At 64.5% G+C, this 112,047-nt stretch carries 104 protein-coding genes, 1 other RNA gene and 1 pseudogene (2 of these 106 only partly in view); 45 read left to right on the top strand and 61 right to left on the bottom strand.

Going from position 1 to position 112,047, the window contains the following annotated elements:
- Window positions 1-778, bottom strand: the 5' portion of a protein-coding gene (locus tag ACUY1T_RS09470; RefSeq protein WP_446022162.1) for an amino acid deaminase. The gene continues 461 nt to the left of window position 1, outside the view; 778 of the gene's 1,239 nt are visible here — the first part of the coding sequence; it begins with the start codon at window positions 776-778; the stop codon falls past the left edge of the window.
- 120 nt (window positions 779-898) lie between these two features.
- Here ACUY1T_RS09470 and ACUY1T_RS09465 point away from each other — a divergent pair, with 120 nt between their 5' ends.
- The 3 genes from ACUY1T_RS09465 to ACUY1T_RS09455 all read left to right on the top strand — a co-directional run bounded on the left by ACUY1T_RS09465 (window position 899) and on the right by ACUY1T_RS09455 (window position 3,333).
- Entirely contained in the window at window positions 899-1,690 is a 792-nt protein-coding gene (locus ACUY1T_RS09465; RefSeq protein WP_446022161.1) for an enoyl-CoA hydratase, read from the top strand.
- A gap of 291 nt (window positions 1,691-1,981) precedes the next feature.
- A complete protein-coding gene (locus ACUY1T_RS09460) occupies window positions 1,982-2,827 on the top strand; it encodes an IclR family transcriptional regulator (protein ID WP_446022159.1) in 846 nt (281 codons plus the stop codon).
- Window positions 2,824-3,333 (top strand): Lcl C-terminal domain-containing protein, encoded by a 510-nt coding sequence (locus tag ACUY1T_RS09455; RefSeq protein WP_446022157.1) that lies wholly within the window; start codon window positions 2,824-2,826, stop codon window positions 3,331-3,333. Before ACUY1T_RS09460 ends, ACUY1T_RS09455 begins: the two co-directional genes overlap by 4 nt.
- 13 nt (window positions 3,334-3,346) lie before the next feature.
- On the opposite strand, the gene ACUY1T_RS09450 is transcribed toward ACUY1T_RS09455, so the two are convergent.
- The 4 genes from ACUY1T_RS09450 to ACUY1T_RS09435 form a co-directional block, all read right to left on the bottom strand.
- Window positions 3,347-3,865, bottom strand: coding sequence for a MarR family winged helix-turn-helix transcriptional regulator (locus ACUY1T_RS09450; protein WP_446022155.1), 519 nt, complete (start codon window positions 3,863-3,865; stop codon window positions 3,347-3,349).
- Window positions 3,866-4,043: 178 nt separating this feature from the next.
- On the bottom strand, window positions 4,044-5,339 hold the full coding sequence (locus tag ACUY1T_RS09445; protein ID WP_446022153.1) for a TRAP transporter large permease: 1,296 nt from the start codon (window positions 5,337-5,339) through the stop codon (window positions 4,044-4,046).
- The gene (locus ACUY1T_RS09440) at window positions 5,332-5,889 is read right to left on the bottom strand and encodes a TRAP transporter small permease (protein WP_446022151.1); all 558 of its coding nucleotides are present in this window, start codon (window positions 5,887-5,889) and stop codon (window positions 5,332-5,334) included. Before ACUY1T_RS09440 ends, ACUY1T_RS09445 begins: the two co-directional genes overlap by 8 nt.
- Before the next feature lie 27 nt (window positions 5,890-5,916).
- The gene (locus tag ACUY1T_RS09435; RefSeq protein WP_446022149.1) at window positions 5,917-6,972 is read right to left on the bottom strand and encodes a TRAP transporter substrate-binding protein; all 1,056 of its coding nucleotides are present in this window, start codon (window positions 6,970-6,972) and stop codon (window positions 5,917-5,919) included.
- Window positions 6,973-7,358: 386 nt separating this feature from the next.
- On the opposite strand from ACUY1T_RS09435, the gene ACUY1T_RS09430 reads away from it, so the two are divergent.
- The 8 genes from ACUY1T_RS09430 to ACUY1T_RS09395 all read left to right on the top strand — a co-directional run bounded on the left by ACUY1T_RS09430 (window position 7,359) and on the right by ACUY1T_RS09395 (window position 16,129).
- A complete protein-coding gene (locus tag ACUY1T_RS09430; protein WP_446022147.1) occupies window positions 7,359-8,327 on the top strand; it encodes an MBL fold metallo-hydrolase in 969 nt (322 codons plus the stop codon).
- Window positions 8,328-8,477: 150 nt separating this feature from the next.
- On the top strand, window positions 8,478-10,199 hold the full coding sequence (locus ACUY1T_RS09425) for an FAD-dependent oxidoreductase (RefSeq protein ID WP_446022145.1): 1,722 nt from the start codon (window positions 8,478-8,480) through the stop codon (window positions 10,197-10,199).
- Window positions 10,186-10,410, top strand: a complete 225-nt coding sequence (locus ACUY1T_RS09420) for a DUF2783 domain-containing protein (RefSeq protein WP_446022144.1) — start codon at window positions 10,186-10,188, stop codon at window positions 10,408-10,410. Before ACUY1T_RS09425 ends, ACUY1T_RS09420 begins: the two co-directional genes overlap by 14 nt.
- Window positions 10,411-10,482: 72 nt before the next feature.
- The gene (gene hmgA, locus ACUY1T_RS09415) at window positions 10,483-11,793 is read left to right on the top strand and encodes a homogentisate 1,2-dioxygenase (RefSeq protein ID WP_446022142.1); all 1,311 of its coding nucleotides are present in this window, start codon (window positions 10,483-10,485) and stop codon (window positions 11,791-11,793) included.
- A gap of 84 nt (window positions 11,794-11,877) precedes the next feature.
- Window positions 11,878-12,912, top strand: coding sequence for a fumarylacetoacetate hydrolase family protein (locus ACUY1T_RS09410; protein WP_446022141.1), 1,035 nt, complete (start codon window positions 11,878-11,880; stop codon window positions 12,910-12,912).
- 17 nt (window positions 12,913-12,929) lie between these two features.
- Entirely contained in the window at window positions 12,930-13,574 is a 645-nt protein-coding gene (gene maiA / locus ACUY1T_RS09405) for a maleylacetoacetate isomerase (RefSeq protein WP_446022139.1), read from the top strand.
- 127 nt (window positions 13,575-13,701) lie between these two features.
- A complete protein-coding gene (locus ACUY1T_RS09400; protein WP_446022137.1) occupies window positions 13,702-14,922 on the top strand; it encodes a multidrug effflux MFS transporter in 1,221 nt (406 codons plus the stop codon).
- A 4-nt stretch (window positions 14,923-14,926) separates the two neighbouring features.
- A complete protein-coding gene (locus ACUY1T_RS09395; protein ID WP_446022136.1) occupies window positions 14,927-16,129 on the top strand; it encodes an MFS transporter in 1,203 nt (400 codons plus the stop codon).
- Here the strand turns inward: ACUY1T_RS09395 and ACUY1T_RS09390 are convergent.
- Window positions 16,124-16,519 (bottom strand): STAS/SEC14 domain-containing protein, encoded by a 396-nt coding sequence (locus tag ACUY1T_RS09390; protein WP_446022134.1) that lies wholly within the window; start codon window positions 16,517-16,519, stop codon window positions 16,124-16,126. The two genes, ACUY1T_RS09395 and ACUY1T_RS09390, sit on opposite strands and share 6 nt — an antisense overlap.
- A gap of 88 nt (window positions 16,520-16,607) precedes the next feature.
- Complete coding sequence (locus tag ACUY1T_RS09385) at window positions 16,608-16,772, bottom strand: DUF1127 domain-containing protein (protein WP_446022132.1); 165 nt, start codon at window positions 16,770-16,772, stop codon at window positions 16,608-16,610.
- A gap of 166 nt (window positions 16,773-16,938) precedes the next feature.
- Between ACUY1T_RS09385 and ACUY1T_RS09380 the strand changes: the two genes are divergently transcribed.
- Entirely contained in the window at window positions 16,939-18,369 is a 1,431-nt protein-coding gene (locus ACUY1T_RS09380) for an aminotransferase-like domain-containing protein (RefSeq protein ID WP_446022130.1), read from the top strand.
- 1 nt (window position 18,370) lies between these two features.
- Here ACUY1T_RS09380 and ACUY1T_RS09375 read toward each other — a convergent pair whose 3' ends face one another.
- The gene (locus tag ACUY1T_RS09375) at window positions 18,371-19,276 is read right to left on the bottom strand and encodes an alpha/beta hydrolase family protein (RefSeq protein ID WP_446022129.1); all 906 of its coding nucleotides are present in this window, start codon (window positions 19,274-19,276) and stop codon (window positions 18,371-18,373) included.
- A gap of 96 nt (window positions 19,277-19,372) precedes the next feature.
- On the opposite strand from ACUY1T_RS09375, the gene ACUY1T_RS09370 reads away from it, so the two are divergent.
- Window positions 19,373-19,726, top strand: coding sequence for a MerR family transcriptional regulator (locus tag ACUY1T_RS09370; protein ID WP_446022128.1), 354 nt, complete (start codon window positions 19,373-19,375; stop codon window positions 19,724-19,726).
- Between the two features lie 27 nt (window positions 19,727-19,753).
- On the opposite strand, the gene ACUY1T_RS09365 is transcribed toward ACUY1T_RS09370, so the two are convergent.
- The 3 genes from ACUY1T_RS09365 to ACUY1T_RS09355 form a co-directional block, all read right to left on the bottom strand.
- Window positions 19,754-20,200: a hypothetical protein gene (locus tag ACUY1T_RS09365; RefSeq protein WP_446022126.1), complete on the bottom strand. Its 447-nt coding sequence runs from the start codon at window positions 20,198-20,200 to the stop codon at window positions 19,754-19,756.
- A gap of 117 nt (window positions 20,201-20,317) precedes the next feature.
- A complete protein-coding gene (locus tag ACUY1T_RS09360; RefSeq protein ID WP_446022124.1) occupies window positions 20,318-20,521 on the bottom strand; it encodes a DUF2783 domain-containing protein in 204 nt (67 codons plus the stop codon).
- 1 nt (window position 20,522) lies between these two features.
- The gene (locus ACUY1T_RS09355) at window positions 20,523-22,202 is read right to left on the bottom strand and encodes an FAD-dependent monooxygenase (protein WP_446022122.1); all 1,680 of its coding nucleotides are present in this window, start codon (window positions 22,200-22,202) and stop codon (window positions 20,523-20,525) included.
- A gap of 105 nt (window positions 22,203-22,307) precedes the next feature.
- Between ACUY1T_RS09355 and ACUY1T_RS09350 the strand changes: the two genes are divergently transcribed.
- Window positions 22,308-23,093, top strand: a complete 786-nt coding sequence (locus tag ACUY1T_RS09350; RefSeq protein ID WP_446022120.1) for a helix-turn-helix transcriptional regulator — start codon at window positions 22,308-22,310, stop codon at window positions 23,091-23,093.
- An 84-nt stretch (window positions 23,094-23,177) separates the two neighbouring features.
- Window positions 23,178-24,542: a chromate efflux transporter gene (gene chrA, locus ACUY1T_RS09345; RefSeq protein WP_446022118.1), complete on the top strand. Its 1,365-nt coding sequence runs from the start codon at window positions 23,178-23,180 to the stop codon at window positions 24,540-24,542.
- 16 nt (window positions 24,543-24,558) lie between these two features.
- Here the strand turns inward: chrA and ACUY1T_RS09340 are convergent, their stop codons facing one another.
- The 3 genes from ACUY1T_RS09340 to ACUY1T_RS09330 all read right to left on the bottom strand — a co-directional run bounded on the left by ACUY1T_RS09340 (window position 24,559) and on the right by ACUY1T_RS09330 (window position 28,627).
- The gene (locus ACUY1T_RS09340) at window positions 24,559-24,984 is read right to left on the bottom strand and encodes a hypothetical protein (RefSeq protein ID WP_446022116.1); all 426 of its coding nucleotides are present in this window, start codon (window positions 24,982-24,984) and stop codon (window positions 24,559-24,561) included.
- Window positions 24,985-25,145: 161 nt separating this feature from the next.
- On the bottom strand, window positions 25,146-26,201 hold the full coding sequence (locus ACUY1T_RS09335) for a TRAP transporter substrate-binding protein (protein ID WP_446022114.1): 1,056 nt from the start codon (window positions 26,199-26,201) through the stop codon (window positions 25,146-25,148).
- A gap of 80 nt (window positions 26,202-26,281) precedes the next feature.
- On the bottom strand, window positions 26,282-28,627 hold the full coding sequence (locus ACUY1T_RS09330) for a cytochrome P450 (protein ID WP_446022112.1): 2,346 nt from the start codon (window positions 28,625-28,627) through the stop codon (window positions 26,282-26,284).
- A 191-nt stretch (window positions 28,628-28,818) separates the two neighbouring features.
- On the opposite strand from ACUY1T_RS09330, the gene ACUY1T_RS09325 reads away from it, so the two are divergent.
- The 5 genes from ACUY1T_RS09325 (at window position 28,819) to ACUY1T_RS09305 (ending at window position 34,061) form a co-directional block, all read left to right on the top strand.
- Window positions 28,819-29,496: an IclR family transcriptional regulator gene (locus ACUY1T_RS09325; RefSeq protein WP_446022110.1), complete on the top strand. Its 678-nt coding sequence runs from the start codon at window positions 28,819-28,821 to the stop codon at window positions 29,494-29,496.
- A gap of 84 nt (window positions 29,497-29,580) precedes the next feature.
- On the top strand, window positions 29,581-30,609 hold the full coding sequence (locus ACUY1T_RS09320; protein ID WP_446022108.1) for an aspartate carbamoyltransferase: 1,029 nt from the start codon (window positions 29,581-29,583) through the stop codon (window positions 30,607-30,609).
- 220 nt (window positions 30,610-30,829) lie between these two features.
- Window positions 30,830-31,477 carry a hypothetical protein gene (locus ACUY1T_RS09315; protein ID WP_446022106.1) on the top strand — a complete coding sequence of 216 codons (648 nt, stop codon included), beginning with the start codon at window positions 30,830-30,832 and terminating at the stop codon, window positions 31,475-31,477.
- A 162-nt stretch (window positions 31,478-31,639) separates the two neighbouring features.
- Window positions 31,640-32,809: a hypothetical protein gene (locus ACUY1T_RS09310; protein WP_446022104.1), complete on the top strand. Its 1,170-nt coding sequence runs from the start codon at window positions 31,640-31,642 to the stop codon at window positions 32,807-32,809.
- Window positions 32,810-32,819: 10 nt separating this feature from the next.
- On the top strand, window positions 32,820-34,061 hold the full coding sequence (locus ACUY1T_RS09305) for a DNA cytosine methyltransferase (RefSeq protein WP_446022102.1): 1,242 nt from the start codon (window positions 32,820-32,822) through the stop codon (window positions 34,059-34,061).
- A 1-nt stretch (window position 34,062) separates the two neighbouring features.
- On the opposite strand, the gene ruvX is transcribed toward ACUY1T_RS09305, so the two are convergent.
- The 4 genes from ruvX to gshB form a co-directional block, all read right to left on the bottom strand.
- Complete coding sequence (ruvX, locus tag ACUY1T_RS09300; protein WP_446022100.1) at window positions 34,063-34,512, bottom strand: Holliday junction resolvase RuvX; 450 nt, start codon at window positions 34,510-34,512, stop codon at window positions 34,063-34,065.
- Window positions 34,513-34,671: 159 nt separating this feature from the next.
- Window positions 34,672-35,244, bottom strand: a complete 573-nt coding sequence (locus ACUY1T_RS09295; protein ID WP_446022098.1) for a YqgE/AlgH family protein — start codon at window positions 35,242-35,244, stop codon at window positions 34,672-34,674.
- Window positions 35,245-35,272: 28 nt separating this feature from the next.
- A complete protein-coding gene (locus tag ACUY1T_RS09290; RefSeq protein ID WP_446022096.1) occupies window positions 35,273-36,181 on the bottom strand; it encodes a TonB family protein in 909 nt (302 codons plus the stop codon).
- Between the two features lie 34 nt (window positions 36,182-36,215).
- Window positions 36,216-37,193, bottom strand: coding sequence for a glutathione synthase (gshB, locus tag ACUY1T_RS09285; RefSeq protein ID WP_446022094.1), 978 nt, complete (start codon window positions 37,191-37,193; stop codon window positions 36,216-36,218).
- A 167-nt stretch (window positions 37,194-37,360) separates the two neighbouring features.
- Between gshB and ACUY1T_RS09280 the strand changes: the two genes are divergently transcribed.
- On the top strand, window positions 37,361-37,906 hold the full coding sequence (locus ACUY1T_RS09280; RefSeq protein WP_446022092.1) for a VOC family protein: 546 nt from the start codon (window positions 37,361-37,363) through the stop codon (window positions 37,904-37,906).
- An 11-nt stretch (window positions 37,907-37,917) separates the two neighbouring features.
- On the opposite strand, the gene ACUY1T_RS09275 is transcribed toward ACUY1T_RS09280, so the two are convergent.
- The 13 genes from ACUY1T_RS09275 to ACUY1T_RS09215 form a co-directional block, all read right to left on the bottom strand.
- Window positions 37,918-38,664: a CvfB family protein gene (locus ACUY1T_RS09275; RefSeq protein ID WP_446022090.1), complete on the bottom strand. Its 747-nt coding sequence runs from the start codon at window positions 38,662-38,664 to the stop codon at window positions 37,918-37,920.
- A gap of 104 nt (window positions 38,665-38,768) precedes the next feature.
- On the bottom strand, window positions 38,769-40,346 hold the full coding sequence (locus ACUY1T_RS09270; RefSeq protein WP_446022088.1) for an aldehyde dehydrogenase (NADP(+)): 1,578 nt from the start codon (window positions 40,344-40,346) through the stop codon (window positions 38,769-38,771).
- Between the two features lie 80 nt (window positions 40,347-40,426).
- Window positions 40,427-41,182, bottom strand: coding sequence for a FadR/GntR family transcriptional regulator (locus ACUY1T_RS09265; RefSeq protein WP_446022086.1), 756 nt, complete (start codon window positions 41,180-41,182; stop codon window positions 40,427-40,429).
- A gap of 45 nt (window positions 41,183-41,227) precedes the next feature.
- The gene (locus ACUY1T_RS09260) at window positions 41,228-42,025 is read right to left on the bottom strand and encodes an NAD-dependent epimerase/dehydratase family protein (RefSeq protein ID WP_446022084.1); all 798 of its coding nucleotides are present in this window, start codon (window positions 42,023-42,025) and stop codon (window positions 41,228-41,230) included.
- A 26-nt stretch (window positions 42,026-42,051) separates the two neighbouring features.
- Complete coding sequence (locus ACUY1T_RS09255; RefSeq protein ID WP_446022445.1) at window positions 42,052-42,915, bottom strand: amidohydrolase family protein; 864 nt, start codon at window positions 42,913-42,915, stop codon at window positions 42,052-42,054.
- A 5-nt stretch (window positions 42,916-42,920) separates the two neighbouring features.
- The gene (locus tag ACUY1T_RS09250; protein WP_446022082.1) at window positions 42,921-44,057 is read right to left on the bottom strand and encodes a mandelate racemase/muconate lactonizing enzyme family protein; all 1,137 of its coding nucleotides are present in this window, start codon (window positions 44,055-44,057) and stop codon (window positions 42,921-42,923) included.
- A 34-nt stretch (window positions 44,058-44,091) separates the two neighbouring features.
- Window positions 44,092-45,372 (bottom strand): TRAP transporter large permease, encoded by a 1,281-nt coding sequence (locus tag ACUY1T_RS09245; RefSeq protein WP_446022080.1) that lies wholly within the window; start codon window positions 45,370-45,372, stop codon window positions 44,092-44,094.
- 1 nt (window position 45,373) lies between these two features.
- The gene (locus ACUY1T_RS09240; protein ID WP_446022078.1) at window positions 45,374-45,913 is read right to left on the bottom strand and encodes a TRAP transporter small permease; all 540 of its coding nucleotides are present in this window, start codon (window positions 45,911-45,913) and stop codon (window positions 45,374-45,376) included.
- Window positions 45,914-45,971: 58 nt separating this feature from the next.
- Window positions 45,972-46,964 carry a TRAP transporter substrate-binding protein gene (locus ACUY1T_RS09235; protein ID WP_446022076.1) on the bottom strand — a complete coding sequence of 331 codons (993 nt, stop codon included), beginning with the start codon at window positions 46,962-46,964 and terminating at the stop codon, window positions 45,972-45,974.
- A 49-nt stretch (window positions 46,965-47,013) separates the two neighbouring features.
- Window positions 47,014-47,931: a 5-dehydro-4-deoxyglucarate dehydratase gene (gene kdgD, locus ACUY1T_RS09230; RefSeq protein WP_446022074.1), complete on the bottom strand. Its 918-nt coding sequence runs from the start codon at window positions 47,929-47,931 to the stop codon at window positions 47,014-47,016.
- A 177-nt stretch (window positions 47,932-48,108) separates the two neighbouring features.
- Entirely contained in the window at window positions 48,109-48,840 is a 732-nt protein-coding gene (locus tag ACUY1T_RS09225) for a 16S rRNA (uracil(1498)-N(3))-methyltransferase (protein WP_446022073.1), read from the bottom strand.
- A 10-nt stretch (window positions 48,841-48,850) separates the two neighbouring features.
- Window positions 48,851-49,381 (bottom strand): protein-export chaperone SecB, encoded by a 531-nt coding sequence (gene secB, locus ACUY1T_RS09220; RefSeq protein ID WP_446022072.1) that lies wholly within the window; start codon window positions 49,379-49,381, stop codon window positions 48,851-48,853.
- A 41-nt stretch (window positions 49,382-49,422) separates the two neighbouring features.
- Window positions 49,423-49,845 (bottom strand): rhodanese-like domain-containing protein, encoded by a 423-nt coding sequence (locus ACUY1T_RS09215; RefSeq protein WP_446022070.1) that lies wholly within the window; start codon window positions 49,843-49,845, stop codon window positions 49,423-49,425.
- Between the two features lie 334 nt (window positions 49,846-50,179).
- Between ACUY1T_RS09215 and gpmI the strand changes: the two genes are divergently transcribed.
- From gpmI to ACUY1T_RS09200, 3 genes are all read left to right on the top strand, one after another.
- Window positions 50,180-51,748, top strand: coding sequence for a 2,3-bisphosphoglycerate-independent phosphoglycerate mutase (gpmI, locus tag ACUY1T_RS09210; protein WP_446022068.1), 1,569 nt, complete (start codon window positions 50,180-50,182; stop codon window positions 51,746-51,748).
- A 22-nt stretch (window positions 51,749-51,770) separates the two neighbouring features.
- Entirely contained in the window at window positions 51,771-52,949 is a 1,179-nt protein-coding gene (locus tag ACUY1T_RS09205; RefSeq protein WP_446022066.1) for a murein hydrolase activator EnvC family protein, read from the top strand.
- A gap of 74 nt (window positions 52,950-53,023) precedes the next feature.
- Window positions 53,024-54,325 (top strand): S41 family peptidase, encoded by a 1,302-nt coding sequence (locus ACUY1T_RS09200; protein ID WP_446022064.1) that lies wholly within the window; start codon window positions 53,024-53,026, stop codon window positions 54,323-54,325.
- 48 nt (window positions 54,326-54,373) lie between these two features.
- Here the strand turns inward: ACUY1T_RS09200 and ACUY1T_RS09195 are convergent, their stop codons facing one another.
- The 4 genes from ACUY1T_RS09195 to ACUY1T_RS09180 form a co-directional block, all read right to left on the bottom strand.
- Complete coding sequence (locus ACUY1T_RS09195; protein WP_446022062.1) at window positions 54,374-55,621, bottom strand: UbiH/UbiF/VisC/COQ6 family ubiquinone biosynthesis hydroxylase; 1,248 nt, start codon at window positions 55,619-55,621, stop codon at window positions 54,374-54,376.
- A 70-nt stretch (window positions 55,622-55,691) separates the two neighbouring features.
- The gene (ubiH, locus tag ACUY1T_RS09190) at window positions 55,692-56,903 is read right to left on the bottom strand and encodes a 2-octaprenyl-6-methoxyphenyl hydroxylase (protein ID WP_446022060.1); all 1,212 of its coding nucleotides are present in this window, start codon (window positions 56,901-56,903) and stop codon (window positions 55,692-55,694) included.
- A gap of 77 nt (window positions 56,904-56,980) precedes the next feature.
- The gene (gene pepP, locus ACUY1T_RS09185; RefSeq protein WP_446022059.1) at window positions 56,981-58,318 is read right to left on the bottom strand and encodes a Xaa-Pro aminopeptidase; all 1,338 of its coding nucleotides are present in this window, start codon (window positions 58,316-58,318) and stop codon (window positions 56,981-56,983) included.
- A 189-nt stretch (window positions 58,319-58,507) separates the two neighbouring features.
- Complete coding sequence (locus ACUY1T_RS09180; protein WP_446022058.1) at window positions 58,508-59,083, bottom strand: UPF0149 family protein; 576 nt, start codon at window positions 59,081-59,083, stop codon at window positions 58,508-58,510.
- Window positions 59,084-59,240: 157 nt separating this feature from the next.
- On the opposite strand from ACUY1T_RS09180, the gene ACUY1T_RS09175 reads away from it, so the two are divergent.
- The 3 genes from ACUY1T_RS09175 (at window position 59,241) to ACUY1T_RS09165 (ending at window position 60,466) form a co-directional block, all read left to right on the top strand.
- Window positions 59,241-59,561: a cell division protein ZapA gene (locus ACUY1T_RS09175; RefSeq protein ID WP_446022056.1), complete on the top strand. Its 321-nt coding sequence runs from the start codon at window positions 59,241-59,243 to the stop codon at window positions 59,559-59,561.
- 36 nt (window positions 59,562-59,597) lie between these two features.
- A non-coding RNA gene (gene ssrS, locus ACUY1T_RS09170) (6S RNA) lies at window positions 59,598-59,782 on the top strand.
- A gap of 9 nt (window positions 59,783-59,791) precedes the next feature.
- A complete protein-coding gene (locus ACUY1T_RS09165) occupies window positions 59,792-60,466 on the top strand; it encodes a 5-formyltetrahydrofolate cyclo-ligase (protein ID WP_446022054.1) in 675 nt (224 codons plus the stop codon).
- A 344-nt stretch (window positions 60,467-60,810) separates the two neighbouring features.
- On the opposite strand, the gene ilvA is transcribed toward ACUY1T_RS09165, so the two are convergent.
- On the bottom strand, window positions 60,811-62,325 hold the full coding sequence (gene ilvA / locus ACUY1T_RS09160) for a threonine ammonia-lyase, biosynthetic (protein WP_446022052.1): 1,515 nt from the start codon (window positions 62,323-62,325) through the stop codon (window positions 60,811-60,813).
- A gap of 170 nt (window positions 62,326-62,495) precedes the next feature.
- On the opposite strand from ilvA, the gene rpiA reads away from it, so the two are divergent.
- Window positions 62,496-63,170 (top strand): ribose-5-phosphate isomerase RpiA, encoded by a 675-nt coding sequence (rpiA, locus tag ACUY1T_RS09155; RefSeq protein WP_446022050.1) that lies wholly within the window; start codon window positions 62,496-62,498, stop codon window positions 63,168-63,170.
- Between the two features lie 27 nt (window positions 63,171-63,197).
- On the opposite strand, the gene waaA is transcribed toward rpiA, so the two are convergent.
- The 3 genes from waaA to ACUY1T_RS09140 are packed head-to-tail and all read right to left on the bottom strand — an operon-like array spanning window position 63,198 to window position 67,019.
- Window positions 63,198-64,502, bottom strand: a complete 1,305-nt coding sequence (waaA, locus tag ACUY1T_RS09150; RefSeq protein WP_446022048.1) for a lipid IV(A) 3-deoxy-D-manno-octulosonic acid transferase — start codon at window positions 64,500-64,502, stop codon at window positions 63,198-63,200.
- A complete protein-coding gene (hldE, locus tag ACUY1T_RS09145; RefSeq protein WP_446022047.1) occupies window positions 64,502-65,932 on the bottom strand; it encodes a bifunctional D-glycero-beta-D-manno-heptose-7-phosphate kinase/D-glycero-beta-D-manno-heptose 1-phosphate adenylyltransferase HldE in 1,431 nt (476 codons plus the stop codon). The genes waaA and hldE overlap by 1 nt, the downstream gene beginning before the upstream one ends.
- Window positions 65,922-67,019 carry a glycosyltransferase family 9 protein gene (locus ACUY1T_RS09140; RefSeq protein WP_446022045.1) on the bottom strand — a complete coding sequence of 366 codons (1,098 nt, stop codon included), beginning with the start codon at window positions 67,017-67,019 and terminating at the stop codon, window positions 65,922-65,924. Before ACUY1T_RS09140 ends, hldE begins: the two co-directional genes overlap by 11 nt.
- Between ACUY1T_RS09140 and ACUY1T_RS09135 the strand changes: the two genes are divergently transcribed.
- Entirely contained in the window at window positions 67,018-67,728 is a 711-nt protein-coding gene (locus ACUY1T_RS09135) for a 3-deoxy-D-manno-octulosonic acid kinase (protein ID WP_446022043.1), read from the top strand. The genes ACUY1T_RS09140 and ACUY1T_RS09135 overlap by 2 nt on opposite strands.
- Here ACUY1T_RS09135 and ACUY1T_RS09130 read toward each other — a convergent pair.
- Together ACUY1T_RS09130 and ACUY1T_RS09125 are read right to left on the bottom strand one after the other, a co-directional pair.
- Window positions 67,704-68,747 (bottom strand): glycosyltransferase family 9 protein, encoded by a 1,044-nt coding sequence (locus tag ACUY1T_RS09130; RefSeq protein WP_446022041.1) that lies wholly within the window; start codon window positions 68,745-68,747, stop codon window positions 67,704-67,706. The two genes, ACUY1T_RS09135 and ACUY1T_RS09130, sit on opposite strands and share 25 nt — an antisense overlap.
- A complete protein-coding gene (locus tag ACUY1T_RS09125) occupies window positions 68,744-69,880 on the bottom strand; it encodes a glycosyltransferase family 4 protein (RefSeq protein ID WP_446022039.1) in 1,137 nt (378 codons plus the stop codon). Before ACUY1T_RS09125 ends, ACUY1T_RS09130 begins: the two co-directional genes overlap by 4 nt.
- 41 nt (window positions 69,881-69,921) lie before the next feature.
- On the opposite strand from ACUY1T_RS09125, the gene ACUY1T_RS09120 reads away from it, so the two are divergent.
- Window positions 69,922-71,031, top strand: a complete 1,110-nt coding sequence (locus tag ACUY1T_RS09120; RefSeq protein ID WP_446022037.1) for a glycosyltransferase family 9 protein — start codon at window positions 69,922-69,924, stop codon at window positions 71,029-71,031.
- Here ACUY1T_RS09120 and ACUY1T_RS09115 read toward each other — a convergent pair.
- Window positions 70,985-71,764: a glycosyltransferase family 2 protein gene (locus ACUY1T_RS09115; protein WP_446022035.1), complete on the bottom strand. Its 780-nt coding sequence runs from the start codon at window positions 71,762-71,764 to the stop codon at window positions 70,985-70,987. The two genes, ACUY1T_RS09120 and ACUY1T_RS09115, sit on opposite strands and share 47 nt — an antisense overlap.
- Window positions 71,765-71,917: 153 nt before the next feature.
- On the opposite strand from ACUY1T_RS09115, the gene ACUY1T_RS09110 reads away from it, so the two are divergent.
- Complete coding sequence (locus tag ACUY1T_RS09110; protein ID WP_446022033.1) at window positions 71,918-73,597, top strand: sulfatase-like hydrolase/transferase; 1,680 nt, start codon at window positions 71,918-71,920, stop codon at window positions 73,595-73,597.
- Between the two features lie 30 nt (window positions 73,598-73,627).
- On the opposite strand, the gene waaF is transcribed toward ACUY1T_RS09110, so the two are convergent.
- Window positions 73,628-74,674, bottom strand: coding sequence for a lipopolysaccharide heptosyltransferase II (waaF, locus tag ACUY1T_RS09105; RefSeq protein ID WP_446022031.1), 1,047 nt, complete (start codon window positions 74,672-74,674; stop codon window positions 73,628-73,630).
- Window positions 74,671-75,636 carry an ADP-glyceromanno-heptose 6-epimerase gene (gene rfaD, locus ACUY1T_RS09100; RefSeq protein ID WP_446022030.1) on the bottom strand — a complete coding sequence of 322 codons (966 nt, stop codon included), beginning with the start codon at window positions 75,634-75,636 and terminating at the stop codon, window positions 74,671-74,673. Before rfaD ends, waaF begins: the two co-directional genes overlap by 4 nt.
- Before the next feature lie 99 nt (window positions 75,637-75,735).
- Here rfaD and glyQ point away from each other — a divergent pair, with 99 nt between their 5' ends.
- The 3 genes from glyQ (at window position 75,736) to gmhB (ending at window position 79,537) form a co-directional block, all read left to right on the top strand.
- The gene (gene glyQ / locus ACUY1T_RS09095) at window positions 75,736-76,752 is read left to right on the top strand and encodes a glycine--tRNA ligase subunit alpha (RefSeq protein WP_446022028.1); all 1,017 of its coding nucleotides are present in this window, start codon (window positions 75,736-75,738) and stop codon (window positions 76,750-76,752) included.
- Window positions 76,752-78,818, top strand: a complete 2,067-nt coding sequence (gene glyS / locus ACUY1T_RS09090; RefSeq protein ID WP_446022026.1) for a glycine--tRNA ligase subunit beta — start codon at window positions 76,752-76,754, stop codon at window positions 78,816-78,818. Before glyQ ends, glyS begins: the two co-directional genes overlap by 1 nt.
- A 164-nt stretch (window positions 78,819-78,982) precedes the next feature.
- Complete coding sequence (gmhB, locus tag ACUY1T_RS09085) at window positions 78,983-79,537, top strand: D-glycero-beta-D-manno-heptose 1,7-bisphosphate 7-phosphatase (protein WP_446022024.1); 555 nt, start codon at window positions 78,983-78,985, stop codon at window positions 79,535-79,537.
- Window positions 79,538-79,664: 127 nt separating this feature from the next.
- Here gmhB and gyrB read toward each other — a convergent pair whose 3' ends face one another.
- The 4 genes from gyrB to dnaA form a co-directional block, all read right to left on the bottom strand.
- Complete coding sequence (gyrB, locus tag ACUY1T_RS09080) at window positions 79,665-82,085, bottom strand: DNA topoisomerase (ATP-hydrolyzing) subunit B (RefSeq protein WP_446022022.1); 2,421 nt, start codon at window positions 82,083-82,085, stop codon at window positions 79,665-79,667.
- Window positions 82,086-82,088: 3 nt separating this feature from the next.
- Window positions 82,089-83,213 carry a DNA replication/repair protein RecF gene (gene recF, locus ACUY1T_RS09075; RefSeq protein WP_446022021.1) on the bottom strand — a complete coding sequence of 375 codons (1,125 nt, stop codon included), beginning with the start codon at window positions 83,211-83,213 and terminating at the stop codon, window positions 82,089-82,091.
- An 81-nt stretch (window positions 83,214-83,294) separates the two neighbouring features.
- On the bottom strand, window positions 83,295-84,398 hold the full coding sequence (gene dnaN, locus ACUY1T_RS09070) for a DNA polymerase III subunit beta (protein WP_446022019.1): 1,104 nt from the start codon (window positions 84,396-84,398) through the stop codon (window positions 83,295-83,297).
- Between the two features lie 63 nt (window positions 84,399-84,461).
- Window positions 84,462-85,934, bottom strand: coding sequence for a chromosomal replication initiator protein DnaA (gene dnaA / locus ACUY1T_RS09065; protein ID WP_446022017.1), 1,473 nt, complete (start codon window positions 85,932-85,934; stop codon window positions 84,462-84,464).
- Window positions 85,935-86,379: 445 nt separating this feature from the next.
- On the opposite strand from dnaA, the gene rpmH reads away from it, so the two are divergent.
- The 4 genes from rpmH to mnmE all read left to right on the top strand — a co-directional run bounded on the left by rpmH (window position 86,380) and on the right by mnmE (window position 90,181).
- Window positions 86,380-86,514 (top strand): 50S ribosomal protein L34, encoded by a 135-nt coding sequence (gene rpmH / locus ACUY1T_RS09060; protein ID WP_010626003.1) that lies wholly within the window; start codon window positions 86,380-86,382, stop codon window positions 86,512-86,514.
- A 13-nt stretch (window positions 86,515-86,527) separates the two neighbouring features.
- Window positions 86,528-86,899 (top strand): ribonuclease P protein component, encoded by a 372-nt coding sequence (gene rnpA, locus ACUY1T_RS09055; RefSeq protein WP_446022443.1) that lies wholly within the window; start codon window positions 86,528-86,530, stop codon window positions 86,897-86,899.
- A gap of 117 nt (window positions 86,900-87,016) precedes the next feature.
- Window positions 87,017-88,702, top strand: a complete 1,686-nt coding sequence (yidC, locus tag ACUY1T_RS09050; protein ID WP_446022012.1) for a membrane protein insertase YidC — start codon at window positions 87,017-87,019, stop codon at window positions 88,700-88,702.
- Between the two features lie 108 nt (window positions 88,703-88,810).
- Window positions 88,811-90,181, top strand: a complete 1,371-nt coding sequence (gene mnmE, locus ACUY1T_RS09045; protein ID WP_446022010.1) for a tRNA uridine-5-carboxymethylaminomethyl(34) synthesis GTPase MnmE — start codon at window positions 88,811-88,813, stop codon at window positions 90,179-90,181.
- A gap of 15 nt (window positions 90,182-90,196) precedes the next feature.
- Here the strand turns inward: mnmE and ACUY1T_RS09040 are convergent, their stop codons facing one another.
- The 4 genes from ACUY1T_RS09040 to rdgB form a co-directional block, all read right to left on the bottom strand.
- The gene (locus tag ACUY1T_RS09040; RefSeq protein WP_446022008.1) at window positions 90,197-91,042 is read right to left on the bottom strand and encodes a 23S rRNA (adenine(2030)-N(6))-methyltransferase RlmJ; all 846 of its coding nucleotides are present in this window, start codon (window positions 91,040-91,042) and stop codon (window positions 90,197-90,199) included.
- A 94-nt stretch (window positions 91,043-91,136) separates the two neighbouring features.
- Window positions 91,137-91,820 (bottom strand): OmpA family protein, encoded by a 684-nt coding sequence (locus ACUY1T_RS09035; RefSeq protein ID WP_446022006.1) that lies wholly within the window; start codon window positions 91,818-91,820, stop codon window positions 91,137-91,139.
- Window positions 91,821-91,849: 29 nt separating this feature from the next.
- Window positions 91,850-93,052 carry a radical SAM family heme chaperone HemW gene (gene hemW / locus ACUY1T_RS09030; RefSeq protein ID WP_446022004.1) on the bottom strand — a complete coding sequence of 401 codons (1,203 nt, stop codon included), beginning with the start codon at window positions 93,050-93,052 and terminating at the stop codon, window positions 91,850-91,852.
- Window positions 93,052-93,663 carry an RdgB/HAM1 family non-canonical purine NTP pyrophosphatase gene (gene rdgB, locus ACUY1T_RS09025; protein WP_446022002.1) on the bottom strand — a complete coding sequence of 204 codons (612 nt, stop codon included), beginning with the start codon at window positions 93,661-93,663 and terminating at the stop codon, window positions 93,052-93,054. Before rdgB ends, hemW begins: the two co-directional genes overlap by 1 nt.
- A gap of 433 nt (window positions 93,664-94,096) precedes the next feature.
- On the opposite strand from rdgB, the gene ACUY1T_RS09020 reads away from it, so the two are divergent.
- The 4 genes from ACUY1T_RS09020 to ACUY1T_RS09005 all read left to right on the top strand — a co-directional run bounded on the left by ACUY1T_RS09020 (window position 94,097) and on the right by ACUY1T_RS09005 (window position 99,529).
- On the top strand, window positions 94,097-95,473 hold the full coding sequence (locus ACUY1T_RS09020; protein WP_446022000.1) for a sigma 54-interacting transcriptional regulator: 1,377 nt from the start codon (window positions 94,097-94,099) through the stop codon (window positions 95,471-95,473).
- Window positions 95,474-96,330: 857 nt separating this feature from the next.
- Window positions 96,331-97,002, top strand: coding sequence for a LuxR C-terminal-related transcriptional regulator (locus tag ACUY1T_RS09015; protein ID WP_446021998.1), 672 nt, complete (start codon window positions 96,331-96,333; stop codon window positions 97,000-97,002).
- Between the two features lie 51 nt (window positions 97,003-97,053).
- Window positions 97,054-98,406, top strand: coding sequence for a sigma-54 interaction domain-containing protein (locus tag ACUY1T_RS09010; protein WP_446021996.1), 1,353 nt, complete (start codon window positions 97,054-97,056; stop codon window positions 98,404-98,406).
- Between the two features lie 43 nt (window positions 98,407-98,449).
- Window positions 98,450-99,529, top strand: a complete 1,080-nt coding sequence (locus ACUY1T_RS09005; RefSeq protein ID WP_446021995.1) for a transporter — start codon at window positions 98,450-98,452, stop codon at window positions 99,527-99,529.
- A 56-nt stretch (window positions 99,530-99,585) separates the two neighbouring features.
- Here ACUY1T_RS09005 and ACUY1T_RS09000 read toward each other — a convergent pair whose 3' ends face one another.
- From ACUY1T_RS09000 to ACUY1T_RS08960, 9 genes and pseudogenes are all read right to left on the bottom strand, one after another.
- Window positions 99,586-100,227: a hypothetical protein gene (locus ACUY1T_RS09000; protein ID WP_446021993.1), complete on the bottom strand. Its 642-nt coding sequence runs from the start codon at window positions 100,225-100,227 to the stop codon at window positions 99,586-99,588.
- Window positions 100,224-100,937, bottom strand: a complete 714-nt coding sequence (locus tag ACUY1T_RS08995; protein WP_446021991.1) for a C39 family peptidase — start codon at window positions 100,935-100,937, stop codon at window positions 100,224-100,226. Before ACUY1T_RS08995 ends, ACUY1T_RS09000 begins: the two co-directional genes overlap by 4 nt.
- Before the next feature lie 23 nt (window positions 100,938-100,960).
- The gene (locus tag ACUY1T_RS08990; RefSeq protein ID WP_446021989.1) at window positions 100,961-101,329 is read right to left on the bottom strand and encodes a hypothetical protein; all 369 of its coding nucleotides are present in this window, start codon (window positions 101,327-101,329) and stop codon (window positions 100,961-100,963) included.
- A gap of 91 nt (window positions 101,330-101,420) precedes the next feature.
- Complete coding sequence (locus tag ACUY1T_RS08985; RefSeq protein WP_446021987.1) at window positions 101,421-102,608, bottom strand: hypothetical protein; 1,188 nt, start codon at window positions 102,606-102,608, stop codon at window positions 101,421-101,423.
- Between the two features lie 454 nt (window positions 102,609-103,062).
- On the bottom strand, window positions 103,063-104,301 hold the full coding sequence (locus tag ACUY1T_RS08980; RefSeq protein WP_446021985.1) for an AAA family ATPase: 1,239 nt from the start codon (window positions 104,299-104,301) through the stop codon (window positions 103,063-103,065).
- A 28-nt stretch (window positions 104,302-104,329) separates the two neighbouring features.
- On the bottom strand, window positions 104,330-105,619 hold the full coding sequence (hemL, locus tag ACUY1T_RS08975; protein WP_446022441.1) for a glutamate-1-semialdehyde 2,1-aminomutase: 1,290 nt from the start codon (window positions 105,617-105,619) through the stop codon (window positions 104,330-104,332).
- 189 nt (window positions 105,620-105,808) lie between these two features.
- Window positions 105,809-106,585: pseudogene (gene thiD, locus ACUY1T_RS08970) on the bottom strand (bifunctional hydroxymethylpyrimidine kinase/phosphomethylpyrimidine kinase); the annotation flags it as partial.
- Between the two features lie 20 nt (window positions 106,586-106,605).
- Window positions 106,606-107,037 carry a protoporphyrinogen oxidase HemJ gene (gene hemJ / locus ACUY1T_RS08965; RefSeq protein ID WP_446021983.1) on the bottom strand — a complete coding sequence of 144 codons (432 nt, stop codon included), beginning with the start codon at window positions 107,035-107,037 and terminating at the stop codon, window positions 106,606-106,608.
- A gap of 61 nt (window positions 107,038-107,098) precedes the next feature.
- Window positions 107,099-108,856 (bottom strand): chloride channel protein, encoded by a 1,758-nt coding sequence (locus ACUY1T_RS08960; RefSeq protein ID WP_446021981.1) that lies wholly within the window; start codon window positions 108,854-108,856, stop codon window positions 107,099-107,101.
- 142 nt (window positions 108,857-108,998) lie between these two features.
- Here ACUY1T_RS08960 and argC point away from each other — a divergent pair, with 142 nt between their 5' ends.
- The 3 genes from argC to mnmG all read left to right on the top strand — a co-directional run.
- Window positions 108,999-110,033, top strand: coding sequence for an N-acetyl-gamma-glutamyl-phosphate reductase (gene argC, locus ACUY1T_RS08955; protein ID WP_446021979.1), 1,035 nt, complete (start codon window positions 108,999-109,001; stop codon window positions 110,031-110,033).
- Between the two features lie 258 nt (window positions 110,034-110,291).
- On the top strand, window positions 110,292-110,645 hold the full coding sequence (erpA, locus tag ACUY1T_RS08950) for an iron-sulfur cluster insertion protein ErpA (protein ID WP_446021977.1): 354 nt from the start codon (window positions 110,292-110,294) through the stop codon (window positions 110,643-110,645).
- Window positions 110,646-111,434: 789 nt separating this feature from the next.
- A protein-coding gene (mnmG, locus tag ACUY1T_RS08945) for a tRNA uridine-5-carboxymethylaminomethyl(34) synthesis enzyme MnmG (RefSeq protein WP_446021975.1) crosses the window boundary here: on the top strand, window positions 111,435-112,047 show its 5' end (the start). It continues 1,283 nt past the right edge of the window; 613 of the gene's 1,896 nt are visible here — the first part of the coding sequence; its start codon is at window positions 111,435-111,437; its stop codon lies beyond the right edge, outside the window.

Genomic DNA, 112,047 nt, shown 5'->3' with positions numbered 1-112,047 from the left:
GGCGCAGCACCGGCACGAACCGGGCGCCCAGCCGTGCCTCGCTGAACACCCCGGCGATCAGGTCGTACCAGGCCGAGCCGGACGCCGTGATGAGCGGCTGCGGCGTCTCGATCAGGGCGTCGCGCTCCAGCGCCTGGGCCGCCTCGACCAGTTGCCAGGCATAGGCGCGCACGGCTCGCTCGGGATCGCTGCCGTACACCACGCCTTCGTAGCCCTCCAACCCGGACAATACCAGCGCCTGTTCGCTGTCGACGCGCTCGGCCAGCGCCATCACTTCATCGGTATCGCGGCAGCCGCAGCGTCCACCCGGCATCCCGAGCTCGATCAATACCTTGAGACGCAGGCCACGGGCGGTGAAATAGTGTGCCAGTTGCTCGACGTTGGCGATGCTGTCGACCACGCAGTAGAAATCGGCGCCGCCCTCGATCAGTCCCGCGACGATTGCCATGTTGGCCTCGCCGACGAGCTGGTTGGCCATCAGCAGGCGATGGACACCGTGGCTGAAGGCCGCACGGCACTGGGGAGCGGTGGCCAGGGTGATGCCCCAGGCGCCGGCGGCGAGCTGGCGCCGGAACAGCTCGGGGCACATGGTGGTCTTGCCGTGAGGGGCCAGGCGTGCGCCATGGGCTTCGCAGAAGCGCTGCATCCAAGCCAGGTTGTGCGCCAGCGCCGGCTCGTGGATCACTGCGGCAGGCAGGCTGACGTCGGCCAACAGCCGGCTGCCCGTCTGCGGCATGCCTTTATGCAGGTCTTCGTGGTCAGGGCTCGAATCGTTCATGCTTCGCTCTCGCTGGGTGAACTCCAGGCAGTGGGCCACACCGTCTTTGGTCGCAGGGCTGACGAAAAACGTGCACGACAGGCTAGGCTGGTGGCGGGCACGTTTCTACAGGATACGACAATGACGACAACCGTCGACGAGCGCCCGGTGATTCGTCGCGACCAACGCGGCGTTGCCACCCTCACGCTGAACCGGCCGCGTCAGTTCAATGCGCTCTCGGAAGAGGTACTCAAGGCGCTGGGTAGCGAGTTCGCCCGCCTGGCCAACGATGACTCGGTGCACTGCGTGGTCATCGCCGCCGAGGGACGCGCCTTCTGCGCCGGGCACGATCTCAAGGAGATGCGCGCCAACCCCGACAAGGCCTATTACCAGGAGCTTTTCGCCCGCTGCGGCGAGGTGATGCAGCGCATCGTCAACCTGCCGGTGCCGGTGATTGCCAGGGTCCAGGGCCTGGCCACTGCCGCCGGCTGCCAGTTGGTGGCCAGCTGCGACCTGGCGGTGGCGGCCAGGTCGGCACGCTTCGCGGTGTCGGGCATCAACGTCGGGCTGTTCTGCTCGACCCCCGCCGTGGCGCTGTCGCGAAGCATCGGTCGCAAGCGCGCCATGGAGATGCTGTTCACCGGCGAGTTCATCGACGCCGACCAGGCACTCGAGTGGGGCCTGATCAATCGCGTGGCCGACGACGAGGCGCTGGACGAGACGCTCGCGGAGCTTACCGCCAGCCTCTGCGCCAAGAGCCGCGTGGCGCTGCGTACCGGCAAGGCGATGTTCCAGCGCCAGCTGCAGATGCCGCTGAACGAAGCCTACGCCTTCGCCGGCGAAAGCATGGCCTGCAACATGCTGGCCGAGGACGTGGCCGAGGGCATCGACGCCTTTGTCGACAAGCGGCCGCCCCAGTGGCGTCACCGCTAAGGGAAAGACTGCACAAATGTCTGCGCGAGCGAATCACTGCGTTGCGCGGTGCCGAAGCGTCGGACCGTCGGAATCCTCACATATACCCCATATGCTCCGGCTCCTGTGCTCCGTGCGCCTTGTGCTTCATCTCGCTCGCCAATTTGTCAGGCCTTTCCCGTAAGAGGATGTGAGCAAAAAAAGAAGAGTGGAAGGCATTTCCGCAATCAAGACAAGCCGACGGCGAGGCGGTATCCTGTCGCTGGCCTTCGCAGAAAGGTCCGCCAGGTCATTCGGAGAGGAAGTACGCAGGTGAGTGAAGTCAAACGCAGAACGGCGGGGCGCCCGCCCGGCCCCGGCAAGAGCGCCAGCGGCCACAGTCAATCGCTGGTGCGCGGGCTCAACCTGCTCGAGCGGCTGGCGGCCACGCCGGGTGGCCTGGCGCTGTCCGAACTGGCCGAGATGGTCGACCTGGCCCCCTCCACCACCCACCGCCTGCTGCAGGCCCTGCAGGGGCAGGGCTTCATTGCCCAGGACGGTGAACTCGGCGTGTGGAAGATCGACGTCAAGACCTTCCGCATCGGCAACAGCTTCCTCGAGGCGCGCGACTTCGTCGCCACCAGCCGGCCCTTTCTGCGCCGCCTGACCGCCCAGACCGGCGAGACCGCCAACCTCGGCATCCGCGACGGTGCCACGGCGGTGTTCCTGGCCCAGAGCGAATCGCCGCAGATGATGCGCATGATCACCCGGCTCGGCTCACGCGCCCCCTTGCACGCCTCGGGCGTGGGCAAGGCGCTGATGGCCTGGCTGCCCGACGACGAGTTCGAACGGGTACTGGCCGAACGCGGCCTGGAGCGGGTCACCGAGAACACCCTGCACACCCCGGAGACGCTGCGCGCCAACCTTGCCGAAGTGCGCCAGCAAGGCTTCGCCTGCGACCGCGAGGAGCATGCCATCGGCCTGCACTGCGTAGCGGCCTGCCTCCACGATCAGCACGGCACACCGCTGGCGGCGATCTCGGTGTCGGGGCCGGTGGCGCGCATCCCCGAAGCACGGCTGCTGGAACTGGGCGAACTGGTGCGCGAGACCGCCGCCGAGATCACTGCCCGCCTGGGCGGGCATATTCCCCAAGCCGAGCAGGCACCGGTCGGGGCATGAGCCGAAGCCGTGCAGTGCTCGTTGCGGGTCTGCTGCTGGCCTGGGGTAGCGCTCACGGTGACGAGGCGACCAGATATGACACCCGCCATACTGGCTTGGTGGTGGATTCGCGCCAACAGCTCGTCTGGATGCGCTGCAGCCTGGGCCAGCGTTTTCGCGATGGCGGCTGCCTCGGCGAGGCCGAACGCCTGCATCTGGGCGACGCCGAGGCGCGCATCGACGCCATGGCCACGGCCGACTGTCCATGGCGCCTACCGCGCTTCTTCGAACTGCGCGGCCTGATGCAGCCAGGCAATGACCGGGACGCGGCGATCGATAGCAAGGCCTTTCCCGACACGCCCTCAGGCTGGTACTGGAATCAGGTCAGCGCCGGTGGACACTCGCAGCAGGATTGCTTCGTCGACTTCGCCGGCGAAGGGCGTACGCGTTGCAACATGGCCGGACAGTTCCACCTGCGCCCGGTGATGTCGCTGGGTGACGCCGCTTCCCACTGCCTGGCGCCATGATCCAGGCGGGCCACTAGCCCTTCTCGCCTATCCGCTCCAGCTGGCGCTCCAGCTTGCGCATCACGTTGAGCAGGTCGCGATACTCACCGGCGGTGAGTGTGGCCACCAGCTCCGCCTCCCAGCCTTGAGCCTCGGGGATCAGCTTGGTCAGCAGTGCCTGGCCCGCGGCGGTGAGGTGGAGATCCTGCTGGCGCTGATCCTCGGGTGCGGGCGTGCGGCTGATCAGGCCGCGCTCCTCCAGCGCCTGGATCGCCCGCGACACGCGGGCCTTGTCCATGTTGGTATAGGTACAGATCTTCTTCGCCGTCAGCTCGTCGCAGTGGCTGAGCCAGGCGAGCACCCGCCACTGCGCGATATTGAGCTGATAGCGCTCCTCGTAAAGCTCGGCCAGCGCCTGGCTGATGCGATCGGCCAGGCTGTTGAGCCGATAGGGCAGGAACTGGTTGAGATCCAGCTCCGGCTTGGTCGATGGTTCGGCCAGGCTCTCGTCGCCCTCCTTGGCGAAGCCGGCCCGGGGCTCTTCCGTGTTCATCTTTCGATACTCCTCACCCAAGGCTCTGTCCGAAAACTGGCTACGCTCGGCCATACGGCGTTAAAAATCGGCTCAAAGTACTCATTTACACCCTGTAAACTCCGCCCTTTCGCCGATTTTTGCCTTGTCTGGCCTTCGCTCACCGCCTTTCCAGACAAAGCCTAGCGCTTGGCAGCGGTCAATAGAGCAGCTGCGGCAGGAACAGCACGATACCCGGGAACACCAGCACCAGCAACGCACGCGCCATACCGGCCACCCAGAACGGCGTCACGCCGCGGAAGATCGTCCCCGTGGAGACGTCCGGCAGCACCGCCCGCAGCACGAACACGTTCATCCCCACCGGCGGGGTGATCAGGCTGATCTCGATCACGATCACCACCAGGATGCCGAACCACACCAGGTCGAAGCCGAGCCCCGCCACCACCGGGAAGAATACCGGCACGGTGAGCAGCAGCATCGACATGCTCTCGAACACGCAGCCGAGCAGCACGTAGATGGCAAGTATCACCAGGATCACCAGGAACGGGGCGATGTCGAGCCCGTTGACGAAGGCCAGCAGGTCGCTGGGCAACCCGGCGCGGTTGATGAAGTTGGCGAAGATCAGCGCGGTGAGCACCACGGCGAACAGCATGGCGGTGGTGCGCACGGTATCCATCAGTACGTTCATCAGCACCTGGGGCGTCAGCGCGCGGCGCCACAGGGCGATCAGGAAGGCGCCCATGGCACCGATGCCCGCCGCTTCGGTGGGGGTGAACACGCCGAGGTAGATGCCGCCGATCACCAGCACGAACAGCGCCAGGGTGCTGCCGACGCTCTTGAGCGCCCTCATGCGTTCGGGCCAAGCCACGCGCTCGCCGGCGGGGCCGGCCTCGGGGTCGCGCCACAGTACCCATTTGACCGAGCCCAGGTAGAGCACGATGCCGAGGATGCCGGGGATGAAGCCGGCGGCGAACAGTTCGCGGATGCTGGTCTCGGTGAGGATGCCGTAGATCACCAGCATCACGCTGGGCGGAATCAGGATACCGAGCGTGCCGCCAGCGGCGATGGAGGCCGAGGCCAGGGTGTCCTTGTAGCCGTACTTGCGCATCTGCGGCATGGCGACCCGGCCCATGGTGGCGCAGGTGGCCAGGCTCGAGCCGCAGATGGCGCTGAACCCGCCGCAGGCGACGATGGTGGCCATGGCCTGGCCGCCCTTGCGGTGGCCGAGAAAGCCGTTGGAGGCGCGGAACAGCGCATCCGACAGGCCAGCGTGGGAGACCAGGTTGCCCATCAGGATGAACAGCGGGATCACCGACAGGCCGTAGTCCATGGCGGTGTCCACCACCCGCCGCGCGGCCATGGCCTCGGCGGCGCTCCAGTTACCGGTCAGGTAATAGAAGCCGGCGAAGCCGACGATGCCCATGGCGAAGGCCAGCGGCACGCGCAGGAATGCCAGCAGCAGCAAGGTGGCGAATCCATACAGCGCTTCAGTCATTGTCGCCTCCCTTGCCTTTGTCAGGACTGAGCGGACCGCCGCGTTCGAGTACGCCCACCCCTTCGAGCAGGTAGCCCACGGCACGCAGCAGGGTCAGCACGGCGGAGGCAGCCAGCATGATCGCCATCAGGTAGATGAGATAGCCGTTGGGAATACGCAGGAACTCGGTGACGTCACCCCACTGCATGGCACGCTCGCCGAGCGCCCACACCCGTCGGGCCATGATCCACAGCGCGCCGGTGACGATCAGGTTGACCAGCACCTGGCGGATCCAGATCAGCCGCGAAGGGAATACGCTGTCGAGCAGGTCGACGCTGACATGCTCCTCGCGCCAGCACACCACCGGCAGCGACAGGAATACCAGCGCCGCCAGCATCAGTTGGGTCAGCTCGACGGTACCGAGAATCGGTGAATTGAAGAAGTAGCGTCCGGTCACGTCCGCCGTGGTCAACAGCATCATGGCGAAGAGGGTGGCGCCTGCCACCCCCTCCAGCGTCAGCTGCATGACACGGCCGACCCGCAACCAACGCGTGGACGACGAGGTCGGCATGGTCAAGCCTCCGCGGATCGAAAGGGTTTACTGGCGTACGACACGGTCGGCGATGCCTTCGCTCTCGGCAGCCAGGGCGAGCTGCTCACGGAAGTGCGCCAGTGCCGCCTCGGCATCGATGCCACGCTCCGCCACGGCACTGGTCCAGTCGGCAATCAGCTCGTCGGTCACGCCGCGCAGCATCTCGATATCCGCTTCGGGCACCTGGGTAAAGGTGGCACCGCGCTCCTTGCCGAACTCGACGCCACTCTCGTCGGAGACGTCCATCATGTAGCCGAACAGGCGTGACAAGTGCTCGCCGGAAACCGCCTCGATCGCTTCACGATCCTCGGGCGAGATCTGATCCCAGAACATCGGATTCATGACGATGGCGAAGCTGCCGCGATAGAAGCCGCCGTCGACGGTAAGCGTATGCGGCGCGACCTCGGCCACACGGAAGCTGCGCAGGCTCTCCAGGGTGAGCATGGCACCATCGACCACGCCTTGTGAGGCCGCTTCGTAAACGCCGGTAGGCGGCAGCGCCACGCCGGTCACGCCCATGGCATCGGCCAGGCCGCTCATCACGCCACCGCCGACCCGCAAGCGCTTGCCGGCGAGCCCATCGAGGGAGTCGACCTGATCGCGAGTGAAGATCTGACCCGGGCCATGCACGCCCATTGCCAGCACGTCGACACCGCGATGCTCGCCTGCCTGGGCCAGATGCTCCTGGTGCGTATGCCAGTAGGCCGCCGCCGCATCTTCGGAAGAGAACTCCTCGAAGGTGGGGAATTCCGGCAGCTGAGTCGCCAGGAAGCGCCCGGCCATGTGGGCGTGGAAGATCCAGCTGGCGTCGGCGATGCCGTCGGCGACGATTTCCATCTGGGCGGCGGGCGGGCCCATGTCGTGCACCACTTCGACGGTCACGCGGCCTTCGGTGGCCTCTTCGATCCACGCCTTCCAGGTGGGCCAGACGATGGTGTTGATGCCGTGATTGGGGCCGCCCCAGGTGCTGACGGTAATGGTTTCCTGGGCCAGCGCAGACGTGCCGAGGCTGAGGCCGAACGCCGCCACGGCGCCGATCATGAGGCGATTTGTGTTTTTCATTGCGTGCTCCTGGGTCGTCACGGGAGGCGTGCTCGCGCCACGTGTGTACCTGCGTTGTTGTATCGCGGCTGCGCGCTTGCCAGCAGAGGGGTTAGCGCGCGACAGCCTTGTCTTAATTCACGCTGCCACCATGCCGCCAGTTAATCTCCCCTGCAACTAATTTGGCATTTTGGTGCATTAGACTTAGGTAGCAAAAAAGCCAAAAAGCCATGATCTCAGGCAAATTTTTGGCTTTCTTTCCTCTCTTGTCTCGTTGCCTGGTCCGTGGTTTGCTGGACATATAGTTTCAACAACAACTATGCTGCGTTCATTCGAGACGAACACCATGGCCAAATGACGGCCAGCGCGTCGCCCCGCGTGACGACCCTGACGAACCTGGAGGAACCATGAGCAAGAAATTCGCTTCCCACGCCGACACCGAAGAGAAGCAGGTCAGCTTCACCAAGCTGGCGGAAGGCCTCTATGCCTACACTGCCGAGGGCGACCCCAATACCGGCGTGGTGATCGGCGACGACAGCGTAATGGTGATCGACACCCAGGCCACACCGATCATGGCCCAGGACGTGATCCGCCGGATCCGCGAGGTGACCGACCTGCCGATCAAGCACGTGGTGATGACCCACTACCACGCCGTGCGCGTGCTTGGCGCCTCGGCCTACGACGCCGAGAACATCTACGCCAGCCAGAACACCTATGACTTGATCGTCGAGCGCGGCCAGCAGGACTACGAATCCGAGGTCGGCCGCTTCCCGCGCCTGTTCAAGGGCGTCGACTCGGTGCCCGGCCTGACCTGGCCCAACATCGTGTTCCAGCAGGAGCTGACGGTGTTCATGGGCAGCCGCGAGGTGCGCATCATTCACCTCGGCCGCGGCCACACCAAGGGCGATACCGTGGTCTGGCTGCCCGAGGAGAAGGTGATGTTCTCCGGCGATCTGGTCGAGTACGGCGCTACCCCCTACACCGGAGACGCCTACCACGAGGACTGGCCTTCCACCCTCGACTGCCTGCAGGCGATGAACCCGCAGAAGCTGGTGCCGGGCCGCGGCGAGGCGCTCACGAGCCCCGAGCAGTGCCAGGAAGCGATCCAGGGCACCCGCGACTTCCTCGCCGACATGTATGGAAGCGTCAAGGCGGGCAAGGCCGCCGGCAAGTCGCTCTCCGAGTGCTACGCCGAGACCTACGCCCTGCTCAAGCCCAAGTACGGCCACTGGGTGATCTTCGATCACTGCGTGCCGTTCGACATCACCCGCTGCTATGACGAGGCCGGTGGCGAATACCCCGACCCGCGCATCTGGACCGCCGAGCGCGACACCGCCATGTGGCACTCGCTGCAGGAAGTCGTCGAGAACCAGTAACGCGCTGCTTGCCCAACAACAAAGACGCGCGGCTCCGGGGGCAGGCCTGAAGAGGGTCCGATTCCAGGGAAGGAATCGGTAGCGCCCAGGGAGGGTTCACAGCGCCCTCGCACAGGCCTGTCGCCGGAACCAGCCTCGGTCGGAGGAACCATGCCATCTACCTACAACAATCCCGTCTACCCGTATCGACGCCCGGCGGAGATGGACCGTGACGACGTGCGCCACTGCCCGGTGGTGATCGTCGGCGCCGGCCCCACCGGCCTGGCGATGGCCATCGACCTGGCCCAGCAGGGCATCGCCAGCGTGGTGCTCGACGACAACAACACCGTCAGCGTCGGCTCGCGGGCGATCTGCTTCGCCAAGCGCACGCTGGAGATCCTCGACCGCCTCGGCTGTGCCCAGCCGATGGTCGACAAGGGCGTGACCTGGCAGCGCGGTCGCGTGTTCTTCCAGCAGCGCGAGGTCTACGACTTCGACCTGCTGCCGGAAGAGGGCCACCGCATGCCGGCCTTCATCAACCTGCAGCAGTACTACTTCGAGGAGTACCTGGTCGATCGCGCCGACGCGCTCAGCGACCTGATCGATCTGCGCTGGAAGCACAAGGTCACCGAGGTCGACAGCCGCCCCGAGCGCAGCGAAGTGCTCGTCTCCACCGAAGACGGCGACTACCACCTGACCTGCGACTACCTGCTGGTGGCCGACGGCGCCAACAGCAAGATCCGCGACATGCTCGGGTTGGAAAGCCGCGGCCAGATCTTCCAGGATCGCTTCCTGATTGCCGATGTGATCATGAAGGCGGACTTCCCCACCGAGCGCTGGTTCTGGTTCGACCCGCCCTTCCACCCCAACCAGTCGGTACTCCTGCATCGCCAGCCGGACAACGTCTGGCGCATCGACTTCCAACTGGGCTGGGACGCCGATCCGGAGGAGGAAAAGAAGGAGGAGAACATTCGACCCCGCGTGCAGGCGATGCTCGGCGAGGACGTGGAGTTCGAACTGGAGTGGGCCAGCGTGTATACCTTCCGCTGCCGCAAGATGGACGACTACATCCACAACCGCGTGTTCTTCATGGGCGACGCCGCCCACCAGGTCTCGCCCTTCGGCGCCCGCGGCGCCAACGGTGCCATCCAGAGCACCGAGAACCTGGCCTGGAAGCTGGCCCGCGTGCTCAAGGGGCGAGCCCCCGAGGCGCTGCTCGCCACCTACAACGACGAGCGCCAGCACGGCGCCGCCGAGAACATCCTCAATTCGACCCGCGCCACCGATTTCATTACGCCCAAGAGCCGCATCAGCCGGCTGTTCCGCGATACCACCCTGGAACTGGCCGAGCACTACCCCTTCGCCCGTCGCCTGGTCAACAGCGGCCGCCTGTCGATGCCGTGCCATTACGACGACTCGCCGCTCAACGGCCATGAAACCGAGGGCCTGCCGCTCGAACTGCGCCCCGGCAGTCCGGCCAAGGATGCCCCGATCGGCCTGGCCGGGCGGCACGCCTGGCTGCTCAACCAGCTGGGCGATCGTTTCGTGCTGCTGCTCGACGGTCGCGTCGACAGCGCTCGGGCCGAGGCGCTCAAGGCCGAACTCGAGCCGCTTCTCGAGCGGCGTGACGACCTCGATCCGCTGATCGTCGGCCCCGCACCGCATGCGCTCTCCGGGCTGCCACGCAGTACGTTGATCGAGGACGCCGAGGCGCTGGTCGGCGAGCGCTACGGCCTGACCGGCGGCATCGGCTACCTGATCCGCCCCGACCAGCACGTCAGCGCCCGCTGGCATGAGGTGACGGCCAGCGCCGTCGACGACGCCATGGAGCGCGCCCTTGGCGTCCATCTTGCCCCTTCCAGCGTACAGGGAGGCACCCATGCCACGGCTTGAACTGAACCCCAACTTCACCGACCCGGACGCCTTCTACGCCGCGCTGACCGAAGTGCATCGCGAGCGCAGCGAGGCGGAGAGCGAACGCATCAACGCCCGGCTGATCCTGCTGCTGGCCAACCACATCGGCGACCAGCAGGTACTGGAGGAGGCCCTGGCCATTGCCGGCCAGGCCGCGACACAGCGACCCAAGGAGCACGCCGGCGAGTGATCGCCGGCAGCCCCGGTTACACGGTAAAGACAACAAGTCATCAACAGGACGTTGATAAAGAGGAACCCCGAAATGACGACCCAAACGCTCGAGTACCAGAGCGGCTTTCGCAACCACTTCGCCAGCGAGGCGCTGCCCGGCGCCCTGCCCCAGGGCCAGAACTCGCCGCAACGCTGCGCCTACGGCCTCTACGCCGAACAGCTCACCGGCTCGGCCTTCACCGCGCCGCGCCACGCGAATTTGCGTAGCTGGCTCTACCGCATCCGCCCCTCGGTGGTGCAGAGCGAATACCGTCCGTTGGGCGAGAACCGCGTAGCCACTGCACCGCTGGCCAGGCCCGCCGCCGACCCCAACCAGATGCGCTGGGACCCGCTGCCGATTCCCGCCGAGCCCACCGACTTCATCGACGGCCTGCTGACGATTGCGGTGAACGGCGATGCCGGCACCCAGGCCGGCTGCGGCGTGCACGTCTACGCCTTCAACCGCGACATGACCGAGCGCTTCTTCTACGACGCCGACGGCGAGCTGCTTATCGTGCCGCAGCAGGGCAGCCTGCGCCTGCGCACCGAACTCGGCGAACTCAAGGTCGAGGGCGGCGAGATCGCGGTGATCCCTCGCGGCATGAAGTTCCAGGTGCGCCTGGCGCCAGGCTCCGATGCCGCGCGCGGTTACATCTGCGAGAATTACGGCAGTCCGCTGGAGCTGCCCGGCCTCGGCCCGATCGGCGCCAATGGCCTGGCCAACCCGCGCGATTTCGAGAGCCCGGTGGCAGCCTTCGAAGACGTGGAGGGCGACTTCGAACTGGTGGCCAAGTTCTCGGGCCGCTTCTGGGTGACCCAGCTCGGCCACTCGCCGCTGGACGTGGTGGCCTGGCACGGCAACTACGCACCCTACAAGTACGACCTGGCGCGCTTCAATACCATCAACACGGTGAGCTTCGACCACCCCGACCCCTCGATCTTCACCGTGCTGACCTCGGCCTCCGACACCCCGGGCATGGCCAACATCGACTTCGTGATCTTCCCGCCGCGCTGGATGGTGGCTGAGAACACCTTCCGCCCGCCCTACTTCCATCGCAACCTGATGAGCGAGTTCATGGGCCTGATCCACGGCGAGTACGATGCCAAGGCCGAGGGCTTCCTGCCCGGCGGTGCCAGCCTGCACAACTGCATGTCGCCTCACGGCCCGGATGCCGACACCTTCGAGAAGGCCTCCAACGCCGAGCTGACTCCGCAGCGCCTGGATGCGACCCTGGCCTTCATGTTCGAGAGCCGCTACGTCTACCATCCCACCGAAGCGGCGCTGAACGCGGATATCCGCCAGCGCGACTACGTCGACGTGTGGTCGACCCTGCGCTCGCATTTCGATCCGAAGCAGCCCTGAGCGACGAAACAGCCCTGAGCGACGAAACAGCCGAACCGGACGGGGCCGACGAGCCCCGCCCCTGACGACAAGGATTCAACGACGATGAAACTCGCTACCCTCAAGCTGGATAAGAAAGAGCATGGCCGCGACGGTGAACTGCTGGTGGTCTCCCGCGACCTGAGCCAGGCCGTCACCGCCGCCGATATCGCCGCCACCCTGCAGCAGGCCATCGAGAACTGGGACGCCGTGAGCCCCAGGCTGGAGGCGCGCTACACCGAACTCAACGACGGTCGCGCCGCGGGCGCCTTCGCGCTGGACCAGAACCAGCTGCACTCGCCGCTGCCGCGCAGCTACCACTGGGCCGACGGCTCCGCCTACCTCAACCACGTCAAGCTGGTACGCCAGGCGCGCAACGCCGAGATGCCCGAGACCTTCTGGACCGACCCACTGATGTACCAGGGCGGCGGTGACCGATTCCTGGCCCCCACCGAGGACATCGAGGCGGTCAGCGAGGAGCACGGCATCGACTTCGAGGGCGAGATCGCGGTGATCACCGACGACGTGCCCATGGCGGTGACCCCGGAGCAGGCCGCCGGCCACATCAAGCTAGTCATGCTGGTCAACGACGTCAGCCTGCGCGGGTTGATCCCCGGCGAGCTGGCCAAGGGCTTCGGCTTCTTCCAGGCCAAGCCGGCCTCCGCCTTCTCGCCGGTCTGCGTCACTCCCGACGAGCTGGGCGATGCCTGGCAGGAGGGCAAGGTTCACCTGCCACTGACGGTTCACCTCAACGGCGAGAAGTTCGGCGAGCCGGAAGCCGGCCCCGACATGATCTTCAGCTTCCCGCAGCTGGTGGCTCACGCCGCCAAGACCCGCTACCTGGGCGCCGGTGCCATCATCGGCTCGGGCACCGTCTCCAACCCCGACCCCGACGGCGGCCCCGGAAAGCCGGTCGCGGACGGCGGGGTGGGCTACAGCTGCCTGGCCGAGGTACGCATGGTCGAGCAGATCCTGCACGGCGCAGCCAAGACGCCTTTCATGCGCTTCGGCGACCGTGTGCGCATCGAGATGTTCGACCGTCAGGGCAACAGCATCTTCGGCGCCATCGACCAGCAGGTAGTGAAGTACCAGCCCAAGTGAATGCCAGGGAGGCGACCATGACCACGCTGTACGGCTATTTCCGCTCCTCGGCGGCCTATCGGGTGCGCATCGCACTCAACCTCAAGGGACTGGCGTATGATCAGGCCCCGGTCAACCTGGTCAAGGGCGAGCAGAAGAGCGACGACTTCCGCACGCGCAACCCCCAGGGGCTGGTGCCGGTGCTCGAGACCGACGACGGCGTCCAGCTCACCCAGTCGCTGGCAATCTGCGAGTACCTGGAGGAGCGCCACCCCGAGCCGCCATTGCTGCCAGGCGATGCCGAAGGCCGCGCGCGGGTGCGCTCGCTGGCCCAGTTGATCGCCTGCGAGATCCATCCGCTCAACAACCTCAAGGTGCTCAAGTACCTGGTGCACGAGCTCAAGCTGGACGACGAGGCCAAGCTGGCCTGGTACCGCCACTGGATCGCCGAAGGCTTCACCGCGCTGGAGGCAAGGCTGGCGAACGAGTCCGCCAGCGGCGCGTTCTGCCACGGCGACAGCCCGACCCTGGCGGACGTCTGCCTGGTGCCGCAGGTATTCAACGCCGAGCGCTTCGAGTGCGACCTCTCGGCATACCCGACCATCCAGCGAATTACTGCACGTTGCCGCGAACTGGAGGCCTTCTCCAAGGCTGCGCCGGGAGAACAGCCGGACGCCGGCTGAGCAATCGCGAATCGTTTCAGCTACAATAAGCAGGCTAACGACTAGCGGGCGCCGCTCTACCCAGCTCAGGCCGAGCCGGGAAGGGCGGCGCCCGCTGGTCGTTGTTCGCCTACCGAGGAGAGTCGATGTGCTGAGGCTGAAGTCCCCTGCCACGGTGGTCACGCTAGCGGCCCTGACCGCGCTGGGCCCACTGGCCACCGACATGTACTTGCCTGCCATGCCGGCCATGGCTGCAGCGCTCGACACCGGCCCCGACCAGGTGCAGCTGACCCTGAGCCTGTACATGGCCGGCTTCGCCGCCGCCCAGCTGTTCTGCGGCCCGTTCTCCGACCGCTTCGGGCGCAAGCCGGTGATGATCTTCGGCTTCAGCCTGTTTCTTGTCGCGAGCCTGCTGTGCGCCTTCGCCCCGAGCATCGAATGGCTGCTCGCCGGGCGCTTTCTGCAGGCGTTGGGCGGCGCCACCGGGCCGGTGCTGGGCCGCGCCGCGGTGCGTGACATCTACGGCCCCCTCGAGGCCGGGCGCATCCTTTCCTACATGGCCAGCACCATGTCGCTGGCACCGGCGCTGGCCCCCATCGTCGGCGCCGGGCTACTGCTGTTCTTTGGCTGGCCGTCGGTCTTCGTCCTGCTGGCACTCTATGCCGCCGTGATGCTGCCGTTGCTGATCCTGGCATTGCCGGAGCCGCTGCCGCTGGATCGCCGCCAGTCGATCCATCCTGCCGCGATACTGGCCAACTTCCGCATGCTGCTCGGCCAGCGCACCTTCATGGGCTATACCCTGACCAACTCGGCGGCCTTCTCGGGGCTGTTCGCCTACCTGTCGGGTTCCTCGTTCGTGCTGATCGAGTTCCTCGGCGTCTCACCGTTCCAGTATGGGCTGTTCTTCAGTCTGATCGTGGCCGGCTTCTTCATCGGTACCCTGCTCAGCGGACGCTACAGCCACCGGCTGGGGCGCGAGAGGCTGGTCGCGCTGGGAACGCTTGTCTGCGCCCTGGGGGGTAGCCTGATGGCGACGTTGGCACTCTCCGGGGTGTTTGCCGCCTGGGCGGTGGTCGGTCCACATATCGTGTTCATGATCGGCATCGGCATTCTGATGCCACAAACCATGTCGGGAGCGCTGGCCCCCAATCCGCACTGTGCCGGCGCGGCGTCGTCGCTATTCGGCTTCCTGCAGATGAGCATCGCCGCACTGGTCGGCGGCGCGGTGGCCCAACTGCACGACGGCACCTCGCGCACCATGGCGATCGTCGTGGCGCTGGGTGGCCTGCTCGCCATGGCCAGCTACCTGGGGCTGGTGCGGCCCGCCGAACGGGCCATGGCCCGAAAAGCACAGCGACAGGAGGGCTAGCATCATGGCCGCACCGCCCCGCCTCGTCATCCTGCTGCTTGCCCTGGCCGGCTTCGCCAGCATGGCCTCGATGCGGGTCACCGATGCCATGCTGCCGGCGCTGTCGCAGGCCTTCGAGCGCCCGGTAGCTGAGGTGGCGCAGAACATCACGCTTTTCGCCATCGCCTACGGCCTGATGCAGCTCGCCTACGGCCCACTGGGCGACCGCCACGGCACCCTGCGGGTGATCGGCCTGGCCACCCTGGCCTGTGCGCTGGGCGCGCTGGGTTCGGCGCTGGCCGAATCGCTGCCGATGCTGCTGGTGTTCCGCACCCTGAACGGCGCCACCGCCGCCGCCATCATCCCGCTGTCCATGGCCTGGGTGGGCGACAACGTGTCTTATGAGCAGCGTCAGGTGACGCTGGCCCACATGCTTTCCGGCGCGGTGCTGGGGTTGATCTCGGGGCAGGTGGCGGGCGGTTTCCTGGCCGATACGCTGGGCTGGCAGGCCGCATTCGCCCTGCTCACCTTGCTGTTCCTCGGCGCCGGGGGCTTGCTGCTCACGACGCTACACCGCCAGCCGGCCCTGTCGCCGCCCAAGGCCGATCAGGGTCGCATCGCCTTCTTTTCCCGCATACGCGAGGTTTTGCTTCTCTCTCGCGCTCGACGCATCCTGATTCTGGTGTTTCTCGAGGGCATCGCCGCCTTCGGCGCCCTGGCATTCGTGGCCAGCCATCTCTATACCCGGCTGAACGTCTCGCTGACCCAGGCCGGCCTGATGGTGGCACTGTTCGGTGTGGGCGGGCTGATCTTCGCCGCCCTGGCGCGGCCGTTGGTGGCCAGGCTGGGCGAGCCGGGCCTGGCGGCGGGTGGCGGCGTGTTGATGGGGCTCGGCTTCGTCGGGCTGGCACTGGCTTGGCTACCGGCCGTGGCCACTGCCAGCGCCTTTGCCGCCGGGCTCGGCTTCTACATGATGCACAGCACGTTGCAGATCAACGCCACCCAGATGGCCCCCTCCATGCGCGGCACCGCCATGGCGGTATTCGCCGGCTGCCTGTTCCTCGGCCAGTCGGTGGGCGTCAGCCTCGGCGGGCTGGTGCTACGCCTGGCCGACAGCCTGTGGCTGCTGGCCGGCGCCGGGCTGTGGCTGCTGGTCCTGGGGCTGACCTTCGCCTGGCTGCTGCGCCAGTGGCACGACGAGCGGACCACTGCCGCCACAGCCTCATAGCCGGCCGTTGATCAAATCGCTGCGAAAGCCGGCGACCCAGCGCATGGCCTCCTCCAGCTCACCGGCATGGAAAAGGCGCGCTTCGGTGTTGGGGAACAGCTTGCCGGCCAGCTTGGTGGTCGTCTCGATCCAACGCTTGTCGGCGATCACCGCGGCACGCTTGAAGCGGTGATACTCGCCCAGCTTGCTCATGGCGTAGGCGAGATCGCGCAGCAGGGCGCCGGCCGTCATGTGGTCGAAGTCGGTCATGTCGGCCAGCACGCCGATATGCTCGTTGTACTCGAGCTTCGACTCGATGGCAGGGATCAATACGTCATAGTCCGCGCTGTGCAGCGTGCCCGATATACGGAACGCCGCCACGTACTCGGGAGCGGGCAGTGTCTCGATCATGACTGGCTCCTCCTTGGCTGCCTGTTGGTTCGTCCCCTTCCTTTTAAGGCATCGCGCGGCGTCGCGGGTTCCCGCCATGTGCCAGGCCTCAACGCCAGAACGGCTTGCGCACCTCACGCGCGATGGTGTCCCGATCCAGACCGATGTCGGCCAGCAGGTGGTCGTCGAGATGGCGCAGCTCTTGTCGTGAGCGATGGCGCTGTTGCTGGTCCTTGATCCAACGGGATAGATGAATGAAGCGTTCGATAAACATGGCGGCGTCTCCTGTCGGTGGGTTCTAACAGGCTATGGCCACGCGAAAAAGCAATACAGATTCAATATAAAAATAGTTTTGCGATACAGATGTGTCTATTCTAACTCTGTATCGTCCACTATCTCGTCTTCTGTACCGGAAGCTGGAACAAGTCGGTGATTCTGTCATGAAACGTTACGATCAGGTGGCGCAGGCCCTGGCCCAGCGCATCGAGCAGGGCCAGTATCGTATCGGCGATCGGCTGCCCTCCGTGCGCACACTCTGCCGCGAGCTTGGCGTCAGCGTCTCCACGGCGCAGGAGGCTTACCGGCGCCTCGAGGAGTCGGGCCTGGCGGAAGCACGCCCTCGCTCGGGCTACTATGTGCTGCCCCGGCCGGCTCCCAGCGTATTGCCGAAGGTTTCGCGCCCCGCCCAGCGCCCGCTCGACGTTTCCCAGTGGGATCAGGTACTGGAGCTGGTGGCGCGCTCACCCGAGGAGGACCGCCTGCTGATGCTGGGGCGCGGCATCCCCGACCTCACTGCCGTCAGCCTGCGTCCCCTGCAGCGCCAGCTGGCCACGTTGCACCGGCACGTGGCGGCTCACGGGCTCAACTACGACAGCCTGCAGGGCAGCCTCGAGCTGCGGCGCCAGGTGGTACGACTGGCCGCCAAGTCGGGCTGCCTGCTGCATCCCGACGACGTGCTCATCACCACCGGCTGCCAGGAGGCGCTCTCGCTCAGCCTGCGCACCCTGACCGAGCCCGGCGACGTGGTAGCGGTGGATTCGCCGAGCTTCTACGGCACCATGCAGATCCTCAAGGCCCAGAAGCTCAAGGCGCTGGAGATTCCCACCGACCCGCAAACCGGCATCAGCCTCGAGGCGCTGGAGCTGGCGCTGGAGCAGTGGCCAATCAAGGCCATCCAGGTCACGCCTACCTGCAACAACCCGCTCGGCTATACCATGCCCGAGGCACGCAAGCGCGCCCTGGTCGCCCTGGCCCAGCGCTTCGACGTGGCCATCGTCGAGGACGACATCTACGGCGACCTCTCCTTCGATACGCCCCGGCCACGCACGCTCAAGAGCTTCGACGACGACGGCCGGGTGCTGCTGTGCAGCGCCTTCTCCAAGACCCTGGTGCCGGGGCTGCGGGTCGGCTGGATGGCGCCGGGGCGTTACCGCGACCAGGCGCTGCACATGAAGTACGTCTCCACCGGCGCCTCGGCCACGCTGCCGCAGCTGGCGGTGGCCGAGTTCGTCCAGCACGGCCACTACGAGCGCCACCTGCGCGAGATGGTGCGCCAGTACCGCCAGCATCGCGACATCATGATCGACTGGGTGCTGCGCTACTTCCCGGCCGGTACCGGGGTCAGCTATCCCCAGGGCGGCTTCCTGCTATGGCTGGAGCTGCCTGGCGGCGTCGACTGCGTGCGCCTCAATGAGCAGCTGACGGACGAGGGCCTGCACATCACCCCGGGCTCGCTGTTCTCGGCCTCGGGCAAGTTCCGCCACTGCCTGCGCCTGAACTATGCCGCGGCGATGACGCCCGCCGTCGAGGCTGGCGTCAGGCGCGTCGGTGAGGCGGTAGCGGCGCTGCTGGATCAGAAAGTGCCGGCCTGATTCACGGCCTCGTAGTCGTGCTCGCTTGCGCCGTTGCAGCCATTTCCGGCTCGGCACCTTGCAGTGCGGGCAACAGGTAGCGCTGCCACAGGGCCTGCTCGTGCTCGGCGCGGAAGAAGCCGAAGTGGCCGATGCGGGCCAGGCCTGCCTCCTCCGGCCGGATGCGCAGCAGGGTGCGCGGCGCATTGGCATAGAAGCCGTGCAACGACTCGGTGTTGCGCGCCGACATGAAATCGTCGTCGCTGAAGGAGAGCGAGACCACCGGGGTGCGCACGGCGGCGAAGCGTTCGCGCACGCCTGGCTCCGCCCCCACCGCGTATTCCGGGTCGAGGCACCAGCGCCGCCACTGCTCGATCACGCCGCGGGGCAGGTCGCCGACCATGTTCAGCCGCTTGCCCGGGAAGTAGCCCAGCAGCGGTGTGAGCAGCGGCGCAGCTCCATACCATAGCAGCCAGACCCGCCGTTTCAGCGCCGGTGCGTTCTCGCGCCAGTAGCCGCTGCCGCAGGCCACGGTAACGATGCGATCGAGCCGCTCGTGTCCCGGTACCAGCGGCGGAATCTGGCCGCCCAAGCTGTGGCCGATCCAGTGCAACGGCACCTCGGGAGCACGATACGCCAGCTCTTCGATCATCGCCGCGGCGTCGTAGCGCGCCCAGTCGAGGATGCTGGCTTCGAAGCCCCGCAGCCGCGCTGGACGCGATGCTCCCATGCCGCGATAGTCGAAGGTGGCCACGGCCATCCCTTGCTCCGCCAGCCACTGCGCTAGAGGAACATAGAAGCGCTGGGGCACGCCCATGGCGGGGGCGACCAGCACCGCTGCCTTGGGTTTCGCCGGGGTGACGAAGCGGGCGGCGATGGTCACACCGTCGCTACCTCGTACCTGCCGTTCCTCGATCCTGGGGTCCATCTCGTTGCCTCCTCACCATGTCGGGGCTACCGCCGTGCGGGCTCGCCAAACCATGGTAAGGTGTAGAGTCGACTCCACAGTCAAGGGGTTTTTCTCATGCTGATCGGCGAGCTGGAAAGGGCCAGCGGGCTTAGCCGCGACACCATTCGCTTCTACGAGAAGCGCGGCCTGATCACACCCCCGCACAGGCGCGACAACGGCTACCGCGATTACACCGAGCAGACCCTCGCCGAGCTGCGCTTCGTGCGCCGCGCCCGCGAGCTGGAATTCAGCCTCGACGAAATCCGCGAGGCAATGCCGCGCTTCCGCCCGGAGCCGCCGTTCTGCGACGAGCTGGAGGCCCGGCTGTTGCACAAGCGCGAGGCATTTCGCGCCCAGATCCGCGAAGCCGAGGCCAAGATCGGCGTGATCGACGATCTGCTCGCGCGGCTGGGGGCGGCCTCTGCCTGAGCCATTGCGAAGCGCTTCGCGAATCGCTTAGTCCCCTTGTGAGGTCGGCAGCCACCGCTCGAATGCCTTGGCATTGGGGCAGAATTCCCGACACTCCTGCCGAGAGGCATCGTGGCGCAGCGCCAACCAGCAGATCGCGACCCTGGGGCAGGCGCTGCAAACGGTACGCAGGGAATGGATGGCCGGGTCGCGGCTACAGGCGGCCGGATCGAGGCCGAAGCGGCGCATCATGACGGGCAGCAGGGTCTCCGCTGGGGCGCAGCCTTCCAGCTCCCGGGCGGCCAGGCTGCGGGCGATTGCCTGCTCAAGCGAAGGGCTCATGGGATGAGCCAAGTCATGAATAAGCACACTCAGTGTCTTCGGCTCGCAGCACCTGAGCTCGAGCAGGGCCCGTTCGCCTTCGAGAAAGTCGTGCAGCTGCTTCTCGTCACTTGGCGGCGGGTGGAGCTTGTGGGTAGGTCGAGGTTGACTCATCGAAGCGCTCCTCTACAGCCAATTCTTACCGTAGCGTCTCTGCCGCGCCTCGCCTTGATCCCGCTCAATATATGGCCAAAGAAGTAAGTCCTCACTTACTGGAGGCTAGCCCCGCCATCAACGGGAAACGTCCGCGATACCACGCCGCGCCTCCTCGATGGCCGCCGTCACTAGCTCGACGTCGCCTACGCGGTGAGCCAGCGCCAGCGCCAGTTGGGCCAGGAACAGCCGCTCCTGCGACTCGGGCAGTTCATCCAGCATTTCGGCCAGTTGCTCGTAGACCCGTTCCAGGTCGGCAAAAGGCAGTGTCGCATCGCTCATCTCATTTTCCTCCCAGGGTGGTGGCGAGTGCAGCTTCGAGGTCGGTGGGAGCGAGGCGCTTCCAGCGCGCCGCCACGTGGCGGTCGGGGCGCACCAGGTAGGCGCTGCCCGGCTCGGCGCCGTAGGCCGCGAACAGGCTGCCATCCCTATCGATCAAGACGCCCTCGGCGCTCGGCTCGCGGGCCACGCGCAGCAGGTCGATTGACTGGCCCTGGGACTGCAACGCAGCCAGCCGGTCAGCCAGCTCGACATCGACCCGTCCATCCGCACTGAAGTGCAGCAGGATGAAGCCGGTGCCCAGGTGGTCGAGCAGGTAGTCGCCCACGCCCAGGCAATGGTTGGATAGTGGCGCACCGGGGATCGGCCCGGCGATAAAGTCATCAGCGTCGGCCAGGGTCAGCGGACTCCCGGCATAGGTGTAAGGGGTAACCTGGCGCGGATTGGCGAAGCCACTGGCGTAGTCATTGGTGAGCGCCAGCGTCAGGGCGGCGTCACGCATCAGTCGGTAGCCGCGAGTCGGTGGGGTCATGAAGCGGGTGCTCTTGCCGGCGTTGGCGAAGACGTCCAGGGTGGCGCCGCGCCGCTCGGGGCTGTAGCTGTCGAGCAGCCGCTCGGGCGCCAGCCCCTTGAGCACCCAGGCCAGCTTCCAGCCGGCGTTGGCGGCATCGGCAAAGCCGTTGTTGAGTCCGCGTACGCCGAAGATCGGCACCAGGTGGGCGCTGTCGCCGATGAACAGCACCCGGCCATGCCGGTAATCGGCCAACGCCAGCGTGTGAGCCTTGTAGAGGCTCCACCACTCCAGCTCCCAGGCGTCGCCTTCGCCCAGCACCTCGCGCACGATCAGGCCGACCCTGTCGCGAATGTTGTTCTCCTCCACCGCCGCTTCCGGGTCTTCGTCGGGGCCGAGCTGGTAGTCGATGCGCCAGATGTCGTCGGGCTGTCGATGTACCAGGATGGTAGTGTCGGGCAGGGCACGGGAGTGGAAGAAGGCGCGGCGCTCGGTGGGGAAATCGGAGCGCAGGCGGATGTCGGCGATCACATAGCGCCCTTCGTAGGCTTCGCCGTACAGCGCAAGTCCCAGCGCCTTGCGCACCACGCTGCGGGCGCCGTCGGCGGCCAGCAGGTAGTCGCATGCAAGGCGATAGTCGCCCTCCGGCGTGGCCACGTCGAGGGTGACGCCGCTGGCGTCCTGACGCACGCCGGTCACCGCGCTCTGCCAGCGCAGCTCGACATGCTCGCTCGCGGCAGCCTTGTCGATCAGGAACCGTTCGATGTACTGCTGCTGCAGGTTGATCATCGGCGGGAAGCGCTCCTGCTCGGAGTGCGGCATCTCGAAGCGGAAGATCTCTCGGTCGTGGAAGTAGGTGCGACCCCGGGTCCAACCCAGCCCCTTCTCCACGAAAGGAGCCTCGACACCGAGCTGCTGCAGGATCTCCAGGCTGTGGCGGGAAACGCAGATCGCCCGGGAGCCGTCGTTGACGGTAGCCTTGTCGTCGAGCACTACACTCTCGATGCCGTGGCGCGCCAGCTCCAGGGCAGCGGTAACGCCCACCGGGCCGGCGCCGACGATGGCCACGCGGTGGCGCACCCCGCGACCATCGAGTTCGGCGGGACGAACGAAGGGGAAGTGGGGATAATCGAAGTAGAGCGAGTCGGTCTCGGCGCGTCCGGCGGGTCGCATGGGCGGCTCCTGTCAGCGTTGTTATCTACTCACAGACTATCGCGAAGACGACATGGCGACTGTCCCGCAAAAGCCGGGACAAGGTGCTTGCAGGTGGAGGACGAGATGGCCGCAGTTAGCGATGAGCAAAGCGCCGACTGGCCGGGCCTGATGCCGGCCATGGCGGAGTGCGTGGCGTGTCTGGGCGAGGCGGGCTTCGACGAGGCGCTGCTGGCCCTGCTGCGTCGGGCAGTGGGCATCGAGCAGTGCATGGTGTTCGCCTTCGATGGCCGCGACGAGGTCGACTGCCTGCTGGCCGACAACCAGCGCTCACCGCGGGTAGCCGGCCGCCTGGCGGAACTCTACACCGGCGGCCTGTTCCGCCAGGACCCCAACTACCAGCGCTTGCGCCAGCTGATGGATGGGAGCAGCGAAGATGCGGCCGCTGAAGTCACCCCGATGCAGGCCGAGGCGATGCCGGAAGCCTACCGCAGCCACCTGTTCGCCTTTCCCGACCTGGTCGACAAGGTGTCGCTCACCCTGCCCGGCGAGCAGAGCGTCTACTACCTCAACCTCTATCGCGGCAGCGCGGCCGGTCCATTCACCCACGACGACCTGGCCCGGCTCGATGCCCTGGCCCCGCTGCTGGCCAGCTTGATGCGCCGCCACTACGGCCAGGCCAGGCCCAACTCACCGCAGCGACCCAGCGCCGAGGAGGCCGCCATTCTCGCCCCGCTCTCGGAGCGCGAGCGCCAGCTGTGCCTATATCTCCTGCGTGGCCATACCCTCAAGACCGCCGCCATCGAACTCGATATCGCCCTCTCCACCGCCGAAACCTACCGCAAGCGCGCCTATGCCAAGCTCGGCGTGCCCTCCAAGGCGCGGCTGGTGGCGCTGTGTCGAAGAAGGTGAATACGGCAGCCACACGACGCCGTCATCCCAAGCAGTTAGGATAGGCTTGGCCTCGACTCGAGCCCTGCCCTGACTGGAGACAGCATGCCACCGCCCCTGCCCCACGACGTTCCCTTTCGCGAGGCCGTTCACGTCTGGCTGCGCATTGCACTACTCAGCTTCGGCGGCCCCGCCGGGCAGATAGCGGTGATGCATCGCATCCTGGTCGAGGAGAAACGCTGGATCGGCGAGCATCGCTTCCTGCACGCGCTCAACTACTGCATGCTGCTGCCGGGGCCGGAGGCGCAGCAGCTGGCGATCTATATCGGCTGGCTGATGCATCGCACCAAGGGCGGCCTGCTGGCCGGCACGCTGTTCGTGCTGCCCGGTTTCATCAGCATTCTCGCGCTCAGCTACCTGTATGCTGCGCTGGGCAACGTGGGCATGGTGGAAGGGTTGTTTTTCGGGCTGAAGGCGGCGGTGCTCGCCATCGTGATCAACGCGGTGGTGCGCATCGGCAAGCGCGCCCTGCGCAACAACGTGATGCTGGGCATCGCCGCGGCGGCCTTCGTGGCGATCTTCTTTCTCGATATCGCCTTCCCGCTGATCATTCTCGGGGCGGCGCTGATCGGCTTTGTCGGCGGCAAGGCCGGCTCGCCCCTGTTTCGCGTCGGCGGCGGGCATGGCGGGAGTGAGTCCGGTGGCCTGGCCGATCGCGAGTCGTTGCTTGGCGCCGAGCTGCCCGACCACGCGCGGCCCAACCGCGCCTGGTCGCTGAAAGTATCGGGCATCTGCCTGACGCTGTGGCTGACGCCGGTGGCTCTGCTGCTGCTGACGCTGGGGCCGGACAACGTGTTCAGCCAGATCGCCACCTTCTTCAGCCAGATGGCGGTGGTGACCTTCGGCGGCGCCTACGCGGTGCTGAGCTACGTGGCCCAGGCCGCGGTACAGAGCTACGGCTGGCTGGCACCGGGCGAGATGCTCGACGGCCTGGGCATGGCCGAGACCACCCCCGGCCCGCTGATCCAGGTGGTGCAGTTCGTCGGTTTCATGGGTGCCTTCCGCGAGGCCGCCTCTCTCGACCCCTGGCTGGCCGCCACCCTGGCGGCAATCCTCACCACCTGGGTCACCTTCGTGCCCTGCTTTCTGTGGATCTTCCTCGGCGCCCCCTACGTGGAGCGCCTGCGCGACAACGCCGCGCTGAGTGGCGCCATGACCGCGATCACCGCTGCGGTAGTGGGCGTGGTGCTCAACCTGGCGGTGTGGTTCGGCCTGCATGTGGTATTCGCCGAGGTAGGCGAATGGCGCGGCGCGGGGCTGCGCCTGTTGATCCCCGACGTCGCCAGCCTGGACGTGGCCGCCCTGGTCCTCTCGGTGGCCGCCCTGCTGGCGATCTTCCGCTTCGGCGTGGGCATGCTCAAGGTGTTGGGTGCCTGCGCCCTGGCCGGCATGCTGTTGGCTCTGCTGTAAACCGCCGGCCGGTGCGTCAGGCGGTCTCGGCCAGCCGCTCGAAGGCCGCTGCGTTGGGGCAGAAGGCGCGGCATTCGTCGATCCCGGCGTCGCGGCGCATGGCACCCCAGCAGTGGCCGGCCACCGGGCAGGCGTTGCAGTTGCCGCGCAAGCTCGGGTAGCTGGCATGCCCGGCGACGCTGGCCTGATCGAGACCGAAGCGTTGAAGCATGACCGGCATCAGGGTCTCGGCCGGGACGAAGGCGCGAAAGCCGCCGCGATCGAGATGGCGTGCCATCTCACGTTCGAAGGCGGGCTCCAGCGGCGTCTCGAGATCCCGGAGCATCTCGCTGTAGACCTGCGGCGATTCCGCTTCGATTTCGCGGACCAGCCGCCGCGTGGAGGCGCGGTAGCTACCCTCGCAGAGACGGTTCCACCATGAGTTCCTGGGTGCCTGGTTCATGCTGCCTCTCCTTCCCGGTGCGTTTTCCGCAGTATCGTTCTCCCACCGCTTGGCAGCATTGACGGAGGTCAAAATAGTTTCATTTGAAACTTAAAACAGGCCTGCCCATAACGCAGCGAGCGCGGCCGGGGCCGCGCTCGCTGAAAGAGGTACGTCACAATTCAGGCTTCAGGGTCGATTACCTCGTCGGCCGACAGGCCCTCTTCGCCCTCGGCGGCGTCGAGCTGCTCGAAGAAGTAAGCGTGGGCGGCCTCGCCGTCGACGCCCCTGGCACCGGCGGCTTCCATCCAGGCCCCGGGCAGGTCGGCGGCCATCTGCTGGAAGCGCTCGATCTCCTCGGCCGGCAGCTCGATGAAGGTATTGCCCTGCTGCTCGGCGAACTCGATGCCGCGTACGTCGACCACGTCCATCATGTAGCCGAACAGGCGCGAGAGCCGCTCGCCGGAGACCTCCTCGATCGCCGTTCGATCCTCCTCGGAAAGCGAGGCCCAGGTATCGGGATTCATCACCAGCGAGAAGCTGCCGCGATAGAAGCCGCCCGGCATCTGCACCGTGTAGGGCAATACCTCGGCCAGGCGGAAGCTCTTGAGGCCTTCCAGGGTCAGCATGGCGCCATCGACCACGCCCTGGGTCGCCGCCTCGTAGGTACTGGCCGGCGGCAGCGCCACGCCGGTGAGCGCCAGCGCATTGGAGATATCGCCCATCACGCCGCCACCGATGCGCACGCGCTTGCCACGAAGGTCATCCAGGCTGTCGATCGATTCATTGAGGAACAGCGAGCCCGGACCGTGTACGCCCACGCCGATCACTTCGACGCCACGATGCTCGCCGGCCTCGGCGAAGTACTCGTTGTGAGTACGCCAGTAGGCCACCGAAGCGGCTTCCGAGGAGAAGTTCTCGAAGGTGGGCAGCTCGGGGAGCTTGGTCAGCTCGAAGCGCCCCGGCATCAGGCCGTGGAACAGCCAGGTGACATCGGCCACGCCGTCGGCGATCAGCTCCATCTGTGCACCCGGCGGGCCCATGTCGTGGACCACGTTGACGGTGACGCGCCCTTCGGTGGCCTCTTCCACCCAACTGGCCCAGGTCGGCCAGACGATGGTGTTGACGCCGTGGTTGGGGCCCGCCCAGGTGCTCACCGTCAGTTCGGTGGCGGCGGCGCCCTGGAAGGCGCCCAGGGAAAGCGCGGTGAGTGCGGTCAGTGTCGCGAGTTTTTTCATTGTCGTTCCTCGTGAGTCCCGGTTGTCAGGGTCGGCGTACTTTCGTCATTGCCATGGTGAAATGTGAGCGATGGCCAGCGTCAGAGGGCAAGCTTGAGCTTTTTCCCCTTTGCCCTCGAACAACAGCTCATCAGGCGGTCCTGGCCGGCGCGCTCGGCGGCGGTGAGCACCTTGTCGCGATGGTCGATCTCGCCCTCGACCACATCGACCTGGCAGGAGCCGCAAAGGCCCTCCTCGCAGTCGCTGGGTACGTCGACACCGGCGGCACGCAAAGCCTGCAGCAGGGTACGGTCCGGGGCCACCTCGACGATCAGCTCGGAGTCGGCAAGCTCGACCTCGAAGGCGTGCTCCTTGGCCGGGTCCATCAGCGTCCCCTCTGCCGCGAAGTGCTCCACGTGCAGGCTGCCCTCCGGCCAGTGGCCGGTGCCGGCTTCCAGCGCCGTGAGCAGCCGCTCCGGGCCGCAGGCGTAGAGCAGCGTGGCCTCGTGCGGCGCGGTGAGCAGGCCGGCGAGATCGAGCCGTTCGCCCTCGTCCTTGGGGTAGCACTGTAGCGCCTCGCCGTGGTCGCGCTCGAGCCGCTCGATGAAGGCCATGCTGGCGCGGGATCGGCCGGCATAGTGCAGCTCATAGGACTTGCCCAGCCGCTTCAAGCGGTCGGCCATGGCGATGATCGGCGTGATGCCGATGCCACCGGCGATCAGCACGTAGTGCTGCGCCGATTCGTCGAGGCGGAAGTGGTTCTTGGGCCCGCGCAGGCGCAGGGTCATGCCCGGTTCCAGATGCTCGTGAATCCACGCCGAGCCGCCTCGCCCCTCGGGTTCGCGCAGCACGGCGATCTGCAGCCAGTAGGGATCGTCTACCTCGCCGCACAGTGAGTACTTGCGCACGTAGTCGCCCACGATCAGGTCGACGTGGGAGCCGGGGCTCCACTCCGGCACGCGACGCCCACGGGGATCTTCCAATGCGATCTGCAACACGCCCTCGGAAGCCGCCTGCACCTTGGCGACGACCATTTCCCGGGCGATGTCCTGGCGCGACGGCGCCCCGACGGGGAAGTCGCGCTGGGCGCTGCGTACGGCCGGATCGCGGCGCTCCGGATTGTGCGCCGGGTCCCAGCGCACCCACAGCGCCTCGGGACCGCGAAAGGAGGTGTTGGGCAGGAAGGTGAACTCCTGTTCCTCGAGCTCGAGATGCGGTAGGCGGCGGGTGAACTCCTCGAGGAAGATGCGCATCTCCATGCGGCCGAGGTTCTTGCCCATGCACTGGTGGCTGCCGTAGCCGAAGGTGAGATGGTCGACGGCGTTGTCGCGGTAGATGTCGAGCTCGTCGGGGTTCTCGAAGTGGGCCGGGTCGTGGTTGGCCGAGGCCGTGACCATCAGGATCTTGCCGCCCTCGGGAATGGTCACGCCGCCCACTTCCACCTCGCGGGTGGCGATGCGCCGCCAGGCCACCACCGAACCGGAGTGGCGCAGGCACTCCTCGGCCGCGGCGGGAATCAGCTCGGGATTGGCGCACAGCTCGGCCCACACCGCGGGGCGCGAGAGCAGCTGACGAAAGGCGTTGGCGGTGGCCAGCGCGGTGGTCTCGTGGGCGGCGACGATGATCGCCATCATCATCGAGTGCAGGTAGTTGTCGGTGACCACGTCCGGCTTCTGCCGGTTCTTCTCGATCATGTCGTACATCCAGCCGTGGCCACGCGGCTGGGCTTGCATCTTCGCCAGCACCTGGCCGGAGTACTGCCAGAACCTGCCGACACCTTCGGCCACCTCGACCTGCTGCTCGGGCGACGGGCGCCCCCAGGTATTGAGGGTGTGCGCCACCGAGAAGCGGCGCAGCTGCTCCATGTCCTCCTCGGGCACGCCGAGGAAGTGCAGCGCCACGGTGAGCGGCACCTCCCAGAACATCTCGGCGACCAGGTCGGCGCGGCCGCGGTCGACGATGGCGTCGAGCTTCTCGCGCACCAGCCTGCGCACCATCGGTGCGTGGGCCTCCAGCGCCTCGGGGGTGAAGGCCTCGAGCAGCTCGCGGCGCCGGGCCATGTGGGCCGGCTCGTCCTCGTTCACCAGGGTGCGGTTCATGCCGTAGTCGTAGCGCTCGAGCACCGCCAAGGCTTCGTCGCTGGCCGGGGTGATCTTCTCCAGCGCTATCGACGGGGAAAAGGTGAGGTTGTCGCGGAAAATCGCCTTGATGTCGTCGTAGCGGCTCACGACCCAATAGCCGAGCTTGGGGCTGTAGAACACCGGCTCCTGTTCGCGGGACCAGCGCAGCGCCTCGGCGGGGTCGAGCTGGTAGGGGCGGTCGAAGGGGTCGAAGGCCGCCGCCCGGGACGATACGGGGCAGCCGTTGGGCGCCGTGGGCGGCTCTTGAGCGGCGTGGAAGGGGCAGCCGCCCGCACCGGCCTGGGTCCGATGAATGGCGTTTGTCATGGGGCCTCCCGCGGGGCTGTCATCCGTAATCGTGTCTGTCATGCGTGGCGGCGCCTTGTTTTACTTTTATCGCACATCTAGTATCGTTAAACGAACACATGGCAGAACATAGGCAGTTTCGACGGGGACGTCAATTCCGGACGTCTGCGCTACCATGCCCAGGCACCCACCGACTCGAGGCTCACGTTCGAATGGCCACCACCCTGCAAACCCTGGATCGCGGCCTGCGCGCGCTGGAACTCATCGCCGAACACGCCGAAGGCATCAGCGTCGCCGAACTCGCCGAGCAGCTTGAGGTGCATCGCGCCATCGCCTACCGCCTCGTCACCACCCTCGAGCAGCACGGACTGGTGGCACGCTCCAGCGAGGGCTCGCTGCGCCTGGGCGCCGGCATCTCACTGCTGGCCTCACGCTTCGAGCCACAACTGCGCGCCGTGGCCCAGCCGCTGCTGCAAGCACTGGCCAAGGCGACCCGGGCCACCGCCTTCGTCTCGGTGGCCCAGGGCGAGGAGTGCGTGGTGCTGCTGGTGGCGGAACCGGAGGAGGGGCTGCTGCGCGTGAGCTACCGGGTCGGCAGCCGCCACCCGCTGACGCTAGGAGCGGCGGGCATCGCCATTCTCGCCGGGCGTGCCCCGCGTGCGGACGACAGCGAGACGGTGCGCCAGGCCCGCGCCGACGGCTACAGCCTAACTCGCGGCCAACTGCAACGCGGTGCGGTGGGGGTGGCGAGCCCCGTGGCCACGCCGCAGTTCCGCCCCGGTGTCGAAGCCTGCGTGGGCGTGGTGGCGATGGACGATCTCGATACCGAGCGGGCGATTCGCGAAGTGAAGGCTCACGCACACAGGTTGGCCGAGCTGGTCGGTCGCTGAGCGCTCGACATTGCGACCGTGAAGCGACGGGCCGGTAGCGTTACACTACGAGCCACCCCTTCGCTGCCACCTTCGAGGCCTTCGATGAGTCCCCACCTGCTCTCCGTCGATTCCCTGTCCCGCGAACGCGTCGACCACCTGATGCGCGTCGCCGCCCGCATGGAGCCCATCGCCCAACGCCGCCAGGTGACACGGGTGCTGGAGGGGGCCGTACTCGGCAACCTGTTCTTCGAGGCCAGCACCCGCACCCGGGTAAGCTTCCACGCGGCCTTCTGCCGCCTGGGTGGCAGCGTGTGCGACACCACCGGCTTCACCTTCTCCTCGATGGCCAAGGGCGAGTCGCTCTACGACACCAGTCGGGTAATGAGCGGCTACTGCGACGCCATCGTCATGCGCCACCCCGATCAGGGCTCGGTGGCGGAGTTCGCCGCCGCCACCCACGTGCCGGTGATCAACGGCGGCGACGGCCCCGGCGAGCACCCCAGCCAGGCACTGCTCGACTTCTATACCATCGACAAGGAGTTCACCCGGCTGGGCAAGAAGCTCGCCGGCGCCCACGTGCTGCTGACCGGCGACCTCAAGTACGGCCGCACCGTGCATTCACTGATCAAGCTGCTGTCGCTCTACGACCCCATGCGTTTCACCCTGGTCGCGCCGCCCGGACTGGAGATGCCGAGTTACCTGATCGACCTGGTCGCCTCCCGCGGGCACCGCGTCGAGGAGCGTAGCAGCCTGGCCGGCGACTATGCGGACGTGGACGTGGTCTACACCACCCGCATCCAGAAGGAGCGCTTCACCGCCGAGATGAGCGAAGGCTTCAGCCTGTCGCGGGACTTCACCGTCGACCGCGCCTTCATGGACAAGCGCTGCGGCCGCGACACCATCGTCATGCACCCGCTGCCCCGCGACAGCCGCCCCGATGCCAACGACCTGGACGTGGACCTCAACGGCGACCCGCGCCTGGCGATCTTCCGCCAGACCGACAACGGCATCCCGGTGCGTATGGCGATCTTCGCCACCCTGCTCCAAGTGGAAGAGCTGATCGAGAAGGACCTGCGCCCGGTGCGCTGGTTCGTGCCCGAGCGAGTCGGCGTGGACGACAGCCCACTCTGACGATGCAACCAACGTTGGGCATCGCTATGCTGATGACGATCGTGGAATATGCGAAGCTGTCACGGCAGCCCTTGGCTGCCACCCTTGACGACAAGGCTCGATAGAGCCGGCTGAGGAATGACGACCTCGAATAGCCAACTCGAATAGCCAACTCGAATAGCCAACTCGAATAACAACGGCGTTGCCGCCCAAGGCAACCGGTAGAAAGGAGATGTCACGCATGACCCTGGAACGAGCGTACATACTGCTGGCGGTGTTCTACAGCGTGCTGGTGGCGATCGGTGCCATTGCCCTACTGGTGGGCGGCGGCCCGCTGTGGGGGGTGGCATCGGTCGGGCTGGGGGCGCTGGTGGCAGCCGGCCTGTGGGGCCACACCCTCGGCAAGCCGGTGATGAACCCGCGCATGTGGCGCCCGCTGGCAGGCATCCTGGCAGCCAGCTTCGTAGTGCAGATGTTCGCCGTATTCGCGTTGCACCCTCCCGGCGCCGAGCTCACCTGGCTGCTGACCGGCGCCATCTTCTCGGTGCTGCCGGCCATCATGCTGTTCCAGTACGGCAAGCGCGACCAGGAGGTGTGGGCCACGACCGAGGAGCGCGAGGGCGGCAAGATGCTCGACGAGCTGCTGACCCGACAGCGCGAGCTGGTGCTGGAGAAGCAGGAAGCCGACAGCCAGGCCACGGTCAAGCTGACCAAGGCGGGCAACACCTACCGTGCCAGCGTCACCCGCGGACGCGGCACCCAGGTGGAGCGCTTCGAGGAGAGCTTCACCTGCCCCGCCACCCTGGCCTTCTTCGTCATCAAGTACACCTGCATCTCGGTGAACGACATTGCCGCGCAGTATGCCGAGGAACGGGTGCTGACTACGTAAATTCTAAATTAGCCACTGCATGTGCCTAAAGCCGGATCTGTCAGATTCGGCTTTAGCTATAACCGGAGCAATTTAGGTTTTTATCTCAAACGTGTCAGGCTATAATATAAGAATAGCTTTTATGCAAGCACATCGCACCTTGGGCAATGTCATAGGCAGAGAATGAAATTTTATACCGTAAGGCGCCACAAGGAAGTAAGCTATTTAACAAAAGTTTTTACCGATAGCGGCATCGAGATCAAAAGCGCACCCAGCCCGAACAAGGCTCCTTTTATTTTTGATGTAAGACTGCCTGATGGCAGTGAGTACAAATTGATTTGCTATGCTTTTAGTGCAAACAAATATAATCAAGGCTCTCGACCTGACGACGAACATAGATTTCAAGTAAAATATGGCAGTAATTTTAAAACTTACCACAGGCTGCATATTTCAAAAAAGAAGCCGAGCGAAATCACGCTCATGTTTGGCATACATTTTGAGCGCGACTTAATCATTGCCGTTGACCCATCCATGCATGAGGTAACTTGGTTTTCTAAATCAATCGAATTTAAGGAAGCAGATTTAGATACTACTGCTATAACACGATGGCATGGATGGGAGCGGCAAAGAGTCGTCGAAGGAAGAAGAAAACTTCCCTTGGAAGAAGAAAGCTTAAAGATTGAAACTCTCCTTGGGCTAGGACCAGAAAATTTTATCACATATATAAAACTGGAAGCAGTTGCTGGAGGTTTGGACTCAGGAACCCGCCTGCAAATAATAGATTATGTAAATCAGGGACTACAACCATCTGACGCCGCAGCTAAGGTGGTAGAGAGATCCGTTATTGACCTTGAAGATGAAATGGGACTTGACATAAAGGAAATCGCCGATGAAGTAAGCAAGGCCTTTCGCCTCAAAGTGGCTCTTCGTGGGAGCATTGCTGAGAGACACTTGGCTAAATTCATGCAAAGCGTGCCCGGAGTCAACCGCGTCGAAAGGCTTGATCTAGATGGACAACCAGATCTTATAGTGAACTACAAGGGCTCGAACTATTCTATCGAGTGTAAAAATGTCTTAAGAAGAAAACCAAAGTCGGGCTTCCCAAAAGTCGACTTTCAAAAAACACGCGCATCCAAAAACAATCCGTGCAGCAGATATTATTCTCGTGATCAGTTTGATATTTTGGCAGCATGCTTGGAACCGGTAACGGAAGCATGGGAATTCAGATTCTGCCCTGTTTTTATGTTAGAAAGCCATATGACATGCAAGGGAAAGCTCAGTCATCGTGTATTTGTTGATACACGTTGGGAAAATTCAGCCGAGTCTGTTCTAGACATTCTAGCGTCTAGATAAGAGTAATTTTATGGATTCCAAGCGTACTTATAAAGCCATTAGCCTTTACACTGGTGCCGGTGGTTTAGATTATGGCTTCGAGGCAGCAGGATTTGAAACGTCTATAGCACTAGAGTCTGATCCCTGGTGTTGCAAAACTCTTAGGAAAAATCGACACTGGGAAGTTATCGAAAAATCGATCTTCGACATCGACGCCTCAGATTTAGTTATAGCATCAGGAATGAGAAAAGGAGAGGCTGATATTTTAATAGGCGGCCCTCCTTGCCAACCATTTTCCAAGTCTGGATTTTGGGCAACAGGTGACTCTAAAAGACTCTTGGACGAGCGGGCCGGAACCCTAGAATCTTACTTTAAAGTTCTAGATTCGTCATTACCTAAAAGCTTTCTTCTAGAGAATGTCCCCGGGCTCACCTTTAATGGAAAATCAGAAGGAATAGATCTAATAAACCGACTGATAAGAGAGATAAACGTCCGCAACGGCACTTCTTACAACTTCAGCGTTATGCAACTAAACGCGGCAGATTATGGTGTGCCTCAGCAGCGCGAAAGAGTTTTTATCATCGGCTCAAGAGATGGAATTAATTTCAACTTCCCTGAGCGAAAGTATTCGCAAAATTGGCAGGGCGAATTTTCCCACTTCACTGCCTGGGATGCTATTGGCGATATTTCAATCTCTAGAAAAGACTTGCAAGACTTAAAAATGTCTGGCAAATGGGCCGACCTTCTCAAATCCATACCTGAAGGTTACAATTATTTATACCATACAGAGAGAGGAGAAGGTGAAGCGCTTTTTGGATGGAGAAGAAGATATTGGAATTTTCTATTAAAATTAGCCAAAGAACGTCCAGCATGGACCATACAGGCGCAACCAGGACCTGCGACAGGGCCTTTTCACTGGGATAATAGAAAACTTAGTATAATCGAACTCAGTCGATTGCAAACATTTCCTCATGATGTTGAGATAATTGGGAATTTTCGTGAAGCGCAGCGTCAAGTTGGTAATGCAGTGCCCTCTCTGCTAGCAGAAGTACTGGCTCGCGAGATTAGCGTCCAGCTGCTTGGAAGAAGTTCTTATGATGATGCTCTTACTCTTCTTCCTATGCGAAAAAGGCCGATTCCTCCCCCTACTCCCATCAGCCCTGTTGATGAAAAATATCTTAAGCTCAGGGGGGCACACGAACCTCACCCAGGCACAGGTCTAGGTAATAGAGCTAAATTGACCCAAAATATTCTGAACGAAAGTTTATTTTGACTCAACGCGACGGCAGGCCCTCCCGGAGGGCGAACCAGCTCTCCAGGATCAGCACCGCCGCGATGCCGTCGACGCCCTCGTCGCGGTAGCTCTTGCCGGGGTTGCGCAGCAACCCCGATTCGCGGGCGATGGCCTTGGCCTCTCGCGTGGAGCCGCGCTCGTCGACCATCTCGCAGGGCTTGCCGTAGCGGCCATAGAGGCGCTTGCCGAACTTGCGCGCACGCAAGCTCATCTCCGACTCGCTGCCGTCCATGTTGAGCGGCAGCCCCACCACGAACAGGTCCGGCTGCCACTCCTCGACCAGCCGCGTGACGACGTTCCAGTCGGGAATACCGTCGCGGGCCGGCAGCGGCTCGAGCTGGCGAGCGCTGGAGAGCAGTTCGTTGCCCACCGCCACGCCGATACGGCGGGTGCCGAAATCGAAGGCCAGGATCAGGCGCTGGCCGGACATCTTGCCCCCTCGACCCCACATTCGATGCTGCTACGCGACGAACGAAGGCCAGACAAGGCGCTCAGAGGCAAGGAAGCGGAGCTTACTTGGGTGTAAATGAGCATTTCTTGTCTCTGAGCAACGCAGTATGGCCGAATGCAGGCCGTTGCAGCGCGAATGTCACGAGTGCCCGGCTTCCCGCGACATCAAGTTGAGATCCACGCCGAGGATGCCGGCGGCGGCGCTCAGGCGCTGCTCCGGCGGCACCTTGAACAGGATGTCGCCCTCCGCCTCGACGGTGAGCCAGGCGTTGTCCTTGAGCTCCTGCTCGAGTTGGCCCGCCTCCCAGCCGGCACAGCCCAGGCACACCAGGAACTCCTCCGGCCCGTTGCCGGCGGCCAGCGCCAGCAGGATGTCCATGGAGGTGGTCAGGGCGATGTCATCGTCCACCTGGATACTGGAATCCCAAGGCTCGCTGGAGCCCCGGTGCAGGATGAAGCCGCGATCCTTGTGGGTCGGGCCGCCGTAGTAGACCGGCGCACTGCGATGCGGGCTCTCCTCACCGTCGAGTTCGAGCTGTTCGAACAACGCATCCAGGGTGATCTCCAGCGGCCGATTGACGATCACGCCCATGGTGCCGTTCTCGTCGTGGTCACAGAGATAGCTGAGGGTGCCGGCAAAGTTGGGATCTTCCAGATGCGGCATCGCCAGCAGAAAATGATGTCTCAAGCCTAGGTTTTGCACGGATTGCATGGGACTCCCGGGCGGCGAACCAATGACCCTAGCGCACGCCAAAATGATTACCTTCCCCGAACCGCCAGACGCGGGTGATGGAGAGACTGTCCAGTTCCCCCATGGTGCTGTCGAAGGGCCGGTAGGGCCCGGCACCGTGCACGGTATCCAGTGCCGCCTGATCGAGTTCGGTATGTCCTGAGGATTGTACCACCTCCGCCTGGCGAAGCTGACCATCTCGTCCGATCACCACGCGAATGCGCAACTGGCCGTGCAGGTGGATCGGGGCGGGATGGACGCGGTTGCCGTAATCCTCGACGCGCCGTGTCCAGTCGTCGATGTAGCGCGCCTCGGCAGCGCGCTGGGCCGCCGAGCGTGGCGAGTCGTCGGCCGAACCGGCGAGGCCGGCGTCGAGCCCCTGCTGACGAATGCTGCTGGTGGCCTGGGCCAGCAGGTCACGCCCCGAGGCCGAAGGCGCTGCGGCGGTCGGCGCCGAGGGCGATTCCGACGCTTGGGGCTCACTCTCGCGCGGTTCCGGTGCTTCGCTGGCCTGCTCGGATTCGGCAGGCGCCTCCGCGGCGGGCTCGGTCGCAAGACGCTCAGCCGTCTCGGCATCTGCCGGCGTGGCCGGCTCCACGGTGCTTTCCGCCGCCTCGAGTACGGGTAGCTCGTCCAGCGGTGCCGCCCGGCGCTCGGCAGGCGTTTCCTCGGCCTGCTCACCAGCCGCCTGCTGGTCCGCCTCGGCGATGGCCTCGGCCTCCACCGGCGCCTCCGCCGGGCGCGTCACCAGCACCACGTCCAGGCTCGTGCGCTCGGCCGGCGCCGGGGCAAACTGCCAGCTCGCCACCACGCCGATCAGCAGCAGGTGCAGCAGCAGCGCAGCCGACAACGCCAGCCAGCGGCGGTAGGGCCGCGTGACCGGAGCGTAGTGGATCGGGTCGCTGACTGAGACCACCATGGGCGGACTCGTTCCTCCTCGTGTTGCGCGATGCCTAGGCGCGCCGGGCCAGACGCCGCTCGATGGCATCCATCAGCAGGCCGGCGATGTCGGTGCCGCGCTGGTCGTCGATCTCACGCACGCAGGTGGGGCTCGTCACGTTGATTTCGGTGATGTAGTCACCAATCACGTCGAGCCCGACGAACATCAGCCCCTTCTCACGGATCATCGGCTGGACCTGCTCGATCAGCCAGTGGTCGCGCGCGGTCAGTTCGCGGCTGACGCCGGTGCCGCCGGCGGCCAGGTTGCCGCGGGTCTCGCCGGCCATGGGCACCCGGGCCAGGCCGAAGGGTACCGGCTCGCCGTCCACCAGCAGGATGCGGGTATCGCCGTCCTTGATCTCGGGAATGTAGCGCTGGGCCATGATCTGGCGCTGGCCGCGCTCGGTCAGCGTCTCGATGATGGCGCCCAGGTTCCTGCCCTCGGGCTGCACGTGGAAGATCCCGCTGCCGCCCATGCCGTCCAGCGGCTTGAAGATCACGTCCCGGTGCTCGGCGTGGAAGGCGCGCAACACCGCCTCGCTGCAGGAGACCACCGTCGGCGTGCAGCACTGCGGGAACTGCTGGGCGAACAGCTTCTCGTTGCACTCCAGCAGCGCCCGCGTGGGATTGACCACCAGCACGCCCTCGCGTTCCGCAAAGCCCAGCAGATGCACGGCATTGAGGAAGTGCGCGTCGACCGGAGGATCCTTGCGCATCAGGATCACGTCGAGTTCGGCCAGCGGATGCTCTTCGGGCGCCCCCAGCGCATACCAGTCGTCCGGATTGCGGAAGGCGGTGAGGTCGCGCATGCGCGCATGGGCGCGGCCATCGCGCAGGTAGAGATCCTCCTGCTCCATGTAGTGCAGCGACCAGCCACGCTGCTGGGCCGCCCACAGCATGGCCAGGGTGGTGTCCTTCTTGTAGGTGAGATGGGCGATGGAGTCCATCACCACCCCCACCCGCAGGGATCGTGCGCTCGTCTGTCGGCTCATCGGCAGCGTTCCATCATGATCGGGGAAATGAGCGCAGTATGACGCAGGCTTCCCGGCAACACCAAGGCGGCTTGACACGGCACAGGGGTGCCTCTATTTTTAGTTTCAAATGAAACTAAAAATAGAGCAGACCCTGACGCTCCCAGCCCACCACCGCGAGCCCCGTCATGATCCAGATCCAGCAGATTCACCACGTCGCCTATCGCTGCCGCGACGCCAAGGAAACCGTCGAGTGGTACCAGGACAAGCTCAACATGGCGTTCCTGGTCGCCATCGCCGAGGACCGCGTGCCCTCCACCAAGGCGCCTGATCCCTACATGCACCTGTTCCTGGATGCCGGCAACGGCAATATCCTGGCCTTCTTCGAACTGCCCAATTCACCGGAGATGGGGCGCGACCCCAACACCCCCGAGTGGGTGCAGCACATCGCCTTCCGCGTGGCCGACGAGGCGGCCCTGCTTTCAGCGAAGGAAGAACTGGAGAGCAAGGGTGTCGAAGTGATCGGCCCCACCGAGCACGGCATCATCCGCTCGATCTACTTCTTCGATCCCAACGGCCATCGCCTGGAGCTGACCTACGTGAAGGGCACGCCGGAGCAGATGCGGCAGCTCAAGGCAGTGGCACCGGCGATGGTCGAAGAGTGGTCGAAGACCAAGCGTGCGCCCAAGCACGCCGCTTGGCTGCACGAAGAGGAGTTCAAGGCGCTCGACTGAGCGCCCTTCTGTTAGCCCGGGTCGGACGTAGCGCCGGGCACCAGGCGGATACCGTGCGCCTCGATGACGATCAGGCGCCGCTTGTAGAGCCGCCCGATGGCCTGCTTGAAGGCGTTCTTGCTCACGCCCAGGCGCGCCTTGATCGCGGCAGCGTCGCTGCTGTCGGAGAGTGGCAGGTAGCCGCCGCTCTCACGCAGCGCCCTGAGCACCTGATCGCCCACCACGTCGAGGCGTGCCGAACCCGGCGGCAGCAGCGAGAGATCCAGCCGCCCGTCGTCGCGCACCCGCTTCACGTAGCCCTTGACCCGCTGGCCACGCCGTAGCGGCCGGGTGACGTCGTCGCGATAGAGCAGCCCCCAGAAGCGATGATCGACCACCGCCTTGTAGCCGAGGTCGGTGGCGTCGGCGACGACCAGCTCCACCTCGTCGCCCGGCGCCAGCCCCGTCGCCTCGTCCTGGACGAAGCGGTCGAGCTTCTGCGAGGCCACCGGGCGCCCCTGCTGATCCTCGTAGAGCCGCACCAGCACGCGCTTGCCCGGCGTGGGGCGGAAGCGCTGTTCGCCGAAGGGCAGCAACACGTCCCGCACATGCCCCCAGTCGAGGAAGGCGCCGGTCTCGTTGACCGTGACCACCTCCAGGTAAGCCACCTCGCCCACCTGGGCCTTGGGCGTGCGCGAAGCGCGTTCACGCTGACGGTCCGATGAGGGCCTTGGAGAATTCGGGCGACCCTGGCGACGGTCGTTGGGAGAAGAGGCCATGAACAGCTCCGCAGGTGGGTAGGGAGCCATTATGGCAAATGCGGGAGAAAAAAGGCGGCCCGAAGGCCGCCAAAGGTTCCAGGGAGATAGGAGAGAGGGAAGCGCTACACCTCGCGCTTGCCGTCTACGAGTCGGCTCACGCCCCAGGGGTTGCCGTCGCGCAGCGGCTCCGGCAGCAGCCCTTGCGGCAGCGCCTGGTAGCACACCGGGCGCAGGAAGCGGAAGATCGCCGCGCTGCCCACCGAGGTGGTGCGGCTGTCGGAGGTCGCCGGGTAGGGCCCGCCGTGGACCATGGCGTGACACACCTCGACGCCCGTCGGCCAGCCGTTGGCCAGAATGCGACCCGCCTTGCGCTCGAGGATCGGCAGCAGGGCTTTCGCCGCGTCCAGGTCGCCGTCGTCCATCTGCAGGGTGGCGGTGAGCTGGCCTTCGAGCTGGGCCGCGACCTGGCGCACTTCCTCCAGGTCGGCGCACTCGATCACCAGCGAGGTGGCGCCGAACACCTCCTCCTGCAGCTCGGGCTCGTTTAGGAAGTCCTGGGCGGCGGTGACGTAAAGCCCCGCCTGGCACGGATGGGCCGATTCGCCGGCCTGGCCGCGGGCCACTTCCCTGACCTTGCCGTTGCTCGAAAGCCGACCCACGCCCTGCTCGTAGGCCGCGTGGATGCCCGGGGTGAGCATGGTCTGGGCGCCGCTCTGCTTCACGGCCTCGCCCGCGGCCTCGACGAAGGCGGAAAGCTCGGGACCCTTCACCGCGATCACCAGGCCGGGGTTGGTGCAGAACTGCCCGGCGCCCATGTTGAGCGAGGCGACGAAGCCCTCGGCGAGCTGGGCACCGCGCGCCCTGAGCGCTTCGGGCAGCAGGAACACCGGGTTGATCGAGCTCATCTCGGCGTAGACCGGGATCGGCTGGGGGCGGGCCTGGGCGGTCTTCATCAGCGCCGTGCCGCCACCGCGCGAGCCGGTGAAGCCCACCGCCTGGATGCGCGGATCGCTGACCAGCGCCTGGCCGATCTCGCTGCCCGAGCCGAACAGCAGCGAGAACACCCCTTCGGGCAGGTCGCGCTTCTCCACGGCGCGCTGTACCGCGCGACCGACCAGCTCGGAAGTACCGGGGTGGGCCGAGTGGCCCTTGACGACTACCGGGCAGCCGGCGGCCAGCGCCGAGGCGGTATCGCCGCCGGCCACCGAGAAGGCCAGCGGGAAGTTGCTGGCGCCGAACACCGCGACGGGGCCGAGCGGGATGTGACGCTGGCGCAGGTCGGCGCGGGGCATCGGCTCGCGCTCGGGCAGGGCCGGGTCGAGGCGCACGTCGAGCCACTCGCCGGCACGCACCACATTGGCGAACAGGCGCAGCTGGCCGCAGGTACGGCCGCGCTCGCCTTCCAGGCGCGCCCGGGGCAGGCCGGTCTCGGCGATGGCGCGCTCGATCAACTCGTCGCCGATGGCCTCGATCTCGCCGGCCACGGTCTCGAGGAACGCCGCGCGCTGCTCCAGCGTGGTCTCGCGGTAAGTGCCGAAGGCCGCCTCGGCGAGCTGGCAGGCGCGCTCGACCTCGGCCTTGCTGCCGCCCGCGTAGGTGGGTTCCAGCGTCTCGCCGGTGGCGGGATTGACGGCGTGGATGGGCGTGGAACTGCCGCTGACGGCCTCGCGGCCGATCAGCATCTTGCCTTGAAGGGTCATGATGGCTCCTGTTCTCCGGTATCGCGTAGCCAGGAGAGCCGCTGGTTCAGGCTTCCTGGTACTTTTCAGGCTTCCGGTACCTAGGCTTCCTGGTACTTGGCGTACATGGTCCGCGCACGGTTGAGATGCTGGTACATCATCTCACGCGCTGCCTCGGGGTCACGGGCCAGGATCGCCTCGAGAATGTAGGTATGTTCTTCCTCGACCCGGGCCAGGTACTTGTCGGTGGCCGCGGTGTTGATCTCGATGCTCATCAGCTTGGCGCGGGGAATCACACCCTGGCTGAGCTGTTCGTAGAACATCTTGAAGAAAGGGTTCTTGGTGGCGGCGGCAATCGCATAGTGGAACTCGTAGTCTTCGACGCGCGCCTGGGACTTCGCCGCACGCGCCTCGATGAAGGCCGCATGCTTCTCCACGAGGATGTGTTCGTCCTCCTCGTCGTGCCGCTCGGCGGCCAGCGCCGCCGCCGCCGGCTCCAGGTTGAGCCGCAGCTCGAGCACATGCAGGATGTCCTCGACGGTGGTCGGGCTGATGCGTTTCGCCGGCATCGCCTCGACGCTGGTCGAACGCAGCACGGTGGTGCCGACGCCGCGGCGGGTCTCCACCAGCCCCAGCGACTTGAGATGGGTGATGGCCTCGCGGATCACCGTGCGGCTGACGCCGAAGACGTCGCACAGCCCATTCTCGGTCGGAAGCTTCTCACCCACGCCGATCCCTCCGTTGACGATCAGCGCCTCGAGCTGGTCGGCGACATGCAGGGAGAGGCTGCCTTCGCGTGAAAGCTTCTGGACTTTCAGTTGCTTGAAGTCGGCCGTGATATCGGATTTACCTGCCATATCGCCATCCATCGGTCATGGTTCGTGGTAAGGGTAGACTGCCCCTCAATCGTCGGGGTGCCCGGAGCTGGCAAAGGATCCGCCCTGGTAGATGACCGTCGGATCCGTGGGATCGAGATTCGCATCGAGCGCTTCCATTTCCTCGCGCCAGGGCTCCGAGCTGTCCTTCGGCACCCAGCCGAGAAAGGCGGCCTTGCTGTTGTCCCACCAGCGTTCGGCATTGTTCGAGAAGCCGTAGACCACCGTGCAGCCCAGGCGCGGGGTGACGATGGCACGCTGCACCAGGCTGATGAAATCCTCGGCGCTGAGCCAGATCGCCAGCTTGCGCGTATCGGTGGGCTTGGGGTGGCACCAGCCGATGCGCACGCTGAGCGTCTCGACGCCGAACTTGTCATGATACAGGCTGGCCAGGTCTTCGCCGAAACACTTGGTCACGCCGTAGAGCGAGTCGGGCCGATGCGGCACATCGGTGCCGATGCGCTGCGTACGCTCGTAGTATCCCGTGGCGTGGTTGGAGCTGGCGAAGATCACTCGCGGCTTGCCGTGGCGACGCACCGCCTCGTAGAGGTTGTAGGTACCGACGATGTTGGCCTGCAGCAGGCTCGCCCAGGGTTTCTCTACCGAGACACCGCCCAGGTGCACGATGGCATCGCAGCCCTGGACCAGCTCCATGACCGCCTCGGCATCGGCGAGATCGCACGGCATGAGCTCTTCATGGCTGGCCGCCTCGCCGAGGTCGGCGATGTCCGACAGCCGCACCGTACGCGCCAGCTTCGCCAGATGGGGGCGAATGATGTGGCCCATGCCACCGGCGGCTCCCGTTACCAACAGTCGATCGATCATGCATTTTCCTCCTTCGGACAAAGGGTTCAGAAGCCGTACAGGGAAGCGGGGTTGTCGACCAGGATCCGGCGGCGTGCCTCGGGCCCGGCCCACTCGAGCAGCACGTCGAGCTGCTCGGCATCATCGGGATAGCGCTCGCGCGGCACGCCGACGTGGGGCCAGTTCGAGCCCCAGATCACCCGCTCCGGGGCATGAGCGATGACGCGACGGGCGATGGCCCCGACGTCTTCGTAGCGCGGCCCGCCGGTTTCGCTGGTCTCATAGCCGCCACACAGCTTGAACCAGGCGTTGCCGCGATCGAGCAGCCGCAGGATGGCGTCGACGCGGCGATCGTCCGCCGGCACCGGCGGCATGAACTTGCCGATGTGGTCGATGATGTAGTCGCCTTCGAGGCGCTGCAGGCCGTCGAGGTAATCGTCCAGGTGCTGGCCGTTGAACTGCACCATCAGGTGCCAGCCCAGCGGGCGAACCAGGCGTTCGACCGCGGGCATGTCGGCGTGTGTCACGGCGCCACAAGGCAGGTTCATGATGCGCGCGCCACGCACGCCCAGGGCATGCCAGTCGCGCAGCGTTGCCTCTGCGGTACCGGGAGCCACTGCCACCACACCGCGCGCCGTTTCACTGCCCAATTGGCCGAGGGCTTCGAGCAACGCACCGTTGTCGAGCTGATAGGCGTTGGATTGGGTGACCACCACCCGCTCCAGTCCCAGGCGCGCCTGCACCCGGCGGTAATCCTCGACCGTCGCCAGCTCGGCGATGCCTGGCCCGCCGGGCTGGGCTGCAAAACCCGGCAGGTAGAGGTGCATGTGGCAGTCGGTGGCGCCGGGCGGTGCGGCCAGTCGCGGCGCCGGACCATCCAGCGGCCGGGTATTGGCGGGTATCGCTGTCACGTTCGTCATGCCTCCTCGAGGGCGAAGCGGGCGAGCGCCGCGCGGTCGATCTCGATGCCGAGCCCGGGCCCGTCCGGTATCGCCACCACGCCCCGGTCGTGCTCGATGGGTGTGGTCACCACCGCCTGGCGGAAGGGGTTCTCGGTGCGGTCGAACTCGAGAATCGGCTCGATCGGGTCGCGCCGCGGCGGGTTGGGCAGCAGCGCGGCCATGAACTGCAGGCTGGCGGCCAGGCACACCGCCGTGCCCCATACGTGCGGCACCAGACGCACGCCGTGCAGCGCCGCCATGTCCGCCACCCGGCGAATCTCGGTGAAGCCGCCGACGCCGCAGATGTCGGGCTGGACGATATCCACGGCGCGAGTCGCCAGCGGTTCGTGCATGGCATAGCGGCCGTGCCAGGTCTCGCCGCCGGCCACCGGGATCGGCTGATCGGCACGCACCGCCCGATAGGCCGAGACATGCTCGGGCAGCACCGGCTCCTCGAACCAGTCGATGCCGAACTTCGCCGCCCGCCGGCCCACTTCGACGGCTTCCAGAGTGTCGTAGCCGTGATTGGCGTCGATCATCAGGCGCATGTCAGGCCCGATCGACTCGCGCACCGCCTCGATGACGCGCAGGTCCTCCTCGACGTCGAAACCGATCTTGATCTTCACCGCGTGAAAGCCTTCGCGGCGGTAGCCCGCCACCTCGCGGGCGATGTCCTCGACCCGGTCGACGCCTTCCCGGCGGAAGGAACCGGTGGCGTAGGCCCGCACGCTGTCACGGAAGCGACCGCCGAGCAGGGTCGAGATCGGCACGCCGAAGCGCTTGCCCTTGATGTCCCACAGGGCGATGTCGATGCCGCTCAGGGCGGTCACGGTCAGGCCGCGCTGGCCCTGGTCGCGCAGTCGGTTGTAAAGCTCCAGCCAGAGCTTCTCGGTCTGCAGCGGGTCCTGGCCGATCAGCGCGGCACTGTAGGCCTTGACCACCGCCGCGTTGGGCTGGGCCGGCCCCAGGCACTCGCCCCAGCCGGTGGTGCCGTCGTCGCAGACGATCTCGACCAGGCAGTGCTGGCGCCGGGCGAAGTGCATCGAAGCGCTCTCGAAGGTGGTGTCGAGCACGTGGTCGAGGATATGAGTGTGTACGGCTGCAATTTTCATCATCGAGTCCGTTACGGTTCGGTCGAAAGGGTGCTCAGCGGAACAGCGCCGGCAGCGACAGCGAGACGGCCGGCACGTAGGTCACCAGCATCAGGGCGACGAACAGCGCTAGGTAGAAGGGCCAGATGGTGCGCACGGCCTCTTCGATCTTGATCTTGCCGATCACGCAGCCGACGAACAGGCAGGCCCCCACTGGCGGCGTGCACAGCCCCAGCCCCAGGTTCATCATCATGATGATGCCGAACTGGATCGGATCCATGCCGAACTGCATCGCCACCGGCAGGAAGATCGGCGTACAGATCAGGATCAGCGCCGCCATGTCCATGATCATGCCAAGCCCCAGCAACAGCAGGTTGAGCAGCAGGAAGATGACGATGGGCTTGTCGGAAAGCGCCATCAGCACGTCGGTCAGCAGCAGCGGCACGTTGTAGAGCGCCAGCAGGTAGGAGAACGCCGAGGCGCAGCCGACCAGGATCATCACCAGAGCAGTGGTCTTCACCGACTGCAGCACCGCCGCCTTGAACGAGGCCCAGCGCAGCTCGCGGTAGACCAGCGCGGTGACGACGATGGCGTAGATGGCACCGAAGGCCCCGGATTCGGTCACGGTGAGAATGCCCGACAGCACCCCGCCGACGATGATCACCGCCGTGAGCAGCCCCGGCAGGGCCGCGGCGAAGCTGAGGATGAGCACGTCCCAGCCGGGAAAGGTCTCGCCCTGATAGCCGCGCTTCACCGCCACCAGGTAGGCCGCCACGGCCAGCGTCAAGCACATCAGGATGCCCGGCACGATACCGGCGATGAACAGCTGGGTGACCGAAATGCCACCGCCGGCCGCCACGGCATAGAGAATCATGTTGTGGCTCGGGGGGATCACCACGCCGGCGACCGAGGAGGTCACCGTGACGTTGACGGCATAGTCGGCGTCGTAGCCCTTCTCCTTCATCACCGGCACCAGGATCGAACCAAGCGCCGAGGTATCGGCCACGGCCGAGCCCGAGATGCCGCCGAACAGCATCGAGGAGCTGACGTTGACGATGCCCAGTCCGCCGCGCATCTTGCCTACCGCAGCGGACGCCAGGCGCACCAGGCGGGCGGAGATCCCGCCGTGCAGCATCAGCTCGCCGGCAAAGATGAAGAACGGAATGGCCAGCAGCGAGAAGACCGAAATTCCCGACAGGATGCGCTGGAACGCCACGAACAGCGGCAGCCCCTCGTAGAGGAAGGTGGCCACGGCGGCCAGCCCCACGGCGAAGGCCACGGGGGCGCCTGCCACCAGGCCGAGAAAGAAGACACCGAACAGAATGGCCAGGCCCATGTCAGTTACCCTCGTTGGATTCGTTAGCGGTAATGCGCGACACGATATTGGCCACGGAGAACAGCACGATCAGCACGCCGCAGATCACCAGGGGCGCGGCGCGCCAGCTCTCGGCGAGGCGGATCATCGGTATCGCCCGCTCCAGGTTGGCCATCACCAGGCCCCAACCCTGGTAGGCCATGAAGGCGCCGAAGGCGATAACGAAGAGATCGGCGACATAGCGGAAGACCGTCCTGAAGGGCTCGGGCATGCCTTCGCGCACGAAGTCGATGCTCAAGTGGGAATTTCCCCTGACCCCAGCCGCGGCCCCCAGGCAGGTGATGTAGACCACCAGCAGCAGGGCAGCCTGCTCGACCCAGGTCGGCGTGTTGTTGAGGACGTAGCGGCCGAACACCAGCCAGCCGAAGATGGCGATGAGGAAGACGAGCATGACGCCCGCCACCGCCAGGCAAAGGTTGGCCAGGCCATCCAGTATCTTGCCGGTGATTTTCTTCAGGCGGGGAAGCGTCACGGCAGCCTCGACATCGACATAGGTTCTCATGGGCATAAGCCTCCTTCCCCCTTGGCGCACTGGCGCCAAGGGGGCATTGCAGCGAAGCTCAGTTCGAGTTCCGGATGGCGTTGACCAGGCTCTCGAGGTCGGGATTCGCCTCGATGAAGCCCGCATAAACCGGTCCCATGAGCTGCTGGAAGGCGGCCTTGTCCTCCACCTCGTTGACCTGGATGCCAGCGTCCAGCACGACCTGGCGGCTCGCCTCGGAGCCCTCGACCCACAGCTCACGCTGCATTGCCGAGGCCTTGATCGCCTCCTCGCGCACGATCTCCTGGTCCTCGGCGGAGAGCGCCTCCCAGCTCGCCCTGGCAATGCACAGGCACTCGGGAATGATCAAGTGTTCCGTGAGAGAGTAGTACTCGGCGGCCTCGTAGTGGTTGCTGGACTGGAAGGAGGGATAGTTGTTCTCCGCGCCGTCGAGCACGCCGGTCTTCAACGACTGATATACCTCACCATAGGCCATCGGCGTCGCGTTGCCGCCCAGCGCCTCGATCATGTCGACGTAGAGGTCGTTGTTCATGACCCGAATCTTCAGCCCCTGCACGTCCTCGGGCGTGCGGATGGGACGCTTGGTGTTGTAGAGGCTACGCTCACCGGAGTCGAACCAGGAGAGGGCCACCAGGTTCTTCTCGGCGAGGGCGTCGGCAAACTGCTGGCCGATCTCGCCATCCATGACCTCGTGCATGTGCTCGACGCTGCTGAAGATGAAGGGCAGCGAGAGTACGTTGGTCTCCGGCACGATGGGTCCCATCGGTCCCATGTTGAAGTTGGCGAAGTTCAGCACGCCATTGCGGGTCTGCTCGATGGCATCGGGCTGGTCGCCGAGCACGCCGTTATTGTAGACCTGGGCCGTGATGCGCCCTTCGGTACGCTCGGTCACATTCTCGGCGAAGGCTTCCAGCGCCACGGTGTTGGGATAGCCCGGCGGATGGATGTTCCAGCCGCGCCAGGTGTCGGCCTGCACCGGCAGCGCCATGGTCACCAGGGTGGCGGAAGCGGCAATGGCATAGAACGTCTTGGTTGTTGAGGTTGTTTTCATGACGTACTCCTCGCTGTTTTTCTAAGGTATGAGCTTACGTGGGTGGGTCTTACAACTGCTGTGCGATGCCGACGAGTTTTTCCAGCTGATTACGCTCCTCCGAAGTGGGCATGACCAGAGGGGCCCGGACACTCCCGGCCGGCCGGCCGATGATCTCCGCACCTGCCTTGATCAGGCTGACGGCATAGCCTGGCTTTCGATCCCTGAGATCCACGAAGGGAATGAAGAAGTCGTTGGTGATCCGCTTCACGACCTCGGCATTGCCCGCGCGGAGTTCCTGGTAGAACTTCACTGCCATGTCCGGCACGAAGTTGAACACGGCGGAGGAATAGGTATTCACCCCGATGGCGAGATAGGCCTCGGCGAAGATCTCGGCGGTGGGAACGCCACCCACGTAGACCAGGCGATCGCCAATGGTCTTGATGATCTTGTTCAGCGCCTGGATGTCGCCCTTGCCGTCCTTGAGGCCGATCAGGTTGGGGCAAGCATCGGCAAGCCGGCGGACCGCATCGACGTCGAGCACGCCGTTTCCGCGGTTGTAGTAGATGATATTGAGATCGGTCCAGTCGCATATCTCACGGGCATATTCCACCAAGCCGTCCTGAGGGCATTCGGTCAGGTAGGGCGGCATCAGCAGGATGCCATCGGCTCCCGCTTCTTCGGCGGCCTTGGCAAAGGCCTTGCCGCTGGCAACGCTCAGGCCCGAGCTGGCGATGACCGGGAGCCTGCCGGCGACGGTTTCCACGGCCACACGAACCACATCGCGGTACTCGTCGAGCGTGAGGTTGAAGAATTCACCCGTGCCGCCGGCGACGAACACGGCCGAGATATCGTGGCTGACGAACCACTCCAGACGACGACGGTAACTTTCGGCATCGAACCGCCCCTCCTTATCGAAATCGGTAATGGGGAAGGACAGCAATCCATCGCCCAAGGCTTCCATCACGGCTGCTCTGGAAAACTTCACGGAGACATCCTCTTGTTCATACATCGGCCCGTTGGAAGGCAACCCCTGTTGATCAGGAGACAACCTATCCCGCTAGTTGTCATACATCATACAACTTAAAAGGGAAAATGCGCGCCGGCAAGTCGTCCATGGACATTAGCGACTAAAGTTCAATGCCTAGGCTTGAGCGGCAGACGATCAGCCCAGATCGCCGAACCGGTACTGCAGCAGCGACAGCGCCACCACCGGGGCCGTCTCGGTGCGCAAGATGCGCGGGCCGAGGGAGAGCGGGGAGAAACCTGTGGCCGTGGCGGCCTCGACTTCGGCGGAGGAGAGGCCACCCTCGGGCCCGATCAGCAGGGCGACGGCGGCGGGAGGGCTGCTGCGCTCGAGGGCGCCTGCCGTACCGGGGTGCAGCACCAGGCGCAGGGGCTCGCTGCGATGGCCCAACCACTCGGCCAGGAGCAGGGGTGCATGAACGGTAGGCACCACGGCGCGGCCGCACTGTTCGCAGGCGCTGGCGGCCACCGCCTGCCAGTGGGCGAGCTTCTTCGCCTCGCGCTCGCCCTTGAGACGCACGTCGCCGTGCTCGGTATAGAGCGGCGTGATGGCGGCGACGCCAAGCTCGACGGCCTTCTGGATGGCGTAGTCCATGCGGTCGCCCTTGGAAATCGCCTGGCCCAGGTGCACCACCAGTGGCGATTCGCCACGGCCCGCCTCCACCGCCTCGATGCGCGCCACCACCCGCTTGCGGCTCGCCTCGACGAGCACCGCCCGGGCCTCGAGGCCGGCGCCGTCGAAGAGCCGCAGCGGTGCGCCTTCGCCCAGGCGCAGCACCCGCGCCACATGGCGCGCCTGCCCCTCGGGCAGAACGACGTCGCCGCCGACGGTGAAGTCGGCGGCGACGTGGATACGCGGACCCGATGACACGCAGCGCGCCTTACTGGGTGGTCTGCTCGCCCTGCTGCTGGGCCTGCTCGGCCTCGCGCTTCTTCTTCTGGGCGAAGATCGCCTCGAAGTTGACCGGCGCCAGCATCAGGGGCGGGAAGCCGCCACGGTTGACCAGGTTGTCGACGCACTCACGGGCGTAGGGGAACAGCACGTTGGGACAGAAGGCCCCCAGGGTGTGCTCGAGCTGCGCGCCCTCGATGCCGCTGATGCGGAACAGGCCGGCCTGTTCGATCTCGGCCAGAAAGGAGGTAGTACCCTCTTCGCTATGGCGTACCTGGGCGGTCACCTTGATCGTCACCTCAAAGAGGTCTTCGCCGACCTTGCTGCTGCTGGTATTCAGGTCCAGGCTGACCTTGGGCTTGAACGGCTGCTGGAAAACCGCCGGCGAGTTCGGCGCCTCGAAGGAGATGTCCTTGACGTAGATGCGCTGAACGGCGAACTGGAGCTGCTGCTTGTTTTGCTGGTCCGCCGCGGCCGCCTGGTTGCCGCCGGCGGCGTTCTGGCTGTTCTCTTCGGCCATGGGAAAGATTCCTTTATTGCGTCGTGCGTCTTGTGTATTGGCTATTTCTTGACCATTGGCAGGCCGTCGGCCTGCCACTGCATCATGCCGCCCTTGAGCTTGTAGACCCGGGAGAAGCCGGCCTTGGTCAGCTTGGCCACGGTGATGCCGGACGCCTGGCCGCTCTTGCAAACCACGACGATCGGCTTGTCCTTGACCTTCTCGAGCTCACCGATGCGCTCATCGATGCGGCTCTGGGGGATGTTGCGTGCGCCGGCGATGTGGCCGGCCTTGAAGTCGCCCGCCTCGCGGGTGTCCACGACCACGGCATCCTCGCGATTGACCAACTGGGTCGCCTGGCTGGAGGTCACGCCGCTGGAGGCGCTGTTGCGGACCTCGTAGGCGACCCAGGCAGCCAGCACCATGAGGAAGGCGGCCACCAGAAGCGGGTGATTCTGCACGAATTCGAACAGCTGATCGATCATGGGTCCGGCACACTCTTCTCGGGAATATCGAAAATCATCGGTAGGGTAGGGCACCCGGGAGCGTGAGTATACACCAAGCAGGGGCGCCCGCGGCATGACCCGCCGGCGATGAGCCGGAACCATGACGCTTGCCTGACCGTGCGTTATGATGCCGCAAGCCGAATCAAGTCGCGACCCCCGTCGTCCAGGAGCCTGTCTCGTACGGCCTGAAATCGACGCAGGAGTCCGCCGCCGCGCCAGTGCCAGGTAGCCAAGAGGGCGCGGACAGCCTCCCGGACAGCCTCCCGGACGGCCCGGCGTCGCGCCCACCACGCTCAAGAGGTCCACGCCCCCCATGACGACCCAGACCGCACCACGCCCCGTTGCCCTGATCATCCTCGACGGCTACGGCCACAATCCCGACCCCACCGATAACGCGGTGGCCGCGGCGCGTACCCCGAACATGGATCGGCTGTGGCAGGAGCAGCCCCATGCCCTGCTGCATACCGATGGCAAGTACGTGGGCCTGCCCGAGGGGCAGATGGGCAACTCCGAGGTCGGCCACATGAATCTGGGCGCAGGCCGAGTCGTGTACCAGGAACTCACCCGTATCTCCAAGGCGATCGAGGATGGCGATCTCGACGTCATCGCCGCGCTGGTCGACGCCATCGACGCTGCGGTAGACGCAGGCCGCGCCGTGCACCTGCTGGGCCTGCTCTCGCCGGGTGGCGTACACAGCCACGAGGACCATATCCTGGCCATGGCCGAACTGGCCGCCCGCCGCGGCACCCAGCGCATCTACGTGCACGGCTTCCTCGACGGCCGCGACACGGCGCCGCGCAGCGCCCTGGCTTCCATCGAGCGCACCAACGCCCGGCTCGCCGAACTGGTCGGCGCCGACAACGGCTTCGTCGCCTCGATCATCGGCCGTTACTTCGCCATGGACCGCGACAACCGCTGGGACCGCGTCGAAAAGGCCTACCGGCTGCTCACCGAGGGCGTCGGCGAGTTCGAGGCCAGCAGCGCCGAAGAGGGCCTGCGTGCCGCCTACGACCGCGGCGAGAATGACGAATTCGTCTCCGCTACCGTCATCCGCAACGGCGAAGGCCCCGCAAGCATCGCCGACGGTGACGCCGCCATCTTCATGAACTTCCGCGCCGACCGCGCCCGCGAGCTGACCCGCGCCTTCGTCGAGGACGGTTTCAGCGGTTTTCCGCGCCGCGTGCGCCCGGCGCTTGCCGGCGGCAGCCTGGTCACCCTGACCCAGTACGCCGCCGACATTCCCGCCCCGGCCGCCTTCCCGCCCGCGGACCTGCACAACACCCTGGGCGAGGTGATGGAACAACGCGGCCTGACCCAGCTGCGCATCGCCGAGACCGAGAAGTACGCTCACGTCACCTTCTTCTTTTCCGGGGGTCGTGAGGCCGAATTCATGGGCGAGACCCGCGTGCTGGTGCCGTCGCCGCAGGACGTCAAGACCTACGACGAGAAGCCCGAGATGAGCGCCGAGGAGGTGACCGACCGTCTGGTAGAGGCAATCGATTCGGGCCAATACGATCTGATCGTGTGCAACTACGCCAACGGCGACATGGTCGGCCATACCGGCGACTTCGACGCCGCGGTCAAGGCCATCGAGACGGTGGACGCCTGCGTCGGGCGCGTTGTGGAGGCGATCGAGCGCGCCGGCGGCGCCTGCCTGGTCACTGCCGACCACGGCAACGCCGAACAGATGGTCAACCCCGATACCGGCGTGGCCCAGACCGCCCACACCACCTTCGAGGTACCGCTGATCTACGTGGGGCCGCAGTCAATCAAGCTACGCGACGATGGCCGCCTGTGCGACATCGCGCCGACGCTGCTGACCATGATGGATCAGCCGATTCCCGAGGAGATGACCGGCCGGGTGCTGATCGAGCCGGCATGATGGACCGCGAGCCCTGACAGGCATGAACCGAACCCGGCAGCATCACGCCCTGGGCGCCGTGTTGGTGGCCCTGCTCCTGCTGTCGGGCCTGTCCATGGCCGGGCTGGGATTGCCCAGCGCGCAAGCCCAGCCCAGCGAACGGGAAGCCCGCGAGCGCCTCGACGCCATCGGCAGCGAGATCCAGGCGGCCAACCGTCGCATCGGCGAGACGCGGCAGGCCCAGGACGAGGCCACCCGCGAGCTGCGCCAGGTGGAAACCGCCCTGGCCGAGACCCACCGGCGGCTGGACGCGATCCAGGCCGACCGTCGCCGCCTTGGCGACGAGATTGCCGCGCTAGAGTCCGCTCGCGACGATCTCCAAGCCGAACGGGCCGAGCAGGTCGAGATGCTCAACGCCCAACTGGACGCCCTCTATCGCCTGGGCCTCACCCCACAGCTCAAGTTGCTGCTCAACCAGGACGACCCGGCACGGCTCGACCGGCTGCAGACCTATCTCAACCGCCTGGCGCGGGCGCGCAACGAGCGGCTCGACGAGATCGCCCGGCTCGATGCCGAACTCGCCGAGAACCGCCGCGAGCAGCAGACCCGCGGCGAACGGCTGGACTCCCTGGCCGAAGAACTGGGCCAACGCAGCAGCGAGCTGGCCGCACGCATGGCCGAGCGCGAACGCCTGGTGGCGGAGCTGGACACCCGCTACAGCGACGAGCAATCACGCCTGGTACGCCTCGACCGCGACCGCAGCGAGGCAGAGCGGGTACTCGAGCAGGTGCGCGAGGAGCTTGCCCGGCTGCAGCAACCGCCGCCTTCCACCGCCATCGAGCGCACCCGGGGCGACCTGCCCTGGCCGGTACAGGGCAACGTCACCTCCCACTATCGGCGTGGCGATGGCGTGCACTATAACGGCATACTGATCGAGGCCCGGGAAGGCACACCGGTTGCCGCGGTGCACGCCGGGCGGGTGGTCTTCGCCGACTGGATGCGCGGCTTCGGCAACCTGCTGATCATCGACCATGGTGACAATGTCATGACTCTTTACGCTCACCTGCAGCGGTTCAGCGCCGAGGTCGGCCAGGCCGTCACGCGCGGCGACGTACTCGGCACGGTGGGCACGAGCGGCGGCCACTCCACCCCGGCCCTCTACTTCGAGGTGCGCCGCAACGGCGACCCCATCGACCCCCAGGCCTGGATCGCACGGAGATGATCATGAGAGGGATTTCACAAGCCCCGGACCACGGGATATGCTGGACAGCCTCGCCTCGCAACAGCGGAGTTCGCATGCCTTCACGCCCTGCCCGCCCACTGCCCGCACCACGACGCCTGCTGGCGGCGTTGCTGCCCATGGCATTGCTGGCACTGCCTCTCGCCGCTCCCCCAGCCGCCGCCCAGGCGACGCCGGCTGCGGACGAGCTGCCATTGGAGGACATTCAGACCTTCGCCGAGGTGTTCGAGCGCATCAAGCGGGCCTATGTCGAGGAGGTCGATGACAGCACGCTGCTGCGCAACGCCATGCGTGGCATGCTCAGCGAACTCGACCCCCACTCCGCCTATCTCGATCGCAACGAGTTCCAGAGCCTGCGGGAATCCACCGAAGGCGAGTTCGGCGGCATCGGTATCGAGGTGGGGCTCGAGGAAGGGCGCCTGACGGTCATCACGCCGATCGACGACACTCCCGCCTCCCGGGCCGGGCTACAGGCGCGCGACGTGATCACGGAAATAGACGGAACCTCCACCGAGCGCCTCTCGCTACAGGAGTCCGTGACCCTGATGCGCGGCGAGCCGGGCAGCCAGATTCAACTGACCATCTTGCGCAGCGGCGAGGAGGCTCCCCTCGACGTGACCCTGACCCGCGAGATCATTCGTACCGAAAGCGTGCGCAGCGAGATGCTGGAAGCGGGCTACGGCTACCTGCGGGTCAGTCAGTTCCAGAGCCGCACCGGCGAACAGGTCGCCAATGCCGTTCGCCGCATGGAGCGCGACGGAGCGCTGCAGGGGCTGGTGCTCGACCTGCGCAACAACCCGGGAGGCGTGCTGCAAGCCGCCGTCGCCGTGGCCGATGCCTTCCTCGAAAGCGGTCTGGTGGTCTATACCGAAGGCCGCCTGCCGGACACTCAGATGCGCTTCTCGGCCAGCCGTGAGACGGCCGCCCCCGACGTGCCGCTGGTGGTATTGATCAACGGTGGCAGCGCTTCCGCGGCGGAAATCGTCGCCGGCGCGCTGCAGGACCAGCGCCGTGGAGTGATCATGGGCACCGAGAGCTTCGGCAAGGGTTCGGTTCAGCAGGTCATGCCGCTGGGCAATGGCGAAGGGCTGAAGCTGACCACGGCGCTCTACTACACGCCCAACGGGCGCTCGATCCAGGCGCTGGGCATCGAACCCGACGTTACCGTGGTGCGCGGCCGGGTAGAGGTAACCGAGGGCAGCCGCCAGCTGCGCGAAGCCGACCTCGAAGGCCACTTGCGCTCGCGCAGCGAGCCACGGGCGGCCACCGGCGAGATGGCCGAACGGCTACGCGAGGACTATCAGCTCGGCGAGGCGCTCAACCTGCTGAAGGCGCTGAACGTGCTGGAGCGGCGATAACTCCGAGCCGCCCGTACTTTCGCCCTGGCTCGGCGCCAGGGCGAAGCCTCAACGGCAGGAAGCCGGCAGCCGCCCGCGGTCGCCGATCGCCTGGCGCATCAGCAGCCGCTTGACCGGCGTGAGCCGATCGACGCCGGAGAGCCCCAGGTTGCGCGTCAACGTGAGCAACGGGTGACGTGTACCGAACAGCAAGCGGAAACCGTCCATCAGCGCCAGCATGGCAGCATTGTCGCCGCGGCGACGGCGCGAGTAGCGCTCCAGCATGCGCGGCTCGCCCAGGGCGATGCCGCGACGCCGCGCAGCGAGCAGTTCCTCGGCCAGCACCGCAGCATCCATCAGCCCCAGGTTGACGCCTTGGCCCGCCAGCGGGTGGATGCTGTGAGCCGCATCGCCCACCAGGGCGAAACCCGACTTCACGTAATGCTCGGCATGGCGCTGGGTCAGCGGCACCGCCAGCGCCCGGTCGGCCACCTCCACCGTCCCCAGGCGCGCCTCGAAGGCCGCTTCCAGCTCGCGGCCCAGCGCCTCGGGAGGAAGCGCCGCCAGTCGTTCGGCTTCCTCGGGCGAGGTCGACCAGACGATCGAACAGTAGCGCTCGTCGCCATTCACCGTCAGCGGCAGAAACGCCAGCGGGCCGGTCTTGAGGAAGACTTGGCGGGCTACGCTGCCATGCCCGCGCTCGGTACGTACCGTGGTCACCAGCGCGACATGGCCGGTATCCTGAGCCCTGACCGGGATGTCTGCCATCTTGCGCAGGGGCGAGTGCGCGCCATCGGATGCTACCACCAGTGGTGCCGACAGGCGCCGGCCGTCCTCAAGCACCACCTCGCGCCCCGCCGGACCTACGCTCAGCCCGGTCACGCGCATGCCGAGTTGCACGCTGACCGTGGGAAGTTCAGCCAGACGTCTCTCGAGAGCCGCCAGGATCACGTCGTTCTCGACGATATGCCCGAGCAGCGGGACGCCAGCCTGCTCCGCTGAGAAGTTCACCTCGCCGCTGCCTTCGCTGTCCCACACCTGCATGTAGCGATAGGGCGTCACCCGGCGAGTTTCCATCCAGGGCCAGGCCCCCAGGACTTCGAGCAGCCGCTGGGATACCGGCGTCAGGGCGCTGACGCGCATCGCCGGCAGGCCCTTGCCCACCTCGTCGGCCGCCAGCGGCTCGGGACGGGCGTCGAGCAGGGCCACGGCAACTCCCGCCTGGCCCAGCAGCGCCGCCAGCGCGGCTCCTACCATGCCGCCACCCACCACGATGACCTCGAAGTGCGTTGTCGACTGCTCCGCCGTTTCCGTCATTGTTCACTCTCTCGTTCATGGCCACTTCGACCGATGCCGGCGGTGCGCAGCCTATCATTCCGATGTTGCCTCAACGCTCCAGCCCCATGGCTCGGCGGGCCAGCCCACGGCGCAGCGGGCCGAGCAGGTTGAGTCCCACCAGCCCCGCCGCACGGGCGTGCGCCAGCAGGCCGCTATCGACACCGAACAGGCGCACCAGGCCATCGCTGAAGCGGATCACATGGTGTCGGTCGACGATACGCCTGGCCTCGAAGTCGCGCAGTGTCAGCATCCCGCCAAGCGGTTCGCCGTCGGTCAACGCCTGCTCCAGCGCGGCCACCAGGTCCGTCACGCCGCGCAGCGCCAGGTTGAAACCCTGGCCGGCCACCGGGTGCAGCGAATGAGCGGCGTTGCCCAGTACCGCCAGCCCCGGGCGAATGGTTTCCCGCGCGGTGACCAGCGTCAGCGGGTAGGCATGGCGGCTGCCGACGCGCCGAAAGCGCCCGGCCCGGTCGCCGAAGGCCTGCTGCAGTTCGGCCAGGAAATCGCCGTCTCCCAGCGCCAGACGGGGTTTCTCTCGCCCCGCGTGGTGGGTCCAGATCAGCGTCATCTGCTGTCCCGGCAACGGTAGCAGGGCAATCGGTCCCTCACGGGTGAAGCGTTCGTAGGCCACCCCGTCGTGTGGCTGGCTCATCTCGACGTTGGCGCTCAGCGCTACCTGATCGTATGGCACCGAGTCGCTGGCGATACCCAACTGCTCCTTGAGCCCCGAGCGGCCGCCGTCGGCCAGCACCGTCAGGCCGGCCCGCAGCGTACAGCCATTGGAAAGGGTGAGTCGATAACCTTCGGCCTCGGGCGCGATCGTCTCCACGCTGGCGGGGCAGTGCCAGTCGATGGGCAGCTCGGCCAGGCGACGATGCAGCACACGACCCATCCAGGCATTGGGAATGACATAGCCCAGCGCCGGCTGGTCAAGTTCGGCGGCAGTGAGACGCGTAACCCCCAGGCGGCCCCTTTCGCTGACGTGGATGCGCAGGATGGCCGCCGCCTGCTCGGCCATCACCGACCACAGCCCCATGGCGCGAAAGCGCTCCGCCGAACCCTGGGCGATGGCGCTGGAGCGAGCATCGAAGCTGGGCTGCCAGGGCGCCGTGACAGCGTCGGGCATGGGAGTCGCTTCGATCACCGCGACCGTGAGCCCATATCGCTCGATCAGCGGCGCCAGGGCACAGGCCAGGCTGGCGCCCACCAGGCCTCCGCCGACGATAGCGACATCGACCTGACGGTCGGCTCCCGCGCTCATGCTGAAGGGCCGTTACTACGGCCCCTCATAGCGTAACGTAAATTACGTAATGTCATGGAAACCAATTCTCTCTTTGATCATTCTCTAGCCATCATGGCTTCGATTTCCGCCACTCGCTTGGGCACCTCGGCGGTCAGTACTTCATGCCCCTCGGCGGTGACAGCCACGTCGTCCTCGATCCGAATACCGATACCGCGAAACCGCTGGGGGATATCCTCATCGGCCGGGATATACAGCCCGGGCTCCACCGTCAGTACCATGCCCGGCTCCAAGGGGCGCGGCTTGCCCTCGAGGCGATAGTCGCCCACGTCGTGAACGTCGAGCCCCAGCCAGTGCGAGGTCGAGTGCAGGTAGAAGCGCTTGTAGCTCTCGTCCTCGATACGCGCCTTGACGTCACCATCGAGCAGGCCTAGCTGGATCAACCCGGTGGTGAGGTCGCGCACCACGCCTTCGTGCAGCTCGGTCAGGGTGGCACCGGGGCGCACGGCGGCCACGGCACGCTCCTGGGCCGCCAGTACCATCTCGTACAGTTCGCGCTGGGCATCGCCGAAACGACCACCGACCGGGAAGGTACGAGTGATATCGCCGGCATAGAGGTCGAACTCCACGCCAGCGTCGATCAGTACCAGCTCACCGTCACGTAACGGCTCGTTATTCTCGATGTAGTGCAGCACACAGGCGTTGGCACCGCCACCCACGATGCTGGCATAGGCCGGCCCGCTGCCACCGTGCCAGCGGAACTCGTGCTCCAGTTCGGCCTGGAGATGGTATTCGGCAAGACCAGGGCGGGCAGCGCGCATGGCACGGCAATGCGCCCGGGCCGAGACCCTGGCCGCATGGCGCATCAGGGCCAGTTCACCTTCGCTCTTGATCAGGCGCATCTCGTGCAACAGCGGCGCCAGGTCGGCATAGTTTCGCGGCGGCTGAGCGCCACGGCGAGCCCGGGCGGACAGCCGAGCGCGAACCTCGTCGGCCTGGGCCATGGCATCGCCATCGCCAAGCATCAGGTAGAGGCTGGTGCGGCCATCGAGCAAGGTTTCCAACTGCTCGTCGCGTTCGGCATTCTCGAAGGCCTGGTCGACACCGTGCTCGCGCACGGCGCCCTCGGCCCCCAGCCGGATGCCGGTCCAGGCCTCCAGGCTCGGATCACGATCCTGACAGAACAGCACGCTTTCGCCTTCGCTACGCCCCGGCAGCAGCAGCAGCAAGGCATCGGGCTCGGGAAAGCCGGTGAGGTAGTGAAAGTCGCTGTTCTGGCGGAAGGGGTAGTCGCTATCACGCGAGCGGGTGACGAGCGAGGCGCCCAGCAGCAGCACGGCACTATCCGCCGGTAGGCGCTTCATCAGCGCCGCGCGGCGGGCACGGTACTCGTCATTGCCGATCGGCGCGGGGCGGGGCAGGGGATCGGGCAGCATCATGGCTCCTTGCGTGCTCCGGAAGTGGAAGTCGTTTTAAGGAAGCACTGAACAAATCGGCGAGCGAGATGAAGCGCAAGGCGCACGGAGCACGGAGCACAGGAACCGGAGCATATGGGGTATATGTGAGGATTCCGAGCACCGCGCAACGCAGCGATTCGCTCGCGCAGGCATTTGTGCAGTGTTTCCTCAGTGGCGGGTGGGCTCGCCGCTTTCTACCTGCGGCTGGCCGGGGTGCTGTTCGGTGTAAAGCAGCATCGCCGCCATGCGGGCGTGCTCGGTCAGCGCGAACAGGTCGTTCTCGTTCTCGGCACTGTCGTCGATATCGGTCTCGATGTCGGCGATTCCGGCAAGGTCGTCCACGGCCTCGCGCAGCGCCACGGACCAGTTCTCGCGTGGGGCGTCGCCGGCATCGGTAATGACCTCGAGGAAGCCGAGGGTCCACTCCTGCAGGCCGCGGGCACGCTCGGCCAGCGAGAAGAGGTCGTCGGGCAGTAGCGGCTCGTAGTTGAGGGTACTGTCGGCAAGGGCCTCCAGGGTCTGGCGCCGCCAGGCCAGCAGTGCCTCGGCGCTCTCACGATCGCGGGGCTGCTCGACGCCAAGCCCCAGGCAGACTTCCTCCAGCCAGGCTTCGGCAGTGAGGTCATGGAGCGCCAGCTCGGCGCACAGGCGTCCGTCGAGAAAGGCGGGCGACTGCATGCTGCCATGGGAGAGGAAGAGGTCGGCCAGGGTGGAGAAATCCGGGCGATCGTCGTTCGGTGACATGAAAAATTCCTCATCGGATGGCGGTGAGTTGCCTCCTGCAGGCCACGCTGCGTTGACCGCCTGCAAAGGGCTCTCTTATAGTGGACGATTGAATTGATGTGTCTTGTTCCTCCGGATGTTACCGCATCGGGCGGACAAGCCGACACCGGAGCCCTCCATGAGCGATGATGCCACTCGCCCCACCGCACAGGTGACCCTGCTGGGCCGGCACTACGTGTTCGCCTGCAATGCCGGCGAAGAACGCAAGCTGGAGCGAGCCGCCCGCTATCTCGACCGCGCCATGCAGGGCATTCACTCCCAGAACAACCTGCTTGGCAGTGAGCGCGTGGCGCTCATGGCGGCGTTGAACATCGCCCACGAGCTGCTCGAGGTGCTGGACACCCGGCGCGGCGAGGAACAGCGGCTCGACCGCCTCAGCGAACGCCTGGAGCAGGCCATGGCGGGTGCTGCGCCGAGTCAGCGCTCTTCTGCCGAATGACATTGGACCCGCCCGTGAGCTCTGTTAGGATGAAGGAGTTCCCTGGGGTGTTGGCCAGTCGTTAAAGTCCCTCGAGCCTATGAGCAATACCCAGGGCGGTCATCAGCTAGCCGGACCCGTGTGCATGTCCGTGCGTCGGAAAGCCTGACGGTTCGGCTGCGGCCACCCACCTTGAACCAAGGGTTCAAGGGCCAGAACGACAGCGGCACTCTGGGGAACCCTACCTTATCATGCACGCTCTGCACGACCCTCTCGTCTCCGCGACCTTCTCTTCCCGGCGCCAGCTGCGCCAGGAACTGCGCCGTCGACGGCGAGCACTCAGCCCACAACAGCGACGCCGGGCCGGTTCGGCCCTGTGCCGACGCCTACGCCAGCTACCCGAGGTGAGACGGGCCCGGCGCGTGGCGCTCTATCTGCCCAACGATGGCGAAATCGATCCCCGCTCGCTGATTCCCTGGCTGACCCGCCGCGGAGTACGGGTCTACCTGCCCGTACTGAAGCCGCTGTCGGAAAACAGCCTGTGGTTCGTACACTACCACCCCGGCACGCCCATGCGGCGCAACCGCTTCGGCATACCGGAGCCGCAAACGCGGCATGGCGCTCATCGCGCCCGGCGGCTGGCGACCTGGGCACTGGACTTGATCCTGCTGCCGCTGGTGGGCTTCGACGAACAAGGCCAGCGCATGGGGATGGGGGGTGGCTTCTACGACCGCAGCCTGGCCTTCACCCGGCGCCCTGGCCCACGGCCCACGCTGATTGGCCTGGCCCATGATTGCCAGCGGGTGGACCATCTGCCAACGGCGCCCTGGGACGTGCCGCTGGATGCCATCGTCAGCGATGCGCGGGTGGTGCACCCTGAGGTCGCCCGCCGTCCAGACCGGCGCTGTAGTAAGTCGGAGCCATAAAAAACCGGCCGAAGCCTGGCTTCGACCGGTCTTGAGGTTATCTGTCCATGGCACTGTCTGCCGACTCAGCCGCCTGCCAGCGCCTGGGCATAGCCAGTGACCACCACACCAATGCCAAAGGCCAGCACCAGTGCCATGATCAGATCGGGCTTACGCTTCATTGTTACCTGCTCCTGACGTTCCCGTGATTGAACATCGTCGCGAGGAGGACCCGCGACAGCGCCGACTATAGGGCCTGTGACACGTTGATGACAACTGGTTCAAGCAACGATTACATAATGAAACCCAAGCCAATTCCCGGCTTTGGAGTAAGTCACCGCTTACCAACCTAATCCTTCCAGGTTTCAAGCCATAAACAGGCGGTAGGCGTCGTTGTCCGACTCCTTCCAGTAGCGATAGCCGATCTCGTCGAAATACTCCTCGACGTGAGAACGATCGCCGTTGGGTACCTGCATGCCAACCAGCACGCGGCCGAAGGCGGCCCCATGGTTGCGATAGTGGAACAGCGAGATGTTCCAGTCCTGAGGCAGGTGGGTAAGGAAGTTCATCAGGGCACCGGGGCGCTCGGGGAACTCGAAGCGATAGACCTCCTCATCGAAGTGCTGCTTGGGCCGGCCGCCGCCGAGATGGCGGATGTGCAGCTTGGCCAGCTCGTTGTCGGTGAGATCGACCACCGGATAGCCCGCTTCACGCAGCTTGTCGATTACCGACTGACGATCCTCACCGCCCGGCTTGACCTGCACGCCAACGAAGATGTGCGCCTCCTCGGGGTCGGCATAGCGGTAGTTGAACTCGGTAACCATGCGCTTGCCGACGGTACGGCAGAACTTCTTGAAGCTGCCGGGTCGCTCGGGAATGGTCACGGCCAGGATCGCCTCGCGCTGCTCGCCGAGTTCGGTACGCTCGGCGATGTGCTGCAGGCGATCGAAGTTGGTGTTGGCCCCGGAGTTGATGCACAGCAGGGTCTGGCCCTCGACCCCGGTCTGCTGGATGTACTTCTTGAGCCCGGCCAGCGACAGCGCACCCGAGGTTTCCGATACCGCCCGGGTGTCGTCGAAGATGTCCTTGACCGCCGCGCACATCTCGTCGGCGTTGACGGTGATGACGTCGTCGATCAGGTCACGCACGATCTTGAACGGCACCTTGCCGATCTGCGCCACCGCCACACCTTCGGCGAACACGCCGACCTGCTCCAGCGTCACACGCTTGCCGGCGGCGAGCGCCGCCTTGAGGCAGGCGCTGTCCTCGGCCTCGACGCCGATCACCTTGATGTCGGGCCGCAGGTACTTGACGTAGGCTGCTACGCCGGCAATCAGCCCACCGCCGCCCACCGGCACGAAGATGGCGTCCAGCGGCCCGCTGTGCTGGCGCAGGATCTCCATGGCCACGGTGCCCTGGCCGGCGATGACGTCGATGTCGTCGAAAGGAGGGATGTAGGTGTAGCCGTGTTCGGCGATCAACTCCTGGGCGTGCTCGGCGGCAGCGGCAAAAGCATCGCCCTTGAGCACGACCTTGGCGCCGCGGGCGCGCACCGCCTGGACCTTGATCTCCGGGGTGATGCGCGGCATGACGATCACCGCCTTGACGCCCATCAGCCTGGCCGCCATGGCCAGCCCCTGGGCATGGTTGCCGGCCGAGGCGGCGATCACGCCCTTGGCCTTCTGTTCCTCGGAGAGCTGCGCCATCTTGTTGTAGGCGCCGCGAATCTTGAACGAGTAGACGGGCTGCAGGTCCTCGCGCTTGATCAGGATCTGGTTGTTGAAGCGCCGTGACAGGAAGGGGGCAGGCGAGATGGGCGTTTCGCGAGCGGCTTCGTAGACATGAGCCTGGAGGATCTTCTTGACGGTAGCTTCGAGCATCCTGATGTCCCGGAGGAAAGTGGTGCAGAGGGGCGGCAGCGTCTGCTGCACTGCAGAGAACCCCTATAGGTAGCATCTCTGCAACCTCGTCGTCCAGCGAACGCGTCGGCACAAGGCCTCGTCTGGCCTATAATGACGCGGCACCCGCCACTCAGAGATGCGAGCAAGACATGACCCAGGACGAACTGAAGGACGCCGTGGCCGCCGCCGCCATCGCAGAGATCGAACCGTGGCTCGAGCGCGACACCATCCTCGGTATCGGCACCGGCTCCACCGCCAACCTGTTCATCGACCGCCTGGCGCGGCTACGCGATGACTTCAAGGGCGCCGTGGCCAGCTCCGAAGCCAGCGCCGAACGCCTGCGTGGCCATGGTATCGAGGTGTTCGAGCTCAACCACGTCGGCACGGTGCCTTTTTACATCGATGGCGCAGACGAAGTGAACGCTCACTTGCACATGATCAAGGGCGGCGGTGCGGCGCTGACCCGCGAGAAGATCGTGGCGGCCTGCGCCGAACGCTTCATCTGCATCGCCGATGGTTCGAAGCGGGTCGATCGCCTCGGTGCCTTCCCGCTGCCGGTCGAGGTGATCCCCATGGCGCGCTCCTACGTGGCGCGGGAACTGGTCAAGCTGGGCGCTGATCCGGTCTACCGCGAAAGGGTCGTCACCGATAACGGCAACCAGATCATCGATTGCTTCGAGTTCATGATCGACGACCCGGTCGCCATGGAGGCGCGCCTCAACGCCATCGTCGGCGTGGTCACCAACGGCCTGTTCGCCGCGCGCGGCGCCGACGTGCTGCTGCTGGGCACCGAGCAGGGCGTGGAGCGCTTGACCCCCGCTTGAGCTAGGGCCTGGCGGTGAAGCGAAAGCTTACTCGCCGGGCAGCAGGCGCTGCAGCCCGGCCAGGGTGCGCGCCAGGGCACCGCGATTGGCCGCGACCACCGCCAGGCCGGCTTCGGCCAGGCGGTGCCGTTCGGCCTCGTCGAGAAACAAGGTGACCAGGGTGTCGGCCAGTGCCACGCTGTTGGCCACCTCGACCAGCGCGCCGCCTTGACGCAGGGTTTCGGCCACCTCGGCGAAGTTGGCCAGCTCAGGCCCGGTCAGCACCGGCACGCCCATGGCGGCGGGTTCGAGCAGGTTGTGACCTCCCACCGGCACCAGGCTGCCGCCGACGAAGGCGAGGTCGGCGGCGCCGTAGAGCATCAGCAGCTCGCCCATGGTGTCGCCCAGGTAGACGGCGGTGCGTTCGTCGGGCCATTCGCCGAGCGAGCGCCGCGCCAGTGTCATGCCGCGCTCGCGGCAGAGTTCGGCCACCGCGTCGAAACGCTGGGGATGGCGAGGTACAAGAATCAGCAGGGCATTGGCGTAGTGCTGGCGCAGCCGGGCATGGGCCTCCAGCAGCTGCTGATCCTCACCGGGGTGGGTGGAACCGGCCACCCACACGGGGCGTGAGCCGAGGCGCGTGCACAGGCGCTTGCTGCCTTCGTTCGACGCGTCGTCGGGCGTCAGGTCGTACTTGAGCGATCCCACCACGTCGATTCGCGTGGCCGGCATGCCCAGTTCGCGAAAACGCTCGGCGTCGCCGCGCGACTTGGCGGCCAGCCAGTCGAGCTGGGCGAGGGCCACCACCATCAGCGGGCGCAGACGACGATAACCACGAAAAGCGCGTGGCGAGAGGCGACCATTGACCACCGCCGTGGGTACGCCGAGGCGGTGACATGCCGCCAGCAGGTTGGGCCAGATCTCGGTCTCGAAGAAGAGGGCCAGCTCAGGCGACAGCCGTGCAACGAAGCGGCGCGCGGCATCGGGATAGTCGAGCGGTACGAAGTAGTGCTGCAAACGTTCGGTTTCGCCGGCCTGTCGCCTCGCCTCGATCAAGGCGTGCACCCGCTCGGCGCCGGTGGCGGTCATGGTGGTCACCACCAGGCGATGCTTCGGATAGCGTTCCAGCAGCGCCTCGATCAGTGGGCGGGCGGCCTGCACCTCGCCCACCGAGGCACAGTGCAGCCATAGCCGGGGCACGCCAATGGGTGAGCGCGGAATCACCCCGAGCCGCTCCCGCCTCAGGTTGGTGAGCGCATGCTCACGCCAGACCCGCCGCCAGACGAGAGGCGAAAGCAGGTAGAGCGCCGTGGAATATAGCCAGCGGGGCCAGCGACGGGACACCGCCCTCATCAGCTTTCGCGGTCGAGGATGGTGGCAATCATGGCCGTGGTGGACACGCCATCCTCGAAGCCCAGCACCTTGACCTCACCACCGGCGGCACGTACCGCATCGCCTCCGGCGATCTCTTCCACGCGGTAATCGCCGCCCTTGACCAGTACGTCGGGCAACACCGCCTCGATCAAACGCTGCGGGGTATCCTCGCTGAACGGTACCACCCAGTCCACCGCCCCTAGACCTGCCAATACCTGCATGCGACGAGCCAAGGGATTGATCGGTCGCGTGGGTCCCTTGAGCCGGCCGATGGAAGCATCGTCGTTGACCGCGACTATCAGCCGGTCACCGAGCTGACGGGCGTGCTCCAGGTAGGCCACATGGCCGGCATGCAGGATGTCGAAACAGCCGTTGGTCATCACTACCCGCTCACCACGCAACTGGGCGGCGCGCACCGCCTCGATCAATGGCGCCTCGCCGATGACGCCGAATTCGGCCAGCTTGTCGCCATGCACGGCGGTGTAGAGTTCGGCGATCGAGAGCGTGGCGGTACCGGGCTTGGCCACTACCAGGCCGGCCGCCAGGTTGGCCAGGGTCATGGCCTCGGGGAAGCCGTGGCCGGCCGCCAGCGCCAGACCCAGCACGCCAATCACGGTGTCGCCGGCGCCGGTGACGTCGAAGACCTCACGCGCCCGGGTCGGCAGGTGCAGCGGCTCATGGTCGCCACGGATCAGGGTCATGCCCTTCTCGCTGCGGGTAATCAGCAGCGCCTCCAGCTCGAGCTCGGCACACAGTGCCGCCCCCTTGGCGGCCAGCTCGTCGTCGCTGCGGCAGTGGCCGACCACCGCCTCGAACTCAGCCAGGTTGGGGGTGATGACGCTGGCGCCGCGATACTTGCCGAAGTCGCTGCCCTTGGGGTCGACCAGTACCCGCTTGCCGGCACTGCGCACCAGGGCAATCAGCTCCTCGACCCGGTTGAGGGTGCCCTTCCCGTAGTCGGAGAGAATCACCAGGTCGCAGTCGGGGAGGCCCTGCTCGACTCGCGCCAAGAGCCCGCTGGTGTCGAGCTCGCCCAGGCCGTCTTCGAAGTCGAGCCGGATCAGCTGCTGGTTGCGGCTCATCACCCGCAGCTTGGTGATGGTAGGTATCCCCGGGCTGCTCTGAAAATAGGTATCGACGCCGGCAGCGTCCATGCGCTCGACCAGCCGGCGGGCGTTGTCGTCGTCGCCCACCATGCCACTGAGAGCGGCGTGGGCACCCAGTGAGGCGATGTTGAGCGCCACGTTGGCCGCTCCGCCGGGGCGATCCTCGCACTCCTCCACCCGTACCACCGGCACCGGGGCCTCCGGGGAGATGCGGGAGGTGCCGCCATGCCAGTAACGGTCGAGCATGACGTCGCCCACCACCAGCACGTGCGCCTGCTCCAGCGCGGTCAGGTCAAGCTTCATCGGATCGTTCCTCTTCCTTGCGTTCGTTCGGGCGTGCCAGCAGCGCATCGAGCCTGCCGATCACGTCCTCGATGCGGATCAGCGCCATGGCATCGGCATGGCGGACGCGCTGGCCCCAGTTGATCTCGTCGAGTTCGCGGTGCAGGTAGGTACGCACCGCGTCTGGATAGCGGTTGACCACGTAGTCACGCCATCGATAGGGCGCCGCGCGATCGGGATTGGTGGTAGCGAAAAGACCCACTACCGGCGTGCCCATGGCATTGCCCATGTGCACCGGCCCGGAGTCGGGAGCAATCACCGCGCGGGCCCGGCCGATCAGCGCCAGCAAGCCCTTGAGTGAGGTGCCGCCGATGGCGTCGATCACCGCTTCCGGGCGGCTGAGCGCAACGATGCGTTCGCCCATCTCCCGTTCCTGGGTGCTGCCGCCGCCGGTGAGTACCGTCTTCAAACCATACTGAGCCCAGGCGTGCTCGATGACGGCGGCATAGCCCTCCGCCGACCAGTTGCGGAAATTGCGCAGCCGCGGGTTGGCGCAAGGGCTCATCAGCAGATAGGGAGTGTCCCCGGTCAGGGCGGCGGCTTCCTCGAAGGCCTCGGCCGGAACCGGCAGGTCCCACTCCAGCGACAGGTCCTCTACGCCCAGCAGGCGGGCGAAGTCGAGGAACGACTCCAGCACGTGGGCGCGCGGGTGCGGCGCCAGCTGGCGGTGGGTGAACCAGTGCTGGGCGTCCTTGGCCCGCGCCTTGTCATAGCCCACCCGCACCTTGGCCTTGAGCCCCAGCGAGAGCACGCTGGCACGCAGCGCCTGCTGCATGTGCAGCAGCACGTCGAAGCGGGTGTCACCCAGCTCGCGCCACAGCCTGCGCATGCCGGCCAGGCCCGTGGCCTTGTCGTAGACGACGAATTCGACCCCCGACAGGCCAGCCAGTAGACTGTGTTCCGCCTTGCCGATGATCCAGGTGATGCGAACGCCGGGCCACTGGCGCTGCAGGGCGCGTACAGTGGGTACCAGATTGCACACGTCGCCGAGGGCGGAGAGTCGCAGCACGGCAATATGGCGCGGTTGGGAAGGCAGAGGATGCTTCATGCACTTGGCAACATGTCGGACGGGAAAGGTTTTCATTCTATATGATGCGGACAGTGTATGTGACGCCGAGTCGGCGCCACAAATCGGCCCGTCGCTGTTCGACCCTCAATATTGGCAGCACGCCGGCCGCGTGGTCGGGCAGGCCCCGGGGCGTGGCAGCAGCCTGTTCCTCGACGTCGGCGGCGAGCAGTGGGTGCTGCGCCCCTATCGTCGCGGAGGCCTGGCCGCACGGATCAGTACGACACGCTACCTGTGGACGGGGCTCGAACGCACCCGCGCCTTTCGCGAGCAGCGCCTCACGGCCCACCTCTTCGCGCAGGGGCTGCCGGTGCCACGGCCAGTGGCCGCTGGCGTCAATCATCATGGCCTGAGCTACACGGCGGCCCTGATAACGGTACGTATTCGTGGTGCCCGCGCCCTGGCCGAGCGCCTTGCCGATGCCGAACAGGAACTCCTCGAGCGGGTCGGCGCCACCGTGCGTCGCTTCCACGAAGCAGGCCTCGATCATGTCGACCTCAATGCCCGCAACCTGCTGGTCGACGATGACGACAAGGTCTGGTTGATCGACCTCGACCGCTGCCGGCTGCGCCCCCCCGGGGCGTGGCGCGAGGCCAACCTGGAGCGCCTTGACCGCTCGCTGGCCAAGTTCGGCGGCGCCGAAGCCATGGCGGCGATCCGCCGTGGCTATGCCTGCGACGACGCCGGCTGACGCGCCTTGCCACGCTCGGGGTAGAGTCGCTCGAGCAATTCCTCCAGCCCCTGCAGGATGTCCATCCTGCCCGGCACCTGGCCATCGCGATGGAACACCGCCTCGTGACAGTCCTCGTAGCGCGGCCAGTAGCGAAACGGCACGGTCATGAAGAAGATACCCAGCGTCGGGGTATGGGTGGCCAGCGCCAGGTTGCGCACCCCTGTATCGCCCGAGATCAGCACGCTCGAGGTCGCCATCCACCGTGCCAGCTGCTCCAGGTCCATGCGGCCCTCGATCTCGACGTTCGCGTACCGGGCCGCCACCTCGGCGAGAAAGTCGCCCGATTCTTCCGGCTTGTGTCCTTTGAGCAGGACATGGCGATAGCCGGGAAACTCGCACGCCGCCTGCTCGATCAGTTGGCTCCAGGAGTCCTGCGACAGGGACTTCTCCGCCACCGCGGCATAGGGAAAGTAGACGATGCGGGGCTGCGCCAGGGCACGCTGGTGGCGGGGCATGGCGAACTCCAGCGGATACTGCGGCTTGTGACCCATGATCTTGAGGAAGTCGAGCAGCACCTCGGCCTCGTAGTGGAAATCGGAACGCAGGATGCCGACATCGAACAGCAGAGGATTGAGTGCGCGCCGATAGGGAAAGCCAAGCTTGACCCGCGCCGAGGTCAACAGGGTCTGCGTACGCGAGCGTGCGGTATCGGCCAGGTCGAAGAGCATGTCCACCTCACGATGCTGGCGCAGGGAGTGCCATTGTTCGCGCAGCGAGCCCCGTGAATCCAGCACATGGATTTCATCGACCAGGTCGTCGGGCACGGCGTACTGATATTTGCTGACCGTGCTCAAAGTAATGTGTGCCTGGGGAAACAGGCGCCTGAGTTCCACCAGAAACGGGCGGGTCGCCATCATGTCGCCGAAAGCACACTGGCGAATTACCAGGATGCGGCGCACCCGGTCGACATGTAGCCGCGACAACCACTTGCGGCCACGGCTGTTGAGGTAACCACCCTTTTCGATCCAGGCTTTCATGGCTTCGGCTCCTTCCCCGCATACTCACAGACCAAGGCACGCACATGTGCCGTCACATCGAAGTGGCGCTCGGCCCTGGTTCTTGCGGCCCGGCCGAGCTGCCGTCGCAGTGCCGCGTCCTGGCCGAGCTCCGTCATGGCCGCGGCCCAGGCCTGCGAATCCTGTGGCGCGGCGAGACGACCGCAGCCAGCCTCGAGCAGCTCGGGAATCGCCCCGCTGTCGGCGCCGACGATTGCCTTCCCGGCCGCCATGGCCTCGACCACGGTGAGGCCGAAGGCCTCGTTGCGCGAGGGCACGCAGACGATGTCCAGCGCCTCGAAAAGGCGCGGCAGGTCGGGGCGGAAGCCGGCAAACGTCACTCTCTCCTCCAGCTTCAGCTCCGCTACCCGTGAGCGCAAACGCGCCACATAGGCCTCGTCGCTGCCCTCACGGGCTGTGAGACCGCCGATCAGCACGCCATGCCAGGCCAGGCCGGGGGCGTGCTCGGACATTTGGGCCAGGCCCTCCAGCCACACGTCGTGCCCCTTGCCGTCGGTCAGCCGTCCCGGCAGGCCGATCGCTAGCTGGTCCTGGGCGACGCCGAGCTCGCGGCGCAGCACCTCCCGCGCCGCTGTGTCCAGGTGCGGGGCGTAGGGGGCCAGGTCGATCCCCAGATGGAGGCGCCGGATGCGCTCGGGCGGCAGCGGAAAGGCCGCCAGGTTGCGCTGGCGCGTCGCCTCGCTGATGGCAAAGAGTCGCGTGACGCGGCCGTAGGCCCAGCGATGGTAAGGATCCTTCTTCGGCCGTGTGACGCCCATGTGGTCGGTGAAGAACAGCTTGAGGCCCGGCCGTAGGGTTGCCAACAGGGCAGCCAGGCGCAGGTCGCTGGACTTGTGGCAATGCAGCACGTCGATGCCGTGGCGCTTGAGGTAGGCCAGCACCCGGCCCACCTGCAGCAGGGCCCGGCCGCGTGAGACCACTGTCAGCGGCACGATGCCGGCCGCTGCCAGGCTGTCGGCCACCCGCGAGCCGGCCAGCGCCAGGCCATGAGGCTCCCACCCCTGGCGTTGCAGCTCGGGTATAATCCGCGCAGGATACATTTCGAGTCCGCCCCAGCCATCCGAGAGGCAGATATGCATGACCTTGTGCGACAAGGCTGTCTCCTTCGTTGGTCAACCGGGGCTCGGGAGCCCAGATGACGCCTTCTTCCACCGTGGCCGGTCGCCACGTAACGGATCAGCCGCCGCACATCCTGGTGGTGCGCAACGACAAGCTCGGCGACTTCATGCTCGCCTGGCCGGCACTCGCGTGCCTCAAGGCCGGCGCCCCCGAGGCGCGGGTCAGCGTGCTGGTGCCGGGTTATACGGCGCCGCTCGCCCGGCTGTGCCCGTGGGTCGACGAGGTGATCCTCGACCCCGGCGACGGCGCCGGAAAGGAGGCTCAGCGCAAGCTGCTCGCGCGGCTGCGCAACGCACGCTTCACGGCCATGCTCACGCTGTACTCCACGCCGCGTATCGGCTGGCTGGGCTGGCGTGCCGGTATTCCCCGCCGTCTGGCGCCGGCCACCAAATGGGCGCAGCTATTCTACAATCATCGCATCGTCCAGCGCAGGTCACGCTCGGCCAAGCCGGAATACCTGTACAACCTCGAGCTCGCCGAGGCCCTGCTCGAGGCCGAGGGTCGTTCCCCCGGTTCTCGTCCCACGCCGCCGTTCTGGCCGTTGCCAACCGGGGCCGTGGAGGCCCAGCGCAAGACCATCGCTGCTGAACTGGCCCTCGACACGCGAGCGCCCTGGCTCTTCCTGCATGCCGGCAGCGGCGGCTCGGCGGTCAATCTCTCTTCCGTCCAGTACGCCGAACTGGCGACGGCCGTCGACGCGCACCTTGCCGCTTCGGCGATTCGTCCGCAATGGCTGCTGACCGCTGGCCCCGGCGAGGAAACGACCGCTCGCGAACTCCGGGACTCGCTCGCTTCCCGGGGCCTGTCGGCAACGGTACTGCCACCGCGCGCAAGCCTGGGCGATTTCGCCCTGGCATTAGCCGCCGCCGACCTGTTCATCGCCGGCTCCACGGGACCGTTGCATATCGCCGGCTGCCTGAACCGCCCCACGGCGGGCTTCTATCCGGCACGTCGCTCGGCCACTTCGCTACGCTGGCAGACATGCAACGACGAGGCGCACCGCCTGGCCTTCAGCCCGCCCGAAGAGGCCGGCGAAAGCAACATGGCGGCCATCGACCTGGAGGCCGCGGCCGAATCGATCAGCGCCTTGGTGCATCGTCGGGCGGCGGCGATGTCCGCGTCCTGATCCACAGGTCGGCGTACTTGGCAAAGGTGGAATGTGCCGAGAGCAGCGCCAACAGCAGGCCCTGACGCCCATCGAGAAACCCGGCACGCAGCAGGTACATGCGCAGGAAGCAGCCCAACCCATGCACCAACCCGGCCGAGAGGCTGCCCTGCTTGCCGCGTGCGGCACGCTGCTCGGCCCAAGCCTGGGCGTAATGAGCCGACTTCTCGAGGTAGTGGCGCAAGTCGCGATAGGTATAGTGCAATAAGTCACCCTGCAGTGCCCTGACCGGTAGCCCGCCGGGGTTCTGCAGCTTCTCGTGAACCAGGGCCTCATCGTACCCCGCTTTCCCCTTGGGATAGAGGCGCGCCACCCGGTCGGGATACCAGCCCGAATGGCGAATGAAATCGCCGAAGCACCAGGAGAGGCGCGGCACGGTGTGAATCGCCGGCTCGCCGGCGCTAACGGCGGCCTGGATACTGTCGCGCAGCTCGGAAGTCACCCGCTCATCGGCATCGATCATCAGGATCCAGTCGCTCTCGACCAGCGCCTCGGCACGCTGACGCTGCACGCCAAACCCTTGCCAGTCGGCATTCACCGTTACCTTGTCGGTGAACTCGCGAGCGATGGCGCAGGTCGTATCCTGACTGCCGGCATCCAGCACCACGATCTCGTCGGCCCAGCGCAGCGTCTCCAGGCAGGCGCGCAGGTGGGCGGCCTCGTTCTTGACGATCAGTACGGCAGCCAGGGTCATCGACCTTTCCTCGTCGGTTCGGCGGCTGGCCAGTTTACTGCCGTAGCCGCAAGGCCAGCAAACCCAGCCGCACAGGCCCGACGACACCTTTCGTGGTGCAAGGCGCGATAGGCTTGATAAGCTATCAGTCGAATTCAACGGATGAATCCACACATGCCTATCCCTTCCAAGCTGCTAAAGCTGGCTCGCCCCCGCTGGCTGGCGCTACTGGTTATCGGGCTCTGCGTGGGTTATGCCATCATCGTGCTGACCCGTGTCCCTTCCTGGGGCCTGCCCTTTCTGGCGCTTGCCTGGGTAGGGCTGGCCGCCGTCTTTCATTGGGGTGCACCTGCCTCGTCTCTCACTTATTCACCACGCAGGTGGCCCTGGGCACTGCTTCCCATCGCGCTGTGGGGGCTTTATCTCTATCTTGCCGAAAGCTTCGGCATCGTCGACCTGAGCGCGGTGTTCTTCCATCTGCAGGCCGGCATGGCCGACCACGGCGGGGTCAGCCGCATCGGAGCGGCCTCCTTCTACACCCTCGCGATGATCGCACTGCTGGCTTCGTTCACCTGGCTGATACGCCACGACCATCGCTGGCGCCGCAGCGAACCGCTGCTGGCCATCGTGCTATTGGTGAGCAACCCCCTGTTGTATGGCGTGGGACAGCGCGGTGCCGCCATCGTCACCAAACCCGGCGCCTGGCTCGAACGCCAATACGTCGAGCCAATCCTGCTCGAGTCCCCCCGCAACCCGCCCAACCTGCTGCTGCTGTACCTGGAGAGCATCGAGCGGACCTATGCCGACCGCGAGCGCTTTGGTGATGCCTATGCCGACCTGGACGCCATCGGTGAGCATGGCCTGGTCTACGAGGGTATCCGGCAGGTCGACAATACCGGCTGGACCATGGCCGGCATGATCGCCAGCCAGTGCGGCACGCCCCTGATGCCGGCCGGACTGCTGCACGACCGGCAGTTTTCGCCGCTGGAGAAGGTGGTGCCCGGCGTCGACTGCCTGGGCGACCTGCTGTCGGAACAGGGTTACCAACTCACCTACATGGGCGGCGCCAGTGTCAACTTCGCCGGCAAGGGGCTGTTCTACGAGGGGCATGGCTTCGATACCGTACTCGGTCGCGAGGAGCTGCAGCCCCTGCTCGATGACCCCGAGTACGTCAACAACTGGGGCCTCTACGATGATTCGCTCTTTGACTTCAGCCTGGAGGAATTGCGTCGCCTCAACGCCGGTGATGGGCCCTGGGGCCTGGTCAACCTGACGATCGCGGGGCACGCCCCCCATGGCTACCCCGCCCAGGCCTGCCTCGACCGCCAGGGCGAGTTCGACGGCACCGATATCCTCTACTCGGTGGAGTGCTCGGCTTGGCTGGCCCGGGATTTCCTCGAACGGGCCGATGCCGAAGGCCTGCTCGACAATACCGTGGTGGTAGTCGCCAGCGATCACCTGACCATGCGCGTCTCGGCCTGGGAGCAGCTGATCCTGGGCGAGCGTGACAACACCTTCATCCTGCTGGGTCCCGGCATTCCCCAGGGCAGGGTGAGCCGCGAAGCCGCCATGATGGATGCGTTCCCCACCATCCTCGAGGCGATGGGCTTCACCATCGACTGGCATCGTGCCGGCCTGGGGGTTTCGCTGCTTTCCGACGAGCCGACTCTGCTCGAGGAGCATGGCAAGGATTTCTTCAACGCCCGCATGCGCGAGGAGATCGTGCTGCAGGAACGCCTGTGGGAGGGACTGACTCCGCCGCGCCAAGAGTCAGAGCCGGAGCCGGAACCGCAGGAACAGGTCGTGGAGACGCCGGAGGATGCCATCGGCGAAGAGCCGGCTGCGGTACAGTGAGAGCGTTAGGCGCAGCCACGGCGATGACGCTTACCCCTCTGCAATGACGGTCGTGCTCGCTGCCAGTACCGCGGCAAGCACGCGCTGGGGCGAGAGCTGTACCAGGCAGTTGGTGTGCCCCAGCGGGCAGGTGCGCTCGAAGCAGGGCGAGCAGGAAAGTCCCAGATAGTGGATCTCGGCGTTGTCGGTCAACGGCGGCGTATAGGCCGGTGACGACGAGCCGTAGAGCGCCTGTACCCGGGTGCCGACCGCGGCAGCCACGTGCATCAGCCCCGAGTCGTTGGTGACCACCTGCTGGCAGTCGGCGAGCAGGTCCACCGCGTCGGCCAGGCGGGTCTCACCACACAGGTTGTGCACCTTGGCCAGACCCTCGGCGATCGCTTCCCCAGCGGCAATGTCCTTGGGCCCGCCCAGCACTCGCACCTCGAACCCTGCGGCCACCAGGCGCTCCGCCAGTTCGCGGAAGTGCCCCAGCGGCCACTGCTTGGCCGGGCCGTATTCGGCGCCGGGCATCATACCGATGGCCGGCCGCCGCGCCAACCCGAAGCGCTCGTGCAGGGCAGCCAGGTTGTCGGGATCGACTCGCAGCCGCGGCCGAGGGATGGCAAAACTTCCACGCCTGGCTTCCCCTGCGGGAAGTCCCAGTGCCACGAAGCGCTTCACGGTCTGGTCGAGCCGCGCCTTGTCGAGTTCACGCCGCTCGTTGAGCAGCCAGTAGCGCTGCTCGCCGGTAAAACCCACCCGATGGGGAATGCGTGCCAGGAACGGTACCAGGGCCGACTTCCACGAGCGCGGCAGCACGATGGCCGTATCGAAGCGCCCACGCAGTCGCTGCGCCAGGGCGCGCCGGGTCGACCAACCGAACTCGCCGTGCCCCACATCCAGCGAGGCCACCTCGTCGACCTCCTCCATGCGCTCGAGAATCGGCTGCGACCAGCCCGGCGCCACCACGCCGATACGACTCCCGGACTGGCGCTGTTTCAGGGTCTTGAACAGGCTCTGGGCCATGACCATGTCGCCGACCCAGGAGGGTCCGACCACGAGAATACGAGGCTTCGGCGCGGGCGCCTGGCTCATCCCTTGGCCTCGTCCAGCCACTCCAGATAGGCTTTCACGCCTTCGGCCACAGTGCGGAACTCGCGGCCGTAGCCGACCTCACGCAGGCGTGTGATATCGGCTCGTGTATAGCTCTGGTAGCGCCCCTTGAGTTCGTCGGGGAAGTCGATGTACTCGATGCGTCCGCGACCATGGTGGGCAATCACTGCCTCGCCGATGGCCTTGAACGGCTCGGCCCTGCCGGAGCCGAGGTTGAAGATGCCCGACTTGCCGGGGTTGTCGAGGAACCACAGGTTGACGTCCACCACGTCGCCGACATAAACGAAGTCGCGGCTCTGCATGCCTGCCTCATAGCCGTCCCAGGCACCGAACAGCCTGAGATCCTGCCCGGCGCTGACCTGGGTATGGTTGTGATAGGCCACGCTGGCCATCTTGCCCTTGTGCTGTTCCCGCGGGCCGTAGACGTTGAAGTAGCGGAAACCCACCACCTGGCTGGTCAGTTCGTTCCAGTGCTGGCGCACGTACTGATCGAACAGCAGCTTGGAGTAGCCATAGACGTTCAGCGGCTTCTCGTACTCGGGCTCCTCGCGGAACACCTGGCTGCCACCGTAGGTGGCCGCCGAGGAGGCGTAGAGGAAAGGTATTCCCTGTTGCTGGCAGTAATGCAGCAGCACCTTGGAGTACTCGAAGTTATTGTCGAGCATGAAGCGGCCATCCCACTCGGTGGTGTCCGAGCAGGCGCCTTCATGGAAGATCGCTTCGATCTGCGGCAGGCGAGAGGGCTCGCCACGCAACGCCGCTTCGATGCGGGCGCGGAATTCGTCCTTGTCGAGATAGTCGCCCAAGGTGCAGTCCGCCAGGTTGACGAACTTGGTACCGTCACGCAGGTCGTCGACGACCAGCACGTCATTGCGCCCGCGCTCGTTGAGGGCCTTGACCAGATTCGAGCCGATGAAGCCGGCGCCACCTGTCACTACGATCATTGTGAACCTCGCTGGGGCGCAACCGCTGCGCCTATAACCGATGTGCCTGTGATTGTATACTTGACGCCTCGTGAATTCATGGCCAACGGTGCTTCCGCAATGACTCCCTCGCCAAATCCGTCGCAGACGCTCTCGACATCCCCGTCGACCTCGGCTCCAGGGTCGACGCCAGACGCGACCACTTTCCAGGGCCTGATACTCTCCCTGCAGCAGTACTGGGCCGAACAAGGCTGTGTGGTGCTCCAGCCGCTGGACATGGAGGTCGGGGCCGGCACCTTCCACCCTGCCACCTTCCTGCGCTCCATCGGCCCGGAGACCTGGAATGCCGCCTACGTGCAGCCTTCCCGTCGCCCCACCGACGGCCGCTACGGCGAGAACCCCAACCGCCTGCAGCACTACTATCAGTTCCAGGTGGTGATGAAGCCCTCCCCTGCCGACCTGCAGGAGCGCTTCCTGGGCTCGCTCGTGCGCATCGGCATCGACCCACTGGTGCATGACATTCGTTTCGTCGAGGACAACTGGGAGTCGCCGACCCTTGGCGCCTGGGGGCTCGGCTGGGAAGTCTGGCTCAACGGCATGGAGGTGACCCAGTTCACCTACTTCCAGCAGGCCGGCGGGCTGGAGTGTTATCCCGTCACCGGCGAGCTGACCTACGGTCTCGAGCGCATCGCCATGTACCTGCAGAACGTCGACAGCGTCTACGACCTGATCTGGACCATCGCTCCCGACGGTTCCAAGGTCACCTATGGCGATGTCTACCTGCAAAACGAGCGTGAGCAGTCGGCCTACAACTTCGAGCATGCCGACGTGCCGGCCCTGTTCAAGGCTTTCGACCATCAGGAGCGCGAGTGCACCAAGCTGCTCGAGGCCGGCCTGCCGCTGCCGGCCTATGAGCAGGTGCTCAAGGCCTCGCATACCTTCAACCTGCTGGATGCCCGCCACGCCATCTCGGTGACCGAGCGTCAGCGCTTCATTCTGCGCGTACGTACCATGGCCCGCGATGTAGCCCACGCTTACTATGCCTCGCGCAAGGCCGCCGGCTTCCCGCTGGCCCCCGAAGCCTTGCGTCAGGAACTGCTGGCCCAGGACATGAACGCCGAACAGGGAGACGCGTGATGGCTGCCAATACCTTTCTGATTGAGCTGGGCGTCGAGGAGCTGCCGCCGGCCGCCATCGACTCGCTCTCGGATGCCCTGGCCGATGGCATTCGCCGCGGCCTCACCGAAGCCGAGGTCGGCTTCGGTGATATTCGCGCCTATGCCACGCCGCGCCGACTGGCGGTGCAGGTGGCCGAACTGGCCGACAAGCAGCCCGATCGAGAGGTCGAGCGTCGCGGCCCGGCCCTCGCCGCCGCCTTCAAGGACGGCCAGCCAACCAAGGCCGCCGAGGGCTTCGCCCGTTCCTGCGGTGTCACCGTGGCTGACCTGATCCATCTCGAAACCGACAAGGGCACCTGGCTCGGCTATCGCGAGCAGCAGCAGGGCGAGGCGACGATCCGGCTACTGCCAGGCATCGTCGACAAGGCCATCGCCGCCCTGCCGGTACCCAAGAACATGCGCTGGGGGGCCTCTCGGGTCGAGTTCTCGCGCCCCGTTCACTGGCTGGTGATGCTCTACGGCAGCGAGGTGGTCGAAGCCGAGTCGCTGGGCCTGACCTCCGGCCGCACCACCCGCGGCCACCGTTTCCATGCTCCCGAGCCCATCGAACTGGCCCATGCCGATGATTATCTCGCCGCCCTCGAGCAGGCCTGGGTGCTGGCCGATCGCGAGCGCCGCCGCGAGCGCATCCGCGAGCAGGTGCTGGCCGAGGCCGAGGTCCAGGATGCCCGGGCGGTCATCGACGAGGCGCTGCTCGTCGAGGTAAGCGGCCTGGTGGAGTGGCCCGTGGCACTCGCCGGCAGCTTCGACGAGCGCTTCCTCGAAGTGCCGGCGGAATGCCTGATCTCGTCGATGAAAGCCAACCAGAAATACTTCCACCTGCTCGATGAGCAGGGCCGACTCAAGCCGCAGTTCATCACCATCTCGAATATCGACAGCCAGGATCCGCAACGGGTCATCGAGGGCAACGAGAAGGTCATCCGCCCGCGCCTGGCCGATGCCGCCTTCTTCTACGACACCGACCGCAAGCAGACGCTCTCGGCACGCATTCCCGGGCTTGCCAACGTGGTGTTCCAGCAGCAGCTCGGCACCCTCGCCGACAAGGCGCACCGTAGTGCCGCCGTGGCTGCCTTCATTGCCGGCCGTATCGGCGGCGACGTGGCCCAGGCACGCCGTGCCGCCGAACTGGCCAAGTGCGATCTCGTCACCGAGATGGTGCTGGAGTTTCCGGAACTGCAGGGCATCATGGGCCGGTACTATGCCACCCATGACGGTGAACCCATCGAAGTGGCACAAGCACTGGAAGAACAGTATCTGCCGCGCTTCGCCGGCGATGAGATTCCTGCCTGCCACACCGGCCAGGCCCTGGCGCTTGCCGACCGACTCGATACCCTCACCGGCATCTTCGGCATCGGCCAGCGGCCCAGCGGCACCAAGGACCCCTTCGCCCTGCGCCGCGCCGCCATCGGCGTGCTCAACATCATGATCAAGGGCGAGCTGGACCTCGACCTGCGCGAACTGCTCGAGCTCTCTGCGGCACAGCATCAGGAGCTACCCTACGCCGAGCACCTGGTCGAAGAAGTGCTCGGCTACATGCTCGATCGCTTCCGCGCCTGGGGCCAGGACGAGGGCATTCCCGCCGAGGTGTACCTCGCGGTACGTGCCCGCCCGGTAACCAAACCTCTCGACTTCGCCCTGCGCCTGCGTGCGGTAAACGCCTTCACTCAGCGCGAGGAAGCCGCGGCCCTGGCCGCCGCCAACAAGCGGGTCTCCAACATCCTGGCCAAGCAGGCCGACGAGGTCGGCAACCGGGTTGAGCATGCACTGCTGAAGGAGTCGGCCGAGCGGGCACTGAGCGAGGCTGTCTCGTCGAGCCGGGAGCGCGTCATGCCGCTGCTTGCCGAGGGCCGCTATCGCGAAGCACTGGACATTCTTGCAGGGCTTCGCACTCCGGTAGACGCCTTCTTCGAAGACGTCATGGTCATGGCTGATGACGACGCCGTCCGTCGTAATCGTCTGGCACTACTGGCCGGCCTTCAGGCACTGTTCCTCGAGATTGCCGATATCGCCCTGCTGCAGCAGTAAAAGGGCTGTGTTAGAAACCGACCGGTGACTCCGACTCCCGGTCGGTTTTTTTGTTTCTCTACGCCAGGTGTTTCACGTGAAACATGGATCAAAGCTGCGGGTCTTGGCAGGTCATGTTCCACGTGAAACACTCATTGCAAGCAACTTGACTTCATGGTGTGCCGATGCCCGATGCATCCCGACTCGTTATTCTCGACAGGGATGGAGTCATCAACCAGGACTCCGACGATTACATCAAGTCCCTCGCCGAGTGGATCCCCTATCCTACCTCCATCGAAGCCATTGCACGCTTGTCCGGCGCAGGCTGGACCATCGCCATCGCCACCAACCAATCCGGCATCGCCCGAGGCTACTATGACGAGGCCACCCTGGCCTCGATGCATGCCGAACTCGAAAGGCAGGTTGGTGAGGCGGGAGGCAAGATTGATCTGATCGCCTATTGCCCGCACGGACCCGATGATGGCTGTACATGTCGCAAACCATTGCCCGGATTGCTGGTTCAGATCCGTGACGCTCTCGAGCTGGACAGCCTGGAGGGAAGTTGGATGGTAGGCGACAGCCTGCGCGACCTGCAGGCAGGAGAGCCAATGGGCTGTCGCCCGGTACTCGTTCGTACCGGAAAGGGACGCAGAACCGAGGCAAAGGGAGTGGGCCTCGAGGGGGCGCTGATCTTCGACGACTTGGCCGCCTTCGCCGACTGGCTGCTCTCGCAGAGTTGAGCGAAAAAGCCCTTGAAAAACAAAAAGAGCCGACCCACTTGGGTCGGCTCTTTTCATTCAGGTCTTGCGGACTCAACACTCTTCCAGACGCAATGTTCCACGTGAAACACTGCACTTGCCATGCGGCTTAGACGTCCAGATTGGCTACCAGTGCATTGCTCTCAATGAAGGCTCGGCGAGGCTCGACCTCGTCACCCATCAAGGTGTTGAACATCATGTCGGCAGCTACCGCATCCTCGATCGTCACCCGCAGCAGACGCCGCGTCTCGGGATCCATGGTCGTTTCCCACAGCTGATCCGGGTTCATCTCACCCAGTCCCTTGTAGCGCTGCACCGAAAGACCACGCTGAGCTTCGGCCATCAGCCACTCGAGCGCTTGATAGAAGGTGGTAACCGACTTCTTACGCTCGCCGCGGGCGATATAGGCCCCCTCTTCGAGCAGGCCCTCCAGCGTCTCGCCCAGCGCCGCCATGGCGCGATAGTCGGCGCTGGTGAAAAAGTCGATGCCCCAGACGTAGTCGGAGCTGACGCCATGCGCCGTCAGCGTTACCGCTGGCAGGAAGAGCTCCCGCTCGGTATCTTCCTCCAGCCGGAAGGTGTAGCGCGGCCCCCCCTCGTAGGCCAACAGTGCATCCATTTCCTCCTGCAGATAGGCGATCCAGTTCTGCATGGTGACGCGATCCTTGAGACTCGCTTCACCTTCGAGGCGCGCAGCGTGCACGACCTTGCGCAACACCTCATGAGGATAGACACGCGACAGCCGGTCGATACGCTTCATCACGTCGCGGTATTGCGCAACCAGCGACTCGAGTTGCGCACCGGTGACCGGTGGCGCATCGGGATTGACGTAGAGCCTGGCTCCATCCATGGCAGTCGTCGTCAGGTAATCGATCAGGGCCTGCTCGTCCTTGAGGTAGGTTTCTTGCTTGCCACGCTTGATCTTGTAGAGCGGGGGCTGGGCGATGAAGACATGGCCACGCTCGATCAGCTGCGACATCTGACGGAAGAAGAAAGTCAGCAGCAGGGTGCGGATATGCGAGCCGTCGACGTCAGCATCGGTCATGATGATGATCGAATGGTAGCGCAGCTTGTCGGGATTGAACTCCTCTCGACCGATCCCGCAGCCGAGCGCGGTGATCAACGTGCCCACCTCGGCGGAAGAGAGCATCTTGTCGAAACGTGCCTTCTCGACGTTGAGGATCTTGCCCTTGAGCGGCAGGATCGCCTGGGTACGACGGTCCCTGCCCTGCTTGGCACTGCCACCAGCCGAGTCGCCCTCGACCAGGAACAGCTCGGAGAGGCTGGGATCCTTCTCCTGGCAGTCGGCCAGCTTGCCCGGCAGGCCGGCAATATCCAGCGCCCCCTTGCGGCGGGTCATGTCGCGGGCCTTGCGCGCCGCCTCGCGGGCACGGGCGGCATCGATCATCTTGTTGACGATCGCTTTGGCTTCGTTGGGCTTCTCGATCAGGTACTCCGAGAACAGCCGCCCCATCTCCTGCTCCACCGCGGTTTTCACTTCGGACGAAACCAGCTTGTCCTTGGTCTGGGAGGAGAACTTGGGGTCCGGCACCTTGACCGAGATGATTGCCGTCAACCCTTCACGAGCATCGTCACCCGAAGTGGCCACCTTGGTCTTCTTCAGCAATCCCTCGGATTCGATATAGCCATTCATGGTGCGGGTCAGGGCGGCACGGAAACCAGCCAGATGCGTCCCCCCGTCACGCTGCGGTATGTTGTTGGTATAACAGAAGATATTCTCGGTAAACGAGTCGCTCCACTGCATGGCCACCTCGACCACCACACCGTCCTCACGCTCGGCCTCGAAGTGGAATACCGGGTTGAGCACAGTCTTGTTGCTGTTGAGGTGGTCGACGAAGGCCTTGAGGCCGCCTTCATAGTGGAACAGCTCCTCCTTGCCGCTACGCTCGTCGATGAGGCGAATCGCAACGCCGGAATTGAGGAAAGAGAGTTCGCGCAGTCGCTTGGCCAGTATGTCGTAGTGGAACTCGATGTTGGCAAAGGTATTGGACGAGGGTTTGAAATGAACCCGTGTGCCGGTTTTCTCGGTTTTTCCCACCACACCCAGCGGCGCCTGGGGCACGCCATGGCGGTAGATCTGCTCATGCACCTGCCCGGCTCGCCATATCGTCAGCTTGAGCTCTTCGGAAAGGGCATTGACCACCGACACCCCGACGCCGTGCAGCCCGCCAGACACCTTGTAGGAGTTGTCATCGAACTTGCCACCGGCGTGTAGGACCGTCATGATCACTTCCGCCGCCGATACGCCCTCACCCTCATGGATGTCGGTAGGTACGCCGCGACCATTGTCGCTGACGGTGATCGATTCATCCGGGTGAATGACGACGCGTATTTCGCTGCAGTATCCGGCCAGGGCTTCATCGATGGAGTTGTCCACCAGCTCGAACACCATATGGTGTAGGCCTGTCCCGTCATCGGTATCGCCGATGTACATGCCGGGACGCTTGCGCACGGCATCCAGTCCCTTGAGGACCTTGATGCTCGATGAGTCGTAAGCTTGCTCGCTCATTGACTACTCCGTCATGAAGTCTATCTGTGCCCGAGGCACTATCCGTCCTGTTCCAGAAGGCGCTTGTTTCACGTGAAACATCGCTATTGGCGTGTGGGGCTCCCATTGCCCCACCAGGGCATCGTGTTCGACACTTGTGATGAAAGCTTGGCAGCGCATCGATTCCAACAGCCGGCAAAAGACACGCCGGTGCTCGGCATCCAGCTCGGCTGGCAGGTCATCGACCAGATAAAGACAACTGCGCCCGGTCGACTGTTCCAGCAATCTGCCCTGTGCCAGCTTGAGCGCGCTTACCACCAGTTTCTGCTGGCCCCGCGACAGCACCTCGACGGCCGGGCGCCGCCCCAGCCGGATGCGCAGATCGGCGCGCTGTGGCCCGTTCTGGGTAAAACCCATCTGCTGATCCGTCACTCGGCCCTGCTCGAGTACCTCCTGCAAGCCGCGCTGCTTGTCCCAGCCGCGGGAGTAGCGCAGGCTCAGTTCGGGTAAGTCGATCAGCCTGCCCAAGGTTTCCTCGAACACGGGGACGAAGCTGGCCATCCAATCACGGCGCAGGCTATCGACACGCTCACCCCACGTGGCCAGCTCCTGCTCCCAGACGGCCAGGTTATTGGCGTCCATTCTACCATGTCTGAGGAGTGCATTCCGATGCTTCAGCGCACGCTTGGCGCGGCGCCAGGCATCGTAGAAATCGTGTTTCACGTGAAACACGCCCCAGTCGAGAAATTCACGCCGACCGGCTGGAGGCCCTTCCAGAAGGCGAAAAGCATCGGGGTTGACCAACTGCAAGGGAAGCGCTTCGATCAATTGAGCCAGGCGAGAGACCCGCTCCCCACCCATACGCATTTCCAGCTCGGCCACATCACGCGACCGGCGGACACCGATGGGCAAGGGAGGCTCGCCGCAAAGGCGAGCAAACAGCGTCATCTCATCGCTTTCGTGGGCGATAGCATGCTTCAGCTGTCGCGTGCGAAATGAGCGTCCCATGCCAAGAACGTGCAGCCCCTCGAGCAGGCTGGTCTTGCCGCTGCCATTGGTCCCCACGATCAAATTGATGCCTGGACTCGGCGTCAGGTCGAGCGTCCCAAGATTTCTCAAGCCGGTAAAGGCCAGGCGATCGATCAACATGAAGCGTAACGCACAACGTCAAAGCACCCAGCTACTTCCAACCGTAGCCAGGAGCGGTGAGACACGGGCAGGACTGCCGCGTCAAAGGCGCATCGGCATGACGACATACAGGGCATCACCCCCGCCGGGCTCTTCCATCAAGGCGCTACTGTTGGAGTCAGCGAGCGTCATCTGCACTCGATCCTCACCAATAACACTAAGCACATCAATGAGATAGCCAACATTGAAACCGATTTCGAGCGAATCACCACCGTATTCGACCGCCACGTTCTCCTCGGCTTCCTCCTGCTCGGGGTTGTTGGCCATCACCTGCAGGTTGCCCTCCTGAAGGTGCAAGCGAACGCCACGGTACTTCTCATTGGAGAGAATGGAGGTACGCGATAACACCTGGCGCAGTTCGGCACGCTCGGCAATGAAGACCTTGTCGCCGCCGCGCGGCACCACACGCTCGTAGTCGGGGAACTTGCCATCGACCAGCTTCGAGGTGAAGGTGAAGTCACCGGTATGGGCACGCACGTGGCTGGCACTGAGCGTCAGGGTCACCGGCTCGTCGCTGTCATCGAGCAGGCGTACCAGCTCGAGCACCCCTTTGCGCGGCACGATCAGCTTGCGCGCCGGCTCTACCTGTATCTCCGCCGGGCGCGAACACACGGCCAGCCGGTGACCGTCGGTGGCCACGGTACGCACCAGGTTGGAACGCAGCTCGAGCAGCATGCCGTTCAGGTAGTAGCGTACGTCCTGCTGGGCCATGGCGAAGGAGGTGGCATCGATGAGGTGCTTGAGCGTTCCGCGCGGCAGGCTGAGTTCCACATCGCCAGCGCTATCCTCGATATTAGGGAATTCGGCTACCGGCAGGGTCGAGAGAGTAAAGCGGGAACGGCCGCTGCGCAGCACGGCGCGTCCTTCTTCCAGGCTGAACTGCAACTCCGCCTGATCGGGCAGCGACTTGCAAATGTCCATCAGCTTACGGGCAGGTACGGTGACGGCACCCGGCGCATCGACCTGCGATGCCGCCGTACGACCGATCAGCTCGACCTCGAGGTCGGTACCGGTAAGAGCCACCTCGTTCTGGTCGACCTGTATCAGCACATTGGACAGCACCGGCAGGGTCTGGCGACGCTCCACCACGCCAGCCACCAATGCCAGCGGCCGTAGCAGCGCTTCGCGGGTAATGGAAAATCTCATGTCGGCTCCACGTCTAGTCCTGTAGATGGGTGTTGGGCATTGGACGTTCTGATGAACATTCCGTCAACTGGTCAACAACCGCAGCAGGTTCTTGTAATCCTCGCGAATGTCCGCGCTCTCTTCCTGCAATGACTGCACCTTGCGACAGGCATGCAACACCGTGGTGTGGTCACGCCCACCGAAGGCATCGCCGATTTCCGGCAGGCTGTGGTTGGTCAACTCCTTGGCCAGGGCCATGGCCACCTGACGCGGCCGTGCCACCGAGCGCGAACGCCGCTTGGAGAGCAGGTCGGCCAGCTTGATCTTGTAGTACTCGGCGACGGTACGCTGGATGTTGTCCACGCCCACCTGCTTGTCCTGCAGCGCCAGCAGGTCCTTCAGCGACTCGCGGATGAAATCCTGGGTGATCGGCTTGCCCATGAAGTGGGAATCGGCAATGACCTTTTTCAGCGCTCCCTCCAGCTCGCGAACGTTGGAGCGGATCTTCTGGGCAATGAAGAAGGCGGCATCGTGAGGCAGGTCTACCTTGGCCTGGTCCGCCTTCTTCATCAGGATGGCGACCCGGGTTTCCAGCTCAGGCGGTTCGATGGCCACGGTCAAGCCCCAGCCGAAGCGCGACTTGAGACGCTCCTCGACACCGCTGATCTCCTTGGGATAGCGATCCGAGGTGAGAATCATCTGTTGGCCACCCTCGAGCAGAGCGTTGAAGGTGTGGAAGAACTCCTCCTGGGAGCGTTCCTTGCCGGCAAAGAACTGGATGTCGTCGATCAGCAGCGCATCGACACTGCGATAGAAGCGCTTGAAGTCGTTGATGGCATTGAGCTGCAACGCCTTGACCATGTCCGCCACGAAACGCTCGGAGTGCAGGTAGACGACGCGAGCGTTCTCGCGCCGGGTCGCCAGTGCGTTGCCCACCGCATGCATCAGGTGGGTCTTGCCCAGCCCGACGCCACCATACAAGAACAGAGGGTTGTAGGCGCCTCCCGGGTTCTCGGAAACCTGCCGCGAGGCGGCCCGTGCCAGCTGGTTGGACTTGCCTTCGACGAAGGTTTCGAAGGTGAAACTGGGATTGAGGCCACTGCTGTGCTTGAGGCTGCCTTCGACCTGCACCTCGCGCTCGCCGCCGGAACGGCGCGACGAGGCCCCTTCCTCACGCAACTGATCGATCTCGCGCTCATCGCCGATGTCGCCTCGCGGCGGCACCTGTACGGCCGGTGCCAAGGGCGAGTGGGGATTGGCCGAAACCGGGGCGCCCAGGTCACGCGGCTGCGGCTTGACCGCCGCTGCCTTGCGGCTGCCCACTATCAGGACCACTCGCGGCGGCTTGGCGGGTGCCAGGTCCCTGAGCAGCTCGTTGATGCGCTTGGCATACTTGTCGCCAACCCAGTCGCGCACGAAACGATTGGGTGCCAGCAGACGCAGCTCGTTGGCTTCCCCCTCTTCGGCTTGAAGCGGGCGAATCCAGGTGTTGAACTGCTGGGCGTTCAGCTCGTCCTGCAGGTAATCCAGACACTGTTGCCAGAGAGCAAGAGACACTCGACCTCACCATACCCGTTGATGCATGACCGGTCATTGTATCCTTCGCCTGCCGGGTTATCCACATGCGACTCGATACCGGACCACCCTGTGGAAAAACGCTCGCGCTAACGTCCACCACAGTATGCCCACTGATTGCAAAACGCTTTTCCACAACCCCGGATTTTCGACATCTCTTTGTTTATTAAGTAGATATTCCACTTATCAACAGAAGGCGTCCCCAGTATTAATAACAATGAGTTCCAAAAAACATGGAGGTTATGGCAACGGCTCAGCCCCGCTGGCAGCCTCGCCACGACTCGATCCAACGAGCGGAACAATTGCGTCGGGCAGCCGAAGTCTCTACAATTTCCGGTCTTGAACCGAATCTGCCCCTGGTTCCTGTCGGGAGCCAGGGCGTTCCTGTAAGACGTTCCGTCAATAAACCACGTGGGAATCGAGTGTTATGAAACGTACCTTTCAACCCAGCGTTCTGAAGCGCAAGCGTGTCCACGGTTTCCGTGCGCGCATGGCTACCAAGAATGGTCGTGCCGTTCTGGCTCGTCGCCGTGCCAAGGGCCGCAAGCGTCTGAGCGCCTGATAGCGGATTGCGCGTGTCCGGTCATGGTTTCCCCAAGCAGCTGCGCCTGTTGACTGCCGGGGATTATCGATTCGTTTTCGATCACGCTTCATTCAAGGTACATGGCAAGGGGCTGATGGCCCTGGCGTGCCCCAATGGACTGGACCACCCCCGCCTTGGCCTGGTCATCAGCAAGAAGAACGTCCGCAAGGCCGTGGATCGTAACCGCCTCAAGCGGTTGGCTCGTGAATCCATTCGTCTTCAGCAATGCGCACTACCCGCCGTCGACATTGTCTTGCTGGCTCGGCGCGGCGCGAATGAGCTGGACAAGGCTACGCTGCATCGCCAGTTTTACGGCATGTGGCGGCGCCTGGAGCGTGACGCGCGAAAATCGATGACCTCCTGACCGGATGCGGAGCCTTTCTCCGCTTCGATGGCCTGCCTCGGCAGGCTATCGACCTTTCCTACATGGCAGCGGATCTCGTTCCAGCGGCATGTTCACTACCCACCGGGCAGAACCCTCATGGACGTAAAACGACTCCTATTGCTGATTCCACTGGCCGTGCTCGCCTATCTGCTGGTCGTTCAGTGGAATCAGGACTATGGCCAGGTTGCTCCTGAGCCTGAAGCTCCCACCATCACCGCGCCGGCACCCGGTGAAGCGCAGGCCCCCGACGACGACAGCCTGGCGGTTCCCGCAGCACCTCGTGCGGAGCAGGAGATGGCTGGGGAGATGCCGGCCGAGACGGAGCAGCCTCGCGGAACCCGCGACCTGGTCGCCGTCGTTACCGACGTGCTCGACGTTCGCATCGACCCCCAAGGGGGAGACATCGTCTATGCTGCCCTGCCCCAGCACCGCATGACGCTGGGTTCCGAGCGTCCCTACGTGCTGCTCTCGGATAGCGAGACACGCAGCTACGTGGCCCGTTCGGGTCTGCAGGTGGACGGCCATGGGGGGCGCATCGGCTTCACGCCGGAGAACACCAGCTACCGCTTGACCGATGGCGAGAACCGCCTTGACGTCGACCTGCACGGCGAGCTGAACGGTGTCGACGTGGTCAAGCGCTTCTCCTTCGAGCGCGGCAGCTATGCGGTAGAGGTCAACTACTACCTGGCCAACAACACCGAGGAGCCGGTTACCGCACGCTTCATCGGCCAGTTGGCGCGTGACAACAGTGCCGACCCCTCCAGCGGAGTGACCATGGGCATGAGCTCCTATCTGGGAGCTGCCTATTCGTCGCCGGACGAGCGCTACCAGAAAGTGGGCTTCGACGACATCCAGCGCGGGCGCTTCAACAACCGTGACGTGCAGGGTGGCTGGGTCGCCATCATCCAGCACTACTTCGTCTCGGCCTGGGCGCCCCCCCAGAACCAGCAGAACCTGCAGTACGCCACTACCGATTCACGCAACCGCAACGTAGCCGCATTCGCCGGCCCGGTGACCACGGTGGCGGCGGAAGGAGAAGCACGCCTGGGCGCCACGCTCTACGTCGGGCCCAAGGTGCAGGACTATCTCGAGCAAGTGGCCCCTCACCTGCGCCTGACCGTCGACTTCGGTTGGCTGTGGTTCATCGCCAACCCGCTGTTCTGGTTGCTCGACCAGATCCACAGCCTGATCGGCAATTGGGGCTGGTCCATCGTCCTGCTGACCGTCCTGGTCAAGCTTGCCATGTGGCCGCTCTCCGCCAAAGCCTACAAGTCGATGGCCCGGATGCGCAAGCTGGGCCCGGAAATGCAGCGCCTCAAGGAGCAGTACGGCGACGACCGCCAGAAGATGTCCCAGGAGATGATGAAGTTCTACCAGAAGGAGAAGATCAACCCTCTGGGCGGCTGTCTGCCTATCCTGGTGCAGATGCCGGTGTTCATCGCGCTGTACTGGATGCTGCTGGAGTCGGTTGAGCTGCGCCATGCGCCCTTCATGTTCTGGATCCAGGACCTGTCGATGAAGGATCCTTACTTCATCCTGCCGATCCTCATGGGCGCTTCGATGTTCGTGCAGCAGTTGCTCAACCCGACGCCTCCGGACCCCATGCAGGCGAAGATCATGAAGATGCTGCCGATCGTCTTCACCTTCTTCTTCCTGTGGTTCCCGGCCGGCCTGGTCATCTACTGGGTGGTCAACAACATCATCTCGATCGCCCAGCAGTACGTGATCACACGCAAGATCGAGAACGACCCCAGCGTCGGCAAAGGGATAAAGGCGAAATAGCCGCAGCCCTGAACGACGACCGGACCCCTGCCCTGGCAGGGGTCTGGCGTTTACGCCCCCCGAAACGGAAAATCCGCCTGCCGGGGGTCAATACCGAGAGGACGCCGCATGCCCGAGAGGCTCTATCATCAGGACACCATTGCCGCCCTGGCCACCCCGCCGGGGCGCGGCGGCGTCGGCATCATTCGCGTTTCGGGGCCACTGAGCGCCACGATCGCCGCTGCCATGGTCGGGCACTGCCCCGAGCCCCGGCGCGCCCACTACGGCCCCTTCAGCGGCGCTGACAGCGTGATCGACGAGGGCATCGCGCTCTTCTTCGCCGGCCCGCACTCGTTCACCGGCGAGGACGTACTGGAACTGCAGGGACACGGCGGCCCGGTGATCATGGACCTGCTGCTGGAGCGCTGCGTTCAGCTGGGTGCCCGCCTGGCGAGGCCCGGCGAATTTTCCGAGCGCGCCTTTCTCAACGACAAGCTCGACCTGGCCCAGGCAGAGGCCATCGCCGACCTCATCGAAGCCAGTTCACGCACGGCAGCCGAGAACGCCCTGCGCTCGCTGCAGGGGGAATTTTCCCGCCGCGTGGCGACGCTCGTGCAGCGGCTGATCGAGCTGCGCATGTACGTGGAAGCGGCCATCGACTTCCCCGAGGAGGAGATCGACTTCCTGGCCGACGGCAGGGTGGCCGAGATGCTCGCCGCGGTACAGGCCGAGCTCGCCGAGGTGCGCGCCGCCGCCGGCCAGGGTGCGCTGATGCGCGAAGGCATGACCGTGGTGATCGCCGGACGGCCCAACGCCGGCAAGTCGAGCCTGCTCAATGCCCTCACCGAGCAGGAGACCGCCATCGTCACCGATATCGCCGGCACCACCCGCGACGTGCTGCGTGAGCATATCCACCTGGATGGCATGCCGCTGCACGTGATCGATACTGCCGGGCTGCGCGACACGCCGGACGCCGTCGAGCAGATCGGCGTGGCCCGCGCCTGGGCCGAAATCGAGAAGGCCGACCGGGTGCTGCTGCTGGTGGATGCCGCCGCCACCGAGGCCATCGACCCCATGGCGATCTGGCCGGAATTCGTCGCCAGGCTACCCGACGCCTCCCGCCTGACCCTGGTGCGCAACAAGATCGACGCCAGCCACGAGGCGCCCGGGCTCGATGACGCTGCCGCCACGCCGGTGATTCGCCTCTCCGCCCGCACCGGGGAGGGTCTGGAGAGCCTCAAGGCCCACCTCAAGGCGGTGATGGGCTTCTCCGCCACCACGGAGGGGCGCTTCTCGGCCCGACGCCGCCACCTGGATGCCCTTGACCGCGCTCAGCGAGCGCTCACTCACGGGGAGGTCCAGCTGTCAGGCTACGGTGCCGGTGAATTGCTGGCGGAGGATCTGCGCGACGCCCAGCAGGCGCTGGGCGAGATCACTGGTGAATTCAGTGCCGACGACCTCCTGGGGGAAATCTTCGGCAGTTTCTGCATCGGTAAATGATGTACCGCAAGCCCCCTATTCTCCCACCCACCAGTCGGCCTGGTAGCGGCTCGCCTCACCGAGCAGCGGCGCGACCCTCGCCATCGCCGCGGCAAGCTTCTCGTCCAGCCCCCAAGGCGGGTTGATCACCAGCATGCCACTGCCGTACATGCCACGCTCCTCGCCAGGCGAGCGCAGCATCAGCTCACTACGCCAAATCTTGCGCAGCCCACCGTCGCGCAGGCCCTCCAGCAGTGCTTCATGGCGTGCGGCGGGCAGCAGCGGGTACCACACCAGCACCACTGCATGGCGCGCCTTGCGCATGGCAGCCAGCACCGTCTCGGCGACCTCGACATACTCGCTCTTGCGCTCGTAGCTGGGGTCGACCAGCACGCACAACCTCGGCGTGGCGGCCGGCAGGCCGGAGAGCAGCCCCGCCAGACCATCGGCGTGAAGACGCTGGACGTTGGCCGGTAGCGGTTGTTGGGCCAGATGCTCATGCTCCCCCGGGTGCAGCTCGAACAACTGCACCCGGTCGTGCTGGCGCAGCCGCTGGCCGAGCCACCAGGGCGAGCCGGGATATTGCTCGAGGCGATGAGCCCCGGGCTGAACGCTGGCGATAGCGTCCAGCCAGGCCGCCAGCAGCGGTTCATCGGCCAGGCTGGCCCGCGCGCTCCACAGCGGCAACACACCGCTGCGATACTCGCCCAGGCGCTGGGTCTCGGCCGCATCCAACGGATAGAGGCCACGGCCGGAGTGGGTGTCGACGAAGGTGATCGGCGTTGCCTTGCGTAGCAGATGGTCGACGACGGCATGCAGCACGAGATGCTTGTGTACGTCGGCGAAATTGCCGGCGTGATAGGCATGCTGATAGGAAAGCATGGGCAGGAACCTCACGCAGAACGGAAGCGAGACACGAACAGGCCCGCCACTATGCTAGTGGCGGGCCCGCGAGGCAACTCGTCGCGATCGGCGCTTACTGTTGCTGGAACTGCGACTCGATGGGCGTGAGGGTGATCTCGACGCGACGGTTCTGGGAACGTCCCTCCTCGGTATTGTTGGTCGCGACCGGCTGGCTCGGCCCGTAGCCGACCATGTTGAGCCGGTTGCGTGCCACCCCTGACTGGGCCAGATAGTTGCCGACCGATTCGGCACGCCGTTCGGAGAGGCGCTGGTTGTAGCTGACGCTACCGGTGCTGTCGGTATGTCCGGCGATGTTGACCCGCGTATCGGTGTACTGGGTCAGCACGTTGGCCACATCGTTGAGCGCATTGCGCGCCTGCACGGTGAGTTCGCTGGAGTCGAAGCCGAAGGTCACGCTGCTGGGCATGTTGAGCACGATGTCGTCACCGCGACGCTCCACCTCGACACCGGTGCCTTGCATGCTCTCGCGAAGTTGCTGCTCCTGGCGGTCCATGTAGGCGCCGATACCGGCACCCGCCGCGGCACCCACGGCGGCCCCGATCAGCGCACGGTCGCGTCGGCTGGTGCTGCCGCTGCCCGAGAGCGCACCTGCGGCAGCACCTACTGCCGCACCGACCCCGGCACCGGTCATGGTGCTGGAGCGCTGGGTCTGCCCCGAGTAAGGGTCGGTCGTGGCACAGCCGGCAACTAGGATGGCGGCCGCCAGGGGAGCAACGAGTCGAGACGCTTTGAACATGGACGATCTCCGTATCAGGGGTAACGAGATTATTCTGTACTGGGCTCACTCACGAGCGCCAGCAGTTCGTTCAAGAATAATAGACCTTGGGGCGAAGCCTGAAGTCTTTGCGCATCTTCCACGAGAAGTCCTTTATTGCGCGCCGCTTCGAGGCGCTCGTCAAGCATCGGGAGCGGGCGCCCGGTGTGGGCCTGCCAGTCGGCCATGGCCACACCTTCGACGAGGCGCAGGGCGTTCATGGCGAACTCCAGGGGCAGCTCGTCGTCGCTGACCCAACTGCTGCCGGCAACGAAACCTCGCGGATCGCGGCGACGGCGCAGGTAGGATTCAGGCTGGCGCGCCTTCCAGCGTCGCTCGATGTGCAGCCGGCCCGAATCGTCGAAGACGCTCAGCTTGCCATGACTGCCGGCACCGATGCCCAGGTAGTCGCCGAAACGCCAGTAGTTGAGATTGTGCCGGGAGCGTCGGCCAGTCCGCGCATAGGCAGATATCTCATAGCGTGAAAGACCCGCCGCCTCGAGCCGCTCGTGACCCAGGTCCTGGATGTCCCACAGGGTCTCCTCTTCCGGCAGCACGGGCGGTCGGGTGTGGAACTCGGTGTTGGGCTCGAGCGTCAGCTGGTACCAGGAGAGGTGCTCGGGCTCGAGCGCCAGGGCCCGCTCCAGATCAGCCAGCGCCAGCTCGGGTGTCTGGCCTGGCAGGCCATGCATCAGGTCGAGGTTGAGGTTGTCGAAGCCGGCGGCTCGCGCTTCCTCCACCGCAGCCACGGCATCGTCACCGCTGTGAATACGCCCCAAGGCCGCAAGCTGTGCCGTTTGAAAGCTCTGCACGCCGAGCGACAGCCGGTTGATCCCGGCCTCGCGATAGCCACGGAAGCGCCCACGCTCCAAGGTGCCGGGATTGGCCTCCAGGGTGATCTCGATATCCTCGGCACATGGCAGACGCTGTGCCAGCTCGTCAAAGAAACGCGCATAGAACCCGGCCGACATCAGGCTCGGCGTACCGCCGCCGATGAAGACGCTGGCAAGTGGCCGACCGGCGGCCAGCGGCAGGTCGGCATCGAGGTCATCGAGCAGGGCGGCCAGGTATTCCTCTTCCGGCAGCACCGCTCCCCGGCCCACGCCATGGGAATTGAAATCGCAGTAGGGGCACTTGCGCACGCACCAGGGCACGTGCACATAGAGCGCCAGGGGAGGAAGCGCCAACGCCGCAATTCGGGGCAAACCGGCCATCAGCGCTGGGTCATCTCGCGCAGAGCCGACAGCATGCCCTCGAGAGCCCGCCCACGATGACTGAGACGGTTCTTCTCCTCGGCACCCAGCTCGGCGACGCTCTTGCCCAACGAGGGAAGCCAGAACAGTGGATCATAGCCGAACCCACCCTCTCCGCGAGGCTGCTCGAGGATTTCCCCTTCCCAACTGCGCTGGACGATCAGCGGCACCGGATCGTCGGCATGGCGCAAGTAGACCAGGGCACACCAGTAGCGCGCGCTACGGGCACTCCCGGATACCGCGCTCAACGCCTCCAGCAGCTTGGCATTGTTGCGCGCATCGCTCTTGGGCTCACCCGCATAGCGGGCCGAGTAGATGCCCGGCTGCCCCAAGAGCGCATCGACCTCGAGCCCGGAATCGTCGGCGAGTGCCGGCAAGCCGCTGATCCGACTGGCCTCACGCGCCTTGAGCAAGGCATTCTCGACGAAGGTGAGCCCGGTTTCCTCGACGTCTGCCACGCCGAATTCGGACTGGGGTCGGATCCGCAGACCAAGGGCCGCGAAAAGCTGGCCGAACTCCCTGATCTTGCCGGGATTAGCGCTGGCCAGGACTAGCTCATCGTTGGGGGACACGACGGTTCCTCATGCTGGGTTTTCCACCATGTCATGTTACACGAGGCAAGCATCAGGCTGAACCGCCATCACCTGCCAATTAGGCAGGTGGAGCACAATATAAAACGAGTAACAGAACGTGCGCATGACTGTGTGCATCAGGCTTGTCCATATCCTCCCTGTAACCTATCTTTACAACTTGCCCGCGCAGGGAAGCAGCACTACGTCGCGGCTCCAAGCGGTAGACCTATCGCTATCTGCATCCACCTGAATCTTGCCATTTTAAATTAGCAATTCAAGAAACTGCATCGGTCAGATTGGTCTATTGAAGAAAGACAAAGAAAATAAACCTTTATCACAATAAAATCAGCAAATTGGGCGCGCACATAAAGTGTAAAAGAAAGGAAACAAAATTGGCTTTACCATCGAAGGATTCGAAAGGGACGAGCAACACATGGAAAACAAGGCAACACTCTTGATGATGGGCTCCCTGGAAAGTGGTCAGCAAGAATTCGTTGCAAGTATGGAGAAAAGGGGATGGCGTATCAGTACGGCCTGCAGCCTGGCACAGGCGCAAGCCCTGCTGGAAACAGATGATCATGATGCAGGTATTTTTTATCTGCATCCGGCGAACGCCAATGACCTGAAAGGGATGGAAAAGCTGATCATCCGCTCACAAGTGGAGTGGATGGCGCTGATACACGAACCCGAGCTGGACGATCCTTTACTGTGCAAGGCCTTGGGAAGCCTCTTCATGGCCTATCAGGCGGAGCCGGTCGATGTCGACCAGATCGACTGCCTCATGCAGCATGCAATGGCCATGAAGCGGCTCAGGGTGGAGGAAGCCGCTGCCCAGCAGCCCAGGGAAGCCGAATTCGAGATGGTCGGCACCGTGCCGGCCATGCGCAAGGTTTTCGACACCATACGTCGGGTAGCCTCCGTCGAGGCACCGGTATTCATCAGCGGTGAGTCGGGCACGGGCAAGGAACTTGCCGCCCGGGCCATTCATGAACGCTCCCATCGCGCCTCGGCGCCTTTCGTTGCCGTGAACTGCGGCGCCCTGCCCAGCAACCTGATTCAGTCGGAGCTATTCGGCCATGAGAAGGGAGCCTTCACCGGGGCCAGCCAGCAGAAGATCGGCCAGATCGAAGCCGCCGCCGGGGGCACCCTGTTCCTCGATGAAATCGGCGACCTGACCCTGGAGCTCCAGGTCAACCTGCTGCGATTCCTGGAGGAGAAGACGATCCAGCGCATTGGCGCGCTTGACGAGATTCACGTCGACGTGCGCGTGTTGTCAGCGACGCACGTGGATCTCGAGAAGGCTGTCGAGGAGGGGCGCTTCCGTGAGGATCTCTATCATCGGCTCAATGTTCTGCAAGTCAATCTTCCGCCGTTGAGGGAGCGCCAGGAAGATATCGAAATCCTGGCCAAGTTCTTCTTCGACAAGTTCATCGAAGACAAATCCATGAAAGTGCGAGGCTTCAGCCAGGAGGCCCTGGTGCTCATGCAACAGTACCACTGGCCGGGGAACATTCGTGAACTCATCAACCGGGTGCGTCGTGCCATGGTCATGTGCGAACAGCGCTTGATCAAGCCATCGGACCTGGGGCTCGAACGACGCACATCCAGCCGCAACGTCGTCACCCTCGAGGAAGCACGCAACTGTGCCGAGCGAGAAGCCTTGCTTCGAGCCTTGGGTCGCAACAAGCAGAAGGTAAAGAAAGCCGCCGAAGAGCTGGGGGTCTCACGAGTAACGCTCTATCGCCTGATAGAGAAGCATGGCCTGGACAGGAGTACTGAGGAAGCCTCCTATCCGTTCACCTCGGCATGAGCTTGGGCCCCCTCGACATGGCTGTCGAGGGGGAACTCCGTGCTTCGACGAAATAAACCTCCCGCAGGAAGGGCTTCGCTCACATCTGGCAGGGCAAGCGAAAGGTCAGGTTCGTATTGAGGCACAGCGTCCACGGTTGCCATCCAGCGTGTACGCCTCGAGTTCGGTGCCACCTGGTACGTGCAGAGCATTGCCACTGCTGACCGAAGCGCTTTCAGCCGACACTGGCGACTGAAAGGTCCGCCTTGCGCAGCCGCCAGCATGCGCGTGCCGCTGAGAAACACTGCACCGGTCAAGCCGATGCATTTCACACCGAACCACCCACTGACCGTTCTCCTTCTGGATGACTTGCTGCGACTGGGAATACTCATAAGGCCTCCTTCCCGCACCGTACTCACAGGCAAGCTTCATACCAAAAGAGTAAGTCATTGATTTTAAACAGATAATCAATGCTTCTTGTTAATGCTTGTGTAACGTGTTGGTTACATTTTGAGGTGCAGGACCTGCTACCCACCATGGATTACCGGCCACATCCCGCTCAGTGAGAGGCGTGGTCCTTGGAGAAAGGTGAATGGAAACTTTCTGTTACTAACGGCGATTCAGAGTCCATGCCATGAAGCAATCTATTGATTTAATTGATTATTATTGGAAATTTAAAAGATGAAAAACGAACAGAATAATTCATCTGCTCACGGGAAATTCCTATAAATCGACATATGTTGGTTTGGAATAACTAGAGTTTTTTTAATGAAAAATAACTATTAACACATCTCCGCTTTATGTCTGAGACTCCATAATACACCTCATTGTTTACGTTTCTTTACATTCAGGAATGCGAATAAAAAGGGAGAGGAAACATGACAAGCATGGACTTCCAAATTTACCTGGTAACCGCTATCAACCCCCAGTCAAAGCTATTCATTGAACATCTGCAACAACAGTTGAACCATGAGGTCATCGCTTTCAACACCGAGGACATGCCTGCCTTGGACGAAGGTGAACTCGTTCTGGTGATTCTCGACCTGGATCACTTGAGTGAGGCGAACATGCAGCAGTGGCAGACCGCGGCAGATGGCAAGGAGCATATCAGCCTTGCTGCATTCAACGTGCGTGATGAAGGCCACGCCGTCGAGCTACTCTCTTCGCTCAATCTGCAAGGCATCTTCTACCGCAACGACAGCGTGGACCTGATTTGCAAGGGAATCGAGGCGCTTCGCAGTGGCAGCCTATGGATGTCGCGTACCTTGATGTCACGCATGATCCAACTCCTGCGTCGTCAACAGATGAATTCATACCGCCCGGCCTGTGGACTGACGCAGCGTGAGCTTGAAATCATCGGACTTCTCGGCACGGGGGCAACCAATTCGGAGATCGCCGAAAAATTGTTCGTCAGCGAACATACCGTAAAATCCCATCTCTACAACATATTCAGGAAAATCAAGGTACATAACCGGCTCCAGGCCATGAACTGGGCCAGGCGGAACCTGTTTAGCGTTCCCCCCAGCTACAAGAGAGAGGCGAGGCACTGACCCAAACGAGGAAAAGGGTAACGCCGGAGTGCACCCATAGGGATACCCGTCATGGAAACGCCCCTCAACGTACTGCTGTTGGATCCAATTTCTGGCCGTTCGACCAAGATGATGGCGGCACTAAACGAGCAAGGTTGCATTGTGACGCTTGTCGAGGATTGTCAGGCAGCTTGGCATGCCACGGAGAAGAAAGATTTCGATGCCGGCATCATTCAGCTCCTGGATGTGGAACCGCCTTTTCTGCTGGAGCTTGAAAAGCTCATTCTCGACAGCGGGTTCGAGTGGGTAGCCTTGGCCGGTCCCCGGCAAGTCAAGGATCCCAGTGTTCGGCCTGCTCTAGTCCGGATGTTTCACAGCGTTCATGTACAAGACGACTTGCCAAGCCTGTCCTGCCTGTTGTTCCACATCGCCAGGCAACATGCCATTGCTACCGTTGCCAACAAGAAGGCGATCCTGCATGTGTCCAACAAGAGCATGGTCAGCAGCACACCATGCATGCGCAGGGTCATTGAGCAGATTCACATCCTGGCTGGAGTCGATGCTCCCGTTTTCATCACCGGCGAATCGGGCACTGGTAAGGAACTGGCTGCCAGAGCCATCCATGAACTTTCTTCTCGCGCCCACGCCCCTTTCGTTGCGGTCAACTGCGGTGCCATCCCGCCCAATCTCATCCAATCCGAACTGTTCGGCTTCGAGAAGGGGGCTTTCACGGATGCGCATTGTCGTCGCATGGGCAAGATCGAGGCTGCTGCCGGGGGCACGCTGTTTCTGGATGAAATCAGCGAGCTACCCTACGACCTGCAGGCAACCTTCCTGCGCTTCATCGAGAGTCGCAGCATTTCCCGACTGGGGAGCCACAAGGAAACCAAGGTAGACGTACGCATCGTTGCCGCCACGAACCGGCATGTCCCGACGCTTGTGGAGGAGGGGCGTTTCAGACTGGACCTTTTCTATCGCTTGAACGTACTCGAGATCAGGCTACCGCCGCTGCGAGAGAGAAAGCAGGACATCGAGCCGCTCGTCGAGCTCTTCTTCGAACAGTTCAAGCAGTACAAACCCTCCGGCCTGGTGGGTTTCAGCCCCCAAGCCATGGCGCTCCTGCAGGGTCACGACTGGCCGGGAAACATCCGCGAACTGATGAACACGGTATGTCGCGCCATGCTCATGTCGAACCCTCCCTATATCGAGGCCGAGGACATTCCCCTCGGCAACCCAGACAAGCCGAACCAACCACCATCATTGGAGCAGATCCGTGAGCAAGCAGAACGCAACACCATCACTCGGGCACTGAAGCGAAACCGCCACAACATCGCACGTACATCGCGGGAGATGGGGGTCTCTCGCGTCACGCTGTATCGCCTGATGGACAAGTACGACATTCAGCGCATCGACGATCGACACTAATCACAACGGTTCCCCGGAACCAGGCCAATCAAGGGAAATAATCATGACTAGAATGCATGCCTTGCTGTTCCCCACTGCACTGGGCCTGGCCCTGTCCCATGCCGTGGTCGCCCAGGAAACCACGGCCCCGGGCGGCATCACGTCACCCGTGGGGCAGGCCCCTGTCGAGGCCCCTCCCCAACAGCCTGAAGTCCAGGCCATCGCCGACATCGGCGGGGTGTTGACGCCTCGCGGTCGCCTGGTGATCGAGCCCTCGCTGCAATATTCCCATTCAGGGGTCAACCGCCTGACCTTTCGCGGCATCGAGATACTCAGCACCCTGCTGATCGGGGTCTTCAGCGCCGAGGAAGCCGAGCGGGATATCTGGACCGCCTCTCTCACCGGCCGCCTGGGCGTCACCGACCGGCTCGAGATGGAGCTCAAGGTGCCCTACGTCTATCGCGACGACACCCTGCGGGCCACCGTGCCCACGGTAGGAGATGACAGCTTCGACATCGATCGCGATCTGTCGGGCAATGGCCTGGGGGATATCGAAGTCACCGCACGCTACCAGCTCAACCGCGGACAGAACGGCTGGCCCTTCTTCGTCGGCAACCTGCGCTACAAGAGCGTCACCGGAGATGGCCCCTTCGATATCGCCCGCGACTCCGACGGTATCGAGCAGGAGCTGGCCACCGGCTCCGGCTTTCATGCCATCGAGCCCAGCATTACCGCGCTCTTGCCCTCCGACCCGGCGGTCTTCTTCGCCAACCTCGGCTATCTCTACAACATGAGCGACGACGTCAACCAGCAGATCACCGAGGATCTCTGGATCGGCGAGGTCGATCCCGGCGATGCGGTGCGGCTCAGCTTCGGCATGGCCTACGCCATCAACCCCCGGGCCTCCTTCACCCTGGGCTTCAAGAACGATTTCATCGGCAAGACCAAGACCGAGTACTTCGGCGATAATGGCAGAGCGACACAGAGTTCCCGTACGCTGAATATCGGTTCGCTGCTGCTGGGCTGGTCCTACCAGCTCAATCCGGATGTCTCGGTCAACCTCGGCCTCGAACTCGGCGTCACCGACGATGCCCCCAATACCGTACTGACGCTGCGAGTGCCGTTCGGTACCAATGCATTCTGAGGCAGGAGCGAGGATCGGTGCATCTCACCGATCCTCTGCTGGAGAGCCCTTCTCGCTTAACGCGCCAGGGACTCCAGGATGGTGTGGCGTTGCTGCGCCGCACGCAGCGCAGGCAGGTTGTTCACCTGCACGCCGATATTGAGCTGTTGCTGAATGTCTCGCTCCGAGGCATCGCTGACCACGCTGCCGAGGATGGCGTTCTTGGTCACCGTGTGGAACACCGAGGTGAAACCCTTGCTGTCGTTCACTACCAGGCCGGCAAAGTCCTTCATCCCGGCCAGGTTGATGCCGTCTGGCGTCAGTTCCACGATGGTGTGGTCGCTCCCCTTCCCTACCCGACTGACGACCTGGCCATCGATGAGGTCGTGCTGGGTGATCGTCTGGGAAACGACATCCGCCCCCGCCCGATTGATGACGAAAACGGTGTCCATCCGCACATTGTCGATCAGGGTCTGCAGTGTGGCCCCGAAGCTCATATCGATCCCTGCGATCTCAAAGCCCCCCCTCAACGCCTCCAGCTCCGCCTCCTCGAGTGGCTCCAGGTAGGCAAAATCGGAGGCCTGCAGCGAGGCGCTGGCCATCCATAGCGACACCATGCACATCCGGCAGAGTGTCGACCCGGTGCAGCGCCGCTTGGCAGTGTCTCGCTGGCGACCGATAGCCAGTTGCTCGGTGGTCCGGCATGCGCTCATGCTCATCGCCCCAGTTCGTTGATCGCCGGCAGTTGCAGCAGCATCGAGGCCACATCGGCACGGTCGATTCCGCTGCCGATAGGAGCCGATGGCCGAATCTGCCAGTCGCGCTCATGGTTGAAGTTGGCCTTGGCAATGTCCGTCTCGGCGCGTGCGCCCAGTACCAGGCCACTCCAGATCGATTCGAAATGCTCCCTGGGCACCGCCACGGTGCCCACGGCAGGGTCGCCAACCAGCACGTTGCCCGAATCCATTCCCTTGATCACCACGAAGTGCCGATAGCCCCCGGTGTTGATCAAAGTGATGGCAGGAACGCCGATGCGCTCAAGATCGTCGAGCCCTACCCGGAAACCGTCCGAATTCAGCCCCTGGGCGTCGAGGTAGCGCTTCATGTCGAGCATGGAGAAGCCTTGCTCCTTGATCTGCTCCACCTCACCGTTATGAATCATTGCCTCGAAGACCTCGGCCTCCGTGGTGGGTCGGCCGTAATGATGGGTCAGCAGTGTCGCCACCGCCGCCGCCCCGCAGCTGTAGTCGTACTGCTGTGCGACGACGCCGTCCCAGCGCATCTCGTGATGGCTCCTGGCAGGGACCGTCACGGAGCCGAAGCCACCGTTGAGCGCAATCGCTACCGTTCCCGCCTGCAGCGGAAAAGCCGATACGCCCATCACGACACAGGCCAACGATACGCCCAGCCACCGCATGGTACTGGCCATTCTTCACCCCCATCGTTTTCGCCCTACTGCGGCGCATAAATGCTGATGCTGACCCCCGTCGAGACCGCATTGGCATGTCCAGTCATGAGGTTCATCAGGGTAATGCCGGAGATCCTGTCCATGGCGTTGGCTTCGATCGTGATATTGCCCGACACGATCGTGTCGGCGGTAAACGAGGCCCCCTTGGCCACGGCTTCCATGTTCTGGATACTTTGCACGTTGACCAGATCGCGGAATCCTTCCCTTCCGGTAACGCTTTCCAATTCACTTACCTCGATGCGATGTAATGCATCGAACTCCGTCGTCGTCTCGTCCCCTGCCATCAACAGCGGGCTGGCAAGGCTCAAGCCGACCGCCAGCGCAGTACATACTGCTCGACCGATACGCTTCATGGCACCGCTCCCTCTTCCACTGCTTCGTCGATGGGCCAAGGAAGGGTCGGTAGCCTCGCTACCGACCCTCACGCTTAGCGCAAGCCAGTCATCAGTTGCCGATGTTGACGTTGCTATGCGCCGCCACGTTGGTACCTGCCAGCTGCGAGTTGTAGATGCCAGTGGAGAGGTTCATGTTGGCAATGCCGCCGAAGGTACCGGCGCCTGCCGCCATGGAAGCCCCACCGGTGACGAGCGAGGCATTGCCGCCGTTGCCACCGTTGCCGCCATTGCCACCGTTGCCGGCATAGGCATGGGCTTCGCCACCGGTACCGGTGCCGCCACCGCCACCGCCGCCGTTGCCGGTAGAGCTGCCGCCGGCACCTGCCATGGCATCACCTCCCGCGCCGCCTGCACCGCCGGTGCCAGTACCTGAGCCGGTACCTGTGCCGGTGCCGCTTCCGGCTCCGCCAGTACCACCAGCGACACTGGGCGAGGCAGTGGCATCGCCGCCGCTGCTGCCGCCTGCCGACGAGCTGTTGCCGCCTCCTGCATCGTCTTCAGCCCAGGTACCGGTACCTGCAATACCGCCATAGGAGCTGCTGCCGGCACCGCCGCTACCGTTGTTGGCGTCGGCATCTCCGCCCTGGCCAGCCCCAACGCCCAGCCCCAGGCCGATACCGGCACCATCCCCGCCATCGGCGCCATCGCCACCGACTGCCACGGAGCGTCCACCGGCACCGCCGGTGCCATCGCCGCCGGCGCCACCGACCCCCACACCGGCGCTCACACCCAAGGCATCGCCACCGCTGCTGCCGGAACCGCCAGCCGCCCCGTCACCGGCGGTAATGTTGATGCGCGAACCGGTTACCGTGGAGCGCAGGTCCTGGATCGCCACCACGCTGGTGCTGGTGTTGTAGGACTCGCTCATGGCCCAGGCATCGCCGCCGGCCCCGGCGGCACCACCGGCGCCACCCATGCCACCGGCCCCGCCGTCCCCGGCACCGCTGGTCGCGTTGCTGTTGGCAGAGATCTCGGCCTCACTCCCGGCATCGGCACCATCATCCATCTCGCTGGCATTGTTCCAGGCGCCGGAACCGGAGGAGCTGTTGCTGCTGCCACCGCTGCCACCATTGCCGCCATAGCTGCTACCGCCACTGCCACCAACGGCCACCGCAGCAGAGTTCACTTGCTGATCCACGTTTTCGGCCGCACCGGAACTTGGGTTGGCGTGCGCATTCGAAACGGCCAGCGCCAGCGCCAACAGCGATGACCCTGCAATGACATAATGCTTTTTCATGACTCTTCTCCCTATCATGCATGATGAGTGCTTCCAAAACATGACCAGTCAGCTCACCCTTTTCGCCCGGACTCTTCCCAGGAATTTTCCTCCTGATCCCTTTTTCTTTTCCTGACGTAAAGCTATGGCTAACGGTCCGTTAACATATGGCACTATTTATGCCATGAGAGAGAAGTTCTCATAATAATCAGCCACTTAATTGTTAATAAAGTGTAAACGAAAGTTACTATTTGCGCGCAAAGGGGCGGGAACAAGGAAGGAAGGTATCGCCATATTGACAGTAGCAATGGAGCAAAAAGCTTCGTACCGAATAAGCCCTTTTTACTCATTGGCTTACGGTATATACATTCAAGTATCGGGTTCTTTACACTAAAGAAACTGGGCAGCCTGGCAATTATCTGGAAGCCAGAGTTGCCGCTTCATGGCCATCGCCAACCGCAACATGAGCGTTTTTTCAGCCAGCAAACACCCGCTGCTGGATCAGCATTGCCAGCGTGTCAGTGGCGTTGTCAGCAACGGTATCGAGGTGCAGCAGATGAGGACGCTCATCGTCACTGAAGCCTTCGAACAGCAACTGTTGCCGGTTGAGCACGTCGAGGCTCGTTGCCGGATCGGCTCCCTGCCGCTTGGCGCGCTTGACGATACGCGCTCGCAAGGTTTCGTCGTCGGCCTCGAAGCTGACGAGGAGCACTGGCAGGCCGCGTGCCTCGCCCTGCTGGCACAATAGCTTGCGCTGGCCGCGTGTCAGGCAGGTCGCGTCGATACAGGTGGGAATGCCGGCGTTGAGCAGAAGCCCAGCCAGGCTGGCCAGGCGATGGTAGGTACGCTCGGTGGTCTTCGAACTGAAGATATCCACAGACGGTTCTTGTACCACCCCCTGTGGAGAAATACCGAAGAGACGCCGCCGCTCGGCATCCGAGCACAGCCTCACGGCACCCAACCGTTCGACGATCTCGGCCATGAAGCGGCTCTTGCCGCTGCCGGACACGCCGACGCCGATGATCAGTGGGGGGAAGCGGAAATTCGCGGCCCGTTCGGCCAGGTCGAGATAGCGCCGGCACTCGGTCATGATCTCGGCGACACGAAACGCCGGTTCACGACCCGACTCCCAGCGCTGCAGCGCACGACGGGCACCCGCGAGCGAACGGCATACCGCAAACACCGAGATGAGACGCGTCAGGGAGTAATCGCCCGACAACCGCAGGTAGCGATCCAGCGCGTAATGGGCCAATCGCGTCTCGTCGCGCACGTACAGGCCCACCAGCAGCGATACCAGGTCGAAGCCCGGGTCCAGGCAGCGCTTGGCCAGCGGATCCGAGGCTTCAAGATCAAGCGCATTGGCCATGATGAGGCGCTGTCGATCACACAACGCCATGACCTGACGACCGACGACCCAGCTCGGGCGCGGTTCGCCACGTTCGAGGAACCACGGCTCGAGTCGCACCAGTTCTTGATCCAGCCATTCCCGCAGGCCATGCAGACGATGCCGATCCTCTTCCCCCGTCAGGCGGGCATCGAGCACGCTCACCTCATCCTCTACCAGCGAACGGGTCGCCGCCAGGCAGCAGGAAGAGGCCACATAAGGGAGGTCGTCGACGAAGGCACGATGGGACGCCACCAGCGAATCGATCAGTTCATCCAGGCTGAGGGCAGTGGATGGAGACATGGTGCAAGTCGCTGAAGTGGCGTCCATGTTCACTCCTCGTGGCAGTTGAGTCTCGTCAAGGCTGGCGCACCAGGGCGAAGGCCTTCTCGGCGGCATCCAGCGTCCATTGAATGTCTTCGGGGGTGTGGGCGCTGGACATGAAGCCCGCCTCGTACGCCGAAGGTGCCAGGTAGACACCTTCGTCGAGCATGGCCGCAAAGAAGCGGCGGAAGGCATCGGCATCGCAGGCCGTGGCCTGGGCGAAGTTGTCGACCCGGGACTGCCCGGTGAAGAACAGCCCGAACATGCCACCGGCACGCTGGGTGATCATGTCGACACCAGCGGCATCGGCGCGTTCCTGCAGTCCGTGGCATAGCGTCTCCACGCGCTGCGCCAGGGCATCATGGAAGCCGGGCTCACGCAGCTTGGTGAGCAAGGCAATACCCGCCGCCATGGCCAGCGGATTGCCCGAGAGCGTCCCCGCCTGATAGACAGGCCCCAACGGCGAGATATTCTCCATGATCGCGCGTTTGCCACCGAAGGCCCCCACCGGCATGCCACCGCCGACGATCTTGCCCAGGCAGGTCAAGTCGGGTTCGATGCCGTAGTGAGCCTGGGCCCCCCCCATGGCAACACGAAAACCGGTCATCACTTCATCAAAGATCAGCACACTACCGTACTCGGTGCAAACCTGGCGCAGAGTCTCGAGGAAGCCGGGCTGCGGTGGAATGCAGTTCATGTTGCCAGCGACCGGCTCGACGATGATGCAGGCGATCTCGCTGCCGATTTCCTCGAAGCAGGCCTCCACCGCATCGATGTCGTTGTAGGACAGGGTGATGGTGTGCTCGGCCAGGGAGGCGGGAACGCCAGGTGAGCTGGGCTCACCATGGGTCAGTGCGCCGGAACCGGCCTTGACCAGCAGCGAATCGGAGTGGCCGTGATAGTTGCCCTCGAACTTGACGATCTTGTCGCGCCCGGTGAAGCCTCGCGCTAGGCGAATGGCGGACATGGTGGCCTCGGTGCCCGAGTTGACCATGCGCACCAGTTCGATCGACGGGATCATTTCGCAGATCAGGTCGGCCATGGTGGTCTCGATCGCCGTCGGCGTACCGAACGAGAGCCCGTGGTCGAGCCGGCTGCGCACTGCGCCAAGCACGTCCGGATCGGCATGACCGGTGATCATCGGCCCCCAGGAGCCGACATAGTCGACGTAGCGATTGCCTTCCACGTCGAACAGATAGGCACCCTGGGCCCGCTCGATGAACACCGGGGGCCGGTGAAGCCCCTTGAAGGCACGCACGGGGGAGTTGACGCCGCCGGGGATATGGCGACAAGCCTGTTCGAAGAGCGTTGCGGAAGTGGTCATGTAAGCCTCATTGCTGTCATGAGAAGGATTTGGCCCCGTCATGGGAGGTGCCAGGCTCACGCTGCCCGGTCTGTGGATAACTTCTTGGATAACCTTGGAATCACCGGTGAAGATACGGTGATCTTCGCTCATGCAACGGGCCTGGGTCACGCCCTGCGTCGAATCGCGCTGGGTATCCGGAAAAGCCGTACGGCGTGGCAGCGCCTGCCCACTGCCCGGCTGCCAGGCATTGTCCAGAGCCTGCCAGGTAAAGCGCTGAGCCTGTTCACAGGCAGAGCGCAGCGACTCACCGGCGGCAAGTCGCGCTGCCAGCGCGGCGGCCAGGGTACAACCCGAGCCGTGGAAGCTGCCTGCCAGCCGCGGCCAACGCCAGGCGAAGCGTCCTTCGTCATCGTACAGCACCAGCTCGACCTCGTCGGTGGGCACGCCGGCCTCGGGGTCGTCACTTCCGGTCACCAGCACGGCGCGACAACCGAGCGACAGCAAGCGCTGGGCACGCGCCTGGTCATCCTGGGCCTGCGGCCCAGCAAGGCGCGACAGCTCGAGACGATTGGGCGTCAGGATATCCACAAGGGGAAGCAGTCGCGCACGAAAGGCATCGACCAAAGTGGCTGTGGATAACTCCTTTCCCCCCCCGGCCTTGAGCACCGGATCGACCACTACCGGCAGCTCTGGATGCGCCTTGACGATTTCCACTACGGCATCGAGCGTCTCGGGGCTGGCCAACAGCCCGACCTTGATCGCCGCCGGGCGAAGTGACACGAGTCGCGCCGCCATCTCGCGGATCAGGTTCGCGGGCACCGGCACCACCCGCTGCACATCGTGGCAGTCCTGCACCGTCAGCGCCGTCGGCACCGTCAGGGCCCAACCACCACAGGCAGAGATCGCCTCGCCGTCGGCGGTGAGGCCCGCCCCACCCGTGGGGTCGTGACCGGCCAATACCAATACCACTGGTGGATTCTGCATCGTTCCTGGCGGTGACATGATCAGAAAGGCTTGAGCACGGCCAGGATCACGATGGCGAGCAGCGCGATCACCGGCAATTCGTTGAACCAGCGGAAGAACACGTGGCTGCGCTGGCAACGGCCCGCGGCGAACTGCTTGAGGTAGACCAGGCAGACGTGGTGGTAGGCTACCAGCAGCAACACCAGCAGCAGCTTGACGTGCATCCACCCCATGCCGAGCCAATGGGGCATGAGGTAGAGCAGCCAGCCCCCGAACACGATCACCGCAATCATCGACGGGGTCATGATGCCACGATAGAGCTTGCGCTCCATCACACTGAAGGTGTCGATGGCCTGCTGCTCCCCGCGGTCGCGCGCCATGGCATGGTAGACATACAGGCGCGGCAGGTAGAACAGCGCGGCAAACCAGGTCACGACGGCCACGATGTGCAGGGCCTTGATCCAGAGGTACATGCTTTCTCCCGAGAGGGTGGTGACGGCACGGTCGTGGCAACGACCGAGCAGTAAAGCGAGCTCACTTTAGCGAATAGTAACGTTCGATCGCACCGCGAGTGATGATACCGGAAATCCGTTTGTGCTTCGGACGCTGCCCGTACTCCACGTATAGGGCGTCGACGGCCTGGTCGTTGAGCTGCTCGAAGGCTTCCGACAGGGTCGCCTGCAAGTGAATCGGGGCCATCTCCAGGCGCAGCCCCGGCACCTCGAGCAGGTCGATCAGTGCCTCCTCGGTGGTGATCTCCTCCAGTTCCTGCTCATCGATCAGAGCGCGGGCCAAGTCGGCCGCCTTCAGCGCCAGGGTCGGCTTGTCGCCGGTGGAGCGAAGGATCAGGATCCAGGCCGGCTTGGCATCGAGCAACGCACGGGCCTGGTCGCGGGTCACCATGCGCGGCGTGGTCACGAAGCTGCGCTCCATCACCGCCGGCACCGAGACCCGCGAGAGCGCCTGCATCAGCGGCTGCTGCAGCGGATGCAGGCCATGTCGGGTCACGCTGATGAAGAAGCCATCGCAGCGACACAGCTGGCGGGCCGTCAGCCCCGAGACCACCACCGCCAGCATGCCCGGAAGGATGATATTGGGGTTATGGGTCAGCTCCAGCAGTGCCATCAGTGCGGCCAGCGGTGCCTGCAATACGGCCCCCATCATCGCTGCCATACCGAGCATGGCGTAGAAACCGGGTTCCGTGCCCATCTGGGGAAATAGCCAGGCCCCTATCAGGTCGGCCAAGGCGCCGGCCGCCGCCCCGACCACCAGCACCGGGCCAATGATGCCGATGGGAATTTTGCTTGCCACGGTAATGGCCGTCAGCAACAGCTTGGCCACCACCAGCGCCAGCAGCACGTCGACGGTCAGGTTGCCAGCCAGCGAAGCATCCAGGCTGTCGTAGCCGATGCCCTGAACGTCGGGATACCACCACGCCACCGCTGCCGTGGCCAGGGCCACCAGGGTCAGGCGCAGCACGACCGGCAGACCGGCGATACGCTCGCTTCGCGCCACGTGAATGAAGAGCCCGGCCAGCAGGCCGATGAACAGTGCCGTGACCACGATCCAGGGCAGGTTGGCCAGCGAACCGAGGCTGACGCTGGGCACCTGGAACGCCGGCTCGGAACCGTAGATCAGCATGGCCACCAGGGCGCCCATGGTAGAGGCCAGGATCACCGGCATGAAGCCGGCGATGGTGTACTCCATCATCACCACTTCCATGGCGAAGATGACCCCGGCGATCGGCGTATTGAACGAGGCCGAGATACCCGCCGCCGTGCCACAGGCCACCAGTACCCGCAGGCTGTTGTGCGGCAGGCGCAGCCGTTGGCCCAGACCGCTGGCCGCGGCCGCACCGAGATGGATCGCCGGCCCCTCGCGGCCGGCGGACAACCCGCCAAGCACCGTCGTGACACCCACCCACCATTGATTGATCCAGTTGCGCAGGGGGAAACGCCCTTGATGGTAAGTGAGGCGTTCGATGACGTGTCCAACACCCAGCTTGCGTGCCGCCGCCGGCTGGCGCCAGAGGAAGATGCCGATCAGCACCACGGCGACGAGCGGCAGACTTGCGCGCACCTCTGGCGGCAACCCCTCGAAGGCCTCGTGGTTGCCATCGGGCATGAACAGTACGCCTCCCAGTTCGAGCAATAGCCGGAAGGCGACCATTACGGCACCGGTCACGAGCCCGGAGATGACCCCCAGTACGCAAAGCTGGGGCAGGGCATCGACGCTGGCCAGCTTGCGACGAAAACCTTCCAGGCTGAAAGTGGGAAACGAGAGGCGCGGCACGGCTTGATTCCTGTGCAAACGGTTCCGGGAATACGATGTCACGGCGGTTGAGTCGCCGCCCCTTCTCTTGTGTATCATATCCTGACAGGACGGTCCCGTTGGCGACCGCCCCAAGCCAGGCTAACTTCGAAGGAGTCGCGTTGTGATCAAGGTCGGAATCGTCGGCGGCACCGGTTATACCGGCGTCGAGCTGCTCAGGCTGCTGGCCCAGCACCCAGAGGTCGAGGTCGACGCGATCACCTCGCGCTCCGAGGCCGGCATGCGCGTGTGCGACATGTACCCCAACCTGCGCGGCCACTACGACGACCTGGCCTTCAGCGAACCCGACCCGCACCGCCTGGGCGCCTGCGACGCGGTGTTCTTCGCCACTCCGCACGGTGTCGCCCACGCCCTGGCCGGTGAGCTGCTCGCCCAGGGCACCCGGGTGATCGATCTCTCTGCTGACTTCCGCCTGCGCGACGCCGAGGTGTGGTCGGAGTGGTACGGCCAGCCGCACGGCGCACCGGAGCTGCTCGAAGAAGCCGTCTACGGCCTGCCCGAGATGCACCGCGAGCGCATTCGCCAGGCACGCCTGATCGCCGTGCCCGGCTGCTATCCCACGGCGGTGCAACTGGGGCTGCTGCCGCTGCTCGAGGCCGGGCTGATCGATGCCGGGCACCTCATTGCCGACTGCAAGTCCGGCGTGACCGGCGCTGGCCGCGGTGCCAAGGTGCCTTCGCTGCTGGCCGAGGCCAGTGAATCGATGAAAGCCTACGGTGCCTCCGGCCACCGCCATTTGCCCGAAATCAGCCAAGGCCTGTGCGATGCCGCGGGGGGGCCGGTTGGCCTGACCTTCGTGCCGCATCTGACGCCGATGATCCGGGGCATCCATGCCACGCTCTACGGGCACCTGACCGCCGAGCCGGGCGATCTGCAGGCGCTCTTCGAGTCGCGCTACGCAAGCGAACCCTTCGTCGACGTGATGCCCGCGGGCAGCCACCCCGAGACGCGCAGCGTCAAGGGCGCCAACGTCTGCCGCCTGGCAGTGCATCGTCCCGCGGGTGGCGACACGGTGGTGGTGCTGTCGGTGATCGACAATCTGGTCAAGGGCGCCTCGGGCCAGGCAGTGCAGAATCTCAACCTGATGTTCGGCTTCGCCGAGAACGCCGGGCTTGACGCTCCCGCCCTGATGCCCTGAGACCTGGACCCTGAGGCAAAGGATCCCCATCCCCGGTAATAGTTGACCCTTTTACTGGGGATTAGGGATAATCCCCTGTTACCCATTCATTCAGCTCAAGGAAATGCTGAACAAATCGGCGAACGAGATGAAACGCAAGGCGCACGGAGCGCAAGAACCGGAACCTATGGGGTTATAGGTGAGGATTTTGAGCACCGCGCAACACAGCGATTCCCTCGTGCAGCCATTTGAGCGGCGTTTCCTCAGGGGAGGATGCCCATGAGCGGCGCTGAAACCTTCATGCCCACTCCCATGATGCTCTCCGACGCGGCCAGGAAGCGGCTGCAGGCACTCATCAAGGAAGAGGGCAACCCCGAACTCAAGCTTCGCGTCTACGTGACGGGGGGCGGCTGTTCGGGTTTCCAGTACGGCTTCGACTTTGCCGACTCGGCCAGCGAGGACGACACCCTCATCGAGTTCGGCGAGGTGGCACTGGTCGTCGACGAACTCTCCTACCAGTACCTCGTCGGTTCCACGGTCGACTACGAGGAAGGCTTGGCCGGAGCACGCTTCCTGGTCCAGAACCCCAATGCCACCACCACCTGTGGCTGCGGCGCCTCCTTCATGGTGTGATTTTCCTGTAAACACCGCCACGACAGCACAGAATCCGCCCGACTTGACGCTCTTCCCCGTGGACTCGCCATGGTTTAAAGGCGTAACGCCACAACAATTCACCATGGGGAAACGTATGAAACGACAAGTGAAGACGGCCACCCTGGTTTCAGGCATTGCCATTACGCTCGGCCTTGCTGGCGGCACCGGACATACTCTTCGATTCCCCACGTCATGAACGCACCCAAAGCTTCCTGTCGAGGGTGCTCAAGCACTGAAAAGCCGGCTGTATTCCCTTTGAAAGACCCTGTCGCCGCTAGCCAGGGTCTTTTTTTTTGCTTGTGGATAAAATTTATCCCGTAGGAGGCGCTTTGCTGCTCTAGCCTGCATGGTTGGCGCATGCAGCATGATTGCGGGTGGCTGTTCACAGTCGCGGTAACAAGCCCGGTAGCCGGCGGTGGAAAAGAGGTGTAGCGTTCGGGCTGTGGAAAAGCGCAGCTTTCATCCACAGGCTCGACACCGGCCACCCTCAGCTCGTCACCCTCTTCTCACCGTAGAAGTCAACAATGCAACTCATTGTTTCATAATGGATATGATCGGTTATCCACGTTTTTTGTCCACACCAGTAGTCACTACCACTACAGAACTTCTCTCTTTTAATCATTCTGTTTTGTTTAGTGACTGGTGAATTCTCGGGTGTCGAACACACTCGGTGTGGAAAACCCTGACGGTTACCCACAGTCGGTTTATACTGCCAGGCTGTTTTTCATCCCTAGGCAATATCCGCGCACAAGCGCAACGAGGTGAACCTTGGAGTATCCCGACCGCTTTGACGTCATCGTCATCGGCGGCGGCCATGCGGGAACCGAAGCCGCTCTGGCCTCCGCCCGCATGGGCTGTCAGACCCTGCTGCTGACCCACAACATCGAGACCCTGGGGCAGATGTCCTGCAATCCCGCCATCGGTGGGATCGGCAAGAGCCATCTGGTCAAGGAGATCGATGCCTTGGGCGGCGCCATGGGCCTGGCCACCGACCTGGGCGGTATCCAGTTTCGTGTGCTCAACGCACGCAAAGGTCCTGCAGTGCGAGCCACCCGGGCCCAGGCCGATCGTGTGCGCTACAAGGCGGCCATCCGAGGCATGCTGGAGAACCAGGCCAACCTGACGATCTTCCAGCAGGCCGCCGGCGACCTGCTGGTGGAAAACGACACCGTTCGCGGCGTGATCACCGAGACAGGCATTCGTTTCCTGGCCGAGACGGTGGTGCTGTGCACGGGCACCTTCCTCGGCGGCGTGATCCATATCGGGCTCGACCAGAGCCGCGGCGGTCGCGCCGGGGATCCACCCTCCAATTCCCTCGCCGAACGCCTGCGTGCACTGCCATTTCGTGTCGATCGGCTGAAGACCGGAACGCCGCCGCGGC

This window comes from Billgrantia sp. Q4P2 (genome assembly GCF_052806135.1).
The sequence above is the reverse complement of the archived record's forward strand: the minus strand, read 5'-3'. Positions and strand labels throughout refer to the sequence as shown.

What these genes read in the sequence shown, in the direction of transcription:
- ACUY1T_RS09465 (WP_446022161.1), top strand. Translation starts at nt 899, where the DNA reads ATGACGACAACCGTCGACGAGCGCCCGGTGATTCGTCGCGACCAACGC.
- ACUY1T_RS09455 (WP_446022157.1), top strand. Translation starts at nt 2,824, where the DNA reads ATGAGCCGAAGCCGTGCAGTGCTCGTTGCGGGTCTGCTGCTGGCCTGG.
- ACUY1T_RS09450 (WP_446022155.1), bottom strand. Translation starts at nt 3,865, where the DNA reads ATGAACACGGAAGAGCCCCGGGCCGGCTTCGCCAAGGAGGGCGACGAG.
- ACUY1T_RS09445 (WP_446022153.1), bottom strand. Translation starts at nt 5,339, where the DNA reads ATGACTGAAGCGCTGTATGGATTCGCCACCTTGCTGCTGCTGGCATTC.
- ACUY1T_RS09440 (WP_446022151.1), bottom strand. Translation starts at nt 5,889, where the DNA reads ATGCCGACCTCGTCGTCCACGCGTTGGTTGCGGGTCGGCCGTGTCATG.
- ACUY1T_RS09435 (WP_446022149.1), bottom strand. Translation starts at nt 6,972, where the DNA reads ATGAAAAACACAAATCGCCTCATGATCGGCGCCGTGGCGGCGTTCGGC.
- ACUY1T_RS09430 (WP_446022147.1), top strand. Translation starts at nt 7,359, where the DNA reads ATGAGCAAGAAATTCGCTTCCCACGCCGACACCGAAGAGAAGCAGGTC.
- ACUY1T_RS09425 (WP_446022145.1), top strand. Translation starts at nt 8,478, where the DNA reads ATGCCATCTACCTACAACAATCCCGTCTACCCGTATCGACGCCCGGCG.
- ACUY1T_RS09420 (WP_446022144.1), top strand. Translation starts at nt 10,186, where the DNA reads ATGCCACGGCTTGAACTGAACCCCAACTTCACCGACCCGGACGCCTTC.
- hmgA (WP_446022142.1), top strand. Translation starts at nt 10,483, where the DNA reads ATGACGACCCAAACGCTCGAGTACCAGAGCGGCTTTCGCAACCACTTC.
- ACUY1T_RS09410 (WP_446022141.1), top strand. Translation starts at nt 11,878, where the DNA reads ATGAAACTCGCTACCCTCAAGCTGGATAAGAAAGAGCATGGCCGCGAC.
- maiA (WP_446022139.1), top strand. Translation starts at nt 12,930, where the DNA reads ATGACCACGCTGTACGGCTATTTCCGCTCCTCGGCGGCCTATCGGGTG.
- ACUY1T_RS09395 (WP_446022136.1), top strand. Translation starts at nt 14,927, where the DNA reads ATGGCCGCACCGCCCCGCCTCGTCATCCTGCTGCTTGCCCTGGCCGGC.
- ACUY1T_RS09390 (WP_446022134.1), bottom strand. Translation starts at nt 16,519, where the DNA reads ATGATCGAGACACTGCCCGCTCCCGAGTACGTGGCGGCGTTCCGTATA.
- ACUY1T_RS09385 (WP_446022132.1), bottom strand. Translation starts at nt 16,772, where the DNA reads ATGTTTATCGAACGCTTCATTCATCTATCCCGTTGGATCAAGGACCAG.
- ACUY1T_RS09380 (WP_446022130.1), top strand. Translation starts at nt 16,939, where the DNA reads ATGAAACGTTACGATCAGGTGGCGCAGGCCCTGGCCCAGCGCATCGAG.
- ACUY1T_RS09375 (WP_446022129.1), bottom strand. Translation starts at nt 19,276, where the DNA reads ATGGACCCCAGGATCGAGGAACGGCAGGTACGAGGTAGCGACGGTGTG.
- ACUY1T_RS09370 (WP_446022128.1), top strand. Translation starts at nt 19,373, where the DNA reads ATGCTGATCGGCGAGCTGGAAAGGGCCAGCGGGCTTAGCCGCGACACC.
- ACUY1T_RS09365 (WP_446022126.1), bottom strand. Translation starts at nt 20,200, where the DNA reads ATGAGTCAACCTCGACCTACCCACAAGCTCCACCCGCCGCCAAGTGAC.
- ACUY1T_RS09360 (WP_446022124.1), bottom strand. Translation starts at nt 20,521, where the DNA reads ATGAGCGATGCGACACTGCCTTTTGCCGACCTGGAACGGGTCTACGAG.
- ACUY1T_RS09355 (WP_446022122.1), bottom strand. Translation starts at nt 22,202, where the DNA reads ATGCGACCCGCCGGACGCGCCGAGACCGACTCGCTCTACTTCGATTAT.
- ACUY1T_RS09350 (WP_446022120.1), top strand. Translation starts at nt 22,308, where the DNA reads ATGGCCGCAGTTAGCGATGAGCAAAGCGCCGACTGGCCGGGCCTGATG.
- chrA (WP_446022118.1), top strand. Translation starts at nt 23,178, where the DNA reads ATGCCACCGCCCCTGCCCCACGACGTTCCCTTTCGCGAGGCCGTTCAC.
- ACUY1T_RS09340 (WP_446022116.1), bottom strand. Translation starts at nt 24,984, where the DNA reads ATGAACCAGGCACCCAGGAACTCATGGTGGAACCGTCTCTGCGAGGGT.
- ACUY1T_RS09335 (WP_446022114.1), bottom strand. Translation starts at nt 26,201, where the DNA reads ATGAAAAAACTCGCGACACTGACCGCACTCACCGCGCTTTCCCTGGGC.
- ACUY1T_RS09330 (WP_446022112.1), bottom strand. Translation starts at nt 28,627, where the DNA reads ATGACAAACGCCATTCATCGGACCCAGGCCGGTGCGGGCGGCTGCCCC.
- ACUY1T_RS09325 (WP_446022110.1), top strand. Translation starts at nt 28,819, where the DNA reads ATGGCCACCACCCTGCAAACCCTGGATCGCGGCCTGCGCGCGCTGGAA.
- ACUY1T_RS09320 (WP_446022108.1), top strand. Translation starts at nt 29,581, where the DNA reads ATGAGTCCCCACCTGCTCTCCGTCGATTCCCTGTCCCGCGAACGCGTC.
- ACUY1T_RS09315 (WP_446022106.1), top strand. Translation starts at nt 30,830, where the DNA reads ATGACCCTGGAACGAGCGTACATACTGCTGGCGGTGTTCTACAGCGTG.
- ACUY1T_RS09310 (WP_446022104.1), top strand. Translation starts at nt 31,640, where the DNA reads ATGAAATTTTATACCGTAAGGCGCCACAAGGAAGTAAGCTATTTAACA.
- ACUY1T_RS09305 (WP_446022102.1), top strand. Translation starts at nt 32,820, where the DNA reads ATGGATTCCAAGCGTACTTATAAAGCCATTAGCCTTTACACTGGTGCC.
- ruvX (WP_446022100.1), bottom strand. Translation starts at nt 34,512, where the DNA reads ATGTCCGGCCAGCGCCTGATCCTGGCCTTCGATTTCGGCACCCGCCGT.
- ACUY1T_RS09295 (WP_446022098.1), bottom strand. Translation starts at nt 35,244, where the DNA reads ATGCAATCCGTGCAAAACCTAGGCTTGAGACATCATTTTCTGCTGGCG.
- ACUY1T_RS09290 (WP_446022096.1), bottom strand. Translation starts at nt 36,181, where the DNA reads ATGGTGGTCTCAGTCAGCGACCCGATCCACTACGCTCCGGTCACGCGG.
- gshB (WP_446022094.1), bottom strand. Translation starts at nt 37,193, where the DNA reads ATGAGCCGACAGACGAGCGCACGATCCCTGCGGGTGGGGGTGGTGATG.
- ACUY1T_RS09280 (WP_446022092.1), top strand. Translation starts at nt 37,361, where the DNA reads ATGATCCAGATCCAGCAGATTCACCACGTCGCCTATCGCTGCCGCGAC.
- ACUY1T_RS09275 (WP_446022090.1), bottom strand. Translation starts at nt 38,664, where the DNA reads ATGGCCTCTTCTCCCAACGACCGTCGCCAGGGTCGCCCGAATTCTCCA.
- ACUY1T_RS09270 (WP_446022088.1), bottom strand. Translation starts at nt 40,346, where the DNA reads ATGACCCTTCAAGGCAAGATGCTGATCGGCCGCGAGGCCGTCAGCGGC.
- ACUY1T_RS09265 (WP_446022086.1), bottom strand. Translation starts at nt 41,182, where the DNA reads ATGGCAGGTAAATCCGATATCACGGCCGACTTCAAGCAACTGAAAGTC.
- ACUY1T_RS09260 (WP_446022084.1), bottom strand. Translation starts at nt 42,025, where the DNA reads ATGATCGATCGACTGTTGGTAACGGGAGCCGCCGGTGGCATGGGCCAC.
- ACUY1T_RS09250 (WP_446022082.1), bottom strand. Translation starts at nt 44,057, where the DNA reads ATGAAAATTGCAGCCGTACACACTCATATCCTCGACCACGTGCTCGAC.
- ACUY1T_RS09245 (WP_446022080.1), bottom strand. Translation starts at nt 45,372, where the DNA reads ATGGGCCTGGCCATTCTGTTCGGTGTCTTCTTTCTCGGCCTGGTGGCA.
- ACUY1T_RS09240 (WP_446022078.1), bottom strand. Translation starts at nt 45,913, where the DNA reads ATGAGAACCTATGTCGATGTCGAGGCTGCCGTGACGCTTCCCCGCCTG.
- ACUY1T_RS09235 (WP_446022076.1), bottom strand. Translation starts at nt 46,964, where the DNA reads ATGAAAACAACCTCAACAACCAAGACGTTCTATGCCATTGCCGCTTCC.
- secB (WP_446022072.1), bottom strand. Translation starts at nt 49,381, where the DNA reads ATGGCCGAAGAGAACAGCCAGAACGCCGCCGGCGGCAACCAGGCGGCC.
- ACUY1T_RS09215 (WP_446022070.1), bottom strand. Translation starts at nt 49,845, where the DNA reads ATGATCGATCAGCTGTTCGAATTCGTGCAGAATCACCCGCTTCTGGTG.
- gpmI (WP_446022068.1), top strand. Translation starts at nt 50,180, where the DNA reads ATGACGACCCAGACCGCACCACGCCCCGTTGCCCTGATCATCCTCGAC.
- ACUY1T_RS09205 (WP_446022066.1), top strand. Translation starts at nt 51,771, where the DNA reads ATGAACCGAACCCGGCAGCATCACGCCCTGGGCGCCGTGTTGGTGGCC.
- ACUY1T_RS09200 (WP_446022064.1), top strand. Translation starts at nt 53,024, where the DNA reads ATGCCTTCACGCCCTGCCCGCCCACTGCCCGCACCACGACGCCTGCTG.
- ACUY1T_RS09195 (WP_446022062.1), bottom strand. Translation starts at nt 55,621, where the DNA reads ATGACGGAAACGGCGGAGCAGTCGACAACGCACTTCGAGGTCATCGTG.
- ubiH (WP_446022060.1), bottom strand. Translation starts at nt 56,903, where the DNA reads ATGAGCGCGGGAGCCGACCGTCAGGTCGATGTCGCTATCGTCGGCGGA.
- pepP (WP_446022059.1), bottom strand. Translation starts at nt 58,318, where the DNA reads ATGCTGCCCGATCCCCTGCCCCGCCCCGCGCCGATCGGCAATGACGAG.
- ACUY1T_RS09180 (WP_446022058.1), bottom strand. Translation starts at nt 59,083, where the DNA reads ATGTCACCGAACGACGATCGCCCGGATTTCTCCACCCTGGCCGACCTC.
- ACUY1T_RS09175 (WP_446022056.1), top strand. Translation starts at nt 59,241, where the DNA reads ATGAGCGATGATGCCACTCGCCCCACCGCACAGGTGACCCTGCTGGGC.
- ACUY1T_RS09165 (WP_446022054.1), top strand. Translation starts at nt 59,792, where the DNA reads ATGCACGCTCTGCACGACCCTCTCGTCTCCGCGACCTTCTCTTCCCGG.
- ilvA (WP_446022052.1), bottom strand. Translation starts at nt 62,325, where the DNA reads ATGCTCGAAGCTACCGTCAAGAAGATCCTCCAGGCTCATGTCTACGAA.
- rpiA (WP_446022050.1), top strand. Translation starts at nt 62,496, where the DNA reads ATGACCCAGGACGAACTGAAGGACGCCGTGGCCGCCGCCGCCATCGCA.
- waaA (WP_446022048.1), bottom strand. Translation starts at nt 64,502, where the DNA reads ATGAGGGCGGTGTCCCGTCGCTGGCCCCGCTGGCTATATTCCACGGCG.
- hldE (WP_446022047.1), bottom strand. Translation starts at nt 65,932, where the DNA reads ATGAAGCTTGACCTGACCGCGCTGGAGCAGGCGCACGTGCTGGTGGTG.
- ACUY1T_RS09135 (WP_446022043.1), top strand. Translation starts at nt 67,018, where the DNA reads ATGCACTTGGCAACATGTCGGACGGGAAAGGTTTTCATTCTATATGAT.
- ACUY1T_RS09140 (WP_446022045.1), bottom strand. Translation starts at nt 67,019, where the DNA reads ATGAAGCATCCTCTGCCTTCCCAACCGCGCCATATTGCCGTGCTGCGA.
- ACUY1T_RS09130 (WP_446022041.1), bottom strand. Translation starts at nt 68,747, where the DNA reads ATGAAAGCCTGGATCGAAAAGGGTGGTTACCTCAACAGCCGTGGCCGC.
- ACUY1T_RS09120 (WP_446022037.1), top strand. Translation starts at nt 69,922, where the DNA reads ATGACGCCTTCTTCCACCGTGGCCGGTCGCCACGTAACGGATCAGCCG.
- ACUY1T_RS09115 (WP_446022035.1), bottom strand. Translation starts at nt 71,764, where the DNA reads ATGACCCTGGCTGCCGTACTGATCGTCAAGAACGAGGCCGCCCACCTG.
- ACUY1T_RS09110 (WP_446022033.1), top strand. Translation starts at nt 71,918, where the DNA reads ATGCCTATCCCTTCCAAGCTGCTAAAGCTGGCTCGCCCCCGCTGGCTG.
- waaF (WP_446022031.1), bottom strand. Translation starts at nt 74,674, where the DNA reads ATGAGCCAGGCGCCCGCGCCGAAGCCTCGTATTCTCGTGGTCGGACCC.
- rfaD (WP_446022030.1), bottom strand. Translation starts at nt 75,636, where the DNA reads ATGATCGTAGTGACAGGTGGCGCCGGCTTCATCGGCTCGAATCTGGTC.
- glyQ (WP_446022028.1), top strand. Translation starts at nt 75,736, where the DNA reads ATGACTCCCTCGCCAAATCCGTCGCAGACGCTCTCGACATCCCCGTCG.
- glyS (WP_446022026.1), top strand. Translation starts at nt 76,752, where the DNA reads ATGGCTGCCAATACCTTTCTGATTGAGCTGGGCGTCGAGGAGCTGCCG.
- gmhB (WP_446022024.1), top strand. Translation starts at nt 78,983, where the DNA reads ATGCCCGATGCATCCCGACTCGTTATTCTCGACAGGGATGGAGTCATC.
- gyrB (WP_446022022.1), bottom strand. Translation starts at nt 82,085, where the DNA reads ATGAGCGAGCAAGCTTACGACTCATCGAGCATCAAGGTCCTCAAGGGA.
- recF (WP_446022021.1), bottom strand. Translation starts at nt 83,213, where the DNA reads ATGTTGATCGATCGCCTGGCCTTTACCGGCTTGAGAAATCTTGGGACG.
- dnaN (WP_446022019.1), bottom strand. Translation starts at nt 84,398, where the DNA reads ATGAGATTTTCCATTACCCGCGAAGCGCTGCTACGGCCGCTGGCATTG.
- rpmH (WP_010626003.1), top strand. Translation starts at nt 86,380, where the DNA reads ATGAAACGTACCTTTCAACCCAGCGTTCTGAAGCGCAAGCGTGTCCAC.
- yidC (WP_446022012.1), top strand. Translation starts at nt 87,017, where the DNA reads ATGGACGTAAAACGACTCCTATTGCTGATTCCACTGGCCGTGCTCGCC.
- mnmE (WP_446022010.1), top strand. Translation starts at nt 88,811, where the DNA reads ATGCCCGAGAGGCTCTATCATCAGGACACCATTGCCGCCCTGGCCACC.
- ACUY1T_RS09040 (WP_446022008.1), bottom strand. Translation starts at nt 91,042, where the DNA reads ATGCTTTCCTATCAGCATGCCTATCACGCCGGCAATTTCGCCGACGTA.
- ACUY1T_RS09035 (WP_446022006.1), bottom strand. Translation starts at nt 91,820, where the DNA reads ATGTTCAAAGCGTCTCGACTCGTTGCTCCCCTGGCGGCCGCCATCCTA.
- hemW (WP_446022004.1), bottom strand. Translation starts at nt 93,052, where the DNA reads ATGGCCGGTTTGCCCCGAATTGCGGCGTTGGCGCTTCCTCCCCTGGCG.
- ACUY1T_RS09020 (WP_446022000.1), top strand. Translation starts at nt 94,097, where the DNA reads ATGGAAAACAAGGCAACACTCTTGATGATGGGCTCCCTGGAAAGTGGT.
- ACUY1T_RS09015 (WP_446021998.1), top strand. Translation starts at nt 96,331, where the DNA reads ATGACAAGCATGGACTTCCAAATTTACCTGGTAACCGCTATCAACCCC.
- ACUY1T_RS09010 (WP_446021996.1), top strand. Translation starts at nt 97,054, where the DNA reads ATGGAAACGCCCCTCAACGTACTGCTGTTGGATCCAATTTCTGGCCGT.
- ACUY1T_RS09005 (WP_446021995.1), top strand. Translation starts at nt 98,450, where the DNA reads ATGACTAGAATGCATGCCTTGCTGTTCCCCACTGCACTGGGCCTGGCC.
- ACUY1T_RS09000 (WP_446021993.1), bottom strand. Translation starts at nt 100,227, where the DNA reads ATGAGCATGAGCGCATGCCGGACCACCGAGCAACTGGCTATCGGTCGC.
- ACUY1T_RS08995 (WP_446021991.1), bottom strand. Translation starts at nt 100,937, where the DNA reads ATGGCCAGTACCATGCGGTGGCTGGGCGTATCGTTGGCCTGTGTCGTG.
- ACUY1T_RS08990 (WP_446021989.1), bottom strand. Translation starts at nt 101,329, where the DNA reads ATGAAGCGTATCGGTCGAGCAGTATGTACTGCGCTGGCGGTCGGCTTG.
- ACUY1T_RS08985 (WP_446021987.1), bottom strand. Translation starts at nt 102,608, where the DNA reads ATGAAAAAGCATTATGTCATTGCAGGGTCATCGCTGTTGGCGCTGGCG.
- ACUY1T_RS08980 (WP_446021985.1), bottom strand. Translation starts at nt 104,301, where the DNA reads ATGGACGCCACTTCAGCGACTTGCACCATGTCTCCATCCACTGCCCTC.
- hemL (WP_446022441.1), bottom strand. Translation starts at nt 105,619, where the DNA reads ATGACCACTTCCGCAACGCTCTTCGAACAGGCTTGTCGCCATATCCCC.
- hemJ (WP_446021983.1), bottom strand. Translation starts at nt 107,037, where the DNA reads ATGTACCTCTGGATCAAGGCCCTGCACATCGTGGCCGTCGTGACCTGG.
- erpA (WP_446021977.1), top strand. Translation starts at nt 110,292, where the DNA reads ATGAGCGGCGCTGAAACCTTCATGCCCACTCCCATGATGCTCTCCGAC.